Below are 113,585 nucleotides of genomic sequence, written 5' to 3'. Positions count from 1 at the left end.
TGGTGTGACGAACCAGGTTGAGGAGCGTCGGCACGACCGGACGTAGTCCGGGCGCGTGACGCGCCTCGAGACCGAGTCAGTAGCACGACCGGGCCCCGGTCTCCCTCACGGGAGGCCGGGGCCCGGCGCATTTCCGCCGTGTCGTCGCAGGACTGTGCGGGGAGTGTGCGGGTGCTGGCGGAGGCGCCGGTGTCGCCGGGACGGTGGACTGGGCTGACGAGACCCGCACGGGGTCTCCCTACGGAGGGAACCACCACATGAGTGCCACCATGCGCCGCCTCGGCGTCGTCACCGCCGCCGCTGCCGCGGCGGTCGTCGTCACCGCCACCGGTGCCAGCGCGCACCACTGCTTCGTGCCGATGTACTCCCTGGGCGGGCCGTCGTCGGCCAACTGGTTCGTCATCTCGGCGGAGGACGGGGCGTTCCTCGTCGCCGGCTACGAGGCCGGGTGCGACGAGGCGGTCGACGCCGGTTACGACGCGGTCCGGGCCGCCGGACTCCCCGTCGGGATCAAGATCTTCGAGAAGATGACGATCGGTGACCCGAAGGGGACCGGGCGGATCCCCAACCCGAACGGCGCCGACGGCAGGGGCCTGGAGTACTTCGGCGCCGGGTCCACGCTGCCCGACGAGATGGTCGGGACCTGGATCGACGGGGCGTCGTCGTACACCTGCTGAGTGTCCCGGCACCCGGACCGGCCCGTGGCGCTCGGGCGCCCGCCGGGATCCGGGCCTGAGGACGAGCCCTCGTTTTCGCCCCGGTTGGGCCGGCGGGGGAGAATCGCGGCGTGACCACCCCCACTGCCACCGACGTCCTCGTCGTCGGCGCCGGACCCGCGGGTTCCGCGGCCGCCGCCTGGAGCGCCCGGGCCGGGCTCGACACGACGCTGGTGGACGCCCAGGTCTTCCCGCGCGACAAGACGTGCGGCGACGGGCTCACGCCGCGCGCCATCGGCGAGATGCAGCGGCTGGGCCTCGAGGACTGGCTGCGCGCCCACACCGTCAACCACGGGCTGCGGGCGCACGGCTTCGGCCAGACGCTCCTGCTGCCGTGGCCGTCGCTGCCCGGCAGCAGCCTGCCGTCCTGGGGCTCCGCGGTCGCCCGTACCGAGCTCGACGACCACCTGCGCACCGTCGCGATCAAGAGCGGGGCGCTGGCCCTCGACGGCGCCCGCGCGGTCGACGTACGCATGGAGGGGGCACGGGTCGCGGCCGTGGTGTTCCGCCGCGGCGAGGAGACCTTCGAGATCGCCTGCCGGCGCCTCGTCGTCGCCGACGGCGTGCGCTCCCCGCTCGGCAAGCTGCTCGGGCGCGAGTGGCACCGCGACACCGTCTACGGCGTCGCCGGGCGCGCGTACGTCGACTCCGAGATGTCCGACGACCCCTGGATCAGCTCGCACCTCGAGCTGCGCGGCGAGGACGGTGAGATCCTCAGCGGCTACGGCTGGATCTTCCCCCTCGGCACCGGCGAGGTGAACGTCGGCGTCGGCACGCTCGCCACGTCCAGGCGGCCGGCCAACATCGCCGTCAAGCCCCTCATGAACTACTACGCCGACCAGCGCCGCGAGGAGTTCAAGCTGTCCGGCGACCTGCGGGCGCCCACCTCGGCCCTGCTGCCCATGGGCGGCGCCGTGTCCCACGTCGCCGGCGACAACTGGGCGCTGGTCGGAGACGCGGCCGGCTGCGTCAACCCGCTCAACGGCGAGGGCATCGACTACGGCCTCGAGACCGGCCGGTTCGTGGCGGAGGCGATGGCCGCGGGCGAGCACCTCGGCACGGTGTGGCCCGCGATCCTCCGCGAGCACTACGGCGAGTCCTTCTCCATCGCCCGCCGGCTCGCCGGCGTGGCCACCCAGCCCAAGGTCGTCGCCGCGCTCGGCCCGGCGGGCATGCGCTCGGACTGGCTGATGACCCTCGCGCTGCGGTGGATGGGCAACCTGGTCGACGAGGCCGATCGCGACCGCGCCGCTCGGGTGTGGCGCTGGGCGGGTCGTCGTTCGATCGCGCGCGACGCGCGCCCGCCCTTCGCCTGAGCGCCGAGCCGGCGGACGGCGCGGGTACGCTGCCGGCCGAGCGATCCGAGACGGGGTCCGGGTCCGAAGAGGGTGCATGAGCGAGGCCGTCTACCGCACGACCAACGCGCTGGGCCGGGCCGCGCTGCGGCTGCTGGATGTCGACACCCGGTGGACCGGCGTGGAGCACCTGCCGACGAGCGGTCCCGTGCTGCTGGCGGCGACCCACGTCAGCTACCCCGACTTCCTCTTCCTCGAGCAGGCCGCGATCGCGCGGGAGCGCTACCTGCGCTTCCTGTGCCGCCACGACGTGTGGCACCTGCCGGGAGTGCGGGCCGCGATGGACCGGATGAAGCACGTGCCCGTCGACCGCGAGGCCCCCGCGGCGGCGTACCTGCGTGCCCGGCGGCTGCTGCGCGAGGGTGAGGCGGTCTGTGCCTTTCCCGAGGCGGGCGTGTCCCACTCCTTCACCGTGCGCTCGCTGATGCGCGGGGTCGCCGCGCTGTCGCGGGAGACCGGCGTGCCGGTGGTGCCCGTCGCGCTGTGGGGCAGCCAGCGGATCTGGAGCGTCGGGCGCCCCGACGAGCGGGGGCGCAAGCCGCGACCGGACCTCACGCGAGGGCGTCGGGTCGACGTCGTCCTGGGGGAGCCGGTCGCCGTGGCGCCCGGCGACGACCTCACCGCGTGGACGCAGGACCTCGGTCGTCGGTTGACGTCGCTTCTGGAGGGACTGCAGGGCCTGCCGCACCACCGACCGGCTGCCGGCGAGCCCGCCCCCTGGCACCCCGCACATCTCGGTGGGACAGCACCGACGCGGACGGAGGCGCGTGCGCTGGAATCGGTGCCTCGCTCGGCGGTGCCGCCGACGTGGGGGCCGGTGCCGGTGCCGGGGACGGGGCAGCGGACGGGGCAGCGGTCGGAGCAGCGGGCGACGGCTCCCGGGACTCGGCCGACGGAGCCGCAGCGCGCCGCGCGCGGCGGGACTCCCACCAGCCCAGCGGGTTGGTGAACGGCTCGAGCACCCGGCGTACGGGCGGGCAGGCCAGCAGCAGGGCGAGGGCCACGGCCCCGAGGGTGGTGAGCACGAACCCGGCGGTGGTGTGCTCCTCGGCCCAGGCCGGCCAGCCCAGCGCCTTGACCGTCTTGATCACGAAGCCGTGGAACAGGTAGACGACCATCGTCGCCCCACCCATCACCGTGAACCACCCGAGCGAGCGGCGGGGGACCAGGGCGAGCACCGAGAACGCGCCCACCAGGCCCAGCGCCATCACCGTGAGGCGGGTCTGGAACGCGATGACCGGGTCGATGCCGACGTCCTCGTAGCCGGCGTCGTACCAGAGGAAGGCGGTCTGCGCCCACGCGTCGGTGAAGAGGGCCGCGACGGCCATCCCGACCAGCGCGGGGACGGCCGCGATCCGGACCCACACGTCGTCGAGGTGCTTGAGGTGGCGCGGCTTGAGGTGCAGGCCCAGCACGAAGAACGGCAGCAGGCCCAGGAAGCGCGGCAGCATCAGCAGGTCGGTGTTCCAGAAGCCGCCCAGCACGCTGACCACCACCGACAGCGGCAGGAAGAGCCAGTGCAGCTTGAGGATCGGGGTGACGAGGCGCCACATCAGCAGCACGATGAGGTACCACATCGTCCAGTGCGGCTCCAGCCACAGCGTCCCGGGCTCGGTCTCGTCGACCACGGTGACGCGGTAGTAGTAGAGCGCCGGCTCGAAGAGTAGGTAGGGCACCAGCAACGTGTAGACGAGGTTCTTCAGCCGGCGGCGGTCCCACTCGAAGGACTTGGAGAGGTAGCCGCTGACGAACACGAACGCCGGGATGTGCCACAGGTAGAGGAAGTCGTAGGCCCAGTGGCTGCCCTGGGTCTTCTCGAGCAGGCCCCACGAGTGCCCGATCACCACGAAGACGACGAGCACCATCTTGGAGTTGTCGAGCCACGGATCTCGTTGCGTGGGGGGCACCTGCTGAGGCTACGTCAGTCACCCCGTCCATGGCAGGTTGGTGCCATGGCCTCTCTCCCCAGACGACAACGCGTGGCGGCGTACGCCGTCATCCTGCGGACCCCGGCCACCTGCTCGGACGAGTCCGGTGAGCACGGGGGAGCCGAGATCCTGCTGTGCCGCCTTGCCCCGCGCATCAGCCGCAGCGAGCTCTGGACGCTGCCCGGTGGCGGCCTCGACCACGGTGAGGACCCGCGCGACGCGCTGCTGCGGGAGATCGTCGAGGAGACCGGCCTCGAGGCGGTCGTCGGCGACGCGGCGCGCGTCTACAGCGCGCACCTGCCGCGGGCGTCGCGTGACGGGGTGCTGACCGACTTCCACGCCCTGCGCATCGTGTACGACGCGTGGGTGCGCGCCGACGCCCCGGCGCCGCGGGTCCTCGAGGTCGACGGGTCCACCGTCGAGGCGGCGTGGCACCCGGTGGCGAGGGTCGAGTCCGGCGAGGTGCCGGTGGTGGCGACGGTGACCGAGGCGCTGGCCGACCACCAGCCCGCGCGGCTGCAGCGGGTCGCGGCCTACGCGGTCATCCGGCGCGACGACCGGGTGCTGCTGACCCGCCTCTCCTCCCGGGCCGCCCACCCGGGGTCCTGGACGCTGCCGGGAGGGGGCATCGACCACGGGGAACGACCGGCGGCGGCTCTGGTCCGCGAGGTCGCCGAGGAGTGCGGGGTCGAGTGCGAGGTCGGGGAGCTGCTCGGGGTGCATGACACGCACTTCTCCGGCACCGCCCCCAGCGGACGGTGGGAGGACTACCACGGCGTGCACCTGGTCTTCGCGGCCCGCGTGGCCGAGGGTGCCGTGCCCCGGGTCGCCGAGGTCGGCGGCACCACCGACGACGTCGCGTGGGTCCGCGTGGCCGACGTCGAGGCGGGCGACGTACCGGTCCTCGACGTGGTGACGCACGCCCTGTCGCTGGGGCCCTCCAGGAGTGGGTCGGCGCTCGGGGGCGGCCCTACGATGGAGCCATGAACCCCCGCCAGCGTCGACTCGTCATCCCGGTCGCGCTGGGGGCGCTGCTCCTCGTCGTCCTCGTCGCGTCCTTCCTGTGAGCGAGGGCCCCTGACATGGCCACCGAGCCCCTCCTGCGAGCCCTCGCCCGGATGCGCGGGCACCTGCTCGACCCGGAGACGCTGGTGCGCGCCGTCGCCTCCGGGGCCCAGCGCGGCGCCCAGCGCGAGGGTCGGGTCCCCACGGTCGCCGGCCGACCGGTGCGGCGGGTGGAGCTGCGCTACGTCGACCTCAGGGCCGGGCGCCACCTGCAGGTGACGTCGTACGACGACACCCAGGCCCACACCACCAACGTGGCGGCCGGCGACGACGCCAAGGTCGCCGTCGACGACCTGCTCGACGAGCCCTTCGGGAGCTGGCACGTCGACACCACCACCCAGACGCACCAGGTGCGGGCCACCAAGAAGCTCGAGGCGACCACCCACACCCAGGACCGCGCCACCCCCGTCGAGGCCGAGCGCGGTCACGACAAGGCCAAGCAGCGCCTGCTCGCCGAGGACGACCCGGTGCTGCGGGCCCTCGGCATCTCCGACGCCCAGGGCCGGATCAAGCCGACCCGGCAGGCGAAGTACCGCCAGGTGGAGGAGTTCCTGCGGCTGCTCGACGCGGCGATCGGCGACGCGCTGGCCAAGGGGCAGCTGCGCACCCCCACGGAGGCCGACCCGCTGCGCGTCGTCGACCTCGGCTGCGGCAACGCCTACCTGACCTTCGCCGCCCACCGGTACCTCTCCGCGGTGCGCGGCCTGCCGGTCCGCGTCACCGGCGTCGACGTCAAGCAGCAGTCGGCCGACCACAACGCAGGCGTCGCCGCGTCGCTGGGGATCGAGGCGGACTTCGTCGTCGGCACCATCGGTGACGCCGAGCTGGCCCAGGCCCCCGACGTGGTGCTGGCCCTGCACGCCTGCGACACGGCCACCGACGACGCGCTGGCCCGGGCGATCGCGTGGGAGTCGGCGCTGGTCCTGGCCGCCCCGTGCTGCCACCACGACGTGGCCGCCCAGCTGCGCAAGGTGCCCACGCCCGCGCCGTACGCCATGCTCACCCGGCACGGCATCCTGCGCGAGCGCTTCGCCGACACCCTCACCGACGCCCTGCGCGCGGCCATCCTGCGCCTGCAGGGCTACCGCGTCGACGTCGTGGAGTTCGTGGAGAGCGAGCACACGCCGCGCAACACCCTGCTGCGCGCCACCCGCACCGGCACGCCCGTCACCGGCGGTCGGGTGCGCCAGGAGTACGACGACCTGGTGACCACGTGGGGGGTGCACCCCCACCTCGCCGGGCTGCTGGACGGCCCGCGTGGCTGATCGCCGGCGGCGCCTGCTGACCGTGCTCGCCGGCGCTGCGGTGCTGGCGCCCTTCGCCGTCGGATGGGCGATGGGGGCCGAGCCCGACGACGGCCGGGTGGTGTTCTCCTTCGCCGACCCCGAGATCGCCGAGTCGAGCGGGCTGGTCGCGGCGGGCGACCGGGTGTGGACGGTCAACGACTCCGGCGACATCGGGCGGGTCTTCAGCGTCGACGCCGCGACAGGCCGCACGGTCGGCACCACCTACTGGGCCGACGGGCCGCGCGACGTCGAGGCCCTGGCCCCCGCCGGCCCCGGCCGGGTCTGGGTGGGGGACATCGGGGACAACACCGGGTCCCGCGACTCGATCCAGGTGACCCGGGTGCCGGTGGGCGACGGCGACCGCACGGTCGACGAGGAGACGATCGACCTGGTCTACCCCGACGGCCCGCGCGACGCCGAGACGTTGATCGCCGACCCCACGACGGGACGTCTCCTCGTGGTGACCAAGGGCGTGTTCGCCGGCGAGGTCTACGCGGCCCCGCCGGAGATGGCCGACGACGCCCCCAACCAGCTCGGGCTGAAGGGCCAGGTCGTCGGGCTCGTCACCGACGGCGCGTTCTTCCCCGACGGCCGGCACGTCGTGCTGCGCACCTACTCGCGCGCCGTGGTCTACACCTTCCCCGAGCTGGAGACGGTCGGCACGTGGGACCTGCCCGCGCAGCAGCAGGGCGAGGGCCTGGCGGTCACCCCCGACGGCCGGGTGCTCCTCAGCAGCGAGGGCGTGGGCGCGCAGGTCCTGTCCGTGCGGGTGCCGGCCCGGATCGAGCGGGCCATGGCGGAGCCGGTGCCCACGACCGCCGCGCCGACCTCGTCGCCCGACGGGGGCACGACCGTGCAGGACGTCGGCGACGCCCCGCCCGACCGCTACGCCTGGCCGTGGCTCGCGTGGGGCGTGGTCGGCGTGATCGCCCTAGGGGTGCTGTGGCGCAGCCTGAGGCCCCACTAGCCTCACCGTCATGCCCCGCCTGCGCCGTACCGCCCCTGACCAACCGGGCTGGACTCGACGCCGGGTGGGCAAGGGCTTCACCTACCTCGACCAGCACGGGGAGAGGCTCGGCGGCGACGAGGTCCAGCGCTGCAAGGACCTGGTGATCCCGCCGGCCTGGCAGGACGTCTGGATCACGCCGTACGCCAACGGCCACCTGCAGGCGGTCGGCACCGACGACGCCGGGCGGCGTCAGTACCTCTACCACCCGCAGTGGCGGGCGAGCCGGGACGCGGCGAAGTTCGAGCGGATCATCGACTTCGGCAAGGCGATGTCCAAGGCCCGGGAGCGGGTGCTCACCGACCTCGGCACCGAGGGGATGACCCAGGAGCGCGCCTGCGCCGTCGCGGTCCGGCTGCTCGACCTCGGCTACTTCCGGATCGGAAACGACGTCTACACCGACACCAACGGCTCCTTCGGCCTGACCACCCTGCTGCGCGAGCACGTGACCAAGCGTCGCGGCAGGCTGACGTTCTGCTTCGTGGGCAAGTCCGGCGTCGAGCACTGCATCGAGATCGACGACGAGGCGACCGTCGCCGCCCTCGACGTGATGCGCGCCCGCCGCGGTGGCGGCGACCGGCTGCTGGCGTGGAAGGACGGGCGGACGTGGCGTGGCCTCGACTCCGGCCAGGTCAACGACTACGTGCGGGAGGCGACCGGGATCGAGGCCACGGCCAAGGACTTCCGGACCTGGCACGCCACCGTGATCGCGGCCGCCGCCCTGGCCGGCACCGACGAGCCGGGGCAGACCAAGGCGTCGCGCAAGCGCGCGGTCGCGGCCACCATGAAGGAGGTCTCGGAGTTCCTCGGCAACACCCCGACCCTGGCGCGCACGGCCTACGTCGACCCACGGGTGGTCGAGGCCTACGAGCACGGGAGGACGATCACGGTGCGCTCGTCGTACGACACCGCCGACGCGCGCCAGGCTGCCCTCGAGCGGGCCGTGCTGCGCCTGCTCAAGGACGCCTGACCCGCGTCCGGTGGGTCAGAGGCGCTCGACCACGTGGTCGATGCAGGCGGTGAGCCGCCGGACGTCCTCCGGGTCGATCGCGGGGTACATCGCGATGCGCAGCTGGTTGCGGCCGAGCTTGCGGTAGGGCTCGGTGTCCACGATGCCGTTGGCCCGCAGGACCTTGGCGATCGCGGCGGCGTCGATGGCGTCGTCGAAGTCGACGGTGCCGATCACCAGCGAGCGGTGGCTCGGGTCCGTGACGTACGGCGTGGTGTACGACGTCTTCTCGGCCCAGCCGTAGAGCGCGTCCGAGCTGGCGGTGGTCCGTTCGACCATGCCGGCCAGCCCGCCCTGGGCGTTCATCCAGTCCAGCTGCTCGGCCATGAGGAACAGCGTGGCGACCGAGGGCGTGTTGTAGGTCTGGTTCTTGGCGGAGTTGTCGATGGCCGTCGGCAGGTCGAAGAAGGCGGGGACGTGCCGGTCGGTGGCGGCGATCTCGGCGGCCCGCTCGAGGGCCTTCGGCGACATCAGGGCGACCCACAGGCCGCCGTCGGAGGCGAAGCACTTCTGCGGGGCGAAGTAGTAGGCGTCGACCTGCGTGAGGTCGACCGGGAGGCCGCCGGCCCCGGAGGTCGCGTCGACCAGCACGACCGAGTCGTCGTGGACGGGCCGCACGACCGGCGCCATGACGGCGGTGGAGGTCTCGTTGTGCGCCCACGCGTAGGCGTCCACGCCCTCCTCGGCCACGGCGTCGGGACGCGAGCCGGGGTCGCTGGAGATGACCGTGGGGTCCTCGAGCCACGGCGCCTGCTGGGCGGCCTTGGCGAACTTGGAGGAGAACTCCCCGAAGGTCAGGTGCTGGCTCTTGCGCCGGATCAGGCCGTAGGTCGCGATGTCCCAGAACGCGGTCGCACCGCCGTTGCCGAGCACGACCTCGTAGCCCTCGGGCAGGTCGAAGAGCGACGCGAGGCCCTCGCGCACGCGCCCGACGGTGTTCTTGACCGGCGCCTGGCGGTGCGAGGTGCCCATCAGCGTGCTGCCGGTCGCCGCGAGGGCGTCGAGGTGGCTGGTCTGGATCTTCGACGGCCCGGCGCCGAAGCGGCCGTCGGCGGGCAGGAGGTCGGTGGGGATCTGGATCGCGTCGTTCACGAAAGAAGGCCTTCCGGGGAGTCAGTGGTGAGAGGTCCCTGACTACGCTGTCAGCGTGCACAGCCTCTCATCCGACGCACCCGGCGTGGCAGCGGGTCCACCAGTCGAGGCGCCCCGGCCGGCGCTCCGGCTGGAGATCGAGCGGGTGCCGATCACCGCTCCCGACGCGGTCCTGCTGGTCGAGCAGGTGCAGGAGGAGTACGTCGCGCGCTACGGCGGTCGTGACGAGTCCCCGATCGACGCCAGCGAGTTCGAGGACCCGACCGGGATGTTCTTCGTGGGTCGCCTCGACGGCGTCCCGGTCACCTCGGGTGCCTGGCGGCGGCGTACGGACATCCTGCTCGCCGGCACGACGCGCACCGCCGAGGTGAAGCGGATGTACGTCGCGCCCCCGGCGCGCGGCCTGGGCCTGGCGCGGAGGATGCTGGCGCACCTCGAGGCGACCGCCCGCGACGCCGGCGCGGAGGCCATCGTGCTCGAGACGGGGGAGAAGCAGCCCGAGGCGATCGAGCTCTACTCCTCGGCGGGCTACGACCGCATCGAGGGCTTCGGCTACTACCGCGACTCCCCGCTGAGCCGCTGCTTCGGCAAGCCGCTCTGACACTCGTTGGTCGGCGGGATCGTCGGATGTCCAGTCGACACGCCGGGCCCTGACCACTTCTTTCCCCATTCGCCCCACGCGTCCCTCCCCGCGCACCTAGCCTCGTCCCGGGTCGACGGGCGACCGACGGGGCGAGGAGGGGACATGCGCAGGGGACTGACGGTGGTGCTCGCCGTCCTCTCGAGCCTCGTGGTCTCCGCGGGCCTGCTCACGGTTCCGGCGCACGCCACGTCGACCCACGCCACCTCGTCCGACGCCACGGCGTCCCAGCGCTACGCCATGCCCGTCGAGGCCTACCCGCCCTACCAGCCACAGAAGACGTGCGCCCGCAAGGACAAGCCCGGCACCGTCGCGCTGGGTCGGTGGCTGGTCGCCCGCGGCGGCGTGTACGGCGGCACCCTGCGCGCCTGCTCGAGCGGTGGCCAGTCCGAGCACAAGGACGGGCGCGCCTTCGACTGGATGCTCGACGCCAGCGACCCCGACGACCGCGCGATCGCCGACGCGTTCCTCATCGAGGCCTTCGCCGACGACGAGCTTGGCGACACCGACGCGCTGGCCCGCCGGATGGGCATCATGTACGTCATCTGGAACGACCGGATGTACGCCGCCTGGGACGGCTTCGAGCCCACGAAGTACCTCAGCTCCGGCTGCCGGACCCGCCGGGCCTGCTCGGTCACGCTGCGGCACCGCGACCACGTGCACGTCTCGCTCAGCAAGGCGGGGGCCCGCGGGCTCACCAGCTGGTACGTCGAGCAGGCCCTCGCGCCGCCGACCGCCTGAGCGGCCGGCCCGAGGGCGCTGCGATCAGGCGCCCCAGCCCTCGTCCCAGCCGTCCACGGCGGACGCGGGGCGCGAGGGCGGGCCGGTGTAGATCGCCGAGGGCCGGATGAGCCGGCCGGTGCGCTTCTGCTCCAGGATGTGCGCCGACCAGCCGCCGGTGCGGGCGCAGGTGAACATCGAGGTGAACATGGTCGGCGGCACCTCGGCGAAGTCGAGGACGATCGCGGCCCAGAACTCCACGTTCGTCTCGAGCACGCGGTCGGGGCGCCGCTCACGCAGCTCGGCGAGGGCTGCCTGCTCGAGAGCCTCGGCGACGGCGTAGCGCGGGGCGTCGAGCTCCTTGGCGGTCCGGCGCAGGACCCGGGCCCGCGGGTCCTCGGCGCGGTAGACGCGGTGGCCGAAGCCCATCAGTCGCTCGCCGTTGTCGAGCAGCTCCTTGACGTACGACGCGGCGTCGCCGTCGCGCCGCTCCACCTCCTCGATCATCCCGAGCACCCGGGACGGTGCCCCGCCGTGCAGGGGGCCGCTCATGGCGCCGATCGCGCCCGAGAAGGCAGCGGCCACGTCGGCGCCGGTCGAGGTGATGACCCGGGCGGTGAAGGTGGAGGCGTTCATGCCGTGCTCGGCGGCCGAGGACCAGTAGGCGTCGATGGCCTTGACGTGCTTGGGGTCGGCCTCGCCCTTCCAGCGGATCAGGAACTTCTCCGCCAGGGTGCCCCCCTGGTCGACCTCCTTCTGGGAGACGACCGGCAGGTGCAGTCCGCGCGCGGACTGGGCGGCGTACGACAGGACCATGACGGCCACCCGCGCGAGGTCCTCGCGGGCCTGCTCGTCAGTGATGTCGTAGGTCTGCCCGAAGCCGAAGGCGGGGGCGAGCATCGCGACGGCGGCCTGCACGTCCACGCGGACGTCGCCGGTGTGGACGGGCAGGTTGAAGGGCTCGGCCGCGGGCAGGCCGGGCGTGTAGGAGCCGTCGATGAGCAGCCCCCAGATGTTCTCGAACGGGACCCGGCCGACGATCTCCTCGATGTCGACGCCGCGGTAGCGCAGCGCCGACCCCTCCTTGTCGGGCTCGGCGATCTCGGTCTCGAACGCGACGACTCCCTCGAGTCCGTGGTGCACCTGCGTCATGTCCGTGCGCTCCTCTGCGGCCTGCGTGTGGATGCGCCGGCGGGGTGGGCGGGCGCAATGGCCCGCGGAGGCGGGCGCCTCATTGTGCACCTGCCGTGGGGCCCCGGCGCCACCGCACGCCGGGCTAGGGTCGCAGCCATGGAGCCCGCCGACCCCGCCGCCGCCCCTGCCGTGGACCTGGCGGCCCTGCGCGAGGAGTACTCCCGCGGGGGTCTCGACCTCCCCGACCTCGATCCGGACCCGATCGAGATGTTCGCCCGCTGGCTGCGGGAGGCCGTCGAGGCCCGGCTGCACGAGCCCAACGCGATGGTGGTCGCGACCGCCACCCCGGACGGCGCCCCCTCGTCGCGGATGGTCCTGCTCAAGGGCCTGGGGCCCGACGGCTTCGTGTTCTTCACCAACGAGGAGTCGCGCAAGGGAGAGGAGCTGGCGGCCAACCCGCGCTGCGCGCTGCTCTTCCCGTGGCACCCGGTGGAGCGCCAGGTCCGGGTCGAGGGCACCGCCACCCCGTTGCCGCGCGCCGAGGTGGAGGCCTACTTCCACTCCCGCCCGCGCGGCGCCCAGCTGGGAGCCTGGGCCTCACGGCAGTCCTCGGTCGTGGCGAGCAGGGCCGCGCTGGCGGCGGACTACGCGCGGGTGCAGGAGCAGTTCCCGGGCGAGGTCGACGTGCCGGACCACTGGGGCGGCTACCGGGTGCGCCCGGAGGTCGTGGAGTTCTGGCAGGGGCGCAGCAGCCGCATGCACGACCGCCTGGTCTACAGCCGTACGCCGTCCGGCTGGGCCGTGCGCCGCCTCGCCCCGTAGTCGTCGGGCCCGGCCCGCCGCCGGTCACCAGAGATCGCTCGTGCCCTCACCGCAGTCATCCCCCCGGGGGGAGGCGACGCCGTCCGCCCGTGCCGAGAGTGGGTCGCCAGAGGTGGGCGACCGCGCCGCCTCGTCGGCCGCGTGGCTGACCGGTGGCGCGCCGTACGTCCCCGATACCGGTGAGGGCGATCTCCATGAGCAAGCACCACACGACGGCGGGGCACCAGCCGGCCACGGACGACGCCCCCGCCCCGGACGGGGCGAGGAGGCTGCACCGGCGGGAGTACGAGGCCGAGCTCGCGACGCTCCAGGCCGAGCTCGTCGCCCTCCAGGAGTGGGTCAAGGCCAGCGGCGCCAGGATCTGCGTCGTGTTCGAGGGTCGTGACACCGCCGGCAAGGGCGGCACGATCAAGCGGATCGTGGAACGGGTCAGCCCCCGGGTCTTCCGCGTGGTCGCGCTGCCCACGCCCACCGAGCGGCAGAAGTCGCAGATGTACATCCAGCGCTACATGGAGCACTTCCCGGCCGCGGGGGAGGTGATCGTCTTCGACCGCAGCTGGTACAACCGCGCCGGCGTCGAGCGGGTCATGGGCTTCTGCACCCCCGAGGAGGCCGAGAAGTTCCTCGAGCAGGCGCCCGGGTTCGAGCGGGCGATGGTGGACTCGGGGATCATCCTCCTCAAGTACTGGCTCGAGGTGTCCGAGGCGGAGCAGACGCGACGCATCGAGAGCCGGATCCACGACCCGCGCAAGGTGTGGAAGCTCTCCGGCATGGACCTGTTGTCCTACAGCCGCTGGTACGACTACTCCCGGGCCCGCGACGCGATGTTCGCCGCCACCGACACGGCCTGGGCGCCCTGGTTCGTCGTGCACAGCGACGACAAGAAGCGCGGTCGCCTGAACCTGATCAGCCACCTGCTCACCCAGATCCCGTACGCACCGCTCGAGGCCACGAAGGTCGAGCTGCCCAAGCGCCAGAAGCCGGGGGACTACCGGAGGCCGGCCCTGGTTCCCCGCAACATCGACGACCACTTCTACGAGGGGGGACGGGCGTGACCGCGACCGAGCGCCCGCCCGCCGGTGCGCCGGGCACGGCGGCGCCGCAGGTCCCCTGGTACGCGCAGGCGATCGACGAGGTCGCGGCCCGCCTCGAGGTCGACCCGCGCACCGGTCTCACGCAAGCCGAGGCGCAGCGACGCCTCGCAGAGACCGGGCCCAACGCCCTCGCCGCTCCCGAGGCCGCGCCGGTCTGGAAGCGGTTCCTCGCCCACTACCGCGAGTACATGCAGATCGTCCTGGTCGTGGCCGCTCTCGTCAGCCTGTTGATCGGCGAGTACGGGACCGCCGTGGGGCTGACCCTGCTGACGCTCTTCAACGCCTGGCTCGGCTACCACCAGGAGGGCAAGGCCGAGGCAGCGGCCGCGGCCCTGGGCGCCATGATGAAGGCCGTCGCGAAGGTACGCCGCGACGGCGACGTGACCGAGGTGCCGGCCGAGGAACTGGTGCCGGGGGACATCGTCCTGCTCGACGCCGGTGACCGGGTGCCCGCGGACGGGCGCGTGATCGTGGCGGCCACCCTCCAGATCGAGGAAGGCGCCCTGACCGGGGAGAGCGTGGCCGTCGAGAAGCGCACCGAGCCGGTGACCGGACCGGACGTCGCGATCGGCGACCGCGCGGACATGGCGTTCATGAACACGAACGTCACGCGGGGGCACGGCGAGGTCCTCGTCACCACGACCGGCATGGGCTCCGAGGTCGGGCACATCGCGCACATGCTGGCCCAGCAGAAGGGCGAGAAGTCGCCGCTGACCAAGCAGGTCGACCGGCTGACCATCTTCATCATCGTCGCGGCCCTGTTCGCCTTCGTCGCCATCCTGGTGATGGGCCTGGCGCAGGGGGAGTCCTTCACGGTGCTGTTCGGCATCGGTGTCGCGCTCGCCGTCGGCTCGATCCCGGACGCCCTGCCCGCCGTCGTCACCACGATCCTCTCCGTCGGCTCGATGAACATGGCCCAGAAGAACGCCATCATGAAGTCGCTCCCGTCGGTGGAGACGCTCGGCTCCACCTCGGCGATCAACTCCGACAAGACGGGCACCTTGACCCTCAACCAGATGACCGTGCGGGAGATCACGACCGTCGCCCACCACTACACCGTCAGCGGGGAGGGCTACTCCTTCGAGGGCCAGGTGCACCGCACCACCGGCGACGAGGAGCTCGACCTCGACTACGTGATGTTCCCCTGCGCGCTGTGCAACGACTCCGACATCCAGGACGGCGTCGTGGTGGGCGACCCCACCGAGGGTGCGCTGTACGTGCTCGCCCAGAAGGGCGGCGTCGACGTCAGGGCGTTCCGTCGCAACCACCCGCGCATCGCCTCGGTCCCGTTCGACTCCGACTACAAGTTCATGGCGACGTTCCACCTCATGACCGGCGCCGGCGGCGCACCGGTGGTCCGGGCGTACGTCAAGGGTGCGCCGGACGTGATCCTCGACCGCTCGGGGTCCGCACGGATGTCGGCGAGCCGGAGCGAGACGCTCACCGACGACATGCGCGCTGCCGTGCTGGCCGAGAACGAGCGGATCGCGGCCCAGGGCCGACGAGTGCTCGCGTTCGCCCAGCGCGAGCTCGACCCGTCGACGTTCGACCCCGACGGCGACCTGATGGCCCTCATGCAGGACCTGGAGATGACGGCACTGGTCGGCGAGGTCGACCCTCCGCGGGCCGAGGCCACCAAGGCGATCGCCCAGGCCCGGGAGGCCGGGATCCGGGTGCGGATGATCACCGGCGACCACGCGATCACCGCCGGAGCCATCGCAGCCGAGCTCGGCATCGAGGGCCGGGCGGTGACCGGCACCGAGTTCGCGGCCATGAGCGACGAGGAGGCGGCCGCGGAGATCGAGGGGATCGGCGTGATCGCCCGGGTCGCGCCCGAGCACAAGGTACGGCTCGTGGAGGTGCTCAAGCGCAACGAGAACGTGGTCGCCATGACCGGCGACGGGGTCAACGACGCACCCGCCATCGGGGCCGCGGACATCGGCATCGCGATGGGCATCACCGGCACCGATGTCGCCAAGGGCGCCGCCAAGATGATCCTGGCCGACGACAACTTCGCCACCATCGTCGCCGCCGTGAAGGAGGGACGCTCGGTCTACGACAACCTGCAGAAGTTCCTCCGGATCCAGATCGCCAACCTGTTCATGTTCATCCTCGCCTTCCTCGGCTCGACGGCCTTCGCCGTCGCCGGGACCGCCCTGCTCATCCCGTCGCAGGTGCTGTGGGTCCACATGGCGGTCGTCGCCCCGATCGGGGCCGTGATGGGCCTCGACGTCGCCACCCCCGGGATCATGCGGCGGGCGCCCCGGCCGTTCGACCAGCCGATCATCGTCCGCTCGATGATGGTGCGCCTGTTCGTCGCCGGGGCCTTCATGGCGGCCGCGACGCTGGTCCTCGTCCAGATCGGCCAGTCCCGGTACGACTCGCTCCAGGTCGGGCAGTCGATGGCCATCGTCGGCCTGGGGGTCATGAACGTCGCCCTGGCGCTCAACCTGCGCTTCCCCGAGGACAGCGCCTTCGGGTCCGCCACGCTGTCCAACCCGAAGCTCCTGTGGGCCTTCGCATGGGCCTTCCTCGGTTCCCTGCTCGTCACCGAGACGCGGGTGCTGCAGGACCTCTTCGGCACCAGCCCGCTGACGGGATCCCAGTGGGCGATGTGCCTGGTCCCCGGTGTCGCGCTGCTGGCCCTCGGTGAGCTGTTCAAGCTCGTGGCAGGCGCGAGGCGGCACGCCGGTTGAGGGAGTCGGTGCGGCGGCCCGGGCTGTCGGAGCTGAGCGAAACCGGTTGTGAGTGAGTGCTCACTCACCTAGGCTGGCGCGGTGACCCCCCGTGCCACCGCCATGTCCGCCGCCGATCGCCGCAGGGCGCTCGTCGACGTGACCCTCCCCCTCCTGCACGAGCACGGGCGGGCGGTGACCACCCGGCAGATCGCCGAGGCGGCCGGAGTCGCGGAGGGCACCATCTTCCGCGTCTTCGAGTCCAAGGACGACCTCGTCCAGGCCGCCCTCGACCACGCCTTCGACATCGCGCCTTTCCTCGAGGACCTGCGGCGGGTCGAGCCGGACCAGCCGCTGCGCGACCTGGTCTCGGACCTGGTCACCCTCCTCCAGGTCCGTTTCCGGGGGATCTTCACCCTGATGACCGCGGTCGGCATGGTCGGCCCGCCGACCGGCCGTGCCCACATGAAGCACCCGCGCGAGGAGGCGGAGCAGATCATGACCGAGCTGCTCGCCCCGCACGCCGCGGAGCTGCGTGCCCCGGTGCCGCACGTCGTGCACGTCCTGCGGCTGCTGACCTTCGCCGGCAGCCATCCCCACCTCTCCGACGGCCGGATCCTGTCCGCCGACGAGATCGTCACCACCGTCCTCGACGGTCTGCTCGCAAAGGTCGACTGATGCTCCTGCGCCTCGTCCGCACCCACCTCGCGCCGTACCGGCGTCCGATCGCCGCGATCGTGGCGCTCCAGTTCGTCGGCACCCTCGCGATGCTCTACCTGCCGAGCCTCAACGCCCAGATCATCGACAACGGGGTGGTGCTCGGCGACACCGGCTACATCGTGCAGCGCGGGGCGGTCATGCTCGCCGTCTCGATCGCCCAGGCGTCGTGCGCGATCGCCGCCGTGTGGTTCGCCGCGCGGACCGCGATGAGCTTCGGGCGCGACCTGCGCGCGGAGATCTTCCGCCGGGTGGGCACGTTCTCGGCCCGGGAGGTGCAGCACTTCGGCGCGCCGTCGCTCATCACCCGCGACACCAACGACGTCCAGCAGGTGCAGATGCTGGTCCTGATGGGCTTCACCATGTTCGTGTCCGCCCCGATCATGATGGTCGGCGCCGTCGTGATGGCGATGCGCGAGGACGTCGGGCTCTCGTGGCTCATCGTGATCGTGGTCCCCGTCCTCGCCACCCTGGTCGGGCTCATCGTGCGGCAGATGGTGCCCAGCTTCCGGCTGATGCAGGAGCGCATCGACGAGGTCAACCGGGTGCTGCGCGAGCAGGTGACCGGGGTCCGCGTCGTGCGCGCCTTCGTCCGCGAGGAGCACGAGACCCGACGCTTCGCCGAGGCCAACGACCAGCTCACCGTGGTCGCCGTACGCGCCGGTCGCTGGCAGGCCGGGCTGTTCCCGGTCGTGATGCTGGTGGCCAACGTCGCGTCCGTCGCGGTGCTGTGGTTCGGCGGCCACCGGGTCGAGTCCGGGGCCATGGAGGTGGGCGCCCTGACGGCGTACCTCACCTACCTCATGCAGATCATCATGAGCGTGATGATGGGGACCTTCATGATGATGATGATCCCGCGTGCCGCCGTGTGCGCCGACCGCATCGTCGAGGTGCTGGACACCGAGAGCAGCGTCGTCGTCGCGGCCGACCCGGTCACCGAGGTCAGCGAGCGCGGCACCCTCGTCCTCGACGGCGTCACCTTCGCCTACCCCGGCGCCGAGGAGCCGGTGCTGCGCGGCGTCGACCTGGAGGCCCGGCCGGGGCAGACGATCGCCGTCGTCGGCTCGACCGGCGCAGGCAAGTCGACCCTCGTCAACCTGGTGCCGCGGCTCTTCGACGCCACCTCCGGCACCGTGTACGTCGACGGGGTCGACGTCCGCGCGCTCGACCCGCAGGTGCTCTGGTCGCGGCTCGGCCTTGTCCCGCAGAAGGCCTTCCTCTTCTCCGGCACGGTCGCCGACAACCTGCGCTACGGCAAGGCCGACGCGAGCGAGGAGGAGATGTGGCACGCGCTCGAGATCGCCCAGGCCCGTGACTTCGTCGCGGCGATGCCCGACGGGCTGGAGTCGAACGTCTCGCAGGGCGGCAGCAACTTCTCCGGCGGGCAGCGACAACGCCTGGCCATCGCCCGGGCGGTCATCCGCCGACCCGAGATCTACCTCTTCGACGACTCGTTCTCCGCGCTCGACCTGACCACCGACGCCCGGTTGCGGGCCGCGCTGGTGCCCGTCACCCGCGACAGCACGGTCGTCATCGTCGCCCAGCGGGTCTCCACCATCCGCGACGCCGACGTCATCGTCGTCCTCGAGGACGGTGCGGTGGTCGGCCGGGGCACCCACGACGAGCTCCTGGCGACCTGCGGCACCTACCGCGAGATCGTCGAGTCGCAGCTCACGGTGGGAGAGGTCGCATGAGCGAGAGCACGAAGCAGGCCCCCGGCACCCTCAAGCAGACCGAGCGCATCGAGGCCGGCCCCGGCCCCGGTCGCGGCCCGATGGGCGGCGGCATGGTCGGGCAGAAGGCGAGCGCCTTCGGTCCGTCGGCCCGGCGGATGGTCGCCCGGATGTCGCCGTACCGCGCCAAGACGATCGCCGTCATCGCCCTCACCGTGGTGAGCGTCCTGGCCACCGCGTTCGGCCCACGGGTGCTGGGCCGGGCGACCGACCTGATCTTCTCCGGGCTCATCGGTGGCCAGCTGCCCGACGGGCTGACCAAGGACCAGGCCGTCGAGATGCTCCGGCAGCGGGGCGACGACCAGGTCGCCGACATGGTCAGCGGCATGGACGTCGTGCCCGGCCAGGGCGTCGACTTCACGGCCGTGGGCCAGGTGCTCCTGCTCGTGCTGGCGATCTACGTCGGCGCGGCCGCCCTCGGGTGGCTGGCCGGGTGGATCCTCAACGACGTGGTGCAGGGCACCGTGCGCCGGATGCGCTCCGACGTGGAGGACAAGGTGCACCGGCTCCCGCTGGCCTACATCGACCGGCAGCCGCGCGGCGAGCTGCTGAGCCGGGTCTCCAACGACATCGACAACGTGAGCACCACGCTCCAGCAGACCCTCAGCCAGCTGCTCACCTCGGTGCTCACGGTGGTCGCCGTCCTGGCGATGATGTTCTGGATCTCGCCCGTGCTCGCCCTGGTGGCCCTGGTGTCGGTGCCCGTCTCGATGCTGGTGGCCGGCACGGTGATGAAGCGCTCGCAGGGGATGTTCGTCCAGCAGTGGCGGCGTACCGGACGCCTCAACGGACACATCGAGGAGACGTTCTCCGGGCACTCGCTGGTCAAGGTCTTCGGTCGCCAGGGCGAGGCCGAGCGGGTGTTCGCGGAGGAGAACGACGAGCTGCTCAAGGCGTCGTTCGGCGCCCAGTTCGTGAGCGGCCTGATCATGCCGATCATGATGTTCGTCGGGAACCTCAACTACGTCGTCATCGCGGTCCTCGGTGGCCTCCGGGTCGCCAGCGGCACCATGTCGCTGGGCGACGTGCAGGCGTTCATCCAGTACTCCCGGCAGTTCACCCAGCCGCTCACCCAGGTCGCCTCCATGGTCAACCTGCTGCAGTCGGGCGTCGCGTCGGCCGAGCGGGTCTTCGAGCTGCTCGACGCCGAGGAGCAGGAGCCCGACCGCGACGGCGTGCCCGCGACCGAGCGGCACGGCGAGGTGCGCTTCGAGGACGTGTCCTTCTCCTACGACCCCGAGCAGCCGCTCCTCGAGAGGCTCTCCCTCGTCGCCCGACCCGGCCAGACGGTCGCCATCGTCGGCCCGACCGGTGCCGGCAAGACGACGCTGGTCAACCTGGTCGAGCGCTTCTACGAGGTCTCCGCCGGACGGATCACGCTCGACGGCGTCGACATCACCTCGATGCCGCGCAGCGCACTGCGTCGGCAGATCGGCATGGTCCTCCAGGACACCTGGCTGTTCGCCGGCACCATCCGCGACAACATCGCCTACGGCCGTCCGGACGCGACGGAGGCCGAGATCCACCAGGCCGCCGAGGCGACCTTCGTGGACCGCTTCGTCCACTCGCTGCCCGACGGCTACGACACGCTCATCGACGAGGACGGCTCCAACCTCTCCGCGGGCGAGCGGCAGCTGGTGACGATCGCGCGCGCCTTCCTCGCAGCGCCGGACCTGCTGATCCTCGACGAGGCGACCTCGTCGGTCGACACGCGCACGGAGCTGCTGCTCCAGCACGCGATGGCCGCGCTGCGCAGCGACCGGACGTCGTTCGTCATCGCCCACCGGCTCTCCACGATCCGCGACGCGGACCTGATCCTGGTGATGCGCGACGGGGACATCGTCGAGCAGGGAGACCACGACGAGCTGCTCGCCCGCGACGGTGCGTACGCCGCCCTCTACCGCTCGCAGTTCGAGGCGGCGTGAAGGCAGGGGAGAAAAACCCCTTGGCCCGTGCGGCGAGGCGACCTACGGTGGTGGCACACGGAAAGGAGGTGGTCCGAAGCATGAAGTCTTTTCGGATGAGTGAGGTGGCTGCCCGCTAGGCAGCACCAGCCCTAGTCGCCGACGAGCTGCCGGCGAATCCACTGCAGCCACCCGACCCGCAGGCCCCCGGACGTCATCCCCCGGGGCCCCTCCGAGTGGAGACACCGCGAGGGGCAGCAGGCCTGCGGGTCGCTGCATGTCCCGAGTGCCGCACTTCCGGACCACACCGTCGTACCGGGGTGGCGGATGTGGCCGGCGTCACCGCGCTCGCGATGCGGAGGGCCGGGGGAGGAGGAATATAGTTGCCGCTGGCAACCTTCTAGTCCTCATGAATCGAGCTTCCGTGTCCCACCCCGAGTCCGCCACCGTGCCTCCGCCGGCCGTGCAGTCCGGCCAGATGAGCCACCGCGAGGTGCTGGAAGCGCTCAGCGGCCTCCTGCTCGCCATGTTCGTCGCCATGCTGTCGAGCACTATCGTCTCCAACGCCCTGCCGACCATCGTGGCCGATCTCGAGGGCAGCCAGACCGGCTACACCTGGATCGTCGTGGCGACGATGCTCGCCATGACCGCGACCACCCCGATCTGGGGCAAGCTGGCCGACCTCTTCGACAAGAAGGTGCTCGTCCAGTCCGCGCTGGTGATCTTCTCGATCGGCTCCCTCATCGCGGGCTTCGCCCCCAGCATGGAGGTCCTCATCGGTGCCCGCGTGGTGCAGGGCCTGGGCGTGGGTGGACTCACCGCGCTGGTGCAGGTCGTCATCGCCACGATGGTCTCCCCGCGTGAGCGCGGTCGGTACTCCGGCTACATCGGTGCGGTCTTCGCCCTGGCGACCGTGAGCGGCCCGCTGATCGGCGGCCTGCTGGTCGACACCGTCGGCTGGGAGTGGTGCTTCTTCGCCGGACTGCCCGTGGCCGTCCTCGCCTTCGTGGTGCTCCAAAAGACGCTGCACCTGCCCGTCGTCAAGCGCGAGGTGTCCATCGACTACCTCGGCGCTTTCCTGCTCGTCGGCGGCGTCTCGCTGCTGCTGGTCTGGGTCTCCCTGGGTGGCCAGCAGTTCGACTGGACCTCCCTCACCAGTGGTCTCCTCGTCGCGGCCGCCGTCCTCGTCATCGCCGCGGCGGTCTACGTCGAGGCGGCCGTCGCCAAGGACCCGGTGGTCCCGCTGCGGCTCTTCAAGGACCGCACCCTGACCCTGGCCACCATCGCCTCGGTGCTGATCGGCGTCGCGATGTTCGGCTCGACGGTCTACCTCAGCCTGTACTTCCAGCGCGCCAAGGCGATGAGCCCGACCGAGGCCGGCCTGATGTCGGTCTGCATGGTCGGCGGCCTGCTGGTCTCGAGCATCCTGAGCGGCCGGATCATCACGCGCACCGGCCTGTGGAAGCGCTGGCTGGTCGGCGGCATGGTCTTCGTGATCGCCGGCATCGGCCTGCTCTCGACCATCGACGCCGAGACCCCCCTCACCCACACGGGCGCCTTCATGGCGGTCCTGGGCCTCGGCCTCGGCGCCACCATGCAGAACCTGGTCCTGGCCGTGCAGAACAACACGGCGATGGCCGACATGGGTGCCGCCTCCTCGGTCGTGGCGTTCTTCCGGTCCCTCGGTGGCTCGACGGGCATCGCCGTGCTGGGCGCCGTGCTGGCCCACCAGGTCGCCGACGCGGTGGCCGCCGGTGTCGCCCCGATCCTGCGGGCCAACCCGGAGCTGGCGGCGCAGTTCGCCCACCAGAAGGGCGGCGTGCCCGAGCTGTCGACCCTGCCGGAGCCGATCCGCGCGATCTTCGAGAGCGCCTTCGGCGACGCGACCGGCCACATCTTCCTGGTGGCGCTGCCGTTCGCGGTCGGTGCCCTGGTGGCGGTGCTGCTCATCAAGGAGGTGCCGCTGCGCACCACGGTGGACACCGAGCAGGCGGTCGCTCCCGAGGCCACCGTGGCGCTCGAGCGATGAACGACCGGATCCGCACGTTGCACGCCCTCGAGCAGGAGGTCGGGATCCTGATGCGACGGGTGCGCCGTGCGCTCACCGAGCGCGCCGCGCTCGTCCACCCGTCCCTGCAGCCCTCCTCCTACGTCATGCTCGCCCACCTCATCGAGGCGGGACCGCGCCGCTCGGCCGACATCGCCGAGAAGTTCGACCTCGACAAGGGCGCGGTGTCCCGCCAGGTGCAGCACCTCGTGGACCTCGGTCTCGTCGAGCGGGCGCCGGACCCGGACGACGGGCGGGCGACCATCCTGACGGCCACGCCCGAGGCCGTGGAGCGGCTGGAGGCGGTGAGCCGGCGCCGGATCGTGGAGCTCGACGCCCGGCTGGCCGAGTGGACCTCGGAGGACCTCGAGGAGCTGGTCACCCGGTTCGCCCGCTACAACCAGACGCTCGACCGGCACTGATCGACCGGCACTGATCGACCGGCACTGAAATGCAGAACGGCCCGCCCCTTCGGGGGCGGGCCGTTCGGCGTACGCAGCTGGTGTCGGGACTCAGCCGAGCCAGACGCAGGTGTCGCCCGGCAGCACGTCGGTGACCGGGCCGCTGCTGGCCAGGACGCGGCCCGCGGGGAGCGGGACGTCGGTGCTGCCGCAGTTGAGCAGGACGCGGAGGTCGCCGCGGTGCAGCTCCAGCAGGTCGCCGTTGGCCTCGACGAGGGTGACCTCGTCGCCGGCGGGCAGGGCGTGGGCGCGGCGCGCGGCCAGGGCGGCGCGGTAGAACTCCAGCGTCGAGCCCTTGACCCCGGTCTGCGCCTCGACCGTGAGGCCCTTGAACTCGTCCGGCTGCGGGATCCACGGCTGGGCGTCGCCCGGCCCGAAGCCGAAGGGCGCGGAGTCGCCGCCCCACGGGATCGGCACCCGGCAGCCGTCGCGGCCGACCTCGCCGGTGCGGAACCACGACGGGTCCTGCCGGTCCTCGGGCGCGACGTCGACCTGCTCGAGGCCGAGCTCCTCGCCCTGGTAGAGGTAGGAGGAGCCGGGCAGCGCCAGCATCGCCAGGGTGGCGGCCCGGGCGCGGGCCAGGCCCTGCTCGCCGCCGCCGTAGCGGGTGGCGTGGCGTACGACGTCGTGGTTGCTCAGCACCCACGTCGGAGAGGCGCCGACCGGGGCGACGGCCGCGAGGGTGTCGACGACGACCTCGCGGAAGGACTCCGCCGACCAGTCGGCCAGCAGCCACGCGAAGTTGAAGGCCTGGTCGAGCTCGTCGGGCCGGACGAAGGCGGCCATCGACTCGGGGGTCTGCGTCCAGGCCTCGGCGACGGCCATCCGGTCGTCGCCCACGCTGTCGAGGACGTCGTGCCAGCGGCGGTAGACCTCGTGCACCTCCGGCTGGTCCCACATGGGCTCGTCGTTGAGCTCGCGGGAGACCATGGAGTGGTCGGTGTTGACCTGGCCGGAGGTGGGCCGCTCGCCGGCCTTGACCACCTGGTCGCGCAGCGACTCCTCCTTGTAGAGGCCGTGGGCGACGTCGACGCGGAACCCGTCCACGCCCTTGTCGAGCCAGAAGCGCAGGACGTCCTCGAACATGTCGCCGACCTCGGGGTTGCGCCAGTCGAGGTCGGGCTGGGTCGAGTCGAAGAGGTGGAGGTACCACTGGGCGCGCTGTCCTGAGCCCGTCGAAGGGTCCTCGACCCGGGTCCACGCGGGACCGCCGAAGACGGACTCCCAGTTGTTGGGCGGCAGGCTGCCGTCGGGGCCGGAGCCCTCGCGGAACATGAAGCGCGCCCGCTCCGGGCTGCCCGGTCCGGCGGCGAGGGCGGCCTTGAACCACGGGTGCTCGTCGGAGGTGTGGTTGGGCACCAGGTCGACGATGACGCGCAGGTCGAGCTCGTGCGCGGTCTCGATCAGGGTGTCGGCGTCGCCGAGCGCCCCGAACAGCGGGTCGACGTCGGTGTAGTCGGCGACGTCGTACCCGTGATCGCGCTGGGGGGAGGTGTAGAACGGCGTGATCCACAGGGCGTCGACGCCGAGGTCGCGCAGGTAGGGCAGCCGCGACGTGATGCCCGGCAGGTCGCCGATGCCGTCGCCGTCGCTGTCGGCGAAGGACCGGACGTAGACCTGGTAGACGACGGCGTTGCGCCACCACGAGGGGTCGTCGACGATTGGATCGTTCAAATCAGCCATGCGATCTATTCTGGCGAGCCGCCGGGGGCGCGGTCAATCCGAGGGACGCCGGCCACCGAAGAGCGCGGGGTCGACGGCGATCCAGATGTGCTCCGCCGTCGCGACCACCCGTCCGTCGGCGTCGTGCAGCGTGGCGGCCGTGAAGGTCTTGCGGCCGTCCTGGCCGCGCTTGGCGCCGACGACCACGTGCTCCTCCCCGATGACCGGCAAGGTGTCGATGCGTGCGGTCATCCGGCCCAGCACCATCAGCCGCTCGGTGAGGTCGCCCGCCCAGCCGCCGATGCAGTCCAGCGCCGCCCAGGTGGCGGCCACCGAGGCCCGCGGAGCCTCGTCGGCGTAGGTGTGGAAGTCCTCGCTGACGCTGCGGTGCGGCGTCCAGGTCGCGGCCACCCGCTGCTGGTCGTCGCCGAAGGGCTCCACGGGACCCGGGAAGATCCGCAGCCCGTCGCCCTCCTCGCGCCCGGTGCCGCAGGCGAAGCAGGTGGGGAAGGGGTGGAACGCGTGACCCGGGTACGCCGCCTCCGCCGCGCGCGCCACGTCCGGGTCCACCCCCTCGACGGGGGTCGGCGTGGTGCCGGACGCACGCCGTGCGGTGGCGATCACCACGCCACTGAAGCTCGCGGTGGACGTGTCGTCGTCACCGGCCACGACGTCCATGGCCGCGTCCAGCGGGGGCGGCTGCCGCAGCGAGACCTCGATGGTCGGCCAGTGGTCCACGTGGTCACCGGGCTCGCAGGCGAGGGTGGTGGCGAGGGCCCCGGCGGTCCAGCCGCCGTTGCCCGAGTCGGGCGGTCCGCAGAAGCGGCGCGGGACGATCAGCTCGGTCACCCCGCCACTGTGCCACTTCGGCAGCGCCACTTCACCTGCGGCCACTTCACCTGCGGCCATCTCGGGTGTGGCACCGGCCATGGGACACAATGAGCGGCGTGAGCGACCTGATCGACACCACCGAGATGTACCTCCGCACGATCTACGAGCTCGTGGAGGAGGGCATCGTCCCGCTGCGCGCCCGGATCGCCGAGCGCCTCCACCAGAGCGGGCCCACGGTCTCCCAGACCGTCGCCCGGATGGAGCGCGACGGCCTGCTCACCGTCGAGGGCGACCGGCACCTGCAGCTGACCGAGGAGGGCCTGCGCCTCGCGACCCGGGTCATGCGCAAGCACCGCCTCGCCGAGCGCCTGCTCACCGACGTCATCGGCCTCGACTGGGAGCTCGTGCATGCCGAGGCGTGCCGCTGGGAGCACGTGATGTCCGAGACGGTCGAGCGCCGCCTCGTCGAGCTGCTCGACCACCCCACGGAGTCGCCGTACGGCAACCCGATCCCGGGTCTCGACGAGCTCGGCGAGAGCGGGGTCGGGGAGGGCTTCATGGAGGGCGTCGAGCCGCTGTCCGCGGTCGCGGGCCCGGAGGACTCGCGGGTGCTCGTGCGTCGCATCTCCGAGGAGATGCAGAAGGACGAGGACCTGATGAGCACCCTGCGCCGCGTCGGCGCGCTGCCCGACAAGACCGTGGTCGTCGCCGCCACGGCCGAGGGCATCCTCGTGGGCTCCGGGGGCGAGACCGCCGAGGTCGTGCTCGAGGCGGCCGAGCACATCTTCGTCCGCCGCCTCTGAGCCGCCGCCTCTGAGCCGACGTCGGCCGCGGCGCGCGGGCTGGGCCGGGGTCAGCCGCGGCCCGCGGCCAGTGCGGTGAGGAACTCGCTGCACCCCGTGCCGAGCCGGTACGTCGCGTGCTCGTCGCCGCGCGTCGTACCGCGGTTGACGATCACCACCGGCGTGCCGGCACGGGCGGCGCGCTTGACGAACCGGAGCCCGCTCATCACGGTCAGCGACGAGCCCGCCACCAGCAGCGCGCCCGCGCTGCCGAGGGCGTCCACGGCGGCGTAGCAGCGGGCGACCCGCTCGGCGGGGACGTTCTCGCCGAAGAAGACGACGTGGGGCTTGAGCGGTCCCTCGCACTCGGCGCAGCCGGGCACCACGAAGCCGTCGGTCTGCTCGAGCTCGACGTCGCCGTCGGGTCGCATCGCCGCCGCGGCGTGCTCGGCGAGCCAGCCGGCGTTGAGGTGGGCCAGCCGCTCCTGCAGCGCCGCGCGGGGGGTGACCCGGCGACAGCCGAGGCACACGACCTCGGACACCCGGCCGTGCAGCGCCACGAGCTGCCGCGAGCCGGCGGCCTCGTGGAGTCCGTCTACGTTCTGGGTGATGAGCAGCTCGGGGTCGAGGCGGGCCAGGGCCCGGTGGCCGGCGTTGGGCTCGGCGTGCCCCATCCGGGCCCAGCCGAGGTGACTGCGCGCCCAGTAGCGCTGCTGCTGGCCGGGCCCGGCGACGAACTCCTGGTAGGTCATCGGCATCCGCACCGGCGCGCCCGGACCGCGGTAGTCGGGGATCCCGGAGTCGGTGGACAGGCCGGCGCCCGTGAGCGCGACGAGCGGGCGTCCGTCGAGGAAGTCGAGCACCTCCTCGGTGTCTGATGCGACCTGGCGGTGGGTGCTGGTTGCGACCTCGCGGTCGGTGCCGGTCGCGACCTCGCGGTCGGTGCTGGTTGCGACCTCGCGGTCGGTGCTCAGCGTCACGCGTAGCGCGCCTGGGCGCGGGCCCGCGCCTTGGCGGCCTCGACGTCGCGGTCCTTGGGTGGGGCGGTCGTCACCAGGTCGTCGAGCAGGTGCTGGGTGATGTGGGCGATCTCGCGCACCGCTGCGTGGAAGGCCGCCTCGTTGGCCTGCGACGGCTTGGTGGTCCCGGCCACCTTGCGGACGTACTGCAGCGCGGCGGCGGTGACCTCGTCGCGCGTGGCCGGCGGCTCGAAGTTGTTGAGGGGGCGGATGTTGCGGCACATGTCCCCCAGAGTAGGCCGCACCCCGCCTCCCTCACAGGTCGAAGAAGGAGACCGCGTCACCGGCGACGAGGACCACCCGGCCGTCGGCGAGGGGGACCAGCCGCACGTCCGCGAGCTCGTCCTGGACGTCCACCTCGACCATCTCGTTGCGGATCCGGTCGGCACCGAGCCGCAGGACGGACACCCAGGCGGTGCCTCCGGACCACCCGCGGGACACGACGGCCAGCGCGACCCGCTGCTCCGGCAGCCAGGTGAGCTGCCGCGGATCGGTGCCGGCGCCCGCGACCGAGAAGGGCGGGTAGGCCACGGCGTCGAGGCGTTGGGGAGCCGTCAGGTCGGTGACGTCGAAGAGGGCAGCCTGCGCGCCCCGCAGCGACCCGTCGGCCGAGGCGTCCTGGCCGATGCCGAGCAGCCGCCGGCCACCGAGGGGGTGGAGGTAGTCGCTGTAGCCGGGGACCTTCAGCTCACCGAGGAGGCGGGGCGCGCCCGGGTCGGTGAGGTCGACGGCGTACAGCGGGTCGACCTGCCGGAAGGTCACCACGATCGCGAGGTCGTCGAACCAGCGGACCGCCTTGATGTCCTCGCCCACCCCCAGGCCGTCGACCCGCCCCACCTCGTCGAGGCCGCCCTCGTCCTCGCGCAGCGTGATCACGGCGTTGGCGGGGAGAGTGTTCGATCCCGCGGTCCGGTCGGTCGTGCCCACGGCCACCCGCAGCGTGTCGCCGGAGAAGTCCATGGCCCAGCGGTCGCGGACCGTGCCCGTCACCTGCCCGCCGGCGACGAAGGTCGTGGCGATGCCGTCGAGGGCGAAGGCGTAGAGGTCGGTGGTGCCGTCGCCGAACCCGCCACCGGTCGAGCCGGGCACGCAACGGTCGAGGCAGGCCGGCTCCCCGGCGGTCCACCAGCCGGGCGTCGCCGTGGTGGCCAGGTAGAAGCGGTCGGGGGAGAAGTACGACGTCGCGGCATCTGCGGCCACGGCCGTCGACGCGGGGGAGTCGAGCGGGTCCGGGTCGGTGGGTCGCAGCGCCACCACCGTCGTCGTGCCCAGGGCCGCGTCGTCGTCGGTCGGCACGGCGACGTCGGCGCAGTCGACGACCTGCTCGCCGTCGCTGGTGGGCAGCCAGTCCGCGAGGGTGGTCTCGCGCACGACCCGGCGGTTGTGCTCGAGGGCCGCCTGCTGTCCCCGGCCCGGCTCGGGCTGCGCGAAGTCGAGCGCGGGACGGTAGGTGCGGAGCACGAGCCGGACGACGTCGTCGCCCTGCCCGGTGTCGCCCTGCCCGGTGTGCAGCCGGGCAGCGGTGAGCTCGGCGTCGTAGTCGGCGGTGTCCACCACCCGCGGGGTGCCGGGGTCGCTCACGTCCAGGACGACGACCCGGGTGCGCGGCGGCGCGCCGTACCCGTCGTACGGGATCTCGGCGGCGGCCCCGGCGCTGCTCCGGCCGGCGGAGTCCTCGGCCGCGCCGAGGACCACGACCCGGTCGCCGGAGACCAGCAGCTCACCGTCGCGCAGGCCCGTGAGCGTGAGGGAGGAGAGCAGCCGCGGCGCGGCGCCAGGGACGTCGGCGCCGGAGACGTCGTGGACGGTGAGCACGTCGTCGCGGACACGGACCAGGAGGTCACCCGCGGCCTTGACGACGTCGGGCTCGTCGACGCCGGCCTCCTGGACGTTGGTGCCGGAGTCCGTGCTGCTCGACCCCGTGGTCCGGGGGAGGGGTGCGCCGGCGGCGCTCTCCGAGCGGGCGCTGCCCATCGCGTCGAACATGATGATCGGACCCGTGTCCCAGCCGTAGGGGCCGACCTCGGCGACGCCGCGCTCGACGTACCGGGCGAGCAGGTCCTCGCACGACGTGGCCGGTCGCAAGGTCGCGCTCGCGAGGCGCAGGTCGCTCGAGGGGCTCGGGGTCCGTGGCCCGCTCGTCACCGCCAGCGTGGTGAGGACGGTGCCGGCTACGGTGCCGGCGATCAGGGCAACCACTCCCAGCGCGACCGCGAGCGACTTCGTCATGGGTGTGGGACGCCGTGTCGCGCGCGGGGGTTCCGGCACCTGTTTGGATGGCGGCATGACTGATGCGCGCAGCGGCGACCGTGACCTCGACATCGTGCTCTTCGGGGCGACCGGCTTCACCGGCCGGCTGACCGCGGAGTACCTCGCGCGGCACGCCCCAGAGGGGCTGCGCTGGGCGCTCGCCGGCCGCAACCGCGACAGGCTCGAGGAGGTCCGGGCCCACCTGGTCACCCTCGCCCCCGAGCTCGGCGAGCTCGAGCTGCTGCACGCGGACGTGACCGACCCGACCAGCCTCGCCGATGTCGCCTCGCGCGCCCGGGTCGTCATCACCACGGTCGGGCCCTACCTCGCGTACGGCGAGCCGCTGGTCGCCGCGTGCGCCGACGCCGGCACCGACTACGTCGACCTCACGGGCGAGCCGGAGTTCGTCGACCGGATGTACCTGCGCCACCACCAGGCGGCCGTGCGCAGCGGTGCCCGCCTCGTGCACGCCTGTGGGTTCGACTCCATCCCGCACGACCTCGGCGCCTTCTGGACCGTGCAGCAGCTCCCCTCCGACACCCCGATCACGCTGCGCGGCGTCGTCCGCTCCGGCGGGATGGCGTCCGGCGGGACCATCCACTCCGCGCTCGAGCAGTTCGCCCGGGCCCGCCAGATGAAGCAGGCGTACGGCGCCCGCCGCCGGTCCGAGGGCAAGCCGGCCGACGGGCGGAGGTCGCGCCCGGTCTCCGGCAAGCCGCACCGGGACCCGGTCCTCGGCTACTGGCTGCTCCCGCTGCCGACCATCGACCCGATCGTCGTGGCCCGCAGCGGCGCCGCGCTGCCGGCGTACGGGCCCGACTTCCGCTACTCGCACTACGCCGGCACGAAGACGATCCGGTACGCCGCCGGCGGCGCGCTCGGCGTCGGCGCGCTGGCCCTCGCCGCCCAGGTCGCCCCGGTGCGCAAGTTCGTGCTCTCCAAGGTCGCGCAGGGACAGGGGCCCGACGAGGCGCGCCGCGATAAGTCGTGGTTCACCGTCGACTTCGTCGGCGAGGGCGGCGGTCGCACCGTGCGCACCCGCGTCTCCGGCGGGGACCCCGGCTACACGGAGACGTCGATGATGCTCGCCGAGTCGGCGCTGTGCCTCGCCCTCGACGACAACCCGCCCACCGCCGGACAGGTCACCACAGCGCAGGCGATGGGGGAGAACCTGCTCGCGCGGGTGCAGGCCGGCGGGCTGAGGTTCGAGACGCTCTGATCCGCGGCCGCCTGGCGTGGGTCGTGCGGTCGCACGGGCCGCGTCCTATCTGCGGCGGTGGAAGCGGAGGTCGCCGTTGGGGAGCCGGTCGTGGAGGTAGCGGTCGTCGTGGGCCCGGTGGTGGTGATGGCTGCACAGGAGCAAGCCTTCGGCGAGGTCGGTCTTGCCGCCCTTGCTCCACGGGGTGAGGTGGTGGGCTTCGCACCAGGCGGCGGGGATGTCGCATCCCTCGGCCCGACAGTGTTGGTCCCGGAGGCCCATGGCCTTGCGCTGCGCGGTGTCGTAGAGGCGCTTGGCGCGGCCGAGGTCGAGGACCTCGGACGTCCCGCCCAGGACGGCAGGGACCAGCTTGGCGGTGCACGCGAGTCGGCGGGCCTCGGCGGCGGTGATGCGGCCGCCGGTGCTGGTGGTCGCGACCCCGAGTCCGGTCATCAGCGAGTCGAGGTCCATCGTCACGACCACCGTCGTGGCGGCGCCGCCGTGGACCGGCAGGCGGCTGGGGTCGAGGTGCTCGAGGAGGTCGCAGAACGCGTGCCCGAGCCGGGTCGAGTACGGCACCTTCGTTGCGGTGCCGTCCTGACCAGCCGGTGTGCTGTCGTCCTTGCGGGGGTTGGTCCACGCATGGAGATAGGTCAGCAGTCGGCCGGCGGTCGCGTCGGGGACCCGGATCCGGATCGTGGTGGTCCCGTCCCCGTGGGAACGGGTGGTCAACGACGTCGCCCTGCGGGCGTGATGTTCCTCGTCCTCGAGGCGCTTGCGCTCGTGCTCCTCGCCGACCTCGGGTGCGACGACGTCGAGGATCCGGCTGCCCAGGACCCGCAGCTCGTGCGGCGCGAAGGTCATGGCGTGCTCGACCAGCACCTTCTCCGCCTTCACCACGATGTCGGAGGGGGTGTCGTCGGGCAGGTCGTCCAACGCACGAGCGATCACGTCGGCCTGCGCCGTCGACAGCTCCCCCGACGTGTGGCCGTCCGCCACGAGAGTCCACCGGCGCTCGAGCGCGCGGGCGAGCTGCAGGTCTCGACGGGCCGGACCCCGATCGACCCGCGCCGTGCGCGCGAACCACGCCGCTACATCACGGTCGCCCGACTCCTCGGCCACCTCGTCGGCGACGGCCATCAACCGCAGCCGGGTCGACGCGACCCGGGACTCCAGCCGGGCCAGCTCGACGAGCGCTGCGGCCTTCTCGGCCGGCGAGAGGTAGAGGAGCTCAACCCGTTGCACCTTGTCTAGTGCGGCTGAGATCGCCTCGCCACACTCCTGGACCAGGTGTCCGGTCGTCATGTCAGCCCCCGCTGGTCGGCTCCTGCGCGTCCCCACCTCGTGGTGCCGGCCGCGTGCCTATAGTCTATTCGCACATATGTGCGAGTCGCATACCCAGTTTCGGGTACATCGCGTGACAAGCACGGGTGACCGCTTGGCTCTCGCCTGGTGGTGCGATGTCGAGCCCCGGGACGGTCGATCAGGGCGGAGCGTCCCGGCGTCGGCCACCCGGCGTGCCAGTGCGTCACGAAAGCGCCCGGTCGGCATGTCCCAGCGGCCGGGAAGGGGGAGGTCTGCGCGCCCGCGGCCAGGAAGTCCCCGGTCAACACACCTCGGCCGGCCAGGAACTGCCCGGTCGGCGTACTCGTGCGGCCAGGAACTGCCCGGTCGGCGTACCCGTGCTGTCAGGAAGTGCCCGGTCGGCGTACCCGTGCGGCCAGGAAGTGCCCGGTCGGCACACCTGACGCGACAAGAAGTGCCCGGTCGGCGTACCTGTGCTGTCAGGAAGCGCCCGGTCGGCAGACGACGAGGGCCGGACCCGAGGGTCCGGCCTGTCGCGGATCTCCGGCGAGATCTGCCTGTTGTGCCCCAGGCAAGAGTCGAACTTGCGACCTTTCGCTTAGGAGGCGGCTGCTCTATCCACTGAGCTACTGGGGCGGGCCAGGAGCAGAGTAGTCACCCTCCGCTGGCAGCGGCCATTTTGTCAGCAGTCTCCTGACGTGACGAACGCGGGCTCTCGGACGTGAAATCGTTCGGGCATGCACACTCTCGTCATCCGGCCGGCCCGCCCGGCGGACGCCCGCCGCCTGGTCGTCGTGGAGGTCGAGGCCGGCCAGGTGTTCCGGACCGTCGGCATGGCGCGGGTCGCCGAAGACGTTCCTCGGGTCTCCGACCTGCTGGAGGCGATCGCGGCGCAACGGATCTGGGTCACGGAGGTGGGTGCGGAGGTCGCGGGCTACATCTGCGCGGAGGTGCTCGACGGGAATGCGCACATCGCGCAGGTCTCGGTCGCACCGGCCCACGCGGGACGCGCCCTCGGTCGCTCGATGATCGAGCACGTCGAGCAGTGGGGTCGGGCGGCCGGCCTGCGGGCCACCACGCTGACGACGTTCCGGGACGTCCCGTGGAACGGCCCCTACTACCGGCGTCTCGGCTACCACGTCCTGTCCGACGACCTGGTCGGTCCCGAGCTGGCGAGGACGATGGCACACGAGGCGTCGCTCCCGGGCATCGACGCCGCGCTGCGGTGCGCGATGGTCAAGCCCCACTAGTGGCCGGCCAGGCCCCCGGAGCTAGTCCCTGGCCGGGGGGCCGACGAGCGGCTCGCCCTCGACCACACGACGGCACACCTCGTGGACCGTCAGGTGGTTCGAGCGTGCGTAGGAGCGCAGGGAACCGAAGGCGTCCTCCGGGGTGACCCCGTGGCGGCCCACCAGGTAGCCCTTGGCGAGCTCGATGACGAGCCGTGTCTGGAACGCTGTCTCGAGCTGCCGGGCCCGCACCTCGGCCTGCTCCTGGGCCAGCCGGGCGGGGCTCGGACGCAGGTTGCACACGACGCCACGCACCATCGGGTCGTCCAGCAGGTTGGTGAAGGCGGCCTCCGCCCACCTCCAGTCGCCCCAGGCCTGGACCCGGACCTCGACGGGGGCGTGCACGCCCGGGCGGGCGACGACCTCCTGGAGCAGGGTCGCCAGGGCGGGGCGGTCGTCCTCGTGCAGCAGGGGAACGATGGAGGTGCCCAGCAGGGAGTCCTGCTCCCAGCCGAACAGCAGCTCCACGGCCGGGCTCGTGTAGGTGATGACGGCGTCGCTGCGCAGCACCAGCGCCGCGTCGGTCGACCGCTCGAGGAGGGGACGCAGCGCCGAGCCCAGGTTGGTCGAGACGCCGATGATCCCGACCAGCGTCCCGTCCCGGTAGATGCCCGCGTCCGTCACCAGGGCCGGGAACATGCTGCCGTCCTTGCGGCGCACGGGGAAGCCGCCGGACCACGAGGTCCCCTCACGCAGCGCAGCCATGATGTCGGCGCCGATGGCCTTGGCCACCTCGGGGATCGCGAGGGTCGCGATGTCGTGGCCGATCGCCTCCTCGGCGCTCCAGCCGTACAGCTGCTCGGCGGCAGGGTTCCAGTAGACGACGATTCCCGCGGGGTCGGTCGTGATCACTGCCTGCCCCAGGGCCTCGAGCTGTTCCTCGGGGCTGATGCGCTCGTCGCTGGCCATACCCCCATGCTGCCGACCCGGGGCGGGTCGACGTCAGGGCCGAAAGGCCGTGGTCGTCAGGACGTCCATGGAGGTTCCTAGGAGCTGCCGAGGGCCCGTGCCGCGTGCACCGCCGAGGCGTAGCGCCACTGGTGACGGGTTGCCGGTGCGCTCGCCGGAGGTTGCGGGGGCTGGGTCGGTGCCTGCCGTACGACGGGTACGTGCGGCCGCGCCACCTGCTCGCTGGCGGGCAGGTGCGGTGGCTCGCCGATGTCGGCGCGGAGGCGGTGCTCGAGCCAGCGCACCACGCCCCGGGTCTCCGGCGTGACCCGCCCCTGGCAGACGCCCTTGACCAGGGCGCGGGCCAGGTCGGGGAGCGAGAGCTGGGTCTCGCGCGCCCACCGGGCCATGGCGGCGAGCGACTCGCAGGAGCTGACGCCGTACCGGAGCATGATGGCGCCCTTCGCCTGCTCCACGACGGCGAGGTCCGCCTCACGATCGGTCATGTGCCACCGCCCCCGGAACGAGCTGGTGACGGTGCGGTGTGCGTGCAGCGGCGCGCAAGGACGGAGGCATGGACCACCCTCGGGGTCGATGTGTCGTGCCACCGGGGTCTGGGGTGGGGTCCCCGGGCGGACCGGGGACTCGATGCTGGCGCCGAACCTAGCAACGGCGCCACGGAGCGGCTAGGGACCTTGGTCCCGAAGCGATCGAGCGGCCGTGCGGTGCGCCGGGACGCCTCAGCCGCGAGGCTTCGGGACCGCTCCGAAGTGCCGGTTGCACTCCGTGCCGGCGCAGTCCCCGAGGGCCCGGAGGCGGCGCTCGAGCTCGCGGCGGACGGGTGCGTAGTGCTTCGAGCGGATCAGGTTGCGCAGCTCGTAGGGGTCGCGCTCGTGGTCGTAGAGGAACCCGTCCCGCATGCCGTTGTTGACCCGCCGGCCATAGGCGTAGCGCTCGGTGAGGACGCCGCGGTAGGTCCATCCCGGGTCGCGCACGTCGGTGGCCTTGCCGCCCGTCTGGATCAGCATCGTGTCGCGGTGGTGCGTGGCGCGACCGCCGAGGAGGGTGTCGGAGAAGTCCTCGCCGTCGAGGGTGAGGTCGGGGGAGAGGTCCATCAGCGAGGAGAGCGTCGCGGTCAGGTCGACCAGGGAGACGAGGCGCTCGGAGGTGCGGCCCGCCGGGACGCCGGGCCCGCGGATGACGAGCGGCACGTCCAGGATCTCGTCGGAGAGGCGGTCCTTGCCCGTGTAGCGGTGCTCGCCCAGCGCGTAGCCGTTGTCGCTGGTGAACACGATGTAGGTGTTGTCGAGCTCGCCGGTCTCGCGCAGGGTGTCGACGAGGTGCTTGACCGCGTCGTCCACCGACAGGAGCGACCTGATGCGGGCGAGGTTGAGGGTCGTCATCTCCTTGCGCGGGAGCTTCGCCCGGCCCCGGACCGTCATCTCCTTGTCGCGCATGTCGGCCTCGTTGAAGCTCGGCGCCCTGAAGGCTGCCGGCTTCAGGCCCGCCAGCGCGCGCTTGTACTCCCGTGCCACCTTCGGCGGGCGGCCCCCGCGGTCGCCGTCACCGTCGCCGCGGGCCGAGCGCGGCATCCAGATGTGCGGGGCGACGTGGTTGGCCATGACCAGGTACGGCGTGGGGCCGGCCCAGCGCTCGAGGTCGGACACGGTGCGCTGGTCGAGCCGCGTGGTCACGTAGTCGTTGCGGTAGGAGGTGCCGTTGAAGAAGTCGAAGTTGGCGTAGTCGGTGGCCGGCTCCATGAGGATGTCGAAGTTGGTCCACCCCGGGTCGGCCGGCGCGCCCTTCTCGAAGTGGTTGAGGTGCTTGCCGTGCAGGGCGGTGCGGTAGCCCGCGTCCTGCGCCCACGTCGCGATCGTCGAGCTGGGGTCGAAGGCCTGCCACCCGCCGTACGGGCCGGAGTTGTGGTGGACGCCGTTGTTCTGCGCGTACTGGCCCGACAGGATCTCCGCGCGCGCCGGGCAGCACAGCGGGTGCGGGGACTGCGTCTGGCGGAACGTCATGCCGCGGTCGACCAGGAGCCTTCGCACGTGCGGCAGGTGGCGCAGGTCGTCGGCGCGCATGTCGTCGGTGAGCACCATGACCACGTTGGGCCGCTCCGCGGCGGGCGCCGTGCCGCGTCCCGCGCTCGTGGCGGTCCCGGGGAGGGGGGAGCCGGAGCCGGCCGTCGTGGCGCGAGCCGTCCCGCCCGGCTCGGACGAGTGACCGGTGCCGGGCATCGGGAGCGGGCTGGCGACCGGTGCCATCAGGGCGAGCCCGACCACCGCGACCACGAGGGCGAGCGGCAGGCGGAGGCGACGGAGGAGGTGGTGCGGCACGACGTGAGATCCCTGGGGCCGAGAACTGGTGGGCCGCGCCATCCTGTCACGAGCCCGTGACGGCGAATTTGTGCTGTTGACGACTACGGTGACAATTTGCCGGTGTCGCGTAGGTTGCGACGTTGACCCGGGGTGCCGCTGAGGAACCCCACCGACGAAGGTGTGGAACCAACAGTGTCAGGAGCCCACGGCGCCGAGACCGAGACCCACGCGCCCAAGCGCAAGGGCAAGGTCAAGCGCAAGCACACGGTCGGTCGGGTCGTCGCGGTCAGCGCCCTCGTGCTCGCCCTCGTCACCGCCCTCAGCGTCGTCTTCTTCTACCGCCACCTCAACGGCAACATCGAGACCGGGTCGTTCGAGGCACTCGGCGAGGGGCGCCCCGAGAAGGTCTACCGGGGCAACGGCGAGCCGCTCAACATCCTGGTGATGGGCGACGACACCCGCTCCGGCGAGGACAACGACATCGACCAGGAGACCGGTGGCGGATCCGACACCACCATCCTCGTCCACCTCTCCGCCGACCGCTCCCGCGCGTACGCCGTGTCGATCCCGCGCGACTCCATCGTCGACCGCCCCGAATGCGGGGGGAGCTCCGCCGCGACCGAGGTGAAGTGGAACGCTGCCTTCAACGTCGGCGGCGAGATCTGCACGGCCGACCAGTTCGAGCAGACGACCGGGATCCGCCTCGACCACTACGTCGTCGTCGACTTCAACGGGTTCGGCGAGATGGTGGACGCCGTCGGCGGGGTGCCGGTCTGTGTCCCCGAGGACATCGTCGACCGCAAGCACCAGATCTTCGTCCCCGCGGGGGACCCCTCGGTGCTGAGCGGGGACCAGGCCCTCGACTACGTCCGTGCCCGCTACGTCGGAGAGCTGATCCAGCAGAACGACATCTCCCGCATCCGCCGGCAGCAGGAGTTCATCGGCGCGCTGATCCGCGAGGTGAAGTCCGCCGGCACGCTGACCCGCCTCGACAAGGTCGTCAACTTCCTCGACGCCGCGACCAGGTCCCTGCGCACCGACGAGGACCTCGGCTCGGTGACCCGCATCGGCAAGATCGCACTGCAGCTGCAGAACATCGGCCTGGACAACGTGAAGTTCGTGACCGTCCCGACGGAGTACTTCCCGATGGACTCCGAGTTCCGCGGCAGCGTCTTCTGGACGCCGGAGGCCGACACGCTCTGGAAGCTGATCAACGAGGACAAGCCGCTGCCCCCCTCGGTCCTCAACGGGGCCGTCTCCGCCGAGCCGCCGTCGACCTCGAGCGAGGCGCAGGGCGGCGGCTCCGCCTCCCCCTCGCCGTCCGGGTCCGCGTCCCCCTCCGAGACGACGTCCCCGTCGGAGACCGCCTCGCCCTCCGAGACCGCGTCGACGCCGGAGTCCCCGAGCGACACCGCGACCGACGAGGCGGAGCCCATCCCGGGCGTGTGCGCGTGAGCGACCCCGGCACGCAGGAGTCGGGCCCGGAGCCGACCGAGCCCGAGTGGGTACGCCGCAAGCGACTCGCCGCCGTGTTCGGTGACGTGCTCCCGGAGCAGACGAGCGACGACGCGTCGGGCAAGGGTGACGACTGGTACCGCGACCAGGTGCCCCCGCACCACGGCTGACGCGGTCCGGCCCGGACGCACGAACGGACCGCCCCGGGTGGGGCGAGCCGTTGGGTGCCGGTCGTCGAGCCGCCGTGGGCGGTCAGACCTGGCCGTTGCGTGCCCGCAGCAGGTCGCGGATCTCCTCCAGCAGGGCCACGTCGGCCGGGGTGCCGGTGTCCTCGGAGGGGAAGTAGCGCTCCTTGGCCTTGGTGTACGGCAGCACCACGAAGAAGTAGACGACCGCCGCCAGGATCGCGAACGCGATCAGCGCGTTGATGAAGAAGCCCAGGTCGCCCAGCTCGGTGCCGTCGAAGAGGTCGTCGGTGGACGGGATCAGCGAAGTGAGCCATGCCGTGAAGGCGGTGACGACGGCTGCGAAGGACGCCGCCATGATGAACGCGACGGCCAGCTCGATGAGGTTGCCGCGAAGCAGGAAGTTCTTGAAACCGCTCATGGGGGGCTCCTTGCGTGACCCCGAGGCCGGAGTCGGTGGGTGTCAGGACACGCAGGACGCTAGCGCGAGAACGTCACCACCAGGAACTGCGTGACGGCGGCGAGGCCCACGTCCGGGGCGGCCGACGGGCTGATCCCCAGCACCACGAGCCGCCCCGGTGGAGCCGCGTCGCCAGCGGTGCCGCTCGACGCGTCCGCGGCGCCGTCGACGGCCGGCACCGCCAGCACCAGCACGTCGTGGGCCACCGGCGTGGCCTCGCCGGAGCCCGGGTCGGCGGACGTCAGGTCGATCCGGTCGCCCGGCCGGAGCAGCGCGACCACCCCGGCGTCGGGCAGGCGCACCGGCATCACGGTCAGGTCCGGGTGCGCCGAGGCCAGGCCGGCACCCACCAGTCGGACGTCGGTGACCGCCTCCCCGGCAGCCACGGGGGCGGCCAGGACCCGCCCCACCGGGTCCTCGGCGAGCCGCTCGGGAGCGGTCCCGACGGCGAAGGCCACCGTCGTCAGGTCGCCGGGGGCCACCACCGAGCCCGCGGCCAGGTCACGCGCCGCCACGGGCACCTCCACGCGCGGGAGCGGCGGAGGAGCGCCGACCCGCAGCCCGACCAGCACCGCGACGGCGGCGCACAGCGCGGCGAGCGGCCGGCGGCGCGCCAGCACCCGTCGGCGCAGGGTGCGCCAGCGGCGGCGTACGTCGTCGAGGGTTGCCATGCGGCGACGCTAGGCGGCGACGCGGACCCCGACGGTGGATCGCCGGTCGAGCTGGGGAGGAGTCAGCTCGAGGAGGACCCTGTGGACGACGACGGGCCCGACCCCGACGAGGACGAGCCGGAGGAGGACCCCGACGAGGACGAGCCGGACGACGAGGACCCCGAGTCCGAGGACGTGGACGAGCCGGACGACGAGGAGCCCGAGGAGGACGCCGCGGCACCCGACGTCGACCCGGAGCGGCTGTCGGTGCGGTAGAAGCCGGAGCCCTTGAAGACGACGCCGACGGCGTTGAAGACCTTGCGGAGCCGGCCGTCGCACTGCGGGCAGTGCGTCAGGGCGTCGTCGCTGAAGCTCTGGAACTGCTCGAACGCGTGACCGCACTCGGTGCAGAGGTACTGGTAGGTGGGCATCGGGGACCTTCGTGACTCAGGGGATGCAGTGGTTCGGACCGGCGACGTCGCGCTGCTGCGGGACACGCTGGCACTCGGTGGCATCGACTGCCAGTGGTGGCTCCAGCGTACGGCACAATGCCTGCACGATGAGCGAGCAGCCTGCAGCCCCCGACACCGACCCCTCGTGGTGGCAGATGTTCACCTCGGCGCCACGCGGCGTGCGGTGGTCCGCCTACGCCGTGGTCACGCTGGCAGCCCTGCTGGTGCTCCTCCTCGTGGTCTCGGTCGGCTTCGTCCTCCGTCCGCTCCCCGACACCGACGGCGAGGTCGACGTGCCGGGACTGGCCGGTGAGGTGGAGGTCGTGCGCGACGCGCAGGGCATCCCGCAGGTCTACGCCGACACCGATGCCGACCTGCTGCGCGCCCAGGGCTACGTGCACGCGCAGGAGCGGTTCTTCGAGATGGACGTGCGCCGCCACGTCACCAGCGGCCGGCTCTCCGAGCTCTTCGGGTCCGACGGCCTCGAGACCGACAAGATGATCCGCACCATGGGCTGGCGCCGGGTCGCCGAGCAGGAGCTGGCGATCCTGGACACCGAGACCCGCGCGGCGCTCACGGCGTACGCCGAGGGGGTCAACGCCTACCTCGAGACGCACGGCACCACCGAGATCGCCGTCGAGTACACGCTGCTCGCCGCGACCGGGCTGTCCTACGAGCCCGAGCCGTGGACCCCGGTCGACTCGCTGGCCTGGCTCAAGGCGATGGCGTGGGACCTGCGCGGCAACATGACCGACGAGGTCGACCGGGTCGTGGCCAGCCTCGACCACACCCCCGACGAGGTCGCCCAGCTCTACCCCGACTACCCCTTCGACGAGCACCCGCCGATCGTCGGCAGCGGGGGCGTCGTCGACGGCGTCTTCGAGCAGAACGCCTCCGGCAACGCGACCCGCAACCCCCGCCGCCCGGCGTACTCCTCCGAGATGGTGGACGCCCTCGAGGGGGTCCGGGACGCCGTGGCCGGGATCCCCGACCTGATGGGCCGCGGCGACGGCATCGGCTCCAACTCCTGGGTCGTCGACGGCGACCACAGCGCCACCGGCGCGCCCCTGCTGGCCAACGACCCGCACCTCGGCGTGAGCATGCCCGGCATCTGGCTGCAGATGGGCCTGCACTGCCGCACCGTGTCGCCCGACTGCACCCTGGACACGTCGGGCTTCACCTTCTCCGGCGTGCCCGGTGTGATCATCGGCCACAACGCCGACATCGCCTGGGGCTTCACCAACCTCGGACCGGACGTCACCGACCTCTACCTCGAGAAGATCGAGGGCGAGAGCTGGATGCAGGACGGCGAGGCCAGGCCGCTCGAGCTGCGCACCGAGACGATCAAGGTCCGCGGCGAGGACGACTTCGAGCTGCAGATCCGCGAGACCGCCCACGGCCCCCTCATCAGCGACGTGTCGCAGGAGTTCAGCTCGGTGGGGGCCAACGCCCCCACCGACGAGCCGGACCTGACCGGTCGCGGCAACGGCTACGGCGTCGCGCTGGCGTGGACCGCGCTCGAGCCGGGCACCACCGCCGACGCGATCCTCGCCCTGAACCGGGCGGGCGACTGGGACGAGTTCCGTGCGGCCGCCGCCGACTTCGCCGTGCCCGCGCAGAACCTCGTGTACGCCGACCGCGAGGGCCACATCGGCTACCAGGCGCCCGGGCAGATCCCCATCCGCAAGTCCGGCAACGACGGCCGGATGCCCGCCGAGGGCTGGGTCTCGGCCAACGACTGGACCGGCGACGTCGTCCCGTTCGACGGCCTGCCGAGCGTGCTCGACCCCGAGGAGGGGTTCGTCGTCACGGCCAACCAGGCCGTGGTGGGGCCCGACTACCCCTACTTCCTCACCGACGACTGGGACCGCGGCTACCGCTCGACGCGCATCCGCCAGGTGCTGGAGGAGGAGGGGGAGCTGTCCGTCGACGAGATGGCCAGGCTCCAGCTCGACACCACCAACCCGATGGCCGCGACCCTGGTGCCCTACCTGCTCGACGTCCAGGACCTGCCCAGCGACTACTACCGCGACGGCCAGCGGCTGCTGTCCGACTGGGACTTCACCCAGCCCGCCGACAGCGCGGCGGCGGCCTACTACAACGTCGTGTGGAGCAACCTGCTCCGGCTCACGTTCCACGACGAGCTGCGTGAGGACGTGTGGCCCGACGGCGGCGACCGCTGGTTCGGCGTGGTCGAGCAGCTGCTGGCCGACCCGGCCGGGCCGTGGTGGGACGACGTCGAGACCGACGGCACGGAGACCCGCGACGACGTGCTGCGGCAGGCGATGATGGACGCCCGTGACGAGATGACCCGTCGGCAGGCGCTCGACCCGGACGAGTGGACGTGGGGGCACCTGCACCAGCTCGACCTGCACAGCTCGACCCTGGGGGAGTCCGGCATCGCGCCGGTCGAGCGGCTGCTCAACCGCGACGACCGCGAGGTCGGCGGCGGCTCGAGCATCGTCGACGCGACCGCGTGGGACGCCACCGAGGGCTACGAGGTGACGTCCGCGCCCTCGATGCGGATGGTGGTCTCGCTGGCCGACCTGGACCGCTCCCGCTGGATCAACCTCACCGGGGTGTCCGGCCACCCCGCCTCGTCGCACTACGCCGACCAGACCGAGCTGTGGGTCGACGGGGAGTACCTCCCCTGGGCCTTCTCCCGCGAGGCGGTCGAGGCGGCCGCCGAGGACACGATGACCCTCGTGCCGGCCCCCGCGGACGACTGAGCGTCCGCGCCGGTCCAGCACCTCAGCCGAGGGTGCGGACCGCGCCCGGCGTGATCGCGTGGGTCACCGGCCGGTCGTGGGGCTCGGTCGGCACGTCGAGCCCGACCTCGTCGTCGTGCAGCAGCACCGCGGTCGGCCGACCGGCGACGCGCCCGAGCACCCGGTCGTAGGACCCGCCGCCCCGGCCGAGCCGGGCGCCGGCCGGCGACACCGCCAGCCCCGGCACCAGCAGCACGTCGGCGTCCAGCACCGCGTCGACGCCGAGCAGCGGACCGGTCGGCTCGAGCAGCCCGAGCCGGGCCGGGGCCAGCGACCCCGGACCGGTGTACTCCGCCCAGTCCAGGTCCCGGTCCGCCAGCACGACCGGCAGCAGGACGCGGTGTCCGGCGCCGCGCAGGGCGTCGAGGAGCAGCCCGGTCCCCGGCTCGGAGCCGACCGAGACGTACGCCGCGACGGTGCCCGCGCGGCGTACGGCATCCCAGGCCAGCGCGTGCCCCGCGATCGCCTCGGCGTCCGCGACCAGCCCGGCCAGCGGTCGCCGCCGCCGGGCCGCGAGCAGCCGCCGGCGCAGGGCGGCCTTGGCGTCGGCGGGAGCCGGTGCGAGGCCCTCGGACGGGGGCTCGGGTGGTTTCGGCACGAGATGAGCCTACGATCGAGTCATGGGTAGCAAAGGCCTCGAGCTCGCACGCGCCAAGATGCAGCAGGCGGGTGTCGACCCGGTCGCGGTCGACACCTTCGCGCACTACTACCGGCTGCTCGAGCACGGCGAGACGGGGATGATCCCGGAGTCGACGATCGAGCCCCACGAGATGGAGTCGCTCGCGGACGTGGAGGTGAGCGACGACGTCGCCACCGAGGCGATCCGGCACACCGCCGTGATCAAGCTCAACGGCGGCCTCGGCACCTCGATGGGGATGGACCGCGCCAAGTCGCTGCTGTGCGTGCGACGCGGGCTGAGCTTCCTCGACATCATCGCCCGCCAGGTGCTGCACCTGCGCTCGCAGTACGACGCGACGCTGCCGCTGCTGTTCATGAACTCGTTCCGCACCTCGGCCGACACGATGGCCGCGCTGGCCCGTTACGACGACCTCCCGGTCGACGGGCTGCCCCTGGAGTTCCTCCAGAACAAGGAGCCGAAGCTGCTGGCCAAGGGCCTGCTGCCGGCCTCCCACCCCAAGGACCCCGACCTCGAGTGGTGCCCGCCGGGCCACGGCGACCTCTACACCGCGCTGCGCGGGTCCGGGCTGCTGGGACGACTGATCGAGGCGGGCTACCGCTACGCCTTCGTCTCCAACTCCGACAACCTCGGTGCCGTGCCGGACGCCCGCGTGGCCGGCTGGTTCGCCGCGAGCGGTGCGCCGTTCGCGATCGAGGCCGTGCGGCGTACCGCCTCCGACCGCAAGGGCGGGCACTTCGCCCGGCGCAAGCAGGACGGCCGCATCGTGCTGCGCGAGTCCGCCCAGACGCTGCCCGAGGACCTCGAGGCGCTCGCCGACCTCGAGGTGCACCGGTTCACCTCCACCAACAACCTGTGGTTCGACCTCCAGGCGATGAGCGACGCGCTCGACGCCCGGCAGGGGGTGCTGGGCCTGCCGCTGATCCGCAACGTCAAGCACCTCGACCCCGGGGACCCGTCGACGCCCGAGGTGATCCAGATCGAGACCGCCATGGGTGCCGCGATCGAGGTCTTCGAGGGCGCGCGCACCATCGAGGTCGGCCGCAACCGCTTCGTGCCGGTCAAGACGACCAACGACCTGCTCGTGCTGCGCTCGGACATCTACGACCTGGGCCGTGACTTCGTGCTCGACCAGGCCTCGGACGAGGTGCCCTACATCGAGCTGGACGGCGAGTTCTACAAGCTGGTCGGCGACTTCGACAAGCGCTTCCCCGAGGGCGCCCCCTCCCTGCGGGAGGCCGACTCGCTCACCGTCGACGGTGACTTCACCTTCGGCCGCGGCGTGCGGGTGGTGGGCGAGGTCGCCCTCGAGTCGCCGTCCGCGCAGCGGGTCGCGCCCGGCACGGTGCTGCAGGGCGACGGACCCGCCGATGGCTGACCTGCTGCCGGTCCCCGACCTCGTCGAGCGGATCGTGGCCTCGGTCGCCCCCCTCGCGGACTTCCCGCAGCCGCTGATGGACGCGCTCGGGCTCGCCGTCGCCGAGGACGTGCACGCTCCTATCTCGCTGCCGAGCTTCGACAACTCGTCCATGGACGGCTACGCCGTCGTACGTGACGACGTCCTCACCGCCTCGCCCGACCAGCCGGTGCACCTGCCGGTGGTGGGCGAGATCGGCGCCGGGCGCGCCGACCTGATGGCCCTCTCGCCCGGCACCGCGGTCAAGATCATGACCGGGGCGCCGGTGCCCCGCGGCTGCGACGCCGTGGTCCCCTACGAGTGGACCGACCGCGGCGTCGCGCAGGTCCGCATCACCCAGGTCCCCGCCGCGGGCCAGCACATCCGCACCCGTGGCGACGACGTGGAGGAGGGCGACCTGCTCATCGAGCACGGCACCGTCCTGGGGCCCCGCCACCTCGGGCTGCTCGCGGCGGTGGGTCGGGCCACCGTCCGGTGCCGTCCCCGCCCGCGGGTGGTCGTGATCTCCACCGGCTCCGAGCTGCGCGAGCCGGGCGCCCCGCTGGGCCACGACTCGATCTACGACGGCAACTCCTTCATGCTCGCCGCCGCCGCCCGGGCAGCCGGCGCCATCGCCTACCGGGTCGGGATCGTCCCCGACGACCCGCGGACCTTCACCGACGCGCTCGCCGACCAGCTGGTGCGCGCCGACCTGGTGGTGACCAGCGGGGGAGTGAGCCAGGGCGACTTCGACGTCGTCAAGGACGCGCTCGGACGCCTCGGCACGGTGTGGTTCGGCGGGGTCGCCATGCAGCCCGGCAAGCCGCAGGGCTTCGGCACCGTCGGTGACGACGACACCCCGATCTTCACGCTGCCCGGCAACCCGGTGTCGGCGTACGTCTCCTTCGAGACCTTCGTGCTCCCCGCGATCCGCCGGATGATGGGCAAGCTGCCCTACTCGCGCCCCGTGACCCGGGCCCGGCTCACGCACCCCATCAGCTCGCCCGCGGGCAAGCAGCAGATGGTGCGCGGGGCCTACGACACCGACCGCGGCGGACCGTTCGTCGCGCCGGTCGGGGGTCACGGCTCTCACCTGATCGGCGACCTGGCCACGTCCAACGCCCTCATCGTGGTGCCGCCCGACGTGACCGGCCTCAGCGCCGGCGACATGGTGCAGGTGCTCAAGCTGGACGAGGAGTTCTGATGGCCACCGGTGACCGGTTGACCCACGTCGACGAGCACGGCGCCGCCCGCATGGTCGACGTCTCCGCCAAGGACGTCACCGCGCGTACGGCGTCCGCGTCCGGCCGGGTGCTCGTGTCGCCCGCCGTCGTCGAGCTGCTCCGCGGGGCGGGGATGCCCAAGGGCGACACCCTCGCGGTGGCCCGGCTCGCCGGGATCATGGGCGCCAAGCAGACGCCCTCCCTCATCCCGCTGTGCCACCCGCTGGCCCTCTCGTCGGTGACCGTGGACCTGGTCGTCGCCGACGACGCCGTCGAGGTGCTGGCCACCGTGGCCACCACGGACCGCACCGGCGTCGAGATGGAGGCACTCACCGCGGTCGCCGTCGCCGCGCTCACGGTCATCGACATGGTCAAGGCCGTCGACAAGGGCGCCGTCATCACCGACGTGCGCGTCGAGACCAAGACCGGCGGCCGGTCCGGGGACTGGGCCCGGTGACCGGTCAGCTCCTCGCGGCGGTCGTCGTCGCGTCCAACCGCGCCGCGGCCGGCGTGTACGACGACGCCACCGGCCCGGTGATCGTCGACTGGCTCGTGGAGCAGGGCTTCGCCTGCGACGCCCCGGCGGTGGTGCCCGACGGCGACCCCGTCGGCGAGGCGATCCGTGCCGCCGTGGACGCCGGGGCGCGGGTGGTGCTCACCACCGGCGGCACCGGGCTGACCCCGACCGACCGCACCCCCGAGGCCACCCGCCCGTTGCTCGACCGCGAGGTCCCCGGCATCGCCGAGGCGATCCGCGCCTACGGACTGCAGGCCGGGGTCCCGACCGCGATGCTCTCGCGCGGGCTCGCGGGCGTGGCCGGGCAGTGCCTGGTCGTCAACCTGCCCGGCTCGCGCGGCGGCGTGCGCGACGCCCTCGCCGTGCTCGGGCCCGTCCTGCGGCACGCGGCCGAGCAGGTCGTCGGGAGCGACCACCCGTGACCCCGGGCTGGCCGGCGCGGCTCGTCCACGGGGACGTCGTGGTCCGGCCGCTCGAGACCGGCGACAGCTCCGCGTGGCGCGAGCTGCGCAGCCGTAACGCCGACTGGCTGCGACCGTGGGACGCGACGATGCCGCCCGGTGCCGGCAAGCGGGCGGGCAGCTACCGGCAGGTGGCACGCCGGCTGCTGCGACTGGCACGACAGGGCCACGCGATGCCGTTCGCCGTCGAGGTCGACGGGGTGTTCGCCGGCCAGGTGACGGTCAACAACATCGTGCGCGGCTCGGCTCAGTTCGCCTCCATCGGGTACTGGCTGGGTCGCGAGTTCGCCGGCCGCGGCGTCATGCCTCAGGCCGTGGCGATGGTCATCGACCACCTCTTCGGCGAGGTGGGCCTGCACCGGGTCGAGATCTGCATCCGCCCCGAGAACTCCAACTCGCTGCGCGTCGTGGAGAAGCTCGGCATCCGCGAGGTCGGCTACGCCCCGTTCTTCCTCCACATCGACGGGGCATGGCGCGACCACCGGATCTTCGCGGTCACCGTCGAGGAGTGTCCCGGACCCGTGCTGGGACGGCTCTCGTGAGGGTGTTTCACACGAGTCACACCAGTTGTTTCGCGACACACCTGTAGACATCCGCCCCATGGTGTGCTGGCGAACCTAACCTCCACATGTGGACCCGAGCGCACTGATCTTCGTCGCCCTGGCGGTGGCCTGGGCCGTCTACCTCATCCCCAAGGCGCTCCAGCACCATGACGAGGCGGTGCGGAGCCGCTCCGTCGAGCGCTTCTCGCACACCATGCGGGTGCTGGCCCGTCGCGAGCCCGTCGGCCGCCGCGAGGCCCGCCTGGTGGTGACCCCGGGACGCGCCGCGTCGAGCCCCACGGTCTCGACCAAGGCCTCCACGCGTTCCTCCTCCTCCGGTACGCCGCTCGCGGGCGCGCCGACGTCGGCCGCCGTGTCGACCGGATCGTCCGCCCCCGCTGCGTCCGCCGCCCCGCTCCCCGCGTCCCGCGTCGCCGCCCAGCAGGCCGCCCGCCGCCGCCGCCGGGTGCTCGGCGCGGTCCTGGCCCTCAACGTCGTCGTGCTCGGCCTCGCCGTCGCGTCGGTCCTCGCGTGGCCCTGGATCGCCGGGCCGCTCACGCTGCTGGTCGCCTGGCTGGTCGCCTGCCGGCTGATGGTCAAGGGCGAGCGGGCCGCTGCCCGACGCGCGCCGGTCTCCACCGTCGCCCCCCGCACCGCTCCCACCGTGTCCGAGCCCGCTTCCCCTGCGGTCGGCCACATGGAGGCGGAGATGGACGTCGTCGTCGAGTCGGTCGTCGAGCGGGCCGTGGAGCCCGAGGTCGAGCCCGCCGCCTCCGAGGCGCCGGTCGCTGCCGTGCTGCGGGCCCCCGGGTCCTGGGACATGGTGCCCACGACGCTGCCGACCTATGTCTCCAAGCCCGCCGCCACGCGGCGTACGGTCCAGACCATCGACCTGGAGTCCACCGGCGTGTGGTCCTCGGGCCGCAGCGAGAGCGACTCCGCGCTGGCCCGCGAGGCCGAGGAGCGCGAGGCGTCCGCCAAGGCCGAGCGCGCGGCCACCGAGCGGCGCGCCACCGGTTCCTGAAGCCCTTCCCGGGCCGGGCCGCCCGCCGTACGGTGACGGGCATGAGCCTGCACCTCTCGGCGTCCCGCGCCGTGCCCGTCCCGGTCACCGAGGCGTTCGACCGGCTGCTCCCGCACCCGTTGCCCGAGCTCTTCGGGCGCCGGATGCTGGCGATCCCCCCGATCCGCGAGGTCCGCGACCAGGTGGGCCCGTGGGGCGAGGTCGGCCAGACCCGCACCATCGTGCTGGCCGACGGTGGCACCATGCGCGAGACGCTCACGTCCCTCGAGCGCCCGCACCACTTCGGCTACGCGATCGGGGACGTGCACGGCCCGATGAAGCCGCTGGTGTCGGCGATCGACGGGCGGTGGTCCTTCGAGCCGGTCGGCACCGGGACGCGCATCACGTGGGCGTGGGACCTGACCCCGACCGGGGCGGGACGGCTGGTGATGCCGGTCTTCGCCCGGATGTGGGGCAGCTACGCCCGGCAGGCGCTCGAGGAGGTCGAGTCGGTCCTGCTGCGCTGACCGGGCGGGCGACCGGGACGGCTCGCCCGGGGGCTGATTGGGCTCGCTCCGGACCGCCGGTGTATCTTTTCGTCTCGTCTGGGGGTGTGGCGCAGCTGGTAGCGCGTCTCGTTCGCATCGAGAAGGCCAGGGGTTCGAGTCCCCTCACCTCCACCCAGCACCAACGGCCCGCCTCTTCGGCGGGCCGTTCGTCATTTCCCCGGGCCCGCAGGATGGCGGCAGATCGCGCCCTCGTCGCAGGGTGGCGGCAGATCGCGCCGGATCGGTGATCCGCGTGCGATGTGCCGCCACTCTGGGGGTTGCCCCGGGCCGCGTCGCTCAACTGGCGGCGTACGACGAGTGCGAAGGGCAACTGCCTGTCGTACGCCGCCACTTGCCGTCGACTCGGTCCGCGGGCCCGCAGGATGGCGGAAGATCGCGGGCCCCGTCGCAGAGTGGCGGCAGATCGCACCCGGATCGGTGCTCCGCCTGCGATGTGCCGCCACCCTGGAGTCGGACACTGCGATGTGCCGCCACCCTGGGGTCGGCAGGGCCGCCAGCAGGCGAGCGCGCCTCAGATCCAGCGGGTGAACCAGACGCGGTCGAGCCACTCCGAGTGGGTGATGAGCTGGTCGGTCCAGATCGGCCAGAACCACGCGAAGGCGAGCAGCACGAGGACGACGTACGACCCGGCGACCACGACGCCGGCGGTCCGGCGCGGGCTCGGCTCGTCGGAGCGCCCGACCAGGGTGCCGAGGCCCAGCGCGATCGCGAGGACGACGAAGGGCAGGCAGGCGATCGCGTAGAAGATGAAGATCGGCCGGTCGTCGTACATCAGCCACGGCAGCCACGTCGACCCGGTGCCGACGACCGCGACGCCGAAGCGCCAGTCGCGCGCACCGACCCAGCGCACCACCGCCAGCAGCAGCGCCAGGGCGCCGCCCCACCAGACCAGCGGGTTGCCCAGCAGCAGCACCTGGCGCAGGCAGTCGGAGCCGCGGGGGGCGTCGCAGCCTTGGGAGCCGGGCTTGATGTCGAGCTGCGCGTCGACACCGACGGGCCGGCTCATCAGCAGCCAGCCGGCCGGCTTGGAGGCGTAGACGTGCTCGCTGTCGTTGAGGAAGTGGGCGTGGAACGTGTAGACGTCGTGGTGGTAGTACCAGAGCGAGCGCAGCGACTGGACGACCTCGCCGAGGCCGTCCGCGTCGGGCTCGGTGGCGGTCGGCCACTGCTCGCCGCCGCCGTAGGTCGTGTACTGGGTGTTGCTGAGCGCCTTCTCGTACTCCCCGGCGTGGACCAGCCAGCCGGTCCAGGTCGCGACGTAGACGACGAGGGCGACCAGGACCAGGTGGAGGAAGGCCGGCACCCCGTCGAGCAGCACCGCCCGCAGCAGGGCGCGGCGCTGGCCGAAGGACCGGCGGGCGCCCCAGCTCCACGCGAAGGCCAGCAGCCCGAAGGCCGCCAGCGGGAAGAGGGCGGTCCACTTGGTGCCGACCGCCATCCCGAAGGCCACCCCGCCGGCCAGCAGCCAGGGCCGGAAGAGCAGCCGCGTGGACCCGGCGGCCAGCCGCTCGCGGAACCACTGTCGGTCCGCGACGACACAGTGGACCCCGCAGAGGATGAAGAAGGCGAGGAAGATGTCGAGCAGCGCCAGCCGGGACAGCACGAGGTGCAACCCGTCCAGGGACAGCAGGAGCCCGCCCACCAGCCCGAGCGCGGTCGAGCCGGTCACCCGCCGCACGAAGCGGCACATCACCAGCACCATCAGCGAGCCCACGACGGCGGCGGCGATCCGCCAGCCGAAGGGGTCCATCCCGAAGGCCTTCTCCCCGAGCGCGATCAGCCACTTGCCGGCCTCGGGGTGGACGATCATCGACGGACCGGACTCCCACAACCCGCCGAGCTGGCCGTTGAGGATGGACTTGTCGGCGTCCTCGACGTACTCGCGGACGTAGCCGTTGCCCAGCATCGACCAGGCGTCCTTGGCGTAGTAGGTCTCGTCGAAGGAGAACTGGTGCGGGGTGCCGAGGTGCCACCACCTGAGGAAGAACGCCAGTCCCGCGACCACCAGGGCGCCGGCCCACCCGATGACCGGGTCCTCGCCGCGCCAGCGGGGCCGGGCCCGCTCGACGGCGGGCGGCACCTCGCTGCCGACGGCCGTCCGCGACAGGCTGACGGTGGGCGGGGCGGTCACGCGGGCACTCTAGTTCGCCTGCCCCACCGAGAGTGCCCACCGATACCCTCGCCCCATGACTGCTCCTGGGGTGCTCGTGCTGGCCGCGACGCCGATCGGGCAGTACGGCGACGCGCCGCCGCGGCTGGCGGCCGAGCTCACCGGCGCCGACGTGGTGGCCGCCGAGGACACCCGTCGGCTCAAGCGGCTGACCAGCGACCTGGGCATCACCCTGGGTGGGCGCGTGGTGTCCTACTTCGAGGGCAACGAGTCGGCCCGGACGCCACTGCTCCTCGAGGCGCTGCTCGCCGGGGAACGGGTCGTGCTGGTGACCGACGCCGGGATGCCCAGTGTCAGCGACCCCGGCTACCGCCTCGTCGCCGCGGCCGTCGAGCACGACGTCCGGGTCACCGCCGTGCCGGGGCCGAGCGCGGTGCTCACCGCGCTCGCCGTGAGCGGGCTCCCGGTCGACCGGTTCTGCTTCGAGGGCTTCCTGCCGCGCAAGGCGGGGGAGCGCTCGCGCCGGCTCGCGGACCTGGCGCGCGAGGAGCGCACGATGGTGTTCTTCGAGGCCCCCCACCGCACCGAGGCGGCGCTGGCCGCGATGGCCGAGGCCCTGGGCGGCGACCGTCCTGGGGCGGTGTGCCGCGAGCTGACCAAGACCCATGAGGAGGTACGCCGCGGTCCGCTGGCCGACCTCGTCTCCTGGGCCGCGGACGGCGTGCGCGGCGAGGTCACCATCGTGGTCGAGGGCGCCGCGCCGGCCGCCGAGGTCGGCAGCGACCCCGACTCCCTGCGGGCCGCCGTGGCCGACGAGGAGGCCGCCGGGGCCACGCGCAAGGAGGCGATCGCCGACGTCGCCCGGCGCGCCGGGCTGCCCAAGCGCGAGGTCTACGCCGCGGTCCACCTCGCCTGAGGGCGCTCGCTAACCTCGGTCCATGCCCGACCAGCCGACCCGCAGCCGTGCCGCCACCGACGAGACGTCGGGGTCCCGACGCGACCGCGAGCGCCCCGCCGCGCCCGAGCCGTTGCCCCTGCCGGTGGTCGACAACCACTGCCACCTCGACATCGCCGACGGCGACTGGGTCGAGACGTCCGAGGCCATCGCGCTGGCCCGCGACGTCAACGTCGCCCGGATCGTGCAGATCGGCTGCGACCTGCCGGGCGCCCGGTGGGCGGTCGATGCGGCCGCGCGTCACCCCGAGCTGGTCGCCGGGGTCGCCCTGCACCCCAACGAGGCGCCCCGGGTCGACGACCTCGACGCGGCGATGGCCGAGATCGAGCGGCTGGCCGGCGCCCACGACAAGGTGCGGGCCGTCGGCGAGACGGGCCTGGACCGCTACAGAAATGCACAGAGCGGGACCGGCGAGGAGGGCATGCGGATCCAGGAGGAGAGCTTCCGCCGGCACATCGACCTGGCCAAGAGGTTGGACAAGACGCTCGTCATCCACGACCGCGACGCCCACGACGACGTGCTCCGCGTGATCGACGAGGAGGGGGCGCCCGAGCGCTGGGTGATGCACTGCTTCTCCGGCGACGACGCCTTCGCCCGGCAGTGCCTCGACCGGGGGGCGCACCTGAGCTTCGCCGGCACGGTCACCTTCAAGAACGCCGCCCCTTTGCGCAACGCCCTCGCGGTCACCCCGCTCGACCGGGTGCTCGTCGAGACGGACGCGCCGTACCTGACCCCGACGCCGTACCGCGGCCGCCCCAACGCGTCGTACCTCGTGCCGCTGACGGTCCGCGCGATGGCCGAGGTGCGGGGAGACGACCTGGAGGCGCTGTGCCACGCCATCGACACCAACACCGAGAGGGCATTCGGCGGAACCTGGTGACGTGACGGGTGTGACCCGTGTGACGAGAGAGGCGATTTCCACGCTCAGCAGGCCCCGCGAGCCCTCCGAGACGCTCGTCACGACCCCGTCCGAACCGGCCACGAGGAGTTTGACAGGGGTTCGGTCGCCGTTATCGTCTTGTGACTGTTGGCCGGGATCGGGAAGATCCGCCAGCGCCGGGAGGTGGTAGCCAGCCCCCTCCGCGAGACCCCCCGCTCGCATCACGTGATCGTTCCCGAGATGACCACGGCTGCACGCGGACGCGCTGTCGCCCGAGGCCCGGGAAGCTCGACGTTCGGAGCATCGTGCGTTCACGCATCGCCCACCTCAGCAAGTCCAAAGCCCTCCTGGTGACCCTCGTCGCCGTCATCCTCGCCGCGGTCGGTGGCACCACCGTCGGCTACGCGGCCCTCAACAAGTCGGTCACCCTGTCCCTCGACGGGCAGGCCCAGACGGTCAGCTCCATGGGTGGCACCGTCGGTGACGTCCTTGCCGCCGAGGGCATCGAGGTCACCGACAAGGACCTCGTCGCGCCCGCGGTCGATGAGGCCGTCGAGGACGGCACGCGCATCTCCGTGCAGTTCGGTCGCCCGCTGTCCCTCAGCGTCGACGGCGAGGAGCGGACCTACTGGGTCAACTCCACCACCGTCGCCAGCGCCCTGGGCGAGATCGGCCGACGCTTCGAGGGCGCCGACCTCTCCACCAGCCGCAGCGCCCCGCTCGGCCGCACCGGCATGACCCTCGACGTCGTCACGCCCAAGGTGCTCGAGGTCAAGGTCGGGGACGCCAAGCTCAAGCGCAAGAAGCTCACGGCCCTGACCGTCGAGGACGTCCTGGCGACGATGGACGTCAAGGTCAGCAAGCGCGACAAGGTCACGCCGGCCCTCGACAAGGAGATCTCCGACGGCGACAAGGTCGTCGTGACGGACATCCGCGTCGTGACCCGCAACGAGAAGGGCCAGTCGATCGACTTCGACACCATCACCCGCGAGGACGACTCGATGATGGAGGGCGAGGAGCAGACCGTCCGCGCCGGCCGCCCGGGCCTGCGCGACGTCACCTACGAGCTCCGCTTCCGCAACGACGAGCTCGTGGCCCGCAAGGTGCTCTCCTCCGACGTCAAGCGAGCCCCGGTCGACGCGATCGTCAAGGTCGGCACCAAGGAGGCGCCCAGCGAGCCCAACTTCGCCTCGGGCGGCACGGTGTGGGACGCCCTCGCTCAGTGCGAGTCCGGCGGCAACTGGGCCATCAACACCGGCAACGGCTACTACGGCGGCCTCCAGTTCAACCTCGGCACCTGGCAGGCGTACGGCGGCTCGGGCCTGCCGAGCAGCGCCTCGCGCGAGACCCAGATCGCGATCGCGACCAAGGTGCGCGACGCCTCGGGCGGGTACGGCGCCTGGCCGGCCTGCTCGTCCAAGCTGGGCCTGCCCCAGTGAGTGCATCCCTCGGGCACTAGCCTGAGACGCATGACCACCCCCTCCGCCGGACCGAGCCTGCTCGGTCCGGCGGAGGTGCGTCAGCTGGCCGCCCGGCTCGACCTGCGGCCGACCAAGCAGCGCGGCCAGAACTTCGTCATCGACCCCAACACGGTGCGCCGGATCGTGCGTGAGTCGCAGGTCGGGGCCGACGACGTGGTGGTCGAGATCGGGCCCGGCCTGGGCTCGCTCACCCTGGCGCTGCTCGAGGTCGCCGGTCGCGTCGTGGCCATCGAGCTCGACGAGGCGCTGGCCGGCCTGCTGCCCGAGACCATCGCGACCCACGCCCCGGACCGGGCGGACCGCTTCGAGGTGGTGCTGGGCGACGCGATGCGCGTCGAGTCCGTGCCGGGTCCGCCGCCCACGGCGCTGGTCGCCAACCTGCCCTACAACGTGTCGGTGCCGGTGCTACTGCACATGCTCACCCTGCTGCCCTCGCTCGAGCGCGGGCTGGTGATGGTGCAGGCCGAGGTCGCCGACCGGCTCGCCGCACCCCCCGGCTCCAAGACCTACGGCGTGCCCAGCGTCAAGGCGGCCTGGTTCGCCGACGTACGCCGCGCGGGCACGATCGGGCGCAACGTCTTCTGGCCCGCGCCCAACGTCGACTCCGGCCTGGTGGCATGGACCCGTCGGGAGCCGCCGGTCACCACCGCCACCCGCCAGCAGGTCTTCGCGGTGGTGGACGCGGCCTTCGCCCAGCGACGCAAGCAGCTGCGCGCCGCCCTGCGACCGCTCGCCGGGTCGGGCGAGGCGGCCGAGGCGGCGCTCGTGCACGCCGGCGTCGACCCGACCACCCGCGGCGAGGTCATCGGCGTGCAGGAGTTCGCACGGATCGCCGAGGGCATGCCGTGGGACGAGAGCCGCCGCGACAGCGACGGTCGCGGATGGTGACCCCCGAGCGTCGGCTGCCGCGCAGCGTCGACGTCCGAGCCTCCGCCAAGATCAACCTGCACCTCGGGGTGGGCGCCGCCCGCGAGGACGGCTTCCACCCGCTCGAGACCGTCTACCAGGCGATCGGGCTGCACGACGAGCTCGTCGCCACCGAGGACGAGGCGTTCCGCGTCGTCACCCACGGAGCGGCGTACGTCGACGTGACCGACGTGCCGGTCGGCGCCGACAACATCGTCGCCCGGGCCACCGCGCTGATGGCGGCCCGCGTCGAGGTCGAGCCGACGGCCGACTTCCTGGTCCACAAGGAGATCCCCGTCGCCGGGGGGATGGCGGGCGGGTCGGCCGACGCGGCCGCCGCCCTGCTCGCCCTGGACCGGCTGTGGGACGCCGGGACCCCCGACGACGAGCTCCTCGCGCTGGCCGCCGAGCTCGGCAGCGACGTGCCCTTCGCGCTGATCGGCGGCACCGCCCTCGGCACCGGCCGGGGCGAGCTGGTCACGCCGATCGCCGACAGCGGACCCTGGTGGTGGGTCGTCGTACCGTCCTCCGCCGGAGGCCTGTCGACCCCGGCCGTCTACCGCCGCTTCGACGAGATGTTCCCGGGGGCCGACCCCGAGCCTGCCTCCGCCGCCGCGGTGATCTCGGCCTTGGCGACCCACGACCCGCACCGGCTCGGCGCCGCGCTGCACAACGATCTCCAGGAGCCCGCGATCGACCTGCGCCCCGACCTCGGCGACCTCCTGGACCGCGGGGAGTCCGAGGGAGCCGTCCGCGGCCTGGTCTCCGGCTCCGGCCCGACCTGCCTCTTCCTGGCCGAGTCGCCGACCGCCGCCCACGCGCTGGCGGGCGCACTGCGCGGCTCCGGCCAGCCCGTGGTGCTCGTCGCCGCCGGGCCGGTACCCGGCGCGCAGGTGGTGGACGCACCGTGAGCGCGGCACCGGCCAACCTGCTCAACCTCGAGCGGGTCTCCAAGTCCTACGGCGTGCGCCCGCTGCTCGACGAGGTCTCCCTCGGCGTCTCGGCGGGGGAGCGCATCGGCATCGTCGGCCGCAACGGCGACGGCAAGACCACCCTGCTCGAGGTGATGACGGGCCTCGAGGAGCCGGACACCGGCCGGGTCTCGATGACCCGGGGCGTCGAGATCGGCTACCTGCACCAGGGCGACGAGCTCGTCGACACCCACTCGGTGCGCGAGGCCGTGCTCGGCGGTCTCTCCGACCACGAGTGGGCGGCCGACACGATGATGCGCGGCGTCGTCGAGGAGCTGCTCGCGGGCATCTCGCTGGACCGCGCCGTCCTCGGGCTCTCCGGCGGCGAGCGACGCCGGTGCGCCCTGGCCGCACTCCTGCTCGGGCGCCACGACCTGATCGTGCTCGACGAGCCCACCAACCACCTCGACGTCGAGGCGGTGGCGTGGCTGGCCGAGCACCTCGTCGGCCGCACGAGCGCCCTCATCGTCGTCACCCACGACCGCTGGTTCCTCGACGAGGTCTGCCAGACGACGTGGGAGGTCCACGACGGGGCCGTGGACAGCTACGAGGGCGGGTACGCCGCCTTCGTGCTGGCCAAGGCCGAGCGCTCCCGCCAGGCCGCGGCCTCCGAGGTGCGCCGGCAGAACCTGGTGCGTAAGGAGCTCGCCTGGCTGCGCCGCGGCGCCCCGGCCCGGACCGCGAAGCCCAAGTTCCGCATCGACGCCGCCAACCAGCTGATCGAGGACGTCCCGCCGCCGCGCGACCGGATGGAGCTGCAGCGCTTCGCCGCCCAGCGCCTCGGCAAGGACGTGATCGACGTCGAGGACGTCGACCTGTTCCGCGGCGAGCGCCAGCTCCTCGACCACGCCACCTGGCGGCTCGGTCCCGGGGACCGGGTGGGGATCGTCGGGGTCAACGGGGCCGGCAAGACCTCGGTGCTGTCCCTGCTGTCGGGCGACCTCGCACCGCGCGTGGGCAAGGTCAAGCACGGCCGCACGGTCTCGATGCAGCACCTCACCCAGGCGCTCGATGACATCGACCCCGCGGGCCGGGTGCTGCCGACCGTCGAGTCCATCCGCCGGGTGACCCGCACGGCCGACGGGCAGGAGCTGACGGCCACCTCGCTGCTGGAGCGCTTCGGCTTCACCGGCGACCGGCTGACCGCCCGGCTCGGCGACCTCTCCGGTGGCGAGCGCCGACGCTTCCAGCTGCTCAAGCTGCTGCTCACCGAGCCCAACGTGCTGCTGCTCGACGAGCCGACCAACGACCTCGACATCGAGACCCTCAACGTCCTCGAGGACTTCCTCGACGGCTGGCCGGGGACCCTCGTCGTCGTCTCCCACGACCGGTACTTCCTCGAGCGGGTCACCGACTCGGTCTGGGCTCTGCTGGGCGACGGCAAGATCTCGATGCTGCCGCGCGGGGTCGACGAGTACCTCGAGCGCCGCGCTGCGCGTCGTACCTCGGAGGCGGCCCTCGCGCGGGCGTCCGCCACCGCGCCGGCCCCGGCCGGTGGTTCGTCGGACGTCCCGGCCGGTGCCGCGGCGAGGTCGCGCTCCGGCAGCGCCGAGGAGCGCACGGCCCGCAAGGCCCTCGCCCGCATCGACAAGCGGCTCGAGCGGATCGCCGAGCGGGAGAAGGCCCTGCACGACGAGATGGCCGCCCACCTCACCGACTACGACCTGCTCGCCCGGGTCGGCGCCGAGCTCAGCGCGCTGCAGGCGGAGAAGGACGAGCTGGAGATGGAGTGGCTCGAGGTCTCCGAGGCGCTCGAGTAGACGCGCGGACCTTGGTCTCCCGACCACCGCCCCCGCAGGCGTGCGACCCGACGCCGCAGGGGGTTGTGTCCGCGTGTCTCCGCGTCACAGCTAGGCGTCGTCGGGGTTGAACGGCGCCAGCAGGGTGCGCAGCAGCTCGGCCAGGGTGGCGCGCTCGTGGGGCGGCAGCCCCTCGAGCAGGGCGGCCTCGGCGCCGAGCAGGGCCCCGAAGGCGCCGTCCACGGTCGCCTTGCCCTCCGCCGTCAGGCGCACGAGCACGCCGCGCCGGTCGTGCGGGTCGGGCAGCCGCTCGACGAACCCGCGTGCCGCCAGCCGGTCGACGCGGTTGGTCATCGTGCCGCTGGTCACCAGCGTCTCGCGGAGCAGGCGGCCGGGAGAGAGCTCGTACGGCGCCCCGGCCCGCCGCAGCGCGGCCAGCACGTCGAACTCCCACGACTCGATGCCGTGCGTGGTGAAGGCGGCCCGGCGGGCGAGGTCGAGGTGGCGCGAGAGCCGGCTGATCCGGCTGAAGACCTCGACCGGGCCGAGGTCGAGGTCGCTGCGCTCGCGCGCCCACGCCTCGACCAAGGCGTCCACCTCGTCCCGCATGGGTGCAGTGTGCCAGATCCGTCGAGAATCTTGACATCAAGAGAATGTGTCGGCAACATGTCTTGACGTCAAGACAAATGTGGAGGACTGGCGATGACGCACCGGTGGGACCCCCAGCAGTACCTGACGTACGCCAACGAGCGTGGTCGCCCCTTCGTCGACCTGATGGCGCGCGTCCCGGCGTCCGAGCCACGTCGCGTGGTCGACCTCGGGTGCGGGCCCGGCAACCTCACCACGATCCTCGCCAGTCGCTGGCCGGCGGCCGACGTCCACGGGATCGACGCCAGCCGCGAGATGGTCGCGGCCGCGCGAGCGCCCGGGGTCTCGTTCGAGGTCGCGGACCTGCGGTCGTGGGCGCCGGACGAGCCGGTCGACGTACTGGTCTCCAACGCGACGCTCCAGTGGGTGCCGGGACACCTGGAGCTGATGCCCCGACTCGTGGGGCACGTCGTCGCCGGCGGTTGGTTCGCCTTCCAGGTGCCGGGGAACTTCGACGAGCCCAGCCACACGATCCGTGCCGAGCTGGCGGCCGAGGATCCCTACGTCGACCACGTGCGGGACGTCGCGACCCCGTCCTCGCACGACCCGGTCACCTACCTGCGCGCCCTCCAGGCGCTCGGCTGCGAGGTGGACGCGTGGGAGACGACGTACCTGCACGTCCTCCACGGCCCGGACCCGGTCCTGGCCTGGGTCTCCGGCGCCAGCGCCAGACCGGTGCTGGACGCGCTCCCGGCGGGGTTGCGCGAGGAGTTCGCGGCCGAGCTCGGTGCGCGGCTGCGCCGCGCCTACCCCGACGACGGCCACGGGGTGGTGCTGCCCTTCCGCCGGGTCTTCGTCGTCGCTCGCGTGGGCGGGGGTGCCGCGGCATGAGGCTCCACCACGTGCAGGTCGCCTGTCCGGCCGGGGGCGAGGAGCTCGCCCGCCGCTTCTGGAGCGAGGGGCTCGGCATGACCGAGGTGGACAAGCCCGCCGACCTGAGGGCCCGGGGTGGCGCCTGGTTCCGGGCGTACGACGACCGCGGCGGCGTCGCTGCGGAGCTGCACGTGGGTGTCGAGGAACCCTTCGCGCCGGCCCGCAAGGCGCACCCGGCTTTCGTGGTTGCCGACGTCGACGCGGTCGCGGCCCGGCTCGAGGGGCTCGGGTTCACCGTCGACCACTCCCGGCGCGACGGCTTCCCGGGACACGTGCGCTGCCACTGCTTCGACGGGCACGGCAACCGGGTGGAGCTGCTCCAGGCGATCTGACCGCTGGCACCAGGCACAAGTTACCGACCGGTAGGGTGTGCGCATGACTCGCGTCCTCGACCTCTGGAACACCACGTCCCGGCTGCCCCAGGGGCAGCGGATCTTCTCGACGCTCTTCGCGCAGAAGGCGCCGTACTTCGCGTCCATCCACCCGCGCTTCACCGTCGTGGAGCCGAATCGCGCCGAGCTCGTGATCCGCAAGCGCCGCTCGGTGCACAACCACATCGGGACCGTGCACGCGATCGCCCTGTGCAACGGCCTCGAGGCCGCGATGGGGGCGCTCGCCGAGGTGAGCATCCCCGCGCACAAGCGGTGGATCCCGAAGGGGATGGAGGTCGCCTACACCGCCAAGGCCGACTCCGACATCACCTGCATCGCCGAGACCGACCCCGAGCAGTGGACTGGCGACGACCCCGCCGTGGACGTCCGGGTGCGCGGCGTACGCCGGGACGGCACCGTGGTCATCGAGGGCGTCATCCGGCTCCACGTCACCGAGAAGCCGCGGCGAGAGTAGTCGCCCGCCCCGGCGAGTGGGGGGGCAGGATCAGGCGACGTTGCTGACCGGCTCGGCCACGTTGCTGACCTGCAGCATCTCCTTCTCGCCCACGAAGCGCTTCTGCGCCCGCGTGGCGAGGTAGGTGAGGGCGAGGTTGGTGATGACGTAGAGACCCGAGATCACGATCGTGGTGGGCACGATGTTGTTGAAGCTCAGCGGCAACGACTTCAGGATCTTGGTGAGCCCGACCCCGAAGACGATCAGGATCAGGCTGGTGTCCTTGAGTGCCACCACCATCTGGCTGATGATTGCCGGGATCATGATCTTCACCGCCTGGGGCAGCAGGATCACGTTCATCACCTGGGACTTGCGCATCCCGATCGCGTACGCCGCCTCGGCCTGCCCGCGCGGGACGGCGTTGACGCCGGCGCGGAACACCTCGGCGAGCACGGCGCCGTTGTAGACCGTGAGGGACAGGACGACCGACCAGTAGGCGCCGTCCTCGATCGACATGCTGTTGAAGATCGCGTAGAACGAGAAGATCATCAGCATGATGACCGGCACCGCCCGGAAGAACTCCACGACCAGCCAGCTGACCCAGCGGACGGGCTTGCGGTCGGAGAGCTTGCCGATGCCGAAGACCAGGCCGAAGACCAGGGCGCCGAGAACGGCCAGGACGGCCATGGTGAGCGTGTCCAGCCAGGCCTCGCCGATCGCCCGCATGATGTTGGGCGTGACGAACGGCTCCCACAGGGCGTACTCGAACTGACCGGCGTCGTAGAGCCGCTTGACGGCGTAGGCGACGAGCACGAGGAGCGCGACGACCGCGACGATCGTGTAGATGCGGTGCCGGGCGACCGTCTTGGGTCCCGGCGCGTCGAAGAGGACTTCAGCAGCCATTACGCGATCCTCCAGCGTCGTTCGAAGGTGCCGGCGACGAGCGAGACGAGCTCGACCAGCACGACGTACCCGATGGCGAAGGCGATGAAGATGCCCCAGCGTTCGTCGGCGTTGTTGTTGGTCATGACCTTCATCTGCGCGGTCGCCTCGATGACGCCGAAGACGGCGGCCACCGACGTGTTCTTCAGCAGGGCGATCAGGGCGCTGGCCACCGGCGGCACGGAGGCGCGGAAGGCCTGGGGGAGCACGACCTGGCTCATCACGCCGGTGAAGGGGAGTCCGATCGCGCGGGCCGCCTCGGCCTGGCCCAGCGGGACGGCGTTGACGCCCGAGCGGAGGGCCTCGCACACGAAGGTGGACGTGTAGAGCGTGAGGGACACGACCGCGGTCGAGAAGAACGAGGTGAAGTCGAAGGTCCCGATGTGGACGTCGACCCACTTGAAGTTGATGCCGATCTTGGGAGCGGCGAAGGAGAAGAAGAAGAACACCGCGAGGAGGGGCGTGTTGCGCACGAGCGTCACGTACGTCGCCGCCGCCTTGTCGAGCACGGAGATCGGGCCCACGCGCATCGCGACGAGGATGGTGCCGCCGATGAGGGAGAAGACCCCGGAGACGAGGAAGAGCAGCACGGTGTAGCCGAACGCCTTGAAGACGTCGGGAAGGCTTTCGAGTACGGCGTCCACGCCGCTCCTCTCCTGTGGTGGTCCGGTGGTGCAGTGATCGGTCCGGACCCGCGTCGCGCCGGTCCGGACCGATCAGTGGTGCGTCAGGTCAGGACTCGCACGCGTCCATCTCGGGGAAGTCGGGCGTCTCGACGCCCGAGGCGCCGAGGTTGGCCTCGAAGGCCTCGGCCCACTTGCCGTCCTCGTTGGCCTGCTCGAGCGTGTCGGTGATCCACTGGCACATCTCGGGGGAGTCCTTGGAGTAGCCGACGCCGATGCGCTCCTCGGAGAACGGGTCGCCGACGACCTTGAGCTGGCCCTCGTTCTGCGCGGCGTAGCCGGCGAGGATCGTGCCGTCGGTGGTCATGGCCTCGACGGTGCCGTCGAGCACCTTGTCGACGCACTGGCTGTAGGTGTCGAAGCCGACCGGCTTCATGCCCTCGGCCTTGGCGTTGTCGAGCGAGGTCGAGCCCGTCACCGAGCAGACCTCCTTGCCCTGCAGGTCCTCGGGACCGGCCGCGTCGGAGTCCTCGGGGACCAGCAGCTGCTGGCCGGTCACCATGTAGGGGCCGGCCTGGCCGACGACCTGGCGACGCTCGTCGGTGATGGAGTACGACGCCAGCACCAGGTCGACCTTGCCCTCCTGGAGGAAGGGCTCGCGGTTGTCGGAGATGGTCTCGATGTACTTGACCTTCGACGTGTCCTCGGGGTCGATGCCCAGGCTGGCGACCAGGATCTTGGCGATGTCCACGTCGAAGCCGGTGGGCATGTCCGAGCCGGTCTCGTTGAAGCCGAGGCCGGGCTGGTCGTACTTGACGCCGACGTTGATGGTGCCCGCGTCGGCGAGCTCCTTCATGCGGGTGCCGTCGTCGAAGCTGGCGTCCTCGGACACCTCGACGTCGACGGACTCGGTGTCCGAGCCCGCGTCGCCGCAGGCGGCCAGGCTGAGTGCCAGCCCGAGTCCGGCCACCATGGCCTTGGTACGGATGAATCGCATCTGCTGCTCCCTCGTGTGTTGGTGGGTCGTCAGTGCTTGAGGATCTTGCCGAGGAAGTCCTTGGCCCGATCCGACTGGGGGTGGGTGAAGAACTCCTCGGGGGTGTTCTCCTCGACGATGGCGCCGTCGGCCATGAAGACCACCCGGTCGGCCGCCGTACGCGCGAAGCCCATCTCGTGGGTGACCACGATCATCGTCATGCCGCCCTGGGCGAGGTCGACCATGACGTCGAGGACCTCCTTGATCATCTCCGGGTCGAGCGCCGAGGTGGGCTCGTCGAAGAGCATCACCTTGGGCTCCATGGCCAGGGCACGGGCGATGGCCACGCGCTGCTGCTGGCCGCCGGAGAGCTGGGCGGGGTACTTCTCGGCCTGGTGCCCCACGCCGACGCGCTCGAGGAGCTCGCGCGCCTTCTTCTCCGCCTCCTCCTTCTTCATCCCGCGGACCTTGACCGGGCCGAGGGTGACGTTCTCGAGGATCGTCTTGTGGGCGAAGAGGTTGAAGCTCTGGAAGACCATGCCGACCTCGGCGCGGAGGGCGGCGAGCGCCTTGCCCTCCTGCGGCAGCGGCTGGCCGTCGAGCGTGATGGTGCCGTCGTCGATCGTCTCGAGCCGGTTGATCGTGCGGCACAGGGTGGACTTGCCGGAGCCCGAGGGGCCGATGACCACGACCACCTCGCCGCGGGTGACGGTGAGCTCGATGTCCTTGAGGGCCTGCATCTGGCCGAAGTACTTCTGCACCCCGTCCAGCACGACCAGCGGTTCTCCCCGGCCGGCGCTGACGGACCCGTGCTCCATCGTCGTCATGCGCGCAACCTATCGGCCCATGACCCTTTCGGGCCATCAGGCCGTGGTCACGGCGCGCAATCGTGACCCGACCGTGGCCTCTCGTCGACTGAGGCACGCGGGCGTGGACACGCGGACGTTGCCCGCGAGCAGGTCCGGGGTGCAGGCGTGGTGCCTGCACCCCGGACGAGGTGGTGGTCCGCGTGTCTACGCGGCGAGACGTCCCCTCACCGCAGGAAGCGGCGGTACTGGCGGGCCACCTCCGAGGGGGAGGCCACGTCGTCGAGGAACATCAGTCCGTCCATGCGGCAGTTGCACGGGTTGCGCTCGTCGCCGTTCTGCGGGAACGAGCCGCCGATCTTGATCCCGCGGGGGTTGGTGGCGGACGTACCGGTGCCGTCTACCTTCCACGGGTCGTTGGTCGCGGTGTAGAAGCCGTCGACCTTCTCGCCGTTGCGGTAGAGCGCCATGGACCCGTCGTCGTAGTCGAACGTCGCGGCCAGGTGGACCCACTCGCCCTGCGGGAGCAGCTCGCGCCAGTCCTGCGAGGCGGCGTACGTCCAGGAGCTGCCCGTGTCGATGCGCCGGCCCAGGGCGACCAGCCGCAGCTCGCCGTTGACCTGGATCAGCTCGAGCAGGGCGCGCACGCCGTGCCCGTCCGAGTTGCCCGTCAGCACGCCGGCCAGGCCGATCGCGTTGTAGCCCGCCGTCGGGTTCTGGCCGGTCATCTTGAACCAGCCCATCACCGTGGTGCCGGTCGCGGTGTTGAACCGCGACAGGGAGGCCACCCCGTCGGCGTCCGCCTCGTAGACGCCCGCCTTCCAGGCGGTGCCGGTCGGGGACTCCGCGGCGCTGTGCAGCTGGAGCGCGTTGTTGGACCCGGGGTAGGCCCCGTCGTCCACGCGCATCCGGTCACCGCCGTTGACCAGCCGGACCAGCGTCCGGCTGGCGCCCTGGTCCTCCTCGTAGGAGTCGTTGGCGGCGAAGGGGTGCTCGAAGTCGTACGACGCGACGAGGTCCTCGCGCAGTGACGGCTCCACGTCGTCGGGCCACGGCGCGTTCCGGGTGTCGACGACCTTCCAGATCGTCCCGTTGGCCTTGGCCAGCAGGTAGAGGTTGCGCTCGGAGTCGGTGCCGAAGCGCAGGTCGACGCGGCCGTCGCCGACGAGGTCGGGCATCCGCACCCGGGTCCCGTCGGTGGTGTAGAGCTGCAGCTCGTGGACCGTGGCCTCACGGTCCTGGTCGTCGCGCATCTGCGCCGCGACCGTGTAGAAGACCTTGCCCTCGACGAGGTCGCCGAAGACGTACTTGCCGTTCAGGCCCGGCAGGTCGCCGCGGTGGACGAGCCCGCCGGAGATGGCGTGGCCGGAGTCGGCGTTGCAGCTCCAGTTGGCCGGGGTGTCGTGGGCGTACGACGCGACCGGGAAGTCGTAGCCCGCGGCGGCCTGCTCCGCGGTCATCGGGTCGAGCCGGCACTGGGTGTCGTTCTGGTAGTCCAGGCGCGACTCCACGTCGGGCCAGCCGAAGTCGTCGCCGGCGTCGACCTCGTAGACCGCCTCGATGGCGCGCTGGCCGATGTGGCCGAGGTACATCTCGTGCTTGCCGCCGAGGTCCCAGCTGAAGCGGTGCGGGTCCCGCATGCCGATGGCCCAGATCTCACCCAGCGCGCCGTCCTGGCCCACCCAGGGGTTGGTGTCGGGGATGCCGTACTGCCCGTTGGGGGAGTCGGTCCCGAGCGGGTCGATCCGCAGGATCTTGCCCGCGGGGGTGTCGAGGTCCTGCGGCACCGTGCTGCGCACGCCGTTGCCGCCGTCGCCGACGGCGAGGTAGAGCAGGCCGTAGTCGTCGTCGCCCGGCTGGGCCGTGGGGTTGAAGTCGATCTGCTGGATGGCGTGGATCTGCTCGGTGAAGCCGAAGCGGAACATCTCGCGCGACGTGCCGCTGAACGTGTCGGCGGCCGGGTCGGTCGCGGTCCACTCGGTGACGACGCTCTGCACGAACGCGTTCGGCTGGTTGGGGTAGGTCGGGGTCTTGGTCCTGATCGCGTCCTGGTCCTCGGTGTGGACGGTGTAGAACTTGCCGTTCTCCGCGAACTCCGGGTGGAAGGTGACGAAGCCGAAGCCCGAGCCCATGCCCCGGCCGGAGAAGAAGTCGGGGAACTGCGCCTTGATGTCGAGGTAGCGGGTCTCCTCGCCGTCACGCAGCAGGTAGAGCGGGCCGTTGAGGTCCGGCACGTAGAGGCGTCCCGAGCCGTCGGGCACCTCCCCGATGTAGTTGATGCGGTTGTGGCGCATCAGCCGGGCGTCGGTCGGCGCCGGCGTCGGGTCTGACTCCGGCAGCTGGGCGACCTCCTCGAGGACGAGGCCGAGCGTGCCCGGCACGGGGTCGGGCGGGATCGACGGTGCTCCCGGGCCCGACCCGGTGGCGGTCGGCGTGGACGTGATGCTCAGGGGTGCCAGGGTCGCGGCGGTGACGGCCAGGGCCGACACGGCGACCCGCCAGCGTGTGCTTCGCATGGGATGTGTCCCTACTGTGGTGGGTGGTTGGTAGCACAGCTGCTGCCCCGGCCCTGCACGGTCGGGACAGCCCTCGCTGGTCCCCGGGCTCTGCCACGGGGACCAGCGGGGATCTCAGGGGGCCGGCGTCCCCGTCACCCGCACGTGGCGGGCCCGGCCGTAGTTGTCGAACGAGCCGAAGCCGACCCGTCCTCCGGTGAAGGTGGTGTCGGTGGCGGTCATCAGCGGCTCGCTCGACCCGTCGACGTACGCCGCGATCGCGCCGCTGTCGGCGTCGTACTCGACCCGCACGTCGTGCCACGAGGCGTCCGTGACGGCGGGCGGTGCGCCCACCGAGCCGTTCCACTGGTCGTCGATGCGGCGGCGGTCGGCGTTGTCGACGACGAAGATGCCGTTGTGGGGGTAGATGGTGTTGTCCTGGGAGAAGTGTGCGTAGTAGAAGCGCTTCGGACCCTGGTAGTTCCACACGATGATGACGTCGCGGTTGCTCACGCTGACCGGCTCGTCGAGGCGGACCTCCGCGTCGATGGCGACGTCGGTGAGCTCGGGACCCTTCGAGACGATCGCGTACTCGAACGGGCGCCGGACGCCGTCGTTGGGGTTGGTCCCGGCCCGGGTGAGCACGAGCTCGTTGCCGCGGTAGTCCCACAGGTCGTCGGTCAGCGGGTCCCAGTGCTGCGGGGTCGCCGGCGCGACGACGTGCACCTGCGCGGGCCCGGCCTCCACGACGGCTCCCGCCGGCAGCGTCGGGCACAACAGCGCCGCTCCTGCCGTCAGGCCCGTCGCGAGCGCGATCGTCCTCCGTCTGTGCTGCATGTGCTCACGTCCTTTCCGAGTTGGTGTGAGTGGTGTGCACCGGGGGAGCCGTGGGTCAGAGGTGGGGCTCCACGAGCTCGACGTAGCGGCGCGCGAGCGTGGCCAGGACGGCGTCGCCGTCGGCCGCCCACACGTCGGCGTTGAAGATCTCGACCTCGACGTCGCCGGTGTAGCCGGCGGCCGCGACGAGGGAGGTGAGGTGGGCGAAGTCGATGTGCCCGTCGCCCATCATCCCGCGCGAGAGCAGGGTGTCGGCGGGCAGCGGGGTGATCCACTCGCACACCTGGTAGCTCGCGATGCGCGAGCCGGCGCGGGCGACCTGCTCCTCCACGCCCGGCTCCCACCAGACGTGGAAGGTGTCGACCACGACGCCGACGGCCTCGACCGGAAGCGGCTCGGCGAGGTCGAGCGCCTGGCGCAGCGTGGACACGACACCGCGGTCCGCGGCGAAGATCGGGTGCATCGGCTCGATGGCGAGGCGGACCCCGACGTCGAGGGCGTGCGGGACGAGGGCCTCGACGGCGGCGCCGGCCCGGGCGCGGGCGCCGAGGAGGTCGCGGTCGCCGGCGGGCAGGCCGCCCGGGACGAGCACCAGGCACGGGGCACCGAGCTCGGCGGCCTCGTCGAGGGCGCGGCGGTTGTCGTCGTGGCGCTCGCGCTGCTCGGCCGGGTCGGCGGTGGTGAAGAAGCCGCCCCGGCACACCGACGAGACGCGCAGGCCGGCGTCGCGGAGCCAGCCGGCCGCGGTGGCGACCCCGACCTCGAGGACCGGCTCGCGCCACGCGCCGAGGGACGGGACGCCGGCGGCGACGCAGCCGTCGATGGCCTCGCGCAGCGACCAGCCGTCGACGGTCTTCTGGTTGAGCGAGAGCCGCGCCAGCCGGGGGTCGCCGGGCGTGGGCGTGGCGACGCGGGCCGGCGTGCCGCTGGGCACGTCGATCGCGGTCACCGCCTCCGTGGCGGTCATCGGGTGATCCCGGCGCCCTCGAGCCAGACCCCGAGCCGGTGCGCGGCCAGGTCCGGGTCGGGCAGCAGGCGGGCGTCGTTGGCCAGCTCGAAGAGCCGCCCCAGGTGCACGGCGCTGCGGGCCGACTGGAGGCCGCCGACCATGGTGAAGCCGGGCTGGTGGCCGCTGAGCCACGACAGGAACGCGATGCCTGTCTTGTAGTGGTACGTCGGCGCCTCGAAGACGTGGCGCGACAGCGGCAGGGTCGGCGCCATCTCCGCGTCGTACGTCGCGAGGTCGCCCTCGTCGAGCGCGGCCAGCGCCGTCGCCGCCGCCGGCGCGATCGCCGCGAACGCACCGAGCAGGGCGTCGGAGTGGTGGGTGCCGTCCCCGCGGATCAGCTCGGGGTAGTTGAAGTCGTCCCCGGTGTAGAGGCGCACCCCCGCGGGCAGCGCGGCGCGCAGGCCCTTCTCGTGGTCCGCGGAGAGGAGCGAGACCTTGACCCCGTCGACCTTGTCGGCGTGGGCGCGGACCAGGTCCAGGAAGGTCGCGGTGGCCGCGTCGACGTCGGTGCTGCCCCAGTAGCCGCGCAGCTGGGGGTCGAACGCCTCGCCCAGCCAGTGCAGCACGACGGGCTCGCGCACCTGGGTGAGCACGGCGTCGTACACGGTGAGGTAGTCGTCGGGGGTGCGGGCGAGGGCCGCGAGGTGCCGCGAGGCCATCACGATGACCTGCGAGCCGCAGGACTCGACGTACGCGACCTGCTCGAGGTAGGCCTCCCGCACGTCGGCGAGGGAGGACAGCACGGTGGCGTGGTCGGTGCCCGCGCCGGAGGCGATCCGGGCGCCGTGCTCGCGGGCCTGGGCGGCGCTGCGCCGGACCAGCTCCTGCACGGCCGGCCAGTCGAGGCCCATGTTGCGCTGGGCGGTGTCCATCGCCTCGGCGACGCCGAAGCCGTGGGAGAACAGGTGGGCCCGGAAGGCGAGCGTGGAGTCCCAGTCGACGACCGCCGGGGCGCCGGGCACGTTCTCGCCGCGCGGGTCCGCCACCACGTGGGCGGCGGCGAAGCAGACCCGGCTGGTCGAGCCACCCGGTCGCGGCTGCCAGTCCCGGGGCTCGAGGAGCTCGACCTCGCGCCATCCGCCGTCGGGACCCGGGATCCCGACGGCGGACCCGTGGCGGGTGGCGGTGGTCATCGACGGTGCGCTCATCGCATCTCGACCCGGCGGCCCTCGGCGGAGGACTGGAGGCCGGCGTCGACGAGCCGGAGGCCGCGCACGCCGGCGGCGAAGTCGTAGGGGTACTGGCGCCCGTGGTGGACGTCGAGCAGGAACTGCTCCCACTGCGCGCGGAAGCCGTTGCCGAACTGCTGGTTGTCGGGGACCTCGCGCCACTGGCCGCGGAAGTCCTCGGTGGTGGGCAGGTCGGGGTTCCACACCGGCATCGGGGTCGACTCGCGCGGCTGGATGCGGCAGTTGAAGAGGCCGGCGACCGCCGACCCGTGGGTGCCGTCGACCTGGAACTCCACGAGCTCCTTGCGCTCGACGCGCACCGCCCAGCTGGAGTTGACCTGCGCGATGATGCCGCCGGCCAGCTCGAAGATCGCGTACGCCGCGTCGTCGGCCGTGGCGTCGTACCGCTCGCCCTGCTCGTCCCAGCGCTCCGGGATGTGCGTCACGGCCTTGGCGGTGACCGCCTCGACGGCGCCGAAGAGGTTCTCCAGGACGTAGTTCCAGTGGCAGAACATGTCCAGGACCATCCCGCCGCCGTCCTGGGCGCGGTAGTTCCAGCTCGGGCGCTGGGCCGGGAGCCCGTCGCCCTCGAAGACCCAGTAGCCGAACTCGCCGCGCACCGAGAGGATGCGGCCGAAGAAGCCGGAGTCGACGAGCCGCTTGAGCTTGACCAGGCCGGGCAGGTAGAGCTTGTCGTGCACGACGCCGTTGATGATCCCGTGGCGGGCGGCGGCGTCGACCAGCTCGTCGCCCTCCTCGACGGACTCGGCGATCGGCTTCTCGGTGTAGACGTGCTTGCCCGCGGCGGCGGCCTTGAGGATCGCCTTCTTGCGCTCGCTGGTGACCTGGGCGTCGAAGTAGATCGGGGCCGGGTCCTCGGCGAGGACGGTGTCGAGGTCGGTCGAGAAGTCGGCGATGCCGTGCTCGTCGGCCATCCGGGCGAGCTTGTCGGCGTTGCGGCCCAGCAGCACCGGCTCCACCTGGAGCCGGGTGCCGTCGGGGAGCGCGATACCGCCGTCGTCGCGGATGGCGAGGATGGAGCGCAGCAGGTGCTGGCGGTAGCCCATCCGGCCGGTGACGCCGTTCATGAGGATGCGGTAGGTCGTGTCGGACACGGTGTCTCCTGGATCAGGTCGTGGGGGCGGTCGAGGGACGACCGCCCAGGTAGAGCTCGGCCAGCTGGGGGTCGCGGAGCAGCTCGTCGGCCGGTCCGGAGATGTGCACCCGGCCGAGGTCGAGGACGCAGCCGAGATCTGCGGTCTCGAGGGCGCGGCGGGCGTTCTGCTCGACGAGCAGCACCGCGGTGCCGGCGTCGCGCATCCGCACGACCTGCTCGAAGACGGTGCCGGTGGCCTTGGGGTCCAGGCCCATGGACGGCTCGTCGAGGAGCACGACCTGCGGGCTGACCATCAGCGAGCGGGCGAACTCCACCTGCTTCTGCTGGCCACCCGACAGGGCGCCGGCCAGGGCGGACCACCGCTCGGCGACGACCGGGAACAGGGTCTTCACGAAGTCGACCCGGTCACCCACGACGGACTTGTCCTTGACCGAGTAGGCCCCGAGCAGGACGTTCTCCGCGACCGTCATCTCCTTGAAGACGCTGTGTCCCTGCAGGACGTGGGAGAGCCCGGCGGTCAGCATCTGCTGCGGCGAGTTCCTGGTGACGTCCTGGCCGGCCACCCGGATGGTGCCGGAGCGGGGCGTGAGCATCCCGCTGGCGACCTTGAGGACGGTGGACTTGCCGGCGCCGTTGGGGCCGACGAGGCACACCACCGTGGCCGGCGGGACCGTGACGGTGAGCCCGCGCAGCACCAGGGCAGCGCGGCCGTAGCCGGCCTCGATGTCGGTCAGCTCCAGCAGTGGCTTCTGGGTCGTGCGCGAGGGTGTCGCCTGCGGCGCCACACTGCCGCGCGGTGCGTTGTCAGATGCCAAGGTAGGCCTCCAGGACTCGGGGGTCGCTCTGCACGACCGACGGCGGTCCCTCGCAGATCTGGCGACCACGGTCGAAGACGACGACGTGGTCGGACAGGCTCATGACGAGGTCCATGTTGTGCTCGACGATGAGGAACGTCTTGCCCTCGGCGTTGAGGTCGCGCACGAGGGTGGCGATGCGGTCGATGAGGGCGGGGTTCACGCCGCCCGCCGGCTCGTCCAGCATGATCGTCTCGGGGTCGCCCATCAGCACGCCGGCCAGCTCGAGGAGCTTCTGCTGGCCGTAGGAGATGTCGCGGGCCTCGCTGCGCTCGAGGTGGTCGATGCCGACGCGGGCCAGCAGCTCCCGGGCCCGGTCGACGTCGGCGTCGCTGCGAGCCGGCCGGGCCAGGTGGCGCAGGCCGGTGGAGCGGACGGCGACCAGCATGTTCTCCATGACGGTCATCCGCGGGAAGACCCGGCACAGCTGGAAGCTGCGCCCGATCCCGGCCCGGGCGATCTTGTGCGAGGCCTTGCCGGTGATGTCGTCACCGAGGTACGTCGCGCGCCCGGCGTCGGGCTTGATCATCCCGGTGACGCAGTTGAAGAACGTGGTCTTGCCCGAGCCGTTGGGCCCGATCAGGGCGTTGACCTTGCCGTGGTGGAACTGCACGCTCGCCCCGTCGACCGCGGTGACGCCGCCGAAGGACTTGCGCAGCCCCTCGGTCGCGAGCCCGATGCGGGTGTCGGTGGCCACTGCGTCGGTCATCGCTGAGCTCCTTCGGAGAGGCGGTCGGTCGACTCGTCGTCGGTGGAGGTCGCGGCCGACGCCGTACGCCGCTGCTCGGCCAGGTCCCCGGCGCTGACCTCGCGGATGGAGGCGGCCTGGGGGCGGAAGCGGTTGAGCAGCGAGGAGAGGGCCGGGATGATCCCGTCGGGCATGAAGAGCACGACCAGCCCGAGCAGCAGGCCCATGGCGACGAGGTGGAACTGCGTGTCGCCGTACTGGTTCTTGAAGAACTCGACCGCGTAGCCCACGATCACCGCGCCGAGAAGCGGTCCGAAGAGGCTGCGGATGCCGCCCAGCAGGCTCATCAGCACCATGTAGGAGCCGACCAGGATCGAGAACTGGAAGATCGGGTCGAGGAAGCCGAACCACAGGGCGTACAGCCCGCCGCCGAGGGCGGTGAAGAACGCCGAGATCACGAACGCGGTCAGCTTGTAGTTGAAGGTCGGCACGCCGAGCGACTGCGCCTTGTCCTCGTCCTCGCGGATGGCCTTGAGGCCGGTGCCGAAGCGGGAGCGGTCGATCGCCCACCAGGCCAGCAGCGCCACGGCGAGCAGCGCGGCGTGCAGGTAGAAGAAGCGCTCGTGCTGCTCGGGCCGCAGGACCGACTCGTCGAACGGCCGCGGGACGCGCAGGCCGTTGGAGCCGCCGGTGAACTCGCCCCACGACTGGAAGACCAGCAGCAGGATCAGCACCATCGCGATCGAGACGATCACGAAGGACGCGCCGCGGACGCGGAGGCTGGCGATGCCGATCGGCACGGCGAGAGCCGCGACGACCAGGCCGCCGAGGAGCATCGCCACCCACGGGTTGAGGCTGGTGTGGATGACCAGCAGGGCGGTGGCGTAGGCGCCGAGCCCGGAGTACGACGCGTGGCCCAGCGAGATGTAGCCGGTGAAGCCGCCGACGAAGTTCCACGACGTGGCGAGCACGGCGTAGCTCATGATGACGACGCCCACCGAGAGGATGAACGGGTCCGGGGCCAGGCTGGGGAAGGCCAGCACGGCGACGGCCAGGACGAGGAGGCCGACGGCCCTAGAAACGCTGCGCAAGACGACCTCCGAAGAATCCCTGCGGTCGCACCATCAAGGTGGCGAACAACGCGACGTAGAAGAGGGTCTGGGCCCAGGTGGTCCCGAGCGGGATCTGGAGCAGGCTCTGGCCGAGGCCGAGGAGCATGGCCGCGATCGCGGCACCCGGGATGCTGCCGAGCCCGCCGACCACGATGATCGCCATCAGCGGGCCGATCCAGTGCCAGTGCAGCGACGGGTAGATCGTGGAGTCGAGGGCGAGCGCCGTGCCGCCGATCGCGGCGGTCGACAGCCCGAGGCCGAAGCCGTAGCCGGCGATCCGGTCGGTGTTGATGCCGATCAGGCGAGCGGCGTCGGGGTGCTGGATGGTGGCCCGCAGCGCTTGCCCGAACTGCGTCTTCTTGAGGATCAGGAAGAGCGCACCGAGCGAGACCGCGGCCAGCGCGAAGGCGATCAGCTTGACCACGGCGATGTTGGCGCCGAAGAGGTCGATGCTGTCGCCGCTGTAGGGCAGTCGGATCCGGCGCTGGGTGCCGCTGAAGACGAAGCCGAGCATCCCCTCGATGACCAGGGCCACCGAGAAGGTCAGCAGCACCGACATCATCGTCAGCGTGGCCGGCCGCAGCCGCGAGATGAGCAGCCGCTGCATCAGCACGCCGGTGACGAAGAAGAGCGGGACGGTCACCACCAGGGACAGCAGCGGGTCGAGGCCGGTCTCGGTGGTGAAGAACCACGCGAGGTACGCCGCGAGGATCAGGAACGCCGAGTGGGCGATCATCACCACCCGCATCACGCCGAAGTAGAGGGTGAGGCCGGCGGCCAGGAGGGCGTAGAGCCCGCCCAGCAGCACGCCCAGCACCAGGCTCTGGAAGAACAGGGACATCAGGATGCCTTTCGGTGGGTCGCTCGACCCGTCACCAGGTGGGCTTCTCGAGGATGAGGTCGGCCTCCTTGGCCTCCTCGGGCAGCACGATGCGGATCTCGCCGTCGACGTACTGCTGGATGAGGTGGGCGCCCTCGGGCCGGCCCTCCGCGTCCCAGCTCAGCGGGCCGACGACGGTGTCGACCTCGTTCTCGCGCAGCCAGTCAATGAGCTGCCCCTGGCACTCGGGGTCGGGGTCGGCGCAGCCGACGGCCTCGACCGCGGCGGCCACCACCTGGCCGGTGGTCCACGCGTTGGCCTCGTCCTCGCCGGGAGCGGTGCCGTGGGCCTCGGTGTAGTACTCCACGAACTCGGGGTTGGTGGGGTAGTCGGCCTCGGGGGTGTAGCCGGTGGGGGAGAGGATCCCCTCGGTCTCGTCGCCGATCGCCTCGGGGAACTCCGGGTTGGTCGGCGCGGTCGAGAAGGCGGCCATCTTCGGCTGGTAGCCGAGCTGGCGCAGCGACACGATCATGTTGACGGCGTCCTGGTACTGCGTGCCGCCGACCACGACGTCGGCCCTGCTGTCGGCGATCTTGGCCGCGATCGAGCCGAAGTCGGTCGTGTTGGGCGGGTAGACCTCGTCGACGACCGTCTCGACGCCCATCGCCTCGAGCCGGGTCTTGAGCCCGTAGGCCGTGCCCATCGCGAACGGGTCGTCCATGGCGGCGTACGCCGCCGTCTTCGGCCGCTCGGCCTCGGGCAGTGCCTCGATGGCGTCGGCGAGGTAGTTGTAGTGGTCGTCGGCGACCGCGGGGGCGGCGTAGAAGAGGTTGTCGAAGCCCTGGGTGAAGACCTCCTCGGCGGCGCCCGCGGGCTCCACGAAGAGGAAGCCGTAGTCCTTGGCGACCTGTGCGGCCGGCACCACCAGGCGGGTGGAGAAGGGACCGAAGACCAGGTCGACACCGTCCTGGTTGATCAGCTTCTCGTAGTCGGAGGCGACCCGGTCGGCGTTGGACTGGTCGTCGAGGATGGTCAGCTCGACGTCGCGACCCAGGAGGCCGCCGTTGTCGTTGACGTAGTCGGCCCAGGCCTCGTAGCCGCGCTGCACGCCCTTGCCCGGCTCGCTGAAGTCACCGGTGAGGGGGAGGGAGATGCCGATGGTGATCGGGCCGTCGCCAGCCTCGCCCTCGCTGCCCGAGCCGGAGCTCATGCAGCCGCTGAGGGTGAGGCACGAGGCCAGGGCCAGTGCGCCGAGCCGGTGGTGGGTGGTGACCTTCATGTCGCTCCTCTACGCTGAACGTAAGCGCTTTCGTAAGCGCTTTCGGTTACTGTAGGCATCGCACCCCGGATGTGGCAAGGGTCACAGCGGATCCGGTGCGGACGAGTCGGGAGGAGACAGGTGGACAGGGACCGGCCCACGCTGCGGTTGCAGGACGTCGCCGAGGCGGCGGGTGTCTCGATCGCCACGGCGTCGCGGAGCCTGTCGCGCTCGACGGGCGTCAGCGAGGAGGTGGCCGAACGGGTGCGCGACGTCGCCCGGCAGATGGGCTACATCGCCAACGTGCACGCCCGCAGCCTCGCCGGCGGGGCGTCGCGCTCGGTCGGCCTGCTCGTGCACGAGATCGGCGACCCCTACTTCACCGAGATCGCCAGCGGCGTGCTGCACGTCGGTGCCAAGGAGGGCCTCACCGTCCAGATTTGCCACACCGGCCGCGACCCCCAGCAGGAGCTCGAGCAGATCCGCACCCTCATCGCCAACCGCGTCGGCGCGATCATCGTGGCCGGCTCGGGCTTCGTCGACCCGGCCCACCAGGCGGCCGCCAAGGCCGACCTCGCGAGCTATCGCCGCTTCGGCGGCCGGGTCGCGGTCATCGGCCGCCACCACCTCAGCGCCGACGCAGTGCTCCCCGACAACCGGGGCGGCGGCCGGGCGGTCGCCCAGCACCTGCTCGACCTGGGGCACCGGCGGATCGCGCTCGTCTCCGGGATGCGCTCGCTGACCACGGTGGCCGACCGGCTCGCCGGGATCGAGGACGCCGTCACCGCGGCCGGCATCCCGTTCGCGGACCTCCCGCTCGTGGAGGCGCCCTTCACCCGCCTCGGCGGCAAGCAGGCGGCCGAGGAGATCCTGGCCGCGCACCCCGACGTGACGGCCGTGCTGGCGCTCAACGACGACATGGCGATCGGCGTGCTCTCGGTGCTCCGGGACCGCGGGATGGCGGTGCCGGAACGGATGTCGGTGACCGGCTTCGACGACGTGGCGGTCGCGGGGGACCTGGCGCCGTCGCTCACCACGGTCCACCTGCCGATGGTCGACATGGGGGAGCAGGCGCTGCTCATGGCGCTCAAGGAGCCCTCGGCCCGCCCCCGGCGGCGTACGGCGGAGTGCCACCTCGTGGTGCGGGACTCGACCGCGGTGCCGCCGGCATGACGCGGGTCCTCGTCGCCCCCGACAAGTTCAAGGGCACGCTCCCGGCGTACGACGTCGCGCAGGCCGTCGCGACCGGCCTGCGGCGCGCGCGTCCCGACGTCGAGGTCGAGTGCCTGCCGGTGGCCGACGGCGGTGACGGCACGCTCGACGCCGCGATCTCGGCCGGCTTCGAGCGGGTGCCGGTCACGGTCGCCGGGCCGACCGGCGAGCCGGTGGAGACGGCGTACGCCCGGCGGGGGAGCACCGCAGTCGTGGAGATGGCCGACGCGTGCGGGCTCGAGCGTCTCCCCGGAGGAGTGCGCGCCCCACTGACCGCGTCCAGCCGCGGCCTCGGCGAGGTGATGGTGGCGGCCCTGGACGCCGGCTGCCGCGAGCTCGTCGTGGGGATCGGCGGCAGCGCCAGCACCGACGGCGGGGCGGGGCTGCTGGCCGCGCTCGGCGCCGTGGCGTCGCCGGCCGTGCCCGACGGGGGCCGGGGCCTGGCGTCCGTCTCGTCCCTGTCGCTCGACGGGCTGCACCCCGGGCTCGCCGACGCCCGGGTCGTGGTCGCCTGCGACGTCGACAACCCGCTGACCGGGCCCGACGGGGCCGCGGCGGTCTACGGTCCGCAGAAGGGGGCGACCCCCGACGACGTCGCCGCCCTCGACCGCGCGCTCGGCCACTGGGCCGACGTGGTCGGGCGCGCGAGCGGCGCGGACCGTCGCGACGTGCCCGGCGCCGGGGCGGCGGGCGGCGTCGGCTTCGCCCTGGTGGCCGCGCTCGGGGCCGAGCTGCGGCCCGGGATCGCGCTGATGCTGGACCTGCTCGGCTTCGCCGACCGGGTGGCCGGGGCCGACCTCGTGGTCACCGGCGAGGGCTCGCTCGACGACCAGAGCCTTCGTGGCAAGGCGCCGGTCGGGGTCGCGACGGCGGCGGGCGCTGCCGGGGTGCCCGTCGTGGCGGTCTGCGGACGCCGGCTGCTCCCCGACGCCGAGCTGGCGGGCGGCGGGATCGCCGCGGCGTACGCCCTGGTCGACATCGAGCCGGACGTGGAGACCTGCCTGCGCGAGCCGGCGCGCCTGCTCGTCGACCTCGGCGAGCGGATCGGGCACCGTCACCTCTCCTGAGCGACCCGTCTCCCGAGGAGCCGGACCAGCGCCGCCCCGGTGACGGCAGCCGCGGTGGCGGCCATCAGCACCGCGGCGACGAGGCCGATCGACACGGCGACCGTGACCGACTGCCCCTCGTGCCACAGCGGCGTCGCGACCACCAGGAAGACCACCAGGCCGGCGAGCCACGCGAGGGCCGTCGTCAGCACCCAGCTCGCCGAGCGCGGCAGCACCTCGCGCAGCACGAGCCACTGGCCGGTGCCGATCGAGGCGAGGAGGACCACGCCGCCGAGCGCGGCGAGGAGGACGAGCACTGGGACGGGCAGCTCGCCCATCGCGTCGTGCCAGGCGGCCGGCACCATCGCGACGGCGTACGCCAGCCCGGCGGCGAGCGAGGTGGCGACCACGAAGGCGCGCACGCGCAGACCGGGAAGGACGTCGCGGAGCACGTGCGCCTGGCCGGCCCCCAGCGCGGCCCCCTCGACCAGGCCGGCGGCGACCAGCGGGACCAGCTGCGCGGCACCCTCACGGTCCGCGGTGACGACGCCGACCACGGCGGGAGCGACGAACCCGGCGACCTCCGCGGTCGTGGTCCACAGCACCCACCGGGTCCACACCTCGCGCGCCGTCGTCCCCATGGTCCGACCCTGCGTCCGTCCGGCCGGTCGGAGCAGGGGACAAGGTCCTGCGGTGCGCGTCGACCGGCCCCGTCGTCGCCGTGCCTCAGAGGGTGCGGACCGTCCCGGCGTCGGGGTCCCAGCGGCGCAGCTCGACGAGCCGGAGGGTGAGGTCGTCGTGGCCGAGGGCCTCGAGCGCGGTCGGGATCGCGGAGCGGGTCAGGCGCCGGGCCAGGGTGACGTGGGGCAACCAGCCGGGGTGCTTGGCGTGGGGGACGTCGGTGCGCAGGTCGAGGACCGCGCGCGCCAGGACCTCGGGGACGTCGAGCAGCCGGACCAGGGACACCCGAGCGCCGCCGAGCAGCGCGAGCCCCGACGCGCGGGCCTCGACCGGCAGGGCGGTGCCGAGGCGATCGAGCGCCACCGCGTCGTGCTCCGGCCCGAGGGCCTCGGCGGTGAGCACCGTGACGTGCGGGGTGTTGGTCATCCCCTTGTGGTCCAGCTGCGACGGCAGCCCGGCGTCGCGCAGTGCCTGCCAGTCGCGCAGGACGGCCTCGCGTCCCTCCTCGTCGGGCAGCAGCTCGAAGGCGTGGAGGCGCGGCATGGGACCGAGGGTAGGACCTGCGCGCGATGCGGGGCGCCCGGAGCGGCCGCCGTACCCTTGACCGGTCATGACTGCCATTCCCGAGACGCTGCCGCGCACCTACGAGGTCCGCACCTACGGGTGCCAGATGAACGTCCACGACTCCGAGCGGCTGACCGGGCTGCTGGAGGACGCGGGCTACGTCGCCTCCGCCGAGGGGGAGCAGGCCGACGTCGTCGTCTTCAACACCTGCGCGGTCCGCGAGAACGCCGACAACAAGCTCTACGGCAACCTGTCGCACCTGGCGCCGATCAAGGCCGCCAACCCCGACATGCAGATCGCCGTCGGCGGGTGCCTCGCGCAGAAGGACCGCGCCACGATCACCAGCAAGGCGCCGTACGTCGACGTCGTCTTCGGCACCCACAACATCGGCTCCCTGCCGGCCCTGCTCGACCGCGCCCGCTCCCAGCAGGAGGCGCAGGTCGAGATCCTGGAGTCGCTGTCGGTCTTCCCCTCGACGTTGCCGACCAAGCGGGACTCGGCGTACGCCGCGTGGGTCTCGATCTCCGTCGGCTGCAACAACACGTGCACCTTCTGCATCGTCCCGGCGCTGCGCGGCAAGGAGAAGGACCGCCGTCCCGGCGAGATCCTCGCCGAGGTCGAGGCGCTGGTCGCCGAGGGCGTCACCGAGATCACCCTGCTCGGCCAGAACGTCAACGCCTACGGCGTGGAGTTCGGCGACCGCCAGGCCTTCTCCAAGCTGCTGCGTGCCTGCGGCGAGGTCGAGGGCCTCGAGCGGGTGCGCTTCACCTCCCCGCACCCGGCGGAGTTCACCGACGACGTCATCGAGGCGATGGCGCAGACGCCCAACGTGATGCACCAGCTGCACATGCCGCTGCAGTCCGGCTCCGACCGGGTGCTGCGCGCGATGCGCCGGTCCTACCGGTCCTCGAAGTTCCTCGGCATCATCGAGCGGGTCCGCGCGGCCATGCCGGACGCCGCGATCACCACCGACATCATCGTGGGCTTCCCCGGTGAGACCGAGGAGGACTTCCTCGAGACGATGCGGGTCGTGCGGGAGTCGCGCTTCTCCGGCGCCTTCACCTTCCAGTACTCCCCGCGCCCCGGCACGCCGGCCGCCACCATGGCCGACCAGGTGCCGCCGGAGGTCGTCAAGGACCGCTACCTGCGCCTGTCCGAGCTGGTCACCGAGATCGCCTGGGCCGAGAACAAGGCCCTCGTCGGCACCCGCGTCGAGCTGATGGTCGCCGAGGGGGAGGGGCGCAAGGACGCCGCCACCCACCGGCTCTCGGGGCGCGGCCGGGACAACCGGCTCGTGCACTTCGACCCCACGGGCGCCGACGGGGTGCGGCCGGGCGACATGGTCACCGTGGAGATCACGTACGCCGCCCCGCACCACCTCGTCGCCGACGGTCCCGTCCTGGACGTACGCCGCACCCGCGCCGGCGACGCCTGGGAGGCCCGCACCGGTGCCCCCGCCTCCTCGCGAGGCGTCGGGCTCGGCATGCCGGGCCTCGGGGTGCCCGCCCCGCTCCCGCCGGCTCCCGCCTGCGGCTGAGTGTGGTCTCGGTGCCACCAGGTGACACCGAAGCCACACCGATGTGCCGCGCCCCGTTGTCCACAGGCACGGATCTCCTCGACTGACCGCGCGGTCAGGCGGGCAGGAGGTCGAGATGACCTCCGCACACGCCTGGCCGCCCCAGTGGTCCGCTGCCGACTTCCTCGACGACCAGCAGGGTGTCGTGTCCCGCGCCCAGCTGCTCGTCGCCGGGGAGACGCCCGCGAGCATCCGGCGGATGATCCGGCGTCGAGAGCTCGCGACGGTGCACCCCGGGGTCTACGTCGACCACACCGGCGAGCCGACGTGGGTCCAGCGGGCATGGGCGGCGGTGCTGCACGCGTGGCCTGCCGCGCTGGCGGGCGAGTCGGCACTGCGTGCGCACGAGGGACCGGGAAAGCGCCCGGACCCGGCGAGGATCGAGGTGGTGGTGTCCCGGACACGGACGGTCCTCGCGCCGCCCGGCGTACGCATCAGGCGCGTCGACCGGCTGGATCTCCGGGTCGTGTGGAGCGTCGGCCCGCCCCGCCTGCGGTACGACGACGCCGCCATCGACGTGGCCTGCCGATCGGGCTCGGACCTGGACGCCCTGCGGGTGCTGGCCGACATCGCGGACGGGTGTGCTCGGTGCTCGAGCACGGCTACCTCGTGCGGGTGGTCCGCCCCCACGGACTGCCACTGGGCGACCGCCAGGTGCGGGACGGGCGGGGCGACCGGGTCGCCTACCGCGACGTCGAGCACGACGACGGACTGGTGGTCGAGCTCGACGGTCGACTCGTCCACGACTCGGCACGGCAGCGGGACCTCGACATGGAGCGGGACCTGGACGCGGCCCTGGTCGGCAAGGACACCGTGCGACTGGGCTGGGGTCAGGTCTTCGACCGCCCGTGCCGGACGGCGGCCAAGATCGCCGGCCTGCACCTGGCTCGCGGCTGGGTCGGTCGGGTGCACCCGTGCGGAGATGAGTGTGGGATCGGTGCCACCGGGTGACACCGATCCCACACTCAACACGCGGCGATCGGGGGAGTGCTCAGGCGGGCGGCTCCGCCGACCCGTCCTCGGCCTCCTGGCCGGCGTCGGGGTCCTCCTGCGTGCCGGACTCCTGGTCGTCGGCCTCGCCCTCGGGGGACTGGCTCTTGTCGTCGGCCTGGGCGATCTCGTCGGGCAGCACGTCGTCCACGGCCGGGTTGGCCTCTGGGTGGAGGTCGCGCCCGAGCCCCTCGTCGGCCGGGTCGCCGGACACCGCGTCGGCGCCGCCGGGGTTGGGCTCCCCGTCCTCGATGACCGGATCGGGCTGTGGACCGAGGTCCTCGTTGTTCATCGTTGTCCCTCCTCTGGGTGGTCGAAACCGTGGGCGAGGTAGCGCTCGCCGCTGCCGAGCCTGCTCAGCGCGAAGGCCTCGTGCGGCACCACCGGCGTGGGCAGCGCGTCGAGGGGGCACCAGCGCAGCTCGGCGCACTTCTCGGGCTCCATCACCCGCGGCTCGCCCTCCCACGAGCGTGCGGTGAAGAACCAGTCGACGCGCTCGTCGATGGCCTCGCCGCCCCGGGTGCGGTGCATGGTGAACTCGAAGTCGAGGTCGATGCCGCTCAGCCCGAGCTCCTCGGCGGCCTCGCGCAGGGCGGCGTCGTACGCCGTCTCCCCGCGCTCGACGTGGCCGGCCGCGGCGGCGGCCCAGTGCCCGTCCATGTACGGCGTGCCCTGCCGCAGCTGGAGCAGCACCTCGGTGCCGCCGTCGGAGCCGTCGCGCAGCAGGTAGACGTAGGAGGCCGGCACGACCACGAAGCGCTCTGTCACGCCGTCAACCTAACGTCGGCGTCGCCGCCGGTGCTCACCCCCTCAGGGGGTGGGCCTCAGGGGCGGGGCGCCGTCCCGGTGGCCGGGTTGGTCGGGTCGGTGGGCAGTCCCGGGTTGTCGGGGTCGGGGGTCGGCACGGGAGGCGGGGCCGGGACCGGGCCGGGGCCCGGCGAGGGCACCACGTCGGGGTCCGGGGTCGGCTCGGTGGTGGACGCGCGGAGGTCGTCGTCCTTGCCGTCGAGCCCCTCCAGGCCCTGCTTGGCCTTGGCGATCCCGGTGTCGATGTGGTCGCTGTGCTTGCCGCCGGTCTTCTTGTCGATGGCGGCCCCGGCCTTGTCGAGGCCGTCCGCGATCTTGTCGCCGTGCTTGTCGACGGCGTCGGTGAGCTTGGCCTTGGCGTTGTCCAGGAAACCCATCTGGTCCTCCGTGGTCCGGAGCGGCCCGAGCGGGCCGCGACTCGTTTGGAACACTACCGACCATGCCCGACGCGACCCATCCCGTGACGGTCGCCGTGGTGGGGGCCACCGCGTCCGGCAAGACGGGCCTCGGCCTCGACCTCGCCGAGCGGGTCGGCGGCGAGGTGGTCAACACCGACGCGATGCAGGTCTACCGCGGGATGGACGTCGGCACCGCCAAGCTGCCCCCCGCCGAGCGCCGCGGCATCCCGCACCACCTGCTCGACCTGCTCGACGTCACGGAGACCGCCACCGTGGCGCAGTTCCAGGTTTGGGCGCGGACGGTGATCGCGGAGGTCCACGGCCGCGACGCCACCCCCGTCCTGGTCGGGGGCTCGGCGCTCTACACCCGCGCGATCCTCGACCGCTTCGAGTTCCCCGGCACCGACGACTCGCTTCGCCGTGAGCTCGAGGCCGAGCTCGAGCGTGTCGGGCCTGCCGCGATGCACGAGCGGCTCGCCCGCCTCGACCCCGAGGCCGCCGACCGGATCCTGGTCGACAACGGCCGCCGCGTGGTGCGCGCGCTGGAGGTCATCGCGCTCACGGGTCGCCCGTGGTCCGCGAGCCTGCCGCAGCTGGAGTACGCCGACCCGCTCACCCTGCAGGTGGGCGTGGACATCGACAGGCCCGCCCTCGACGCCCGCATCGACCGGCGGGTCCGCGAGATGTACGACGACGGGCTGGTGGAGGAGGTGGAGCGGCTGCTCGACCTCGGGCTCGAGCAGGGACGCACCGCCGGCAGGGCGATCGGCTACCGCGAGGCGGCGGCGTACCTCCGTGGCGAGCTCGGCCGCGAGGACGCGATCACCCGCACCCAGGCCGCGACCCGGCGCTTCGCGCGGCGCCAGGACTCGTGGTTCCGCAAGGACCCGCGCGTCGTCTGGGTCGCGTACGACGACCCGCAGCGGCTCGAGCGCGTGCTCGCCGCCGTCGAGGCCGTCCGCGAGAGCGTCCACCCCTGAGGGGATCGACAACCACACGCCCGGGGGCGCAGGGTGGGACCCCCGTCCCTCGGTGCCGTCTCGGAGGCCGCCATGCGCATCGCCCTACCCGCCCTCGCCACGTCCGCGCTGGTCGCTGGGCTCCTCGTGTCCGCCGCCCCGGCCCCGGCCGACGAGCCGACGCCCGCCCCGGCGGCCCGGCCGACGGCCAAGGTGCCGACCTCGGTGGGCTACGGCGGCGCGGTCACCACGGTCGACCCGGAAGCCAGCGCGGCGGCGCTGAAGGTCCTGAAGAAGGGCGGCAACGCGGCGGACGCCGCCGTCGCCGCGGCCGCGACCCTGGGCGTGACCGAGCCCTACAGCGCCGGCATCGGGGGCGGCGGCTACTTCGTCCACTACGACGCGAAGAGCGGCAAGGTCAGCACGATCGACGGACGCGAGACCGCGCCGGCGACGATGCCGAACGACGCGTTCGTCGACCCGGCAACCGGCAAGCCCTACACCTTCACCCCCGACCTGGTGACCAGCGGCGTGAGCGTCGGTGTCCCGGGCACCGCGGCCACCTGGGCGCGGGCGCTCAAGCGCTACGGCACCCTGTCGCTGGCCCAGGCCCTCAAGCCGGCCATCAAGGTCGCCGAGCGCGGCTTCGTCGTGGACGACACGTTCCACCAGCAGACGGTGGACAACGAGGAGCGCTTCAACGCCTACTGGGCCAGCCGCCAGCTCTTCCTGCCGGGCGGCGAGGCCCCCGAGGTCGGGTCGATCTTCAAGAACCCGCAGCTGGCGACGACGTACGCCATGCTCGGCGAGGAGGGCGTCGACGCGTTCTACGAGGGCAAGCTGGCCCGGCTGATGACCAAGATCGTCCGTGACCCGCGCACCACCCCGAGCACCGAGCTGCCGGTCCCGCGCGGCTACCTGTCGCGCAAGGACCTGAAGAACTACAAGGTGCTCAACCAGAAGCCGAGCCGCACCCGCTACCGCGGCTACGACGTCTACGGGATGAACCCGTCCTCGTCCGGCGGCACCACCGTCGGTGAGGCACTCAACATCCTCGAGCGCTACGACCTCTCCTCGATGACGACCACCCAGGCCCTCCACCACTACCTCGAGGCGAGCGCCCTGGCGTTCGCCGACCGTGGCAAGTACGTCGGCGACCCGGCCTTCGTGGACGTCCCCGTGGGCCGGCTCCTCGACGACCGGTACGCCGCCGAGCGCGCCTGCGCGATCAGCCCGACCGCCGCGATGACCAAGCCGACCGCGGCCGGCGACGTCACGTCGTACGACGGGGTGTGTGACGCCCCGGCAGCCCGCGGCAGCGACGACGCCGACACCGAGAACATCTCGACGACCAACCTCACGGTGGCCGACAAGTGGGGCGACGTCGTGGAGTACACCCTCACCATCGAGCAGACGGGTGGCTCGGGGATGACCGTGCCGCGCCACGGCTTCCTGCTCAACAACGAGCTCACCGACTTCTCCACCGTCTACGACCCGGCCGACCCCAACCGCATCCAGCCCGGCAAGCGGCCGCGCTCCTCGATGAGCCCCACGATCGTGCTGAAGGACGGCAAGCCGTTCATGGCGCTCGGCTCGCCCGGCGGCTCCACGATCATCACCACCGTGCTGCAGATGCTGGTCAACCGGATCGACCTGCGGATGGACGTCGCCGGGGCGATCGCCGCGCCGCGGGCCGCGCAGCGCAACACCGCGAGCGTGACCGCCGAGCCGGCCTTCATCACCGCCTACGGTCCGGGCCTCACCGCGCTGGGCCACAAGCTGGCACCGGCCGGCGACGCCTTCACCAGCGCCTCCGAGATCGGTGCCGCCACGGCGATCGAGTTCGGTGCCGGTGGGCTGCTGACCGCGGTCTCCGAGCCGGTGCGTCGGGGCGGCGGATCCGCCCGCGTCGTCGAGCCGGGCCGGCCATGAGCACCATCTACTACACGGGCTGCTCGCTCGACGGCTTCATCGCGACGACCGACCACTCGCTGGACTGGCTGACCTCGCGCGACATCGACGAGAACGGCCCGATGCACTACTCGGCGTTCCGGGAGCGGATCGGCGCCTGCGTCATGGGCGCCACCACGTGGCAGTGGATCCTCGACCATGACGACGACCCGTGGGGCGACCTGCCGACCTGGGTGATGACCCACCGCACCTTCGAGCCGGTGAAGGCGGTGAGGTTCAGCGCCGACCCGGTCGAGGCGGTGCACGCGGCCGCTGTCGAGGCGGCCGATGGCAAGGACGTGTGGCTCGTGGGCGGCGGGGACCTGGTCGGGCAGTTCCACGACGCCGGGCTCCTCGACGAGGTCTGGATCCAGTACGCCCCAGTCACCCTCGGCGCCGGTGCCCCGGTCCTGCCGCGTCACGTCGAGCTGCGGCTCGAGGAGGTCGAGCGCAACCACGACTTCGCCTGCCTGCGGCACAGCGTCGTGCGGTGACCGGCGTCGTGCGGTGACCGGCGTCGTGCGGTGAGCGCTGCGGTGCCTGCGACACTGGGGGAGTGAGCTACCGCTTCCTCAAGGGACACGGCACCCAGAACGACTTCGTCGTGCTGCCCGACCCCGACGGCACCGTCCACGGTGACCTCGATCCCGCCCGGGTCCGCGCGCTGTGCGACCGCCGGGCGGGGATCGGCGGCGACGGTGTGCTGCGGGCGGTGCGTCAGGGCGACGGCTGGTTCATGGACTACCGCAACGCCGACGGCTCCCTGAGCGAGATGTGCGGCAACGGCGTGCGCGTCTTCGCCCGCTACCTCCACGACCACGAGGGCGAGCCCTTCCCGATCGCGATCGCCACACGCGACGGCGTCAAGGTGCTCAGCGACGCAGGCGACGGCCTGCTCACCGCCGACATGGGCTCCCCGCGCGTGTACGACGCGACGACGGTCACCGTCGACGGCACCGCGCACGAAGCCCGCCACGTCTCGATGGGAAACCCGCACGCGGTGGCCCACGTCGACGACCTGGACCAGGCGGGCTCGCTGCTGGTCGAGCCCGGCTACGACCACGAGGTCTATCCCGACGGCGTCAACGTCGAGTTCGTCGTACGCCGCGGCGAGCGGCACGTGGCGATGCGCGTGCACGAGCGCGGGTCGGGCGAGACCCTCTCCTGCGGCACCGGCGCCTGCGCGGTGATGGTCGCGACCGCGCTGGCCGACGACGCGCCGCGCGGCACGTCGTACCGCGTCGACGTCCCCGGTGGTCGTCTCGACATCGTGTGGACCCAGGACGACCGGGTGCTGATGACGGGTCCCGCCGAGCTGGTCGCGGAGGGCGAGACCGACCTCTGAGTGGTGGCGCGGGTGCGCAGTCATGACGGTGGTGCTGGGTCCCTTACCTGTGCGGGTGTGCCGCCGTGACGGTGGTGCTCCCTCCCTTGGCTGCGCGGGTGCGCAGGCAACGAAGGTCAGATGCAGCTCCAGTCCCGCGCGGGTGCGCAGGCAAGCCGGCCGGGACCGGCGAATATGCTCGCGCGCATGGACATCACCGGAGCTTCCGCCATCGTCACCGGAGGGGCGTCGGGCATCGGCGCCGCCGCCGCCCGAGCCCTCGCCGCCCGCGGCGCGATCGTCGTGGTCGCGGACATCGACGCCGAGAAGGGCGAGGCCCTCGCCGCGGAGATCAAGGGCGTCTTCGCCCGCGTCGACGTCACCGACACCGAGCAGATCGCGGGCGCCGTCGAGGCGGCCGCGGAGATCGCCCCGCTGCGTGCCTGCGTCAACTCGGCCGGGATCGGCTGGGCCCAGCGCACGATCGGTCGCGACGGCGAGCTCGCCTCGGCGCACGACCTCGGCGCGTTCCGCAAGGTCGTCGAGATCAACCTCATCGGGACCTTCGACATGACCCGCCAGGCCGCCACCGCGATGTCGCGCAACGAGCCGGACGCCGATGGCCAGCGCGGCGCGATCGTCAACCTCGCCTCGGTCGCGGCCTTCGACGGCCAGATCGGCCAGGCGTCGTACTCCGCGTCCAAGGGCGGCGTGGTCGGCATGACGCTCCCGGTGGCGCGCGACCTCGCGGCCTCCGGCATCCGCCTCAACACGGTGGCGCCGGGCCTGGTGGACACCCCGATCTACGACGCGTTCCCGGAGCCGGAGGCCTTCAAGGCCAAGCTGGGCGAGTCGGTGCTCTTCCCCAAGCGCCTCGGTCACGCCGAGGAGCTGGCGAGCATGGTCGTGGAGTGCCTCACCAACTCCTACATGAACGGGGAGACCATCCGCGTCGACGGTGGCATCCGGATGCCTCCGAAGTAGGCGGTCGCACCGGCGCGTTTGATCGGCAGCGGGACCGGGAAGGGACGGCTCGACCCGCCGCCGTCGACAGGACGTCCCATGGATCGACCGTTCCGCCCGCGCCGCCTGCTGGGCGCCGCGCTCGCCGTGCTGCTGGGCGCCACCGGCCTCGCCGCCCTGGGGGCGGCACCCTCGTCCGCGGGTGAGCCGATGCCGTGCTCCGTCACGCTCGGTGGCAGCTCGGTGGCGTCGCCCTACCGCTCGCCGGGGACGTCCGAGGTCCGCTCCGTCGACATCGCCTTCGACGTGGTGCCGCTGGGGCCGGACCACCAGATGATGAGCGTCGTGGTCAGCGCCACCGGGGCCGGGTCCGGTGCGCTCGTGCAGTGGTCCGAGATGGTGCCCGGCACCTACGAGTTCGTGCAGTCGGGATGGACCGACGGCTTCTACCGGCCAGGTGATCCTCCCGGCCGCTACCAGGCCACCGCGGGCAACGACGTGGCGCGGGAGGGCTTCGCACGCGCCTTCGGCACCGTCAGCACGGAGTCCGAGAGTGGGTGGATCGACAACGTCCGGTACACCATCACCTACGCCGACTGCGACGTCGACGGTGACTTCCGGCCCGACTCGGTCGACAACTGCCCGATGGTGGCCAACGACGACCAGCGCGACTTCGACGCTGACGGAGTCGGGGACGCGTGCGACGCGGACCTGGACGGCGACGGTGCCGACGACTCCGTGGACAACTGCCAGCGGCTCGCCAACGACCAGACCGACAGCGACCGTGACGGGATCGGGGACGCCTGCGACGCCACGCCGTACCCGCCGACGCCTCCGCCGACCCCGGCTCCCACGCCGGCTCCGACCCCGGCGCCGGCCCCGGCCCCGGCGCCGACGACCACTCCGACGACCGCTCCGACGACTCCGCCGGCGGCGACCACCCCCGCGGCGGCCGCGCGCACCGTGTCGCTGCGCTACCGGGCCCGGCGACACGCGCTGACCGGCGTCGTGGCCTCGGACGCCAGCGCCTGCGAGGCCGGCGCTGCCGTGACCCTGTGGCAGAAGAGGCGCGGCGCCGACCGCCGCCTGGTCATCCGGCCCACGACCGACCGGGGCCGGTACCGCATCCCGCGGGTCCGGCGGGGCGCCACGTACTACGTCACGGTCGCCGCCGATGTGGGGTGCACCGGGGCGCGGTCACGCGAGGTCCGCCCGCGTCGCTGATCCTCGGGCCCACGCCGGGGGCGACGCCGGAGGAACGAATTGAGTCGCGGTCCGTGGGGTGTCGGCCTACTCTTGACGGCATATGACGAACGCACCTGACTTCAGCCTCGACGCCGAGCTCGACGCGACCCGCGCCTGGGACGACGACTCCGAGGGCAGCGACGGCTCCGACTGGGAGAGCGGCTACGCCGACGAGGAGATCCTCTCCGCCGACGGTCCCGACCCCGAGGAGGCCGACGACCTCACCACGGGTGAGCAGGACCTCGTGGCACGTCACGCCCTGCGCCGCGTCGCCGGCCTGCGCACCGAGCTCGAGGACATCACCGAGGTCGAGTACCGCCAGCTGCGCCTCGAGCGGGTGGTCCTGGTCGGTGTGTGGATCGACGGCACCGTGACCGACGCCGAGAACTCGATGGCCGAGCTGGCGCTGCTCGCCGAGACGGCCGGCTCCGAGGTCCTCGACGCGATCTACCAGCGCCGCACCAAGCCGGACCCCGCGACGTACATCGGGCGCGGCAAGGTCGAGGGGCTGCGCGAGATCGTGCAGGCCACCGGCGCCGACACGGTCATCCTCGACGGCGACCTGGCGCCCAGCCAGCTGCGCAACCTCGAGGACAAGCTCAAGGTCAAGGCGATCGACCGCACCGCGCTGATCCTCGACATCTTCGCCCAGCACGCGAAGTCCAAGGAGGGCCAGGCCCAGGTCGAGCTCGCGCAGCTGCAGTACATGAAGCAGCGCCTGCGCGGCTGGGGTGGCAACCTCTCCCGCCAGGCGGGTGGCCGCGTCGGCGCGGACGGCGGCGGCATCGGCGGCCGCGGTCCCGGTGAGACCAAGATCGAGACCGACCGACGCCGCATCAACACCAAGATCGCCAAGCTCCGGCGCGAGCTGAAGGACCTCAAGGGCACCCGCGAGACGATGCGCCAGGAGCGCTCCCGCAACCACATCCCGAGCGTGTCGATCGCCGGCTACACCAACGCCGGCAAGTCGTCGCTGCTCAACCGGCTCACCGACGCTGGCGTCCTCGTCGAGGACTCGCTGTTCGCGACCCTCGACCCGACGACGCGGCGTACGACGACCCGCGACGGCCGTATCTACACGATGTCCGACACGGTCGGCTTCGTGCGGCACCTGCCCCACCAGCTGGTGGAGGCGTTCCGCTCGACGCTGGAGGAGGTCGCCGAGTCCGACCTGATCCTGCACGTCGTCGACGGCTCCCACCCCGACCCCGAGGGCCAGCTGGCCGCGGTCCGGGAGGTCTTCGCCGAGATCCACGCCGACAAGGTGCCCGAGCTGGTCATCATCAACAAGGCCGACGCCGCCGACCCGCTCGTGCTCGCCCGGCTCCGGGCCCGCGAGCCGCACAGCGTCGTCGTGTCGGCCCGCACGGGGGAGGGCATCGAGGACGTCCTCAGCGCAGTCGAGGCCGATCTGCCCCGTCCGACCGTCGAGTTCTCCGTGCTGCTGCCCTACGAGCGCGGCGACCTCATCAACCGGCTGCACCAGGAGGGCGAGATGACCTCCCTGGAGCACACGGCCGACGGATCGCTGGTCTCCGGTCGCGCCAACGCCGACCTGGCCGGCGAGCTGGAGCCGTACGCCGTCTGAGGCCGATTCACGGGCCTCACCACTCGTGGTAGAGGATGTCGCCCATGTCACGCGGTGCCCTCGTTCGCTTCCTGCTCGTCCTCGGTCTCCTGGGCGGGTGCCTCGCGCTGACGCTGGGGGTCAAGCCCAACCTGGGCCTCGACCTGCGCGGTGGTGCGCAGTTCGTCTTCCAGGCCGAGAGCACCGGCTCGGTCGAGGCCAACGCGACCAACGTCGACAAGACCGTCGAGGTGCTGCGCGGGCGCGTGGACGCCCTCGGCGTCGCCGAGTCGACCCTGGCGCGCCAGGGCGAGAACCGGATCCTCGTCGAGCTCCCGGGTGTCAGCAGCGACGAGGAGGCCCAGCGGGCCGAGGAGCGGATCGGCCAGACCGCCCAGCTCTCCGCCCACCCCGTCCTCAAGAGCCTGCCGTCGAAGCCCACCGAGGACCAGGTCACGAAGGCCGAGGAGAAGGGCAACCAGATCCTGCCCTCCGACCAGGGCGACTGGCTCGAGGTCGGCCCGGCGGTGCTCGCCGGCTCCGACATCACCGGCGCCGACGCGGTGCAGCCGCAGAACAGCGTCGCCTACTCGGTCTCGCTCGACTTCAGCGGCAAGGGCGGCGACGCCTGGGCCGACGTCACCGGCAAGGCGGCGTGCAACCCCACGGGCGACCCCAAGCGGCGCGTCGCCATCGTGCTGGACGACGAGATCATCACCTCGCCCCAGGTCAACGAGGGCGTGGGCTGCGACGTCGGCATCCAGGGCGGCAGCACCGAGATCACCGGTGACTTCACCCTGGCCGAGGCCCAGGACCTGTCCGCCCTGATCGAGGGCGGCGCGCTGCCCCTGGAGCTGAAGCTCATCTCCGACCGCCTCGTCGGCCCCACCCTGGGCGAGGAGGCGATCAACGCCTCCATCGAGGCCGGCATCATCGGGCTCATCCTCACCGGCCTGTTCATCGTCGTGGTCTACCGCCTCGTCGGCGCGATGGCCACGCTCGCGCTGGCGTCGTACGCCCTCATCGCCTACGCGATGCTGCTGGCGCTCGGCTCCACGCTGACCCTCCCCGGCCTCGCCGGCTTCGTGCTGGCCATCGGCATGGCCATCGACGCCAACGTGCTGGTCTTCGAGCGAGCGCGGGAGGAGTACGCCGCCTACCCCTCGGCCGGGCTGCGGCGCGCCCTCGCCGTGGGCTTCAACAAGGCGTGGAGCGCGATCATCGACTCCAACGTCACCACCCTCCTCGCGGCCGCCCTGCTCTTCATCCTGGGCTCCGGCCCGATCAAGGGCTTCGGCGTCACGCTGTCCATCGGTGTCATCGCCTCGATGATCTCCGCGCTGGTCATCGCCCGGGTGCTTGCCGAGCTGAGCGTGTCCACCAAGGCCGTCGAGCGCCGCCCCGCGATCAGCGGGCTCGGCAACATCGGCCGGGTCCGCGCCTGGCTCGACCGCTCCGACTTCGACATCATGGGCAAGCGCCGCATGTGGCTCGGGATCTCCGGTGCGGCGCTGGTGCTGGCCATCTCGGGCATCGTCACCCAGGGCCTCAACCTCGGCGTCGAGTTCTCGGGCGGCCGCCAGCTCGACTACTCGGTGAGCGAGGAGGTCTCGGTCGACGACGCGCGCGCCGCGATCGCCGACGCCGGCTTCCCGGACGCCGTCGTCCAGGAGGCCGACACCGCCGACTTCACGGTCCGCACCGGTGTGATCAGCAACGACGAGGAGCAGCAGATCGAGGAGGCGCTCCAGACCGTCGGGGGCACCGTCACCAAGGAGGACGACCAGACGATCGGCGCCTCGCTGGGCCAGGAGCTGCGCGACAAGGCCCTGATCGCCTTCGGCATCGCGCTCCTCGCCCAGCTGCTCTACCTCGCGGTCCGCTTCAAGTGGACCTTCGGCGTCTCCGCCGTGGTCGCGATGGCCCACGACGTCATCCTGGTCGTCGGTCTCTTCGCGTGGCTGGAGAAGCCGATCGACGGCATCTTCCTGGCCGCCGCGATGACGATCATCGGCCTCTCGGTCAACGACACGGTCGTCGTGTTCGACCGGATCCGCGAGCGCTGGCACGGGTCCCGGCCGGAGGACTCGTTCGACACGATGGCCAACCGGGCCGCCATCGAGACGATGCCTCGCACGGTCAACACCGGTCTCGGCACGATGTTCATCCTGGCGGCCCTGGCGATCCTGGGTGGCGACTCGCTGCGGGACTTCGCGATCGCCCTGCTGGTCGGCCTGATCGTCGGCACCTACTCCTCGGTCTTCACCGCCACCCCGATGCTGACCTACTTCCAGCAGAAGTGGCCGATGGGCCGGGTCAAGAAGGAGAAGGTCGTGCGTACGCCCGACGACTCCGGGGCCGTCATCTGACCGGCTCGGCCGCTCCCTCCGGGGGCCTGTGGAGTGGCGTCGGCGACTGTCGGTGCCGCCGCATAGGGTGCTCCGGTGCCTGATTCCGACTCCCGCGTGACCACCCTGCTCCACGAGGCCGTCACGGCGCTCGGGGGGCAGGAGCGTGCGGGCCAGGTCGAGATGGCCGAGGCCGTGGCCACCGCCTTCACCGAGGGCGAGCACCTGCTCGTCCAGGCCGGCACCGGCACCGGCAAGTCGCTGGCCTACCTCGTCCCGAGCCTGCTCCACAAGGAGCGGGTGGTGGTCGCCACGGCCACCCTGGCGCTCCAGCACCAGCTCGTCGAGCGCGACATCCCCCGGCTCGTCGAGGCCGTCGGCGCGCAGGTCGACGCGTCGTACGCCGTGCTCAAGGGCCGCTCCAACTACGCCTGCCTGCACCGCATCCGCGAGGGCGTGCCGGACGACCAGGGCGCGCTGGTCGACGTCCCCGTCGGGTCGATGGCCGAGAAGGTGCTCGAGCTGCGCGGCTGGGCCGAGGAGGAGGCCGAGGACGGCGGCACCGGCGAGCGTGACAACGCCCCGCGCCACACCGACCGCGAGTGGCGCCAGGTCAGCGTCAACCACCGCGAGTGCCTCGGCGCGGCCAAGTGCCCGTTCGGTCAGGAGTGCTTCGCCGAGCTCGCCCGGGAGAAGGCGCAGCGCTCCCACCTCATCGTCACCAACCACTCGCTGCTGGCCATCGACGCCATCGAGGGCGTGCCGATGATCCCGGAGTACGACGCCGTGGTCATCGACGAGGCCCACGAGCTCACCGCCCGGGTCACCCAGGCCGCCACCGACGAGCTGGCCGTCGGCGACGTCGAGCGGGCAGCCCGGCGTTCCCAGCGGATCGTCGAGGACGACTCGGCCGACGCGCTGGCCGAGGCCGCCGACGCGCTGTCGGACGCCTTCGAGGCGACCTCGGCCGGTCGCATCGAGCGGATGCCGGAGCAGCTCGGGGCGGCGCTCGAGCTGGTGCGCGACGCAGCGCGCGCCTGCCTGTCGGCGTACCCCCGCGAGACCGCCGGCGACGGCGAGGGCGACCCGGGGCGCACCCAGGCCAAGGGGATGGTGCAGGACGTCTTCGCGCACGCCGAGCGGATGGCCGCGGCCTTCGAGTCCGACGTGCTGTGGCTCAGCGAGCCGCCGCCGCAGGCAGCGACCCGCATCCCCGCACGGCTGCACGTCGCGCCGCTCCAGGTGTGGGGGCAGATGCGCGACAAGCTGCTCTCCGACAAGACGGTGGTCTTCACCAGCGCCACCCTGATGCTGGGCGGCGACTTCAACGCCGTCGCCAGCTCGATCGGGCTCAAGCCGACCGAGCGGGTCGAGGCCGGGGGCCCGTCCCCGGAGGACACCCCCGACGGTGTGCTGCCGTGGCGCGGGATCGACGTCGGCTCGCCGTTCGACTACGGCCAGCAGGCCATCCTGTACGTCGCCCGCCACCTCCCGCCGCCCGGGCGCGACGGCCTGGTCAAGGCGCAGCTCGACGAGATCTGCGAGCTGGTGGACGCCGCCGACGGCCGCACGCTGGGGCTCTTCTCCTCGCGTCGCGCCGCCGAGGCCGCGGCCGAGCACGTCCGCGAGAAGCTGCCGCACCTCACGACGCTGGCGCAGGGTGACGCCCAGCTCCCCGAGCTGGCCAAGCAGTTCGTCGGGGACCCGCACACCTGCCTCTTCGGCACCCTGTCGCTGTGGCAGGGCCTGGACGTGCCGGGGGACACCTGCCAGCTGGTGCTCATCGACCGGATCCCGTTCCCGCGCCCCGACGACCCGCTGATGTCGGCCCGCCAGCGGGCGGCCGACAAGGCCGGTGGCAACGGCTTCATGCAGGTCGCCGCCACCCACGCCGCGCTGCTGATGGCCCAGGGGGCCGGGCGGCTGATCCGCACCACCACCGACCGCGGCGTCGTCGCGGTCCTCGACCCCCGGCTGGCCACGGCCCGCTACGGCGGGTTCCTGAAGGCCTCGCTGCCGCCGATGTGGACCACCACCGACCCGGCGCTGGTCCGCAAGGCCCTCGCGCGGCTCGCCGCGGGCTGAGGCCCCGCCGCGCCGGTCCTCGGCGACCGCGCGCCTCACGCCAGCCGCGACGTCCCGTCGTACCCGCCGACGGGCGCCCCGACCCCGAAGAAGTCCGCGAGCGTGGGGGCGACGTCGAGGGTGCGGGCCTGCTCGGAGGCGGTGGCACCGCGCGGTACGACGGGGTGCCCGCCGCCGATGAACCACGGGATCGGCCGGGTGGCCGGGTGACCGTGGTTGCCGGGGATCGGGTTGGACCAGATGTCGGGATCGGTGAAGCGCCAGCCGGCCCGGGCATGGACGACGACGTCCCCGCCGAGCGGGCCGGTCCGCAGGGTCGGGTCGACGAGCGGGTCGAGTGCCTCGAGCACTCCCGGGGTGTCGGAGGCGAGGGCGATCATCCTGGCCACGGCGGCGCCCCGTGAGGCGGGGTCGCCCGTCCAGTAGAGGAGGTCGGCGCCCCCGTTGTCGGCGATGACCACGTGGCCGGCGAGCAGCGGGTCGGCGTCGAGGACGGGCTGCAGGTGGATGATCGAGGCGGGTCGCGACCAGTCCATCGAGTGGTCGGCGAGGACGATCACGATCGAGTCCTGCCAGCGCCCCGACCGGACGAGCTCGTCGACGAAGCGGCCGACCTGCAGGTCGGTGGCCGCCAGCGCCGCCTGCCGCGCGAGCCGCAGCGAGAGGGGGCCGGTGAGGTCGGAGTGGCCGACCCGGTCGATGTCCCCGAGGTTGATGAAGACCATGTCCGGGTCGTGCGCGTCGAGCATCGCCAGCGCCGCGTCCATGGTGGCGACGTCGGGGGCGTGCCCCGAGACGGGGATCACCGGCGCCGGTTCCCAGCGGTGGGTGGCCCGGGCGCCGAAGACGCCGTACAGGTACTCCTTGCTGAGCACCGTGCCGGTCGTGAGCCCGGCGTCGTTGAGGCGCTCGATCACCGTGCCGATGGTGATGTCGCCGGGCCGGTCCAGGTCCCGGACCACCCCCTCGGTGCGGTCGTAGACGGAGTTGGCCGGGACGCCGCTGCGGTCCGGTCGCACGCCGGTCATCATCATCACGTGGTTGGGGATCGTCTCCATGATCGGCATCGAGGAGGCGAAGGGGTGGTTCAGGCCCGCGTCCCTCAGCGCGGCCGCCCGCGGCATCAGGGGGGCGGTGACCTCGTCCGGGCGGCACCCGTCGAGGACGAGGACGTAGGCCCGCTTCGGTGACCGGGCCGCTGCCGCGGGCGCGCTGCCGACCGCCGTGGAGATCGCCACGGCGGCACCGCCGGCACCGACGACCTTCAGCAGCGACCGGCGTCCGGTGCGGATCTCGTCGAGACCGTCCGCGAAGGCGGGGCGTCGGGTGTGGGGGGTGGGCTCGCACATGGTTCCTCCTCAGGCGCCGGTGACGGGCCGGTCGACGGGCATGACCTTGCTGGTGCCGGACCGCGTCGCCCACGACGTGGCCCAGGCGGCGGGTGCGTTGCGGTCCGCGCGGTCGCCGATGACGTAGTAGTCCATCTGGGCCCGCGCCGGTGTCACGTCGAACACGGAGTAGCCGTGGTCGTCGAAGTTGAGGTAGCGCACGTGGCGGTTGCTGGTCTGGATCGCCGCCTCGACGGTCAGGCTGGCGGTCCTCGGGGGTGCGCCGGTGATGTCGTCCAGGTTGTTGGAGGTCACCGAGGTGCACACGAACTCGACGCCCGCGGAGTCGCCCAGCGGGTACGTCGCGGCGTCGTAGGGCAGGTCGCACGCCCAGGCGGAGTGGATGTCGCCGGTCAGGAACACGACGTCGCGCACGCCCCGGTCGCGGATGTGCGTGAGGACCTCGCGTCGGTCGTCGGTGTAGCCGTCCCACTGGTCCACGTTGTACGGCGCGCCGTCGCGCGGCAGGATCCCGGTCACGTCGTCGACGGGACCGATGAGGGCCTGCGGGACCTGGGCGAAGGTGACCGGCGCGATCATCACCGGGTTGCCGACCAGCTTCCACTGGGCAGGAGCGGTCAGCGACGCCTTGAGCCAGTCGAGCTGGGCGCGCCCCGCGATCGTCCGCTCGGGGTCGTCGACGGCGGGGTCGAGCAGCGGCGTCGCCGCCTGCTGGTCGCGGTAGGTCCGCAGGTCGAGCATGCTGATCTCGGCCAGCCGCCCGAAGGTGAGGCGGCGGAAGAGCCGGGTGCCGTCGTCGAGGGTCGCGGTGCCGTCCATGCGCACCGGCATCCACTCGTCGTACGCGCGGTGCGACCGGTCCCGGCGCAGGGTGTAGTCGCCCTCCTCCGGTTGGTGGTTCTCGGCGCCCCCGCGCCACGCGTCGTTGGTGACCTCGTGGTCGTCCCACGTGACGATGAAGGGGTAGCGCGCGTGCAGTGCCTGGAGGTCGGGATCCTGCTTGTACTGCGCGTGGCGGCGGCGGTAGTCGGCCAGCTGCACCATCTCGGTGGCCGGGTCGTGGGGGCGTACGTCGACGTTGGCCCGGCCGTAGCCGTACTCGCCCGGGCCGTACTCGTAGAGGTAGTCGCCGAGGTGCAGGATCGCGTGCAGGTCGTCGCGGGCGGCGAGGTGGCGGTAGGCGCTGAACCAGCCGGCCTGCAGGTTGGCGCAGCTGACGACGCCCAGGCGGAGGTGGTCGGGGGTGGACGCCTCGTCGGGGGCGGTGCGGGTGCGCCCGACCGGGCTCGTGACACCGCCGGACACGAAACGGTAGTGGTACCAGGTCTCCGGCTCCAGGCCGCCTGCGTCCACTTTGACGGTGTGGTCGCGCGCGGCCGTGGTCGTGACGGTGCCGGCGCTGACGACCTTGCGGAACGACGCGTCCCGGGCGACCTCCCACCGGACCTTCGTCGCCGGTCCCAGCCCGGAGCCGGGGGTGGCGTCGGGGCTCGGGGTGACCCGCGTCCAGAGCACGACCTGGCGGGCCAGCGGGTCGCCCGAGGCCACGCCGTGGCGGAAGATCCCCGGCGGGCTCAGCTGGCCGGCGGCCGGGCTCTGGGCGGCGGCCGCGAGACCGGCGCCGGCGGCGGCGCCGGAGGCGAGGACGGTACGTCGATGCAGGGTGGTCACACTCCAGTGAACGACGAACCCGCACTGAGATCACGCCGGAACGGGTGTGAGCACCGTCCGTTCACCCTGCGTTGGAGCGACAGTCCACCCCCGGCTGCCGGCGGCGTGGCCCGTCGTCGCTCAGTGCCGCGCGGGGCGGTCCGCGTCGGCGTTGGCGTCGTCTTCGGAGTCGCGCGGCCTGGGGAACCGGATCGGCCCCTCGGTGCGCTCGGGGGCCGAGTGCGTTCCCCGTGCCGGTGCGTGGGGAACCGGATCGGCCGCGCCGGCCGCGGTCGGGCCGGTCTCGTTCCCCACCGAGGGCGGGCCGACGGCCTGCCAGGCGATCAGGACGACCGCCCAGCCGGCGACCACGTCGAGCACCCAGTGGTTGCCGGTGCCGACCACGACGATGCCGGTGAGCACGGCGTGCGTCCAGGCGAACACCACGACCGCACGTCGTCGTACGACGTGGGTGACCGCGAGCGCCACCCACAACGCCCAGCCGGCGTGCATGCTCGGGAAGGCGGCCAGCTGGTTGGTCAGCCAGCCCATGCCCTGCGGCGCGGAGGCCTCCCCGCCCCACCAGCCGGCGGCGGAGTGCAGGGCCAGCAGGTCGGTCCACCCGCCCAGCAGGCGCGGCGGCGCGGTGGGCATCGTCAGGTAGGCGACCAGGGCCACCCCCGTGGCGCCGACCAGGGCGAGCCGGGCCGGCGCGTAGGCGTCCCGGTGCCGGAGGAAGAGCCAGATCACGACCAGCAGGGTCAGCACGTAGTGGGCGCCGGCGTAGTAGAACGACGCTGCGACGCCCACGGTGTCGTGCTCGACGAACCAGCGGTTGAGCCCACCCTCGACGTCGAGGCGCAGCAGGCGCTCCACGTCGAGGATGCGGACGGCACGGGTGACGGCGGGGGACAGGGTGTCGTCGGCGAGCACCCGGCTGGCGGCGTACCCGACGTACACCAGCGCAAGGACCCCGAGCTCGCGCAGCCCGTCGCGACGGGGGCTGGCAGCCACCGTCGTCGCGGGCGCTGCGTCGAGAAAGGTCACTGGTCCAGTGAACGTCGTCCGGCCAACAATTGCATCGGGTAATTCCCCGTCGCTCCCCTTACCTGGGTATCAGGGATCCCCGAGGGACGCCTCACATGCGACGCAGGACCGCGGTGACCTTGCCGAGGATGGTGGCGTGCGTGCCGTCGATGGGCTCGTAGGCGTCGTTGTGGGGGAGCAGCCACACGTGGCCGTCCTTGCGCTGGAACGTCTTGACCGTGGCCTCGCCGTCGATCATCGCCGCGACGATGTCGCCGTTGGCGGCGGTCTGCTCCTGACGGATCACCACGTAGTCGCCGTCGCAGATCGCCGCGTCGATCATCGAGTCACCGGAGACCTCGAGGAGGAAGAGCGTGCCCTCGCCGACCAGCGACTTGGGGAGCGGGAAGACCTCGGAGATCTGCTCCTCGGCCAGGATCGGACCACCGGCCGCGATGCGCCCGACCATCGGGACGTACGTCGCGGGGGGCGCGGTGTTGCCGATGTCGGTCTCGTCGATGCTGGTCTCGTCGGCGCTGGAGATGGAACGACGGGCGGCCATCACCTCGGGGAGGAAGACCTCGATGGCGCGCGGACGGTTGGGGTCGCGCTTGAGGAAGCCCTTCTCCTCCAGCACCTTGAGCTGGTGGGCGACGCTCGAGGAGCTGGTGAGCCCCACGGCCGCGCCGATCTCGCGCATGCTGGGCGGGTAGCCCCGGGTCTCGATGGCCTCCTTGATGGTGGCCAGGACGCGCTGCTGACGCGGGGTGAGTCCGGTCGCGTCGGGCGGGCCGTCAGGCATCTCGACGACCTTGCCGCTGCGGTCCTTGCTGGCCATGTACGTCCTCCTGCTGCTGGGCCTGTCTCGACGGCCTGTCTCGGCTGCCTTCTCAACTGCTGGGCTCAACCGTAGTCCTGTCGCCGCCGGGACTTCAAACATTTGTTCGAACCGCGTGTCGTTGCTTAGGACGAAATCTCGCTCGAACAAATGTTCGTCAGAGCCCTTGCGTCGTTCGAACACACGCTTTACTGTCGAACACGTGCTCGATCGAACGTCTGAGCGAACCACCCATTGTCGGTGGCTCCCTCTAGACAAGTCCTGACCGATCCGGTCGACACCACCTACCGGCTGACTCTTCCCCTGGAGGCCACCATGAGCACCGCCACCGTCTCACCTGTTTTTGCCCCGACCCGCACCGCTCGGGTTGCCCGTGCGCCGAAGCCGTCCGTGCGACTGACGCGCCGCGGCCGCCTCGTCGTGCTGCTCGCGGCGCTGGCCATCGTGCTCTGCGCGGGCTTCTTCCTCGGCTCCGTCGCGGTCGGCACCGACGAGGCCGGCCAGGCGCCGGCCACCGAGATCGTGATGGTCGAGCCCGGCCAGAGCCTGTGGAGCATCGCCTCCGAGCTCACCGACGGTGGCGACGTTCGCACCACCATGCGCGAGATCGAGCGGCTCAACGCCCTCGACAGCGTCGCGCTCTCCGCGGGGCAGAAGCTCCGCGTGCCGGTCAGCAACGACTGACCTTCTGATTTCCGCCAGCCGACTCGACCCCGGCTGGCGGGACCGGGGAAGACAAGGGGTGGGCCCGTTCGGGCCCGCCCCTTGCGGCGTCTCGGGCACCTCACCCGGTCCAGCCCCGTGTCCGGGGGCCTGCGGCGGACCCGGGAACGGATGGCGGCCCGTGCGGTCCGTCTGGTGGACCTGTCAGGCCGCTGTCCCGTTCAGGCCGGGTTGGACGGGTCGGAGGCGTTGGATCAGCGGACGAGCTGGGGCTTGGCCTCGAGCACGGCGACCGTGACCGGGGTGCCGCCGATGGTCACGGTGCCGTCGACGGGGCGCCAGTCGCCTTGGCCGGCAACCTTGAACTGCGCAGCCCAGGTGGTGTCGACGCTGAGCTGGAGCCCTTCGGCGGTCTTGGTGTAGGTGTGGGTGATGAGATCCGCGGTGTCGGCGCCCTTGGTCCATGGCTTCCCGGGTGTGGTGGTCGTCTGCGTGGTGGCGTCGCCGTGGTGCCAGACGAACTGGCTGGGCCAGACCTCGAGGGTGATGTCGAGGTTGACCTTGCCGAGGTGGACCGGGATCTGGGTGCGCTCCGCTGCGGTCGACAGGATCGTCGGGAGGTTGACCAGGGTCTCGCCGCCCGGGGGCTGGACGTTGATCGTGGACTCCGGGAGTGGGACCTTCTTGAAGGCCGCGAGGACTTCGCCGGGGATGTCGACCGGAGTCTGCGTGGTCTGCGTGGGCGGCGGATCCCCGGGGCACTGCGTCGCTTGGTCGATGACGTCTCCATTGGCTGCCAGCTCAAACCAGGTTGCTGCCGGCGTGCCGTCCTCGCAGATGTATGTCCCGACGCATCCGGACGGACTCACGGTGTCGCATGCTGGCTGAAGCACCCAAGTGGTGGGGCTAGCGGACTGATCGGAACCGCCTGTGTCTGACGTGGACTGGGCTGTGCCGGAAGTCCCGTCAGACGCATCCTCTTGCTGTTGCGCGTAGACCACGATGCCAGTGCCGCTGCCTTCAGCACCCTCAGTTTCCCCGCCGAGGGCAATTGCGGGGTGAGATCCCCCTGCGGCAGTGAATGCAGCGAGCGCCACAGCAGCCGCGATCACCCATCGATTAGCGCGCGAACTCATAGCAGCGTCCAATCGGCCATCTGCCAGTTGCCTCTGGCTTGACGGACGGCTGTGAAGTCGAACTTTGACCTGCCGGCGGGGTAGGTCCCGTCGAGCCCGTCGACCTTGCTGCCGCGGATCACCTGCTCGGAGTGGTGAACGGAGACGCGTCCGGCGAAGGAAGAGCCTCCTCCCGGCAACTGCCCCCTATCGGAGGCGCGTATCGACACGACTTCGTAGGCGCCGCCCTGAATGGTGCCGCCGGCCTGGTATGTCTGACGGACGGCGTCCAGCGCGCCTCGACAGGTCTCGCAACCCGCGATTGCGACGTCTTGGAGCCGCGTCGTGTCGCCCGACTCCTGTGAGTAGGTGAGGAGCGCGAAGTAGTAGCTCACAAACGCCTCCGCGGCCTCCACCCCATCCCCCTCCGCCTCCGGCGGAAGCGTCGGCTCGACCGGCCCGGTGTCCGTCTCCACCGCCGATGGCGAGGAGGTCGGGTCCGGCATCTGGGGCGTGGGCTCGTCCTCCGAACACCCGGCTAGCAGCAGCGGCAGGACGCAGGCGGCCGCGAGAGTGCGGCGTACACGACCACGATTCATGGAGGCCTTCTTTCCCGAGAGCGTCGGATCCATGCCCCCGCACGGACGACGAATCCCAAACTAGGGGAGTCGCGGCGCCAGATCGACCCCCAGTTCCCGGGCTGTGGAGGACGCAGACGAGCGCTGAGGAGTACGTTCGCCACCCCACCGCCGAGAGGCCAGACCATGCGCCGACGCAGCTCGTTCGCCGTCCTGCTCGCGGCGTCACTCGTGACCCTGACGCCCCTCACCAGCCAGGCCGTCGGCCACGACGTGGCGCACGAACCATCGACGACCGCCGAGAGCGGGCCCATCGACACCTCGAGCAGGGCGAGCGTCCGCGAGGCCTACCGCCGGTTCTGGGTCAGGGGTGAGGAGTCGCGGCCCCGCTGGATCGGCGGCAGCGTCGAGGACTGCAGTCCCGGTCGCCTGGCCGACGGATCGACGCGACGACAGCTCGACGCCATCAACTTCGCCCGACGGATGGCCGGCCTGGACCCCGTCGTGCTCGACACCAAGGTCGTCCCCAGCGCCCAGGCCGCGGCACTGATCATGACGGCGAACCACGCCGTCAGCCACGACCCGCCGCGTGAGTGGCCGTGCTGGACGCGGACGGGTCGCGACGCGGCGAGCCAGTCGAACCTCTACGAGGGCACGCCGCGGGAGAGCAACAGCGACAAGATCGAGGCCTACCTCGACGACTGGGGTGGCGGCAACCACCGCGTCGGCCACCGCCGCTGGCTGCTCTACCCCGACCTGCGCTCCGTCGGGATCGCCGGCACGGAGCGCGCCAACGTGACGTACCTCTTCGGCAGCCCGTTCGACGAGGCCGCACCCGACCCGCAGTGGGTGCCATGGCCGACGGCCGGCTGGTTCCCGTCCCGGCTCGACCCCCGCGGGCGCTGGTCGCTCGGCTCGGGCGCCGACGACACCGACTTCAGCGACGCCCGGGTCAGCGTCACCTACCGCGGCGAGCCGGTCTCCGGCATCCGACTCCGCACCCCGGACGTCGCCCCGGGCAAGCCGACGCTGGTGTGGGAGATGCCGGCCCGTGCCTGGCCGAGCAGGCCGGTCGGTGCGGCGGAGGTCACCGTCAGCGGGATCGTCGTCGACGGCGTGCCGGGTCAGGTGGCGGCGTACACGATCCGCTTCTTCAGGACGCGCTGAGCAACAAGGAAGCTCAGCGAGCCGCGCGACGCCCACCCGCGACGCGCGGGGGAGCGGGCTCGGACGGTACGTCGGGTGCCGAGGTGATCCCGAGCGCACGCAGCAGGCGGGCGATGAGCATCAGGCCGGTGAACAGGCAGGCGACCGCGCCGATCGAGGCCAGCGCGAGGAACGCCCAAGAGGACGACTGGCCGCTGCGCGCCGAGGTGCCGAAGTCGATGGCGAGGTAGACCAGGTAGCCCCAGGCGACCACGCACAGCGTGATCCCGGCGGCCAGCGCGAGCGCGGTCCTGTTGATCCCGGAGCGCTGGCGAGCGCCCCGTCTCGCCCCTGCGCGCTTCCCCGAAGATGCCACGGGAGCATTGTGTCCGATGGGGGCGTGCGGCGTTGTCGGAACGCGCCCGGAGAGACCCCCGACACGCCGCCCGAACGGGCCACCCGAAGACCGAAATCGAGGGCCTCGGAGGCACTGACCTGCGGTTTTACCCGGGCCCCCTCGTAGCCCCCGGATGATCATTTCGAACCACTTGCAGAAGTCTCCGCACCGACGTACGGTTACCACTACATCTAGTAGTTACACCGTTGTGGTTCTCCACATCTAGTCCACAGGGACCGGGTGCAGTCCTCACAGCCAGAGGCTACTTGTCCACAGGAATCACCGGCTGGTCCACAGGCGTTGACACCCCGAGAGGGTGTTCGAGTCGCGCCCGCAGACCACGCCGGACGAGCGAGGAGGGAGGCCCGCACATGCACTGTCCGTACTGCCGCAACACCGACACCCGTGTGCTCGACTCCCGCGTCGCCGACGACGGCAGCTCGATCCGCCGGCGTCGTACCTGCAACGACTGCGCGAAGCGCTTCACCACGGTGGAGCAGATGCAGCTGACCGTCCTCAAGCGCTCCGGCGCGACCGAGCCCTTCACCCGGGACAAGGCGATCGCCGGCGTCCGCAAGGCGTGCAAGGGCCGCCCGGTCACCGAGGACCAGCTCGCCTGCCTGGGCCAGGCCGTCGAGGACGCGCTGCGCCTCAGCGGGCAGGCCGAGATCCCCGCCCACGAGGTGGGCCTGGCCATCCTGAGCCCGCTGCGCGAGCTCGACGAGGTCGCCTACCTCCGCTTCGCGTCCGTCTACCGCGCCTTCCAGAGCGCCGACGACTTCGAGGACGAGATCGCCCTTCTCCGAGCGGAGCGAGAAGAAGGAAGTCCGGTGGTTGAGGTGCTCGACGCGTCAGCGGCGAGCCTCGAAACCCTCCGCGCCGAGGAGCAGCACCCAGCCCCCACGGGCTGACACAGACTGCCCGGCACGTCGTGGGGAAGCGGCGTGCCGGGCGTACCACTCTCAGCAGGGACGCCCTGCTGACATTCGATTGACCATCACGAGGGATCACGAGGAGAACCCATGACCGAGACGGTGAGCAGCCGCGCCAAGGGCGCCGCGAAGGGCAAGGGCCTGACCCTCGAGCGGGTGTTCAGCACCGAGGGCACGCACCCCTACGACGCCATCACCTGGGAGCGTCGCGACGTCGTCCAGACCAACTGGAAGACCGGCGAGACCGTCTTCGAGCAGCGCGGCGTGGAGTTCCCCGACTTCTGGTCGGTCAACGCCTCGACCATCGTCACGAGCAAGTACTTCCGCGGCGCGGTCGGCACCGACGTACGCGAGTGGAGCCTCAAGCAGCTCATCGACCGGGTCGTGAAGACCTACACGAAGGCCGGCATCGAGCACGGCTACTTCAAGACCGACGGCGACGCCGAGATCTTCGAGCACGAGCTCACCTGGCTGCTGGTCAACCAGTACTTCTCCTTCAACTCTCCCGTGTGGTTCAACGTCGGCACCCCCTCGCCGCAGCAGGTCTCGGCCTGCTTCATCCTCTCGGTCGACGACTCGATGGACTCGATCCTCAACTGGTACAAGGAAGAGGGCTTCATCTTCAAGGGCGGCTCCGGCGCCGGCCTCAACCTCTCCCGCATCCGCTCCTCCAAGGAGCTGCTCTCCTCCGGCGGCACGGCGTCCGGCCCGGTCTCCTTCATGCGCGGCGCCGACGCCTCCGCAGGCACCATCAAGTCGGGCGGCGCCACGCGTCGTGCGGCCAAGATGGTCGTCCTCGACGTCGACCACCCGGACATCGAGGAGTTCGTGATGACCAAGGCGCGCGAGGAGGACAAGATCCGCGCCCTGCGCGACGCCGGCTTCGACATGGACCTCGGCGGCGCCGACATCACCTCCGTGCAGTACCAGAACGCCAACAACTCGGTCCGCGTCAGCGACGAGTTCATGCGCGCGGTCGAGGAAGGCACCGAGTTCGGCCTGCGCTCGCGCGGCACCGGCGAGGTCATCGAGACCGTCGACGCCCGCGACCTGTTCCGCAAGATCAGCGTCGCCGCGTGGGAGTGCGCCGACCCGGGCCTGCAGTACGACGACACGATCAACGACTGGCACACCAACCCCGAGACCGGCCGCATCACCGCGTCCAACCCCTGCTCGGAGTACATGTCGCTCGACAACTCCTCGTGCAACCTGGCGTCGCTCAACCTGCTCAAGTTCCTCAAGGACGACGACACCTTCGACGCCGCCCTCTTCGCCAAGGCCGTCGAGTTCATCATCACCGCGATGGACATCTCGATCTGCTTCGCGGACTTCCCGACCGAGTCGATCGGCGACACCACCCGCGACTACCGCCAGCTCGGCATCGGCTACGCCAACCTCGGCGCCCTGCTGATGGCGATGGGCCTCGGCTACGACTCCGACGGTGGCCGCTCGATGGCCGCCGCCATCACGTCGCTGATGACCGGCCAGTCCTACAAGCGCTCGGCCGAGCTGGCCGGCATCGTCGGCCCGTACGCCGGCTACCAGCGCAACGCGGAGGCCCACAAGCGGGTCATGCGCAAGCACCAGGCGGCCAACGACCAGGTGCGCGTGCTGCACACCGAGGACGGCCGCGTGCTCAAGCTCGCCACCAAGGCGTGGGCCGACGTCATCGCCACCGGCGAGAAGAACGGCTTCCGCAACGCGCAGGCCTCGGTGCTCGCGCCGACCGGCACCATCGGCTTCATGATGGACTGCGACACCACCGGCATCGAGCCCGACTTCTCCCTGGTGAAGTTCAAGAAGCTCGTCGGCGGCGGCTCCATGCAGATCGTCAACCAGACGATCCCGCGGGCGCTGCGCAAGCTCGGCTACCAGCCCGAGCAGGTCGAGGCGATCGTCGCCTACATCGGCGAGCACGGCCACGTCATCGACGCCCCGGGCCTCAAGACCGAGCACTACGAGGTCTTCGACACCGCGATGGGCGCCCGGTCGCTCAAGCCGATGGGCCACGTGCGGATGATGGCGGCGGCCCAGCCGTTCCTGTCCGGCGCGATCTCCAAGACGGTCAACCTCCCCGAGGACGCCACGGTCGAGGAGATCGAGGACGTCTACATGCAGTCCTGGAAGCTCGGCCTCAAGGCGACCGCGATCTACCGCGACAACTGCAAGGTCGGCCAGCCGCTCTCCGACGGTGGCGGCAAGGCCAAGAAGGACGCGAAGGACGCGGCCGACGCCAAGGACGCCGCGGCGACCAAGGTCGTGGAGAAGGTCGTCTACGCCCCGACCCGCAAGCGCCTCCCCAAGTCGCGCGTCTCGCGCACGACGTCCTTCACGGTCGGCGGCGCCGAGGGCTACATGACCTCGGGTGCCCACGACGACGGCCAGCTGGGCGAGGTCTTCCTCAAGCTCGGCAAGCAGGGCTCGACCCTCGCCGGCGTCATGGACGCGTTCTCGATCGCCGTCTCGATCGGCCTGCAGTACGGCGTCCCGCTGGAGACCTACGTCTCGAAGTTCACCAACCTGCGCTTCGAGCCCGCCGGCCTCACCGACGACCCGGACGTCCGCATGGCGCAGTCGCTCATGGACTACGTCTGGCGCCGCCTGGCCCTGGACTACCTGTCCTTCGAGGAGCGCTCCGCCCTCGGCATCTACTCCGCCGACGAGCGCCAGCGTCACCTCGAGACCGGCTCCTACGAGCCGATCGTCGAGGAGACCGGCTCCGCCGCCGAGCTCGTCGAGGACCACCCCGTGGTCGGCGAGGTCGTCGAGGCCGAGGAGATCGTCGAGGCTGCGGCCAAGCCGGCGCCCGTCGAGGCCAAGACCACGGCCGAGCTCTTTGAGAAGCTCACCGGCACCGCCGTCGACTCGCCGCTCTGCATGACGTGCGGGACGAAGATGCGTCCTGCCGGCTCGTGCTACGTCTGCGAGGGTTGCGGCAGCACCAGCGGCTGCAGCTGATCCAGTACGGAAGTGAGGGCCCGACACCGTGAGGTGTCGGGCCCTTCTTCGTATGGTCCGATCAGAGACGCGGCTGGCCCGTGGGGCCTCCGTCCCTGGCTGCCCAGACTTCGTAGACAGGCAGTGCCCTATTGGGCTATTGCCGATGCGTGCTGAAAGAACTCCATCGGCATGAGGTGCTTGAGCTTCCAAGTAATCGCGATGGGCCGCTCGCCGGAGTGGCTGACATAGGTGGCGGGTCCCATGAACGTGTACGGCGCCGTGCCGAAGTCGTCCTTGGGCTCGTGCCGGACGAACAACAGCACCGTCGAGGCGCCGGCGAGATAGCGCTGACCTGTCTTGGAGGACGTGGAGGTCGTGGACTGCGACTCCCAGTGGAAGAGGTCCCGGCTGATCGGATAGTCGGCGTACATGGTCGTGGGGGAGTAGTCCGCCTCGGACTTTTTCAGCGTGATGAAGAAGGCATCGATGTTGAGGTCTGGGAGGTAGAGGACGCCCTCGCGGAAGCTGTTGGGTCTCCGCGGGAAGTCGAGAGCGGCCAAGATCTCCTCGCGCTGGTAGCGGGCGTGCACCTTGAGGGGCACCGAGGACAGTGATCCGTCCAGCGTCAGGGGCACGTGACGCGCTGCGTCGTACGACAGGTCGACGACGGCACGGATCTCGGCGCGCGCAGCAACCTCGTGGCGGAGGGCCGCGAGGCCATCGCCGTACGACTCGAAGCCGCCGCCGTCAGACCAGAACGAGTAGAAGAGCATGCGGGCGAGTCTCTGCTCGCCGGCGGAGAGTTCGTCGTACTTCGGAGCGTCATCTCGTAGAAGGGCGTCGTACGACGCCGCTCGCTGCGCATCGTCGACATGGGCGAAGGCCCGCACTCGTCGGAGTAGGCGCTCTTCAAGCTCGAAGCCAGGCAGCGCTTTAAATCCGGCCTCTCTGCGCAGGACAGTCCAAGAGCCGCGCCGGCTGATGTCGCTCAGCTCAAGCCCGCTGCGGTCCAGGAACGTCGCCAGGTCGCTGTCTCCCGTCTGGCGCAAGATGCCGACGAGCTGAGCCCAGCGTGGCGAGATCTGCGAGCGGAGGTTCTCCAGCACGATCTCGTGGGTTTTGCGGTCGAGCTGGATCTGACACCCGGAGGGCAGGAAGGGGAAGTCATCCTGGACAGCCTTCTGCAGTTGCTTTCCGTGGACCCCAGTGAGGGCTGAATACTTCTTGGCGAAGCTGAACTCACGACGGTGGTAGCCCACGAAGTCGAGCACCGTGAGCACGGCCTTGTTGTGGGTTCGACGAAGGCCCCGACCCAACTGCTGCATGAAGATCGTGGCGCTCTCGGTCGGGCGCAGGAACAGCACGGTGTCTACATCCGGGATGTCCAGACCTTCGTTGAAGACGTCTACGGTGAAGAGCACGTTGACCGTCGCTGACCGCAGCTCCCGGAGGGCGGTGGCGCGATCCTCCGCTCTGGTCTGTCCGGTCACCAGCCGAGCCGGAATGCCGGCGCCGTTGAAGACCTGAGTCATGTACGCCGCGTGCGCCACCGAGACGCAGAACCCGAGGGCACGCATCCGCCCGGGATCGGCGACCTTCTCGCGTATCTGCCGGAGGATGATGCGTGCTCGCGCGTCATTGCCGGTGAAGACGCCCTCGAGTTCCCGCTCGTCGTAACGGCCGCGCGACCAGGTAATCGACCGCAGGTCCGTGCCGTCGGCGATCGCGAAGTAGTGGAAGGGGCACAGCAGGTCCTGACCGAGCGCGTCCCACAGGCGCAGTTCGGCTGCGGTGCGCCCGTCGAAGAACGAGCGCACATCGGTCCCGTCGGCCCGCTCCGGTGTGGCGGTGAGCCCGAGCAGCTCGGTGGGGCGGAGGTGCTCGATGAGGCGCCGATAGGTGCGCGCCTCGGCGTGGTGGAACTCGTCGATGACTACGACTTCGTAAGCATCGGCGGGGATGTCGGTGACGCCGTACGACGTGAGGGACTGGACGCTCGCGAAGACGTGGCTCCAGCGTTCGGGCCGCTGACCTCCCACGTAGAGCTCGCCGAAGCTGCCATTACCCAGGACCTCGCGGTAGGTGCGGATGGACTGCTCGAGGATCTCCTTGCGATGCGCGACGAAGAGCAGACGCGGTTGCTGACCGCCGGTCTGTTGGCACATCCGGCGGTAGTCCAAGGCGGCGATCACCGTTTTGCCGGTGCCGGTCGCGGCCACTACCAAGTTGCGGTGCCGGTCGTGCACCACCCGTTCGGCCTCGAGTGCGTCCAGCATCTGCTGCTGGTACGGATAGGGGCGGACCTCGAGGCCCACCAGCGTGATGGTGACTCGGTCCGAGCTCTTGGTGCCCTTGGCCTCGAGGAGCGCGTCGTCGAGGCGATCCCGGTCTCGGTCGGGGTCGTAGGACTCGAATTCGGGACTGTTCCAGTAGGTGTCAAAGGTCGCCCGGAACTTGTCGATCAGCGCTGGCGTCGCCGCTGTGCTGAGTCGGACGTTCCACTCGACGCCCTCGAGCATGGCGGAGGTCGTCAGATTGGAGGAGCCCACGTAGGCGGTGTCGAACCCCGTGTCGCGCTGGAACAGCCAGGCCTTGGCATGGAGGCGGGTGCGCTTGGCGTCGTACTGGACCTTGACCTCGGCACCGAAGTCGCGGACGAGACGGTCGAGCGCGCGACGCTCGGTCCCGCCGATGTACGTCGTGGTGACCACTCGAATGGGGATGCCGGCTTGATGTGCAGCTGCGAGCTCTCCCTCGATCAGACGCAGGCCGTGCCACATGACGAAGGCGCACAGGAGGTCGATCGAGTCGGCCGAGTCGATCTCGGCGCGAAGCTCGGACGCCAGACTCGGCTCGCCGTGAGCGTTGGTGAGCAGTGCCGCGTCGTTCAGAGGTGTCTTCGGCCGCCGCGTGAGACGTGTGTCGATTCCTGGCCCGGCCGGCATGCGCAGCGCATGAAGCTGCTGTGCAGGTGACATCACAGGGTCCGGCTGCCCTTCCAGTGCCTGAAGAGCGGCGTTGGCCGCGGCGATGCGAGCAGCAGGGTCCTTCAGGTGGGTGAGTCGTCGCAGGGTCATCGCCGCGACGTGCTGCGCGAGAACGTGGGGAAGGTCCGCATCATCAACCGTGCCGAACTCAGCCACAGGTCCGAGGACCGACGCAAGCTGCGCCTCTATGCCGGACGTCACCAGTGATTCGTGCAGGCCGATGGGCAGATCCCCCGAGATGTCCATGCGGCCGAGCTTGCCAGGCGAGCTGCGCCTACACGGCAGAATCGGCATGCGGGCGCAGTGATTCAGCGCGCGCAGCGATCGAACCGACGTGCCCGTCGCCATCGTTGGGACAGGGATCCGGCTACGAAGGGCGCACTTCCTTCGTCCGGGGCGCATACTGGAGGCATATGACCTCCTCAACATGGTCCACGCGGAAGCCTCTCTCCTCGAGTCCCTTCCAACCCAAGCCCGAGCAAGAGATCGAGGTGTACGCCGTCGGCGACCAGGTCTGCCACGACCTCTACGGCCTGGGGCGCGTCCTCAATGTCGAGGCCCACGCGGTGTCGATCGACTTCGGTGACAAGACGGTGCGCATCACGAGCCCGTACGCCAAGCTCGAGCACCTGTAGCCCGGAGCCGCCCCGAGCGGCTGGGCCGACACGCACAGACGAAGGCCCCGACGTGAGCCCGCGTGCCCAAATTCGGGGCAGCAAGCACCCCTGACCCGGTCCTATCCTCGACGGAGACGACGCGAGGAAATGGGGTGGACGGGCAGCCGCAACTTCACCTGCACGTGCTTGGCGAGCTCACGGCGACGCGGGACGGCGCGGTCGTGGACCTCGGCGGGCGGCGTCAGCGCGCCGTACTGGCCGGACTGATCATGCTGCGGGACCAGGTGGTCCCGGCCGATCGGTTGGTCGACTGCGTGTGGGGGGACCAGCCACCCGCCGACGCCACCGGCGCGTTGCAGGCGTACGTGAGCCATCTGCGTCGGCGTCTCGAGCCCGACGCGACCGCCCGGCAGCGCGACGGCGTCATCGCCCGTGCGGGGCCTGGCTACGTGCTACGCCTGGCACCGGACGCCGTGGACGCGTGGGCCTTCGAGGCGGCCGTCGAGTCAGCGGCGGGCCAAGCGCCGAGTGATGCGGTGTGCACCCTGGAGACCACGCTCCGGCTGTGGCGAGGACCCGCCTACGCCGACTACGCGGGGGAGCCGTGGGCGCAGGCGGAGATCGCACGGCTCACCGAGCTCCGTGCGGTGGCCCGCGAACGCCTCCTCGCCACCCGCCTCGAGCTCGGAGAGGCCCAGCTCGTCATCGGCGAGCTCGAGGCGCTCGTCGCCGATGACCCGCTCCGCGAGGAGCGCTGGCGCCTCCTCACCCTCGCGCTCTACCGCGCGCACCGGCAGGCCGCGGCGCTGGAGGCGCTGCGCCGGGCGCGCCAGGTGCTCGCCGACGAGCTCGGCGTCGATCCCGGTCCCGCGCTGCGCTCGCTCGAGGCGGAGGTCCTGGCACAGTCGCCGGACCTTGATGCGCCGAGTCCGGCCAAGGCAGACAACGCCACCCCGCTCGTTCCCCGGCCGCGGAAGCCCGACGGGCTCGTGGACCGGGAGCGCGAGCTGGCCGTCCTGCGCACCAAGCTCGAGGACCTCAAGGACGGGAGAGGTGGCTCCGTGCTCGTCGAGGGCCCGGCCGGCATCGGCAAGACCCGACTGCTCGACGAGCTGCGCAAGCTCGCCGTCGCTGACGGCGTGCTCGTCAGGTCGGCGCGGAGCAGCGCGCTGGAGCAGGGGTTCGACTACGGCGTCGTGCGACAGCTGTTCGACGCGGCAGTCGACGACGTCGTACGCCGTGACGAGCGCTTCGCCGTGCTCCGCGGTCTGTACGAGATCACCGCCGACCTGGCGAAGGACGCGCCCTTCGTGCTCTGCGTCGACGACGTCCAGTCGAGCGACGAGGCGTCGGTCCAGTTCCTCGCCTACCTCGTGAGGCGGCTCGACGGGCTCCCGGTCCTGGTGGCGCTGGCCGTGCGCTCCGGTGAGCCGCACGATGCCGACGACCTGCTGGCCGAGCTCGCCGGCAACGAGTCGACGAGCATGCTGCACCCCGCACCACTCACCGAGCAGGGCACGGCCGCCCTGGTGGCCGACCGGCTCGGTCGGGGCGCGGAGGCCTTCGTGGCCGCGTGCCACCGGATGACCTCGGGCAGCCCGCTCCTCCTGCGTCAGCTGCTGCGCGCGCTGGCCGACCAGGGCGTGCCGCCCGACGTGGCCCACGTCGACACCGTCCGGGCCGTGGGGTCGCGCGCCGTCACCTCGCTGGTGACGCTGCGCCTGCGCCGGATGCCGGCGACGGTCACGACCGTCGCGCGGGCGGTGGCGGTGCTCGGGCCGGTGGCCGACCTGATGAGTGTCGCCGACCTGGCGCAGCACTCGGAGGAGGACGTCGCCTCCGCCCTCGACGTCCTGGCCCGCAGCGAGATCCTCGTCGACGGGCACCCGCTCGACTTCGTCAACCCGCTGGTGCGCGACGCCATCCACGCCGACATCCCGACCGGCGAGCGAGCCCTGCTCCACGAGCGGATGAACCGTCGGCTCAAGTCATCCTCAAGTCGGCCCGGGCACGCTGGGACGCCCCGATCGTGAGGTGGTGACGGTGCCCGAGACCGAAGCGCTCCGCGGGCTGGCCGGCGGTGCCGTCCACCTGCCCGGGGACGCCCTCTACGACGAGGCGCGCATGCCCTGGAACCTCCAGGTCGACGAGCACCCGGCGGCGGTCGCCTATCCGGCCGACGCCGAGGAGGTCTCCCGGATCGTGCTGGCCGCCGCGGCGTCGGGCCTCCGGGTCGCACCCCAGGGCACCGGCCACGGCGCCCCGCCGCTCGCG

At 71.9% G+C, this 113,585-nt stretch carries 102 protein-coding genes, 2 tRNA genes and 4 pseudogenes (1 of these 108 only partly in view); 62 read left to right on the top strand and 46 right to left on the bottom strand.

Features of this window, described 5'->3' with window-relative positions:
- The first annotated feature begins 257 nt into the window (after positions 1-257).
- From ASG94_RS06685 to ASG94_RS22645, 3 genes and pseudogenes are all read left to right on the top strand, one after another.
- Positions 258-677: a hypothetical protein gene (locus ASG94_RS06685; protein WP_156411443.1), complete on the top strand. Its 420-nt coding sequence runs from the start codon at positions 258-260 to the stop codon at positions 675-677.
- A gap of 110 nt (positions 678-787) precedes the next feature.
- The gene (locus ASG94_RS06680) at positions 788-2,032 is read left to right on the top strand and encodes a geranylgeranyl reductase family protein (RefSeq protein WP_056925540.1); all 1,245 of its coding nucleotides are present in this window, start codon (positions 788-790) and stop codon (positions 2,030-2,032) included.
- Positions 2,033-2,108: 76 nt separating this feature from the next.
- A pseudogene (locus tag ASG94_RS22645) lies at positions 2,109-2,546 on the top strand (lysophospholipid acyltransferase family protein); the annotation flags it as partial.
- Positions 2,547-2,688: 142 nt separating this feature from the next.
- Here the strand turns inward: ASG94_RS22645 and ASG94_RS06670 are convergent.
- Positions 2,689-3,978, bottom strand: coding sequence for an acyltransferase family protein (locus ASG94_RS06670; protein ID WP_156411442.1), 1,290 nt, complete (start codon positions 3,976-3,978; stop codon positions 2,689-2,691).
- 45 nt (positions 3,979-4,023) lie between these two features.
- Between ASG94_RS06670 and ASG94_RS06665 the strand changes: the two genes are divergently transcribed.
- The 4 genes from ASG94_RS06665 (at position 4,024) to ASG94_RS06650 (ending at position 8,326) form a co-directional block, all read left to right on the top strand.
- The gene (locus tag ASG94_RS06665; protein WP_056925537.1) at positions 4,024-4,986 is read left to right on the top strand and encodes an NUDIX domain-containing protein; all 963 of its coding nucleotides are present in this window, start codon (positions 4,024-4,026) and stop codon (positions 4,984-4,986) included.
- Positions 4,987-5,081: 95 nt separating this feature from the next.
- Positions 5,082-6,329, top strand: coding sequence for a class I SAM-dependent methyltransferase (locus ASG94_RS06660; protein WP_056925536.1), 1,248 nt, complete (start codon positions 5,082-5,084; stop codon positions 6,327-6,329).
- Positions 6,322-7,317 (top strand): hypothetical protein, encoded by a 996-nt coding sequence (locus ASG94_RS06655; protein ID WP_056925535.1) that lies wholly within the window; start codon positions 6,322-6,324, stop codon positions 7,315-7,317. The genes ASG94_RS06660 and ASG94_RS06655 overlap by 8 nt, the downstream gene beginning before the upstream one ends.
- A gap of 10 nt (positions 7,318-7,327) precedes the next feature.
- Entirely contained in the window at positions 7,328-8,326 is a 999-nt protein-coding gene (locus ASG94_RS06650) for a DNA topoisomerase IB (protein WP_056925534.1), read from the top strand.
- Positions 8,327-8,341: 15 nt separating this feature from the next.
- Here ASG94_RS06650 and serC read toward each other — a convergent pair whose 3' ends face one another.
- Complete coding sequence (gene serC / locus ASG94_RS06645) at positions 8,342-9,457, bottom strand: phosphoserine transaminase (RefSeq protein ID WP_082623974.1); 1,116 nt, start codon at positions 9,455-9,457, stop codon at positions 8,342-8,344.
- A gap of 55 nt (positions 9,458-9,512) precedes the next feature.
- Between serC and ASG94_RS06640 the strand changes: the two genes are divergently transcribed.
- Complete coding sequence (locus ASG94_RS06640) at positions 9,513-10,058, top strand: GNAT family N-acetyltransferase (protein ID WP_235537151.1); 546 nt, start codon at positions 9,513-9,515, stop codon at positions 10,056-10,058.
- A 144-nt stretch (positions 10,059-10,202) separates the two neighbouring features.
- Entirely contained in the window at positions 10,203-10,838 is a 636-nt protein-coding gene (locus tag ASG94_RS06635) for a hypothetical protein (protein WP_056925533.1), read from the top strand.
- Positions 10,839-10,862: 24 nt separating this feature from the next.
- Here ASG94_RS06635 and ASG94_RS06630 read toward each other — a convergent pair whose 3' ends face one another.
- Entirely contained in the window at positions 10,863-11,969 is a 1,107-nt protein-coding gene (locus ASG94_RS06630) for a citrate synthase 2 (RefSeq protein ID WP_056925532.1), read from the bottom strand.
- Between the two features lie 138 nt (positions 11,970-12,107).
- On the opposite strand from ASG94_RS06630, the gene pdxH reads away from it, so the two are divergent.
- The 8 genes from pdxH to ASG94_RS06590 all read left to right on the top strand — a co-directional run bounded on the left by pdxH (position 12,108) and on the right by ASG94_RS06590 (position 23,365).
- Positions 12,108-12,773: a pyridoxamine 5'-phosphate oxidase gene (gene pdxH, locus ASG94_RS06625; RefSeq protein WP_056925531.1), complete on the top strand. Its 666-nt coding sequence runs from the start codon at positions 12,108-12,110 to the stop codon at positions 12,771-12,773.
- Positions 12,774-12,967: 194 nt separating this feature from the next.
- Positions 12,968-13,828, top strand: a complete 861-nt coding sequence (gene ppk2 / locus ASG94_RS06620; protein ID WP_056925530.1) for a polyphosphate kinase 2 — start codon at positions 12,968-12,970, stop codon at positions 13,826-13,828.
- The gene (locus ASG94_RS06615; protein WP_056925529.1) at positions 13,825-16,563 is read left to right on the top strand and encodes a cation-translocating P-type ATPase; all 2,739 of its coding nucleotides are present in this window, start codon (positions 13,825-13,827) and stop codon (positions 16,561-16,563) included. The genes ppk2 and ASG94_RS06615 overlap by 4 nt, the downstream gene beginning before the upstream one ends.
- A gap of 81 nt (positions 16,564-16,644) precedes the next feature.
- Entirely contained in the window at positions 16,645-17,220 is a 576-nt protein-coding gene (locus tag ASG94_RS06610) for a TetR/AcrR family transcriptional regulator (RefSeq protein ID WP_056925528.1), read from the top strand.
- Complete coding sequence (locus ASG94_RS06605; RefSeq protein ID WP_056925527.1) at positions 17,220-18,953, top strand: ABC transporter ATP-binding protein; 1,734 nt, start codon at positions 17,220-17,222, stop codon at positions 18,951-18,953. The genes ASG94_RS06610 and ASG94_RS06605 overlap by 1 nt, the downstream gene beginning before the upstream one ends.
- Positions 18,950-20,917 (top strand): ABC transporter ATP-binding protein, encoded by a 1,968-nt coding sequence (locus tag ASG94_RS06600; protein WP_056925526.1) that lies wholly within the window; start codon positions 18,950-18,952, stop codon positions 20,915-20,917. Before ASG94_RS06605 ends, ASG94_RS06600 begins: the two co-directional genes overlap by 4 nt.
- Before the next feature lie 388 nt (positions 20,918-21,305).
- Complete coding sequence (locus tag ASG94_RS06595; protein WP_327152772.1) at positions 21,306-22,925, top strand: MDR family MFS transporter; 1,620 nt, start codon at positions 21,306-21,308, stop codon at positions 22,923-22,925.
- Entirely contained in the window at positions 22,922-23,365 is a 444-nt protein-coding gene (locus ASG94_RS06590) for a MarR family winged helix-turn-helix transcriptional regulator (RefSeq protein ID WP_056925525.1), read from the top strand. Before ASG94_RS06595 ends, ASG94_RS06590 begins: the two co-directional genes overlap by 4 nt.
- A 90-nt stretch (positions 23,366-23,455) precedes the next feature.
- On the opposite strand, the gene ASG94_RS06585 is transcribed toward ASG94_RS06590, so the two are convergent.
- Together ASG94_RS06585 and ASG94_RS06580 are read right to left on the bottom strand one after the other, a co-directional pair.
- Positions 23,456-25,087 carry a glycoside hydrolase family 13 protein gene (locus ASG94_RS06585; protein ID WP_056925524.1) on the bottom strand — a complete coding sequence of 544 codons (1,632 nt, stop codon included), beginning with the start codon at positions 25,085-25,087 and terminating at the stop codon, positions 23,456-23,458.
- A 33-nt stretch (positions 25,088-25,120) separates the two neighbouring features.
- A complete protein-coding gene (locus ASG94_RS06580; RefSeq protein WP_056925523.1) occupies positions 25,121-25,915 on the bottom strand; it encodes a hypothetical protein in 795 nt (264 codons plus the stop codon).
- Between the two features lie 98 nt (positions 25,916-26,013).
- Here ASG94_RS06580 and ASG94_RS06575 point away from each other — a divergent pair, with 98 nt between their 5' ends.
- The gene (locus ASG94_RS06575) at positions 26,014-26,700 is read left to right on the top strand and encodes a metal-dependent transcriptional regulator (RefSeq protein ID WP_056925522.1); all 687 of its coding nucleotides are present in this window, start codon (positions 26,014-26,016) and stop codon (positions 26,698-26,700) included.
- A 50-nt stretch (positions 26,701-26,750) separates the two neighbouring features.
- Here the strand turns inward: ASG94_RS06575 and ASG94_RS06570 are convergent, their stop codons facing one another.
- The 3 genes from ASG94_RS06570 to ASG94_RS06560 are packed head-to-tail and all read right to left on the bottom strand — an operon-like array spanning position 26,751 to position 29,927.
- A complete protein-coding gene (locus ASG94_RS06570) occupies positions 26,751-27,659 on the bottom strand; it encodes a Sir2 family NAD-dependent protein deacetylase (RefSeq protein ID WP_235537150.1) in 909 nt (302 codons plus the stop codon).
- The gene (locus ASG94_RS06565) at positions 27,656-27,922 is read right to left on the bottom strand and encodes a DUF2277 domain-containing protein (protein ID WP_056925521.1); all 267 of its coding nucleotides are present in this window, start codon (positions 27,920-27,922) and stop codon (positions 27,656-27,658) included. The genes ASG94_RS06570 and ASG94_RS06565 overlap by 4 nt, the downstream gene beginning before the upstream one ends.
- Before the next feature lie 31 nt (positions 27,923-27,953).
- Positions 27,954-29,927, bottom strand: coding sequence for a beta-propeller domain-containing protein (locus tag ASG94_RS06560; protein WP_056925520.1), 1,974 nt, complete (start codon positions 29,925-29,927; stop codon positions 27,954-27,956).
- A gap of 55 nt (positions 29,928-29,982) precedes the next feature.
- On the opposite strand from ASG94_RS06560, the gene ASG94_RS06555 reads away from it, so the two are divergent.
- Positions 29,983-31,167 (top strand): saccharopine dehydrogenase family protein, encoded by a 1,185-nt coding sequence (locus ASG94_RS06555; RefSeq protein WP_056925519.1) that lies wholly within the window; start codon positions 29,983-29,985, stop codon positions 31,165-31,167.
- 45 nt (positions 31,168-31,212) lie between these two features.
- Here ASG94_RS06555 and ASG94_RS06550 read toward each other — a convergent pair whose 3' ends face one another.
- Complete coding sequence (locus ASG94_RS06550; RefSeq protein WP_056925518.1) at positions 31,213-32,451, bottom strand: HNH endonuclease signature motif containing protein; 1,239 nt, start codon at positions 32,449-32,451, stop codon at positions 31,213-31,215.
- Positions 32,452-33,014: 563 nt separating this feature from the next.
- Positions 33,015-33,087, bottom strand: a tRNA-Arg gene (locus ASG94_RS06545).
- 101 nt (positions 33,088-33,188) lie between these two features.
- Here ASG94_RS06545 and ASG94_RS06540 point away from each other — a divergent pair.
- On the top strand, positions 33,189-33,701 hold the full coding sequence (locus ASG94_RS06540; RefSeq protein WP_056925517.1) for a GNAT family N-acetyltransferase: 513 nt from the start codon (positions 33,189-33,191) through the stop codon (positions 33,699-33,701).
- 21 nt (positions 33,702-33,722) lie between these two features.
- Here the strand turns inward: ASG94_RS06540 and ASG94_RS06535 are convergent, their stop codons facing one another.
- The 3 genes from ASG94_RS06535 to ASG94_RS06525 form a co-directional block, all read right to left on the bottom strand.
- Complete coding sequence (locus ASG94_RS06535) at positions 33,723-34,649, bottom strand: PAS domain S-box protein (RefSeq protein WP_056925516.1); 927 nt, start codon at positions 34,647-34,649, stop codon at positions 33,723-33,725.
- Between the two features lie 77 nt (positions 34,650-34,726).
- Entirely contained in the window at positions 34,727-35,134 is a 408-nt protein-coding gene (locus tag ASG94_RS06530) for an ANTAR domain-containing protein (RefSeq protein WP_056925515.1), read from the bottom strand.
- Between the two features lie 234 nt (positions 35,135-35,368).
- Positions 35,369-36,964, bottom strand: a complete 1,596-nt coding sequence (locus ASG94_RS06525) for a sulfatase-like hydrolase/transferase (protein ID WP_056925514.1) — start codon at positions 36,962-36,964, stop codon at positions 35,369-35,371.
- 174 nt (positions 36,965-37,138) lie between these two features.
- Between ASG94_RS06525 and ASG94_RS06520 the strand changes: the two genes are divergently transcribed.
- Both ASG94_RS06520 and ASG94_RS22140 read left to right on the top strand, forming a co-directional pair.
- Complete coding sequence (locus ASG94_RS06520; protein WP_056925513.1) at positions 37,139-38,401, top strand: LCP family protein; 1,263 nt, start codon at positions 37,139-37,141, stop codon at positions 38,399-38,401.
- Positions 38,398-38,571: a hypothetical protein gene (locus ASG94_RS22140; protein ID WP_200958027.1), complete on the top strand. Its 174-nt coding sequence runs from the start codon at positions 38,398-38,400 to the stop codon at positions 38,569-38,571. The genes ASG94_RS06520 and ASG94_RS22140 overlap by 4 nt, the downstream gene beginning before the upstream one ends.
- Positions 38,572-38,653: 82 nt before the next feature.
- Here ASG94_RS22140 and ASG94_RS06510 read toward each other — a convergent pair whose 3' ends face one another.
- A complete protein-coding gene (locus ASG94_RS06510) occupies positions 38,654-39,007 on the bottom strand; it encodes an MscL family protein (RefSeq protein WP_056925511.1) in 354 nt (117 codons plus the stop codon).
- 59 nt (positions 39,008-39,066) lie between these two features.
- The gene (locus ASG94_RS06505; protein ID WP_056925510.1) at positions 39,067-39,717 is read right to left on the bottom strand and encodes an SAF domain-containing protein; all 651 of its coding nucleotides are present in this window, start codon (positions 39,715-39,717) and stop codon (positions 39,067-39,069) included.
- Positions 39,718-39,798: 81 nt separating this feature from the next.
- Here ASG94_RS06505 and ASG94_RS22360 point away from each other — a divergent pair, with 81 nt between their 5' ends.
- Entirely contained in the window at positions 39,799-39,972 is a 174-nt protein-coding gene (locus ASG94_RS22360) for a hypothetical protein (protein ID WP_235537230.1), read from the top strand.
- 14 nt (positions 39,973-39,986) lie between these two features.
- Here the strand turns inward: ASG94_RS22360 and ASG94_RS22355 are convergent.
- Positions 39,987-40,127: pseudogene (locus tag ASG94_RS22355) on the bottom strand (FmdB family zinc ribbon protein); the annotation flags it as partial.
- 128 nt (positions 40,128-40,255) lie between these two features.
- On the opposite strand from ASG94_RS22355, the gene ASG94_RS06500 reads away from it, so the two are divergent.
- A complete protein-coding gene (locus ASG94_RS06500; RefSeq protein WP_200958026.1) occupies positions 40,256-42,877 on the top strand; it encodes a penicillin acylase family protein in 2,622 nt (873 codons plus the stop codon).
- 22 nt (positions 42,878-42,899) lie between these two features.
- Here the strand turns inward: ASG94_RS06500 and ASG94_RS06495 are convergent, their stop codons facing one another.
- Positions 42,900-43,514, bottom strand: a complete 615-nt coding sequence (locus tag ASG94_RS06495; protein WP_156411440.1) for a 5-formyltetrahydrofolate cyclo-ligase — start codon at positions 43,512-43,514, stop codon at positions 42,900-42,902.
- A gap of 22 nt (positions 43,515-43,536) precedes the next feature.
- Here ASG94_RS06495 and ASG94_RS06490 point away from each other — a divergent pair, with 22 nt between their 5' ends.
- The 8 genes from ASG94_RS06490 to ASG94_RS06455 all read left to right on the top strand — a co-directional run bounded on the left by ASG94_RS06490 (position 43,537) and on the right by ASG94_RS06455 (position 49,375).
- Complete coding sequence (locus ASG94_RS06490) at positions 43,537-44,931, top strand: UTP--glucose-1-phosphate uridylyltransferase (protein ID WP_056925509.1); 1,395 nt, start codon at positions 43,537-43,539, stop codon at positions 44,929-44,931.
- On the top strand, positions 44,924-46,153 hold the full coding sequence (gene glp / locus ASG94_RS06485; protein ID WP_056925508.1) for a molybdotransferase-like divisome protein Glp: 1,230 nt from the start codon (positions 44,924-44,926) through the stop codon (positions 46,151-46,153). The genes ASG94_RS06490 and glp overlap by 8 nt, the downstream gene beginning before the upstream one ends.
- Positions 46,153-46,629 (top strand): cyclic pyranopterin monophosphate synthase MoaC, encoded by a 477-nt coding sequence (gene moaC / locus ASG94_RS06480; protein ID WP_056925507.1) that lies wholly within the window; start codon positions 46,153-46,155, stop codon positions 46,627-46,629. The genes glp and moaC overlap by 1 nt, the downstream gene beginning before the upstream one ends.
- The gene (locus ASG94_RS06475; RefSeq protein WP_056925506.1) at positions 46,626-47,111 is read left to right on the top strand and encodes a MogA/MoaB family molybdenum cofactor biosynthesis protein; all 486 of its coding nucleotides are present in this window, start codon (positions 46,626-46,628) and stop codon (positions 47,109-47,111) included. The genes moaC and ASG94_RS06475 overlap by 4 nt, the downstream gene beginning before the upstream one ends.
- Positions 47,108-47,692 carry a GNAT family N-acetyltransferase gene (locus tag ASG94_RS06470; protein ID WP_056925505.1) on the top strand — a complete coding sequence of 195 codons (585 nt, stop codon included), beginning with the start codon at positions 47,108-47,110 and terminating at the stop codon, positions 47,690-47,692. The genes ASG94_RS06475 and ASG94_RS06470 overlap by 4 nt, the downstream gene beginning before the upstream one ends.
- An 88-nt stretch (positions 47,693-47,780) precedes the next feature.
- Positions 47,781-48,716 carry a divisome protein SepX/GlpR gene (sepX, locus tag ASG94_RS06465; protein ID WP_056925504.1) on the top strand — a complete coding sequence of 312 codons (936 nt, stop codon included), beginning with the start codon at positions 47,781-47,783 and terminating at the stop codon, positions 48,714-48,716.
- 41 nt (positions 48,717-48,757) lie between these two features.
- A complete protein-coding gene (locus ASG94_RS06460; RefSeq protein ID WP_056925503.1) occupies positions 48,758-49,222 on the top strand; it encodes an SRPBCC family protein in 465 nt (154 codons plus the stop codon).
- 80 nt (positions 49,223-49,302) lie between these two features.
- A tRNA-Ala gene (locus tag ASG94_RS06455) sits at positions 49,303-49,375 on the top strand.
- A 400-nt stretch (positions 49,376-49,775) separates the two neighbouring features.
- On the opposite strand, the gene ASG94_RS06450 is transcribed toward ASG94_RS06455, so the two are convergent.
- Complete coding sequence (locus ASG94_RS06450) at positions 49,776-51,395, bottom strand: dolichyl-phosphate-mannose--protein mannosyltransferase (protein ID WP_082623971.1); 1,620 nt, start codon at positions 51,393-51,395, stop codon at positions 49,776-49,778.
- A 55-nt stretch (positions 51,396-51,450) separates the two neighbouring features.
- Between ASG94_RS06450 and rsmI the strand changes: the two genes are divergently transcribed.
- The 6 genes from rsmI (at position 51,451) to ASG94_RS06420 (ending at position 58,327) form a co-directional block, all read left to right on the top strand.
- Entirely contained in the window at positions 51,451-52,290 is an 840-nt protein-coding gene (gene rsmI, locus ASG94_RS06445; RefSeq protein ID WP_056925502.1) for a 16S rRNA (cytidine(1402)-2'-O)-methyltransferase, read from the top strand.
- Between the two features lie 22 nt (positions 52,291-52,312).
- On the top strand, positions 52,313-53,209 hold the full coding sequence (locus ASG94_RS06440; RefSeq protein WP_056925501.1) for a TatD family hydrolase: 897 nt from the start codon (positions 52,313-52,315) through the stop codon (positions 53,207-53,209).
- 305 nt (positions 53,210-53,514) lie between these two features.
- Positions 53,515-54,648 carry a transglycosylase family protein gene (locus tag ASG94_RS22350; RefSeq protein WP_327152771.1) on the top strand — a complete coding sequence of 378 codons (1,134 nt, stop codon included), beginning with the start codon at positions 53,515-53,517 and terminating at the stop codon, positions 54,646-54,648.
- A 30-nt stretch (positions 54,649-54,678) separates the two neighbouring features.
- Entirely contained in the window at positions 54,679-55,578 is a 900-nt protein-coding gene (gene rsmA, locus ASG94_RS06430; RefSeq protein ID WP_082623970.1) for a 16S rRNA (adenine(1518)-N(6)/adenine(1519)-N(6))-dimethyltransferase RsmA, read from the top strand.
- Positions 55,572-56,507 (top strand): 4-(cytidine 5'-diphospho)-2-C-methyl-D-erythritol kinase, encoded by a 936-nt coding sequence (locus tag ASG94_RS06425; RefSeq protein ID WP_056925499.1) that lies wholly within the window; start codon positions 55,572-55,574, stop codon positions 56,505-56,507. The genes rsmA and ASG94_RS06425 overlap by 7 nt, the downstream gene beginning before the upstream one ends.
- The gene (locus tag ASG94_RS06420) at positions 56,504-58,327 is read left to right on the top strand and encodes an ABC-F family ATP-binding cassette domain-containing protein (RefSeq protein WP_056925498.1); all 1,824 of its coding nucleotides are present in this window, start codon (positions 56,504-56,506) and stop codon (positions 58,325-58,327) included. Before ASG94_RS06425 ends, ASG94_RS06420 begins: the two co-directional genes overlap by 4 nt.
- A 90-nt stretch (positions 58,328-58,417) precedes the next feature.
- Here ASG94_RS06420 and ASG94_RS06415 read toward each other — a convergent pair whose 3' ends face one another.
- Positions 58,418-58,915, bottom strand: coding sequence for a MarR family winged helix-turn-helix transcriptional regulator (locus ASG94_RS06415; protein WP_056925497.1), 498 nt, complete (start codon positions 58,913-58,915; stop codon positions 58,418-58,420).
- 93 nt (positions 58,916-59,008) lie between these two features.
- Between ASG94_RS06415 and ASG94_RS06410 the strand changes: the two genes are divergently transcribed.
- From ASG94_RS06410 to ASG94_RS06400, 3 genes are read left to right on the top strand one after another with little or no spacing between them, the layout of a single operon-like run.
- Entirely contained in the window at positions 59,009-59,785 is a 777-nt protein-coding gene (locus ASG94_RS06410; RefSeq protein WP_056925496.1) for a trans-aconitate 2-methyltransferase, read from the top strand.
- The gene (locus tag ASG94_RS06405; protein ID WP_056925495.1) at positions 59,782-60,159 is read left to right on the top strand and encodes a VOC family protein; all 378 of its coding nucleotides are present in this window, start codon (positions 59,782-59,784) and stop codon (positions 60,157-60,159) included. Before ASG94_RS06410 ends, ASG94_RS06405 begins: the two co-directional genes overlap by 4 nt.
- Positions 60,160-60,202: 43 nt before the next feature.
- Positions 60,203-60,673 (top strand): hotdog fold domain-containing protein, encoded by a 471-nt coding sequence (locus tag ASG94_RS06400; RefSeq protein WP_056925494.1) that lies wholly within the window; start codon positions 60,203-60,205, stop codon positions 60,671-60,673.
- Between the two features lie 30 nt (positions 60,674-60,703).
- Here ASG94_RS06400 and ASG94_RS06395 read toward each other — a convergent pair whose 3' ends face one another.
- The 14 genes from ASG94_RS06395 to ASG94_RS06330 all read right to left on the bottom strand — a co-directional run bounded on the left by ASG94_RS06395 (position 60,704) and on the right by ASG94_RS06330 (position 75,379).
- Positions 60,704-61,555 carry an amino acid ABC transporter permease gene (locus ASG94_RS06395; RefSeq protein ID WP_056925493.1) on the bottom strand — a complete coding sequence of 284 codons (852 nt, stop codon included), beginning with the start codon at positions 61,553-61,555 and terminating at the stop codon, positions 60,704-60,706.
- Positions 61,555-62,238, bottom strand: coding sequence for an amino acid ABC transporter permease (locus ASG94_RS06390; RefSeq protein WP_056925492.1), 684 nt, complete (start codon positions 62,236-62,238; stop codon positions 61,555-61,557). Before ASG94_RS06390 ends, ASG94_RS06395 begins: the two co-directional genes overlap by 1 nt.
- Positions 62,239-62,326: 88 nt before the next feature.
- The gene (locus ASG94_RS06385) at positions 62,327-63,214 is read right to left on the bottom strand and encodes a glutamate ABC transporter substrate-binding protein (RefSeq protein WP_056925491.1); all 888 of its coding nucleotides are present in this window, start codon (positions 63,212-63,214) and stop codon (positions 62,327-62,329) included.
- A 29-nt stretch (positions 63,215-63,243) separates the two neighbouring features.
- Positions 63,244-64,011 carry an amino acid ABC transporter ATP-binding protein gene (locus ASG94_RS06380; protein WP_442938481.1) on the bottom strand — a complete coding sequence of 256 codons (768 nt, stop codon included), beginning with the start codon at positions 64,009-64,011 and terminating at the stop codon, positions 63,244-63,246.
- A gap of 215 nt (positions 64,012-64,226) precedes the next feature.
- On the bottom strand, positions 64,227-66,515 hold the full coding sequence (locus tag ASG94_RS06375) for a PQQ-dependent sugar dehydrogenase (protein WP_056925489.1): 2,289 nt from the start codon (positions 66,513-66,515) through the stop codon (positions 64,227-64,229).
- A gap of 114 nt (positions 66,516-66,629) precedes the next feature.
- Positions 66,630-67,331 carry a hypothetical protein gene (locus ASG94_RS06370; protein ID WP_056925488.1) on the bottom strand — a complete coding sequence of 234 codons (702 nt, stop codon included), beginning with the start codon at positions 67,329-67,331 and terminating at the stop codon, positions 66,630-66,632.
- 55 nt (positions 67,332-67,386) lie between these two features.
- A complete protein-coding gene (locus ASG94_RS06365; RefSeq protein ID WP_056925487.1) occupies positions 67,387-68,298 on the bottom strand; it encodes a sugar phosphate isomerase/epimerase family protein in 912 nt (303 codons plus the stop codon).
- A complete protein-coding gene (locus tag ASG94_RS06360) occupies positions 68,295-69,473 on the bottom strand; it encodes a dihydrodipicolinate synthase family protein (RefSeq protein ID WP_056926329.1) in 1,179 nt (392 codons plus the stop codon). Before ASG94_RS06360 ends, ASG94_RS06365 begins: the two co-directional genes overlap by 4 nt.
- A gap of 11 nt (positions 69,474-69,484) precedes the next feature.
- The gene (locus ASG94_RS06355; RefSeq protein WP_200958025.1) at positions 69,485-70,624 is read right to left on the bottom strand and encodes a Gfo/Idh/MocA family protein; all 1,140 of its coding nucleotides are present in this window, start codon (positions 70,622-70,624) and stop codon (positions 69,485-69,487) included.
- Between the two features lie 13 nt (positions 70,625-70,637).
- The gene (locus tag ASG94_RS06350; RefSeq protein WP_235537149.1) at positions 70,638-71,441 is read right to left on the bottom strand and encodes an ABC transporter ATP-binding protein; all 804 of its coding nucleotides are present in this window, start codon (positions 71,439-71,441) and stop codon (positions 70,638-70,640) included.
- Positions 71,431-72,189, bottom strand: coding sequence for an ABC transporter ATP-binding protein (locus ASG94_RS06345; RefSeq protein ID WP_056925485.1), 759 nt, complete (start codon positions 72,187-72,189; stop codon positions 71,431-71,433). The genes ASG94_RS06350 and ASG94_RS06345 overlap by 11 nt, the downstream gene beginning before the upstream one ends.
- Complete coding sequence (locus ASG94_RS06340) at positions 72,186-73,259, bottom strand: branched-chain amino acid ABC transporter permease (RefSeq protein ID WP_056925484.1); 1,074 nt, start codon at positions 73,257-73,259, stop codon at positions 72,186-72,188. The genes ASG94_RS06345 and ASG94_RS06340 overlap by 4 nt, the downstream gene beginning before the upstream one ends.
- On the bottom strand, positions 73,243-74,121 hold the full coding sequence (locus ASG94_RS06335; RefSeq protein WP_056925483.1) for a branched-chain amino acid ABC transporter permease: 879 nt from the start codon (positions 74,119-74,121) through the stop codon (positions 73,243-73,245). The genes ASG94_RS06340 and ASG94_RS06335 overlap by 17 nt, the downstream gene beginning before the upstream one ends.
- Before the next feature lie 31 nt (positions 74,122-74,152).
- On the bottom strand, positions 74,153-75,379 hold the full coding sequence (locus ASG94_RS06330) for an amino acid ABC transporter substrate-binding protein (protein ID WP_056925482.1): 1,227 nt from the start codon (positions 75,377-75,379) through the stop codon (positions 74,153-74,155).
- A gap of 120 nt (positions 75,380-75,499) precedes the next feature.
- Between ASG94_RS06330 and ASG94_RS06325 the strand changes: the two genes are divergently transcribed.
- Positions 75,500-76,531, top strand: a complete 1,032-nt coding sequence (locus ASG94_RS06325; protein ID WP_056925481.1) for a LacI family DNA-binding transcriptional regulator — start codon at positions 75,500-75,502, stop codon at positions 76,529-76,531.
- Positions 76,528-77,637, top strand: coding sequence for a glycerate kinase (locus tag ASG94_RS06320; protein ID WP_056926327.1), 1,110 nt, complete (start codon positions 76,528-76,530; stop codon positions 77,635-77,637). The genes ASG94_RS06325 and ASG94_RS06320 overlap by 4 nt, the downstream gene beginning before the upstream one ends.
- On the opposite strand, the gene ASG94_RS06315 is transcribed toward ASG94_RS06320, so the two are convergent.
- On the bottom strand, positions 77,625-78,257 hold the full coding sequence (locus ASG94_RS06315) for a hypothetical protein (protein ID WP_082623969.1): 633 nt from the start codon (positions 78,255-78,257) through the stop codon (positions 77,625-77,627). The genes ASG94_RS06320 and ASG94_RS06315 overlap by 13 nt on opposite strands.
- Positions 78,258-78,342: 85 nt before the next feature.
- Complete coding sequence (locus tag ASG94_RS06310; protein WP_056925480.1) at positions 78,343-78,840, bottom strand: 2'-5' RNA ligase family protein; 498 nt, start codon at positions 78,838-78,840, stop codon at positions 78,343-78,345.
- A 67-nt stretch (positions 78,841-78,907) separates the two neighbouring features.
- Between ASG94_RS06310 and miaB the strand changes: the two genes are divergently transcribed.
- The gene (gene miaB, locus ASG94_RS06305; RefSeq protein ID WP_056925479.1) at positions 78,908-80,398 is read left to right on the top strand and encodes a tRNA (N6-isopentenyl adenosine(37)-C2)-methylthiotransferase MiaB; all 1,491 of its coding nucleotides are present in this window, start codon (positions 78,908-78,910) and stop codon (positions 80,396-80,398) included.
- Positions 80,399-81,025: 627 nt separating this feature from the next.
- Positions 81,026-81,388: a hypothetical protein gene (locus tag ASG94_RS22340; RefSeq protein ID WP_235537148.1), complete on the top strand. Its 363-nt coding sequence runs from the start codon at positions 81,026-81,028 to the stop codon at positions 81,386-81,388.
- Positions 81,389-81,428: 40 nt separating this feature from the next.
- On the opposite strand, the gene ASG94_RS22335 is transcribed toward ASG94_RS22340, so the two are convergent.
- Genes ASG94_RS22335 through ASG94_RS21275 form a run of 3 tightly spaced genes read right to left on the bottom strand, consistent with a single transcriptional unit; the run spans position 81,429 to position 82,611 of the window.
- A complete protein-coding gene (locus ASG94_RS22335) occupies positions 81,429-81,719 on the bottom strand; it encodes a hypothetical protein (RefSeq protein WP_056925478.1) in 291 nt (96 codons plus the stop codon).
- Positions 81,716-82,195, bottom strand: coding sequence for an NUDIX hydrolase (locus tag ASG94_RS06290; protein ID WP_056925477.1), 480 nt, complete (start codon positions 82,193-82,195; stop codon positions 81,716-81,718). Before ASG94_RS06290 ends, ASG94_RS22335 begins: the two co-directional genes overlap by 4 nt.
- Before the next feature lie 56 nt (positions 82,196-82,251).
- On the bottom strand, positions 82,252-82,611 hold the full coding sequence (locus tag ASG94_RS21275) for an antitoxin (protein WP_082623968.1): 360 nt from the start codon (positions 82,609-82,611) through the stop codon (positions 82,252-82,254).
- Positions 82,612-82,673: 62 nt separating this feature from the next.
- On the opposite strand from ASG94_RS21275, the gene miaA reads away from it, so the two are divergent.
- From miaA to ASG94_RS06240, 10 genes and pseudogenes are all read left to right on the top strand, one after another.
- Complete coding sequence (gene miaA / locus ASG94_RS06280) at positions 82,674-83,612, top strand: tRNA (adenosine(37)-N6)-dimethylallyltransferase MiaA (protein ID WP_056925476.1); 939 nt, start codon at positions 82,674-82,676, stop codon at positions 83,610-83,612.
- Positions 83,613-83,684: 72 nt separating this feature from the next.
- On the top strand, positions 83,685-85,523 hold the full coding sequence (ggt, locus tag ASG94_RS06275) for a gamma-glutamyltransferase (RefSeq protein WP_056926325.1): 1,839 nt from the start codon (positions 83,685-83,687) through the stop codon (positions 85,521-85,523).
- Positions 85,520-86,035, top strand: a complete 516-nt coding sequence (locus ASG94_RS06270; protein WP_056925475.1) for a dihydrofolate reductase family protein — start codon at positions 85,520-85,522, stop codon at positions 86,033-86,035. The genes ggt and ASG94_RS06270 overlap by 4 nt, the downstream gene beginning before the upstream one ends.
- A 62-nt stretch (positions 86,036-86,097) precedes the next feature.
- Positions 86,098-86,886, top strand: coding sequence for a diaminopimelate epimerase (gene dapF / locus ASG94_RS06265; RefSeq protein WP_056925474.1), 789 nt, complete (start codon positions 86,098-86,100; stop codon positions 86,884-86,886).
- A 186-nt stretch (positions 86,887-87,072) separates the two neighbouring features.
- Entirely contained in the window at positions 87,073-87,849 is a 777-nt protein-coding gene (locus tag ASG94_RS06260) for an SDR family NAD(P)-dependent oxidoreductase (RefSeq protein ID WP_056926324.1), read from the top strand.
- A gap of 78 nt (positions 87,850-87,927) precedes the next feature.
- A pseudogene (locus tag ASG94_RS22590) lies at positions 87,928-88,485 on the top strand (thrombospondin type 3 repeat-containing protein); the annotation flags it as partial.
- A pseudogene (locus tag ASG94_RS22640) lies at positions 88,474-88,668 on the top strand (thrombospondin type 3 repeat-containing protein); the annotation flags it as partial. The pseudogenes ASG94_RS22590 and ASG94_RS22640, both read left to right, overlap by 12 nt.
- A gap of 466 nt (positions 88,669-89,134) precedes the next feature.
- Positions 89,135-90,661 (top strand): GTPase HflX, encoded by a 1,527-nt coding sequence (gene hflX / locus ASG94_RS06250; protein WP_056925472.1) that lies wholly within the window; start codon positions 89,135-89,137, stop codon positions 90,659-90,661.
- A gap of 44 nt (positions 90,662-90,705) precedes the next feature.
- The gene (gene secD / locus ASG94_RS06245) at positions 90,706-93,009 is read left to right on the top strand and encodes a protein translocase subunit SecD (protein WP_056925471.1); all 2,304 of its coding nucleotides are present in this window, start codon (positions 90,706-90,708) and stop codon (positions 93,007-93,009) included.
- 75 nt (positions 93,010-93,084) lie between these two features.
- A complete protein-coding gene (locus tag ASG94_RS06240) occupies positions 93,085-95,073 on the top strand; it encodes an ATP-dependent DNA helicase (RefSeq protein ID WP_442938459.1) in 1,989 nt (662 codons plus the stop codon).
- 35 nt (positions 95,074-95,108) lie between these two features.
- Here ASG94_RS06240 and ASG94_RS06235 read toward each other — a convergent pair whose 3' ends face one another.
- The 4 genes from ASG94_RS06235 to lexA form a co-directional block, all read right to left on the bottom strand.
- Positions 95,109-96,422 (bottom strand): alkaline phosphatase family protein, encoded by a 1,314-nt coding sequence (locus ASG94_RS06235; protein WP_082623967.1) that lies wholly within the window; start codon positions 96,420-96,422, stop codon positions 95,109-95,111.
- 9 nt (positions 96,423-96,431) lie between these two features.
- Complete coding sequence (locus tag ASG94_RS06230) at positions 96,432-98,093, bottom strand: alkaline phosphatase D family protein (protein ID WP_056925469.1); 1,662 nt, start codon at positions 98,091-98,093, stop codon at positions 96,432-96,434.
- Positions 98,094-98,213: 120 nt separating this feature from the next.
- The gene (locus ASG94_RS06225) at positions 98,214-99,119 is read right to left on the bottom strand and encodes a phosphatase PAP2 family protein (protein WP_056925468.1); all 906 of its coding nucleotides are present in this window, start codon (positions 99,117-99,119) and stop codon (positions 98,214-98,216) included.
- A gap of 91 nt (positions 99,120-99,210) precedes the next feature.
- Entirely contained in the window at positions 99,211-99,936 is a 726-nt protein-coding gene (lexA, locus tag ASG94_RS06220) for a transcriptional repressor LexA (protein ID WP_056925467.1), read from the bottom strand.
- A 390-nt stretch (positions 99,937-100,326) separates the two neighbouring features.
- Between lexA and ASG94_RS06215 the strand changes: the two genes are divergently transcribed.
- The gene (locus tag ASG94_RS06215; RefSeq protein WP_056925466.1) at positions 100,327-100,620 is read left to right on the top strand and encodes a LysM peptidoglycan-binding domain-containing protein; all 294 of its coding nucleotides are present in this window, start codon (positions 100,327-100,329) and stop codon (positions 100,618-100,620) included.
- Between the two features lie 233 nt (positions 100,621-100,853).
- Here the strand turns inward: ASG94_RS06215 and ASG94_RS06210 are convergent, their stop codons facing one another.
- Both ASG94_RS06210 and ASG94_RS06205 read right to left on the bottom strand, forming a co-directional pair.
- Positions 100,854-101,468: a hypothetical protein gene (locus ASG94_RS06210; RefSeq protein ID WP_056925465.1), complete on the bottom strand. Its 615-nt coding sequence runs from the start codon at positions 101,466-101,468 to the stop codon at positions 100,854-100,856.
- Between the two features lie 263 nt (positions 101,469-101,731).
- On the bottom strand, positions 101,732-102,346 hold the full coding sequence (locus ASG94_RS06205) for a DUF6318 family protein (protein ID WP_156411439.1): 615 nt from the start codon (positions 102,344-102,346) through the stop codon (positions 101,732-101,734).
- Between the two features lie 132 nt (positions 102,347-102,478).
- On the opposite strand from ASG94_RS06205, the gene ASG94_RS06200 reads away from it, so the two are divergent.
- Positions 102,479-103,459: a CAP domain-containing protein gene (locus ASG94_RS06200; protein ID WP_056925463.1), complete on the top strand. Its 981-nt coding sequence runs from the start codon at positions 102,479-102,481 to the stop codon at positions 103,457-103,459.
- A 13-nt stretch (positions 103,460-103,472) separates the two neighbouring features.
- Here ASG94_RS06200 and ASG94_RS06195 read toward each other — a convergent pair whose 3' ends face one another.
- Positions 103,473-103,814, bottom strand: a complete 342-nt coding sequence (locus ASG94_RS06195) for a hypothetical protein (protein WP_156411438.1) — start codon at positions 103,812-103,814, stop codon at positions 103,473-103,475.
- 392 nt (positions 103,815-104,206) lie between these two features.
- On the opposite strand from ASG94_RS06195, the gene nrdR reads away from it, so the two are divergent.
- Together nrdR and ASG94_RS06185 are read left to right on the top strand one after the other, a co-directional pair.
- Positions 104,207-104,746 carry a transcriptional regulator NrdR gene (nrdR, locus tag ASG94_RS06190; RefSeq protein WP_056925461.1) on the top strand — a complete coding sequence of 180 codons (540 nt, stop codon included), beginning with the start codon at positions 104,207-104,209 and terminating at the stop codon, positions 104,744-104,746.
- A 111-nt stretch (positions 104,747-104,857) separates the two neighbouring features.
- Complete coding sequence (locus tag ASG94_RS06185; protein ID WP_056925460.1) at positions 104,858-107,725, top strand: vitamin B12-dependent ribonucleotide reductase; 2,868 nt, start codon at positions 104,858-104,860, stop codon at positions 107,723-107,725.
- Between the two features lie 128 nt (positions 107,726-107,853).
- Here ASG94_RS06185 and ASG94_RS06180 read toward each other — a convergent pair whose 3' ends face one another.
- Positions 107,854-111,042 (bottom strand): DEAD/DEAH box helicase, encoded by a 3,189-nt coding sequence (locus ASG94_RS06180; RefSeq protein WP_235537147.1) that lies wholly within the window; start codon positions 111,040-111,042, stop codon positions 107,854-107,856.
- A 143-nt stretch (positions 111,043-111,185) separates the two neighbouring features.
- Here ASG94_RS06180 and ASG94_RS22320 point away from each other — a divergent pair, with 143 nt between their 5' ends.
- From ASG94_RS22320 to ASG94_RS06165, 3 genes are all read left to right on the top strand, one after another.
- Positions 111,186-111,329 carry a hypothetical protein gene (locus tag ASG94_RS22320; RefSeq protein WP_235537146.1) on the top strand — a complete coding sequence of 48 codons (144 nt, stop codon included), beginning with the start codon at positions 111,186-111,188 and terminating at the stop codon, positions 111,327-111,329.
- 134 nt (positions 111,330-111,463) lie between these two features.
- On the top strand, positions 111,464-113,344 hold the full coding sequence (locus ASG94_RS06170; RefSeq protein ID WP_156411437.1) for a BTAD domain-containing putative transcriptional regulator: 1,881 nt from the start codon (positions 111,464-111,466) through the stop codon (positions 113,342-113,344).
- Between the two features lie 10 nt (positions 113,345-113,354).
- Positions 113,355-113,585: the beginning of an FAD-binding oxidoreductase gene (locus ASG94_RS06165; protein ID WP_200958022.1), read on the top strand. It continues 1,128 nt past the right edge of the window; 231 of the gene's 1,359 nt are visible here — the first part of the coding sequence; its start codon is at positions 113,355-113,357; the stop codon falls past the right edge of the window.

Origin of the sequence: Nocardioides sp. Soil805, from assembly GCF_001429625.1 — a bacterium.
Taxonomy (GTDB): Bacteria; Actinomycetota; Actinomycetes; order Propionibacteriales; family Nocardioidaceae; genus Nocardioides.
The sequence above is the reverse complement of the archived record's forward strand: the minus strand, read 5'-3'. Positions and strand labels throughout refer to the sequence as shown.

Coding starts and splice junctions, on each gene's coding strand:
- ASG94_RS06685 (WP_156411443.1), top strand. CDS start 258: ATGAGTGCCACCATGCGCCGCCTCGGCGTCGTCACCGCCGCCGCTGCC.
- ASG94_RS06665 (WP_056925537.1), top strand. CDS start 4,024: ATGGCCTCTCTCCCCAGACGACAACGCGTGGCGGCGTACGCCGTCATC.
- ASG94_RS06660 (WP_056925536.1), top strand. CDS start 5,082: ATGGCCACCGAGCCCCTCCTGCGAGCCCTCGCCCGGATGCGCGGGCAC.
- ASG94_RS06650 (WP_056925534.1), top strand. CDS start 7,328: ATGCCCCGCCTGCGCCGTACCGCCCCTGACCAACCGGGCTGGACTCGA.
- ASG94_RS06635 (WP_056925533.1), top strand. CDS start 10,203: ATGCGCAGGGGACTGACGGTGGTGCTCGCCGTCCTCTCGAGCCTCGTG.
- ASG94_RS06630 (WP_056925532.1), bottom strand. CDS start 11,969: ATGACGCAGGTGCACCACGGACTCGAGGGAGTCGTCGCGTTCGAGACC.
- pdxH (WP_056925531.1), top strand. CDS start 12,108: ATGGAGCCCGCCGACCCCGCCGCCGCCCCTGCCGTGGACCTGGCGGCC.
- ppk2 (WP_056925530.1), top strand. CDS start 12,968: ATGAGCAAGCACCACACGACGGCGGGGCACCAGCCGGCCACGGACGAC.
- ASG94_RS06605 (WP_056925527.1), top strand. CDS start 17,220: ATGCTCCTGCGCCTCGTCCGCACCCACCTCGCGCCGTACCGGCGTCCG.
- ASG94_RS06600 (WP_056925526.1), top strand. CDS start 18,950: ATGAGCGAGAGCACGAAGCAGGCCCCCGGCACCCTCAAGCAGACCGAG.
- ASG94_RS06595 (WP_327152772.1), top strand. CDS start 21,306: ATGAATCGAGCTTCCGTGTCCCACCCCGAGTCCGCCACCGTGCCTCCG.
- ASG94_RS06590 (WP_056925525.1), top strand. CDS start 22,922: ATGAACGACCGGATCCGCACGTTGCACGCCCTCGAGCAGGAGGTCGGG.
- ASG94_RS06585 (WP_056925524.1), bottom strand. CDS start 25,087: ATGGCTGATTTGAACGATCCAATCGTCGACGACCCCTCGTGGTGGCGC.
- ASG94_RS06565 (WP_056925521.1), bottom strand. CDS start 27,922: ATGTGCCGCAACATCCGCCCCCTCAACAACTTCGAGCCGCCGGCCACG.
- ASG94_RS06560 (WP_056925520.1), bottom strand. CDS start 29,927: ATGACGAAGTCGCTCGCGGTCGCGCTGGGAGTGGTTGCCCTGATCGCC.
- ASG94_RS06555 (WP_056925519.1), top strand. CDS start 29,983: ATGACTGATGCGCGCAGCGGCGACCGTGACCTCGACATCGTGCTCTTC.
- ASG94_RS06550 (WP_056925518.1), bottom strand. CDS start 32,451: ATGACGACCGGACACCTGGTCCAGGAGTGTGGCGAGGCGATCTCAGCC.
- ASG94_RS06540 (WP_056925517.1), top strand. CDS start 33,189: ATGCACACTCTCGTCATCCGGCCGGCCCGCCCGGCGGACGCCCGCCGC.
- ASG94_RS06535 (WP_056925516.1), bottom strand. CDS start 34,649: ATGGCCAGCGACGAGCGCATCAGCCCCGAGGAACAGCTCGAGGCCCTG.
- ASG94_RS06530 (WP_056925515.1), bottom strand. CDS start 35,134: ATGACCGATCGTGAGGCGGACCTCGCCGTCGTGGAGCAGGCGAAGGGC.
- ASG94_RS06510 (WP_056925511.1), bottom strand. CDS start 39,007: ATGAGCGGTTTCAAGAACTTCCTGCTTCGCGGCAACCTCATCGAGCTG.
- ASG94_RS06505 (WP_056925510.1), bottom strand. CDS start 39,717: ATGGCAACCCTCGACGACGTACGCCGCCGCTGGCGCACCCTGCGCCGA.
- ASG94_RS06500 (WP_200958026.1), top strand. CDS start 40,256: ATGAGCGAGCAGCCTGCAGCCCCCGACACCGACCCCTCGTGGTGGCAG.
- ASG94_RS06490 (WP_056925509.1), top strand. CDS start 43,537: ATGGGTAGCAAAGGCCTCGAGCTCGCACGCGCCAAGATGCAGCAGGCG.
- glp (WP_056925508.1), top strand. CDS start 44,924: ATGGCTGACCTGCTGCCGGTCCCCGACCTCGTCGAGCGGATCGTGGCC.
- moaC (WP_056925507.1), top strand. CDS start 46,153: ATGGCCACCGGTGACCGGTTGACCCACGTCGACGAGCACGGCGCCGCC.
- ASG94_RS06460 (WP_056925503.1), top strand. CDS start 48,758: ATGAGCCTGCACCTCTCGGCGTCCCGCGCCGTGCCCGTCCCGGTCACC.
- rsmI (WP_056925502.1), top strand. CDS start 51,451: ATGACTGCTCCTGGGGTGCTCGTGCTGGCCGCGACGCCGATCGGGCAG.
- ASG94_RS06440 (WP_056925501.1), top strand. CDS start 52,313: ATGCCCGACCAGCCGACCCGCAGCCGTGCCGCCACCGACGAGACGTCG.
- rsmA (WP_082623970.1), top strand. CDS start 54,679: ATGACCACCCCCTCCGCCGGACCGAGCCTGCTCGGTCCGGCGGAGGTG.
- ASG94_RS06425 (WP_056925499.1), top strand. CDS start 55,572: ATGGTGACCCCCGAGCGTCGGCTGCCGCGCAGCGTCGACGTCCGAGCC.
- ASG94_RS06415 (WP_056925497.1), bottom strand. CDS start 58,915: ATGCGGGACGAGGTGGACGCCTTGGTCGAGGCGTGGGCGCGCGAGCGC.
- ASG94_RS06410 (WP_056925496.1), top strand. CDS start 59,009: ATGACGCACCGGTGGGACCCCCAGCAGTACCTGACGTACGCCAACGAG.
- ASG94_RS06405 (WP_056925495.1), top strand. CDS start 59,782: ATGAGGCTCCACCACGTGCAGGTCGCCTGTCCGGCCGGGGGCGAGGAG.
- ASG94_RS06400 (WP_056925494.1), top strand. CDS start 60,203: ATGACTCGCGTCCTCGACCTCTGGAACACCACGTCCCGGCTGCCCCAG.
- ASG94_RS06395 (WP_056925493.1), bottom strand. CDS start 61,555: ATGGCTGCTGAAGTCCTCTTCGACGCGCCGGGACCCAAGACGGTCGCC.
- ASG94_RS06385 (WP_056925491.1), bottom strand. CDS start 63,214: ATGCGATTCATCCGTACCAAGGCCATGGTGGCCGGACTCGGGCTGGCA.
- ASG94_RS06380 (WP_442938481.1), bottom strand. CDS start 64,011: ATGGAGCACGGGTCCGTCAGCGCCGGCCGGGGAGAACCGCTGGTCGTG.
- ASG94_RS06375 (WP_056925489.1), bottom strand. CDS start 66,515: ATGCGAAGCACACGCTGGCGGGTCGCCGTGTCGGCCCTGGCCGTCACC.
- ASG94_RS06370 (WP_056925488.1), bottom strand. CDS start 67,331: ATGCAGCACAGACGGAGGACGATCGCGCTCGCGACGGGCCTGACGGCA.
- ASG94_RS06365 (WP_056925487.1), bottom strand. CDS start 68,298: ATGACCGCCACGGAGGCGGTGACCGCGATCGACGTGCCCAGCGGCACG.
- ASG94_RS06360 (WP_056926329.1), bottom strand. CDS start 69,473: ATGACCACCGCCACCCGCCACGGGTCCGCCGTCGGGATCCCGGGTCCC.
- ASG94_RS06345 (WP_056925485.1), bottom strand. CDS start 72,189: ATGACCGACGCAGTGGCCACCGACACCCGCATCGGGCTCGCGACCGAG.
- ASG94_RS06335 (WP_056925483.1), bottom strand. CDS start 74,121: ATGTCCCTGTTCTTCCAGAGCCTGGTGCTGGGCGTGCTGCTGGGCGGG.
- ASG94_RS06330 (WP_056925482.1), bottom strand. CDS start 75,379: ATGAAGGTCACCACCCACCACCGGCTCGGCGCACTGGCCCTGGCCTCG.
- ASG94_RS06320 (WP_056926327.1), top strand. CDS start 76,528: ATGACGCGGGTCCTCGTCGCCCCCGACAAGTTCAAGGGCACGCTCCCG.
- ASG94_RS06315 (WP_082623969.1), bottom strand. CDS start 78,257: ATGGGGACGACGGCGCGCGAGGTGTGGACCCGGTGGGTGCTGTGGACC.
- ASG94_RS06310 (WP_056925480.1), bottom strand. CDS start 78,840: ATGCCGCGCCTCCACGCCTTCGAGCTGCTGCCCGACGAGGAGGGACGC.
- miaB (WP_056925479.1), top strand. CDS start 78,908: ATGACTGCCATTCCCGAGACGCTGCCGCGCACCTACGAGGTCCGCACC.
- ASG94_RS22335 (WP_056925478.1), bottom strand. CDS start 81,719: ATGAACAACGAGGACCTCGGTCCACAGCCCGATCCGGTCATCGAGGAC.
- ASG94_RS21275 (WP_082623968.1), bottom strand. CDS start 82,611: ATGGGTTTCCTGGACAACGCCAAGGCCAAGCTCACCGACGCCGTCGAC.
- miaA (WP_056925476.1), top strand. CDS start 82,674: ATGCCCGACGCGACCCATCCCGTGACGGTCGCCGTGGTGGGGGCCACC.
- ggt (WP_056926325.1), top strand. CDS start 83,685: ATGCGCATCGCCCTACCCGCCCTCGCCACGTCCGCGCTGGTCGCTGGG.
- ASG94_RS06270 (WP_056925475.1), top strand. CDS start 85,520: ATGAGCACCATCTACTACACGGGCTGCTCGCTCGACGGCTTCATCGCG.
- ASG94_RS06260 (WP_056926324.1), top strand. CDS start 87,073: ATGGACATCACCGGAGCTTCCGCCATCGTCACCGGAGGGGCGTCGGGC.
- hflX (WP_056925472.1), top strand. CDS start 89,135: ATGACGAACGCACCTGACTTCAGCCTCGACGCCGAGCTCGACGCGACC.
- secD (WP_056925471.1), top strand. CDS start 90,706: ATGTCACGCGGTGCCCTCGTTCGCTTCCTGCTCGTCCTCGGTCTCCTG.
- ASG94_RS06235 (WP_082623967.1), bottom strand. CDS start 96,422: ATGTGCGAGCCCACCCCCCACACCCGACGCCCCGCCTTCGCGGACGGT.
- lexA (WP_056925467.1), bottom strand. CDS start 99,936: ATGGCCAGCAAGGACCGCAGCGGCAAGGTCGTCGAGATGCCTGACGGC.
- ASG94_RS06205 (WP_156411439.1), bottom strand. CDS start 102,346: ATGGATCCGACGCTCTCGGGAAAGAAGGCCTCCATGAATCGTGGTCGT.
- ASG94_RS06200 (WP_056925463.1), top strand. CDS start 102,479: ATGCGCCGACGCAGCTCGTTCGCCGTCCTGCTCGCGGCGTCACTCGTG.
- nrdR (WP_056925461.1), top strand. CDS start 104,207: ATGCACTGTCCGTACTGCCGCAACACCGACACCCGTGTGCTCGACTCC.
- ASG94_RS06185 (WP_056925460.1), top strand. CDS start 104,858: ATGACCGAGACGGTGAGCAGCCGCGCCAAGGGCGCCGCGAAGGGCAAG.
- ASG94_RS06180 (WP_235537147.1), bottom strand. CDS start 111,042: ATGGCGACGGGCACGTCGGTTCGATCGCTGCGCGCGCTGAATCACTGC.